The sequence below is a fragment of the Streptomyces sp. RLB3-17 genome (assembly GCF_007113425.2).
Taxonomy (GTDB): Bacteria; Actinomycetota; Actinomycetes; order Streptomycetales; family Streptomycetaceae; genus Streptomyces; species Streptomyces mirabilis_D.
The window spans coordinates 2,728,453-2,842,142 of sequence record NZ_CP041610.2 but is presented as its reverse complement, the minus strand read 5'-3'; the positions used below and the strand labels follow the sequence as shown (position 1 = coordinate 2,842,142).

At 71.5% G+C, this 113,690-nt stretch carries 106 protein-coding genes, 7 tRNA genes and 2 pseudogenes (1 of these 115 running past the window's edge); 77 read left to right on the top strand and 38 right to left on the bottom strand.

Annotated features, from left to right (window positions below; all coding sequences use genetic code 11):
• The 4 genes from FNV62_RS13320 to FNV62_RS13305 form a co-directional block, all read left to right on the top strand.
• Positions 1-1,000: the final stretch of an ABC transporter permease/substrate binding protein gene (locus FNV62_RS13320; RefSeq protein ID WP_143626813.1), read on the top strand. It extends 1,610 nt beyond the left edge of the window; 1,000 of the gene's 2,610 nt are visible here — the last part of the coding sequence; the start codon falls outside the window, past its left edge; it ends in the stop codon at positions 998-1,000.
• Positions 1,001-1,284: 284 nt separating this feature from the next.
• Positions 1,285-1,506: a hypothetical protein gene (locus FNV62_RS13315; RefSeq protein WP_143612897.1), complete on the top strand. Its 222-nt coding sequence runs from the start codon at positions 1,285-1,287 to the stop codon at positions 1,504-1,506.
• A 402-nt stretch (positions 1,507-1,908) separates the two neighbouring features.
• Positions 1,909-2,490 (top strand): helix-turn-helix domain-containing protein, encoded by a 582-nt coding sequence (locus FNV62_RS13310; protein WP_060899882.1) that lies wholly within the window; start codon positions 1,909-1,911, stop codon positions 2,488-2,490.
• Positions 2,491-2,548: 58 nt separating this feature from the next.
• Positions 2,549-3,310: a helical backbone metal receptor gene (locus FNV62_RS13305; RefSeq protein ID WP_225900253.1), complete on the top strand. Its 762-nt coding sequence runs from the start codon at positions 2,549-2,551 to the stop codon at positions 3,308-3,310.
• A gap of 79 nt (positions 3,311-3,389) precedes the next feature.
• On the opposite strand, the gene FNV62_RS13300 is transcribed toward FNV62_RS13305, so the two are convergent.
• A complete protein-coding gene (locus FNV62_RS13300) occupies positions 3,390-4,499 on the bottom strand; it encodes a PP2C family protein-serine/threonine phosphatase (RefSeq protein WP_097283967.1) in 1,110 nt (369 codons plus the stop codon).
• Positions 4,500-4,860: 361 nt separating this feature from the next.
• Positions 4,861-5,985, bottom strand: coding sequence for a TDT family transporter (locus tag FNV62_RS13295; RefSeq protein WP_143612896.1), 1,125 nt, complete (start codon positions 5,983-5,985; stop codon positions 4,861-4,863).
• A 94-nt stretch (positions 5,986-6,079) separates the two neighbouring features.
• Here FNV62_RS13295 and FNV62_RS13290 point away from each other — a divergent pair, with 94 nt between their 5' ends.
• A complete protein-coding gene (locus tag FNV62_RS13290; RefSeq protein ID WP_179858520.1) occupies positions 6,080-7,012 on the top strand; it encodes a LysR family transcriptional regulator in 933 nt (310 codons plus the stop codon).
• Positions 7,013-7,339: 327 nt separating this feature from the next.
• Positions 7,340-8,305, top strand: a complete 966-nt coding sequence (locus FNV62_RS13285; protein WP_143612894.1) for an aminoglycoside phosphotransferase family protein — start codon at positions 7,340-7,342, stop codon at positions 8,303-8,305.
• On the opposite strand, the gene FNV62_RS13280 is transcribed toward FNV62_RS13285, so the two are convergent.
• A complete protein-coding gene (locus FNV62_RS13280) occupies positions 8,274-8,999 on the bottom strand; it encodes a gamma-glutamyl-gamma-aminobutyrate hydrolase family protein (protein WP_225900252.1) in 726 nt (241 codons plus the stop codon). The two genes, FNV62_RS13285 and FNV62_RS13280, sit on opposite strands and share 32 nt — an antisense overlap.
• Before the next feature lie 71 nt (positions 9,000-9,070).
• Positions 9,071-9,808 carry a FadR/GntR family transcriptional regulator gene (locus FNV62_RS13275; protein WP_060902306.1) on the bottom strand — a complete coding sequence of 246 codons (738 nt, stop codon included), beginning with the start codon at positions 9,806-9,808 and terminating at the stop codon, positions 9,071-9,073.
• 77 nt (positions 9,809-9,885) lie between these two features.
• On the opposite strand from FNV62_RS13275, the gene FNV62_RS13270 reads away from it, so the two are divergent.
• Genes FNV62_RS13270 through FNV62_RS13250 form a run of 5 tightly spaced genes read left to right on the top strand, consistent with a single transcriptional unit; the run spans position 9,886 to position 15,665 of the window.
• Positions 9,886-11,256 carry a glutamine synthetase family protein gene (locus tag FNV62_RS13270; protein WP_143601111.1) on the top strand — a complete coding sequence of 457 codons (1,371 nt, stop codon included), beginning with the start codon at positions 9,886-9,888 and terminating at the stop codon, positions 11,254-11,256.
• Between the two features lie 11 nt (positions 11,257-11,267).
• Entirely contained in the window at positions 11,268-12,647 is a 1,380-nt protein-coding gene (locus tag FNV62_RS13265; protein WP_143601110.1) for an aldehyde dehydrogenase family protein, read from the top strand.
• On the top strand, positions 12,644-13,471 hold the full coding sequence (locus FNV62_RS13260) for a 3-oxoacyl-ACP reductase (protein WP_060899209.1): 828 nt from the start codon (positions 12,644-12,646) through the stop codon (positions 13,469-13,471). The genes FNV62_RS13265 and FNV62_RS13260 overlap by 4 nt, the downstream gene beginning before the upstream one ends.
• A 24-nt stretch (positions 13,472-13,495) precedes the next feature.
• On the top strand, positions 13,496-14,776 hold the full coding sequence (locus FNV62_RS13255) for a haloacid dehalogenase-like hydrolase (protein WP_143612893.1): 1,281 nt from the start codon (positions 13,496-13,498) through the stop codon (positions 14,774-14,776).
• Between the two features lie 28 nt (positions 14,777-14,804).
• Positions 14,805-15,665 carry a DUF2510 domain-containing protein gene (locus FNV62_RS13250; protein WP_143612892.1) on the top strand — a complete coding sequence of 287 codons (861 nt, stop codon included), beginning with the start codon at positions 14,805-14,807 and terminating at the stop codon, positions 15,663-15,665.
• Positions 15,666-15,696: 31 nt separating this feature from the next.
• On the opposite strand, the gene FNV62_RS13245 is transcribed toward FNV62_RS13250, so the two are convergent.
• Positions 15,697-16,899: an amino acid deaminase/aldolase gene (locus FNV62_RS13245; RefSeq protein ID WP_054229983.1), complete on the bottom strand. Its 1,203-nt coding sequence runs from the start codon at positions 16,897-16,899 to the stop codon at positions 15,697-15,699.
• An 860-nt stretch (positions 16,900-17,759) separates the two neighbouring features.
• Between FNV62_RS13245 and FNV62_RS55655 the strand changes: the two genes are divergently transcribed.
• Positions 17,760-19,448 (top strand): hypothetical protein, encoded by a 1,689-nt coding sequence (locus tag FNV62_RS55655; RefSeq protein WP_225900251.1) that lies wholly within the window; start codon positions 17,760-17,762, stop codon positions 19,446-19,448.
• Positions 19,445-20,692 (top strand): type VII secretion-associated serine protease mycosin, encoded by a 1,248-nt coding sequence (mycP, locus tag FNV62_RS13235; protein WP_144315246.1) that lies wholly within the window; start codon positions 19,445-19,447, stop codon positions 20,690-20,692. The genes FNV62_RS55655 and mycP overlap by 4 nt, the downstream gene beginning before the upstream one ends.
• An 84-nt stretch (positions 20,693-20,776) precedes the next feature.
• Here the strand turns inward: mycP and FNV62_RS13230 are convergent, their stop codons facing one another.
• Positions 20,777-21,748 (bottom strand): serine hydrolase, encoded by a 972-nt coding sequence (locus FNV62_RS13230; RefSeq protein ID WP_143612890.1) that lies wholly within the window; start codon positions 21,746-21,748, stop codon positions 20,777-20,779.
• 149 nt (positions 21,749-21,897) lie between these two features.
• Between FNV62_RS13230 and FNV62_RS13225 the strand changes: the two genes are divergently transcribed.
• Positions 21,898-22,629, top strand: coding sequence for an SseB family protein (locus tag FNV62_RS13225; RefSeq protein ID WP_097283958.1), 732 nt, complete (start codon positions 21,898-21,900; stop codon positions 22,627-22,629).
• A 47-nt stretch (positions 22,630-22,676) separates the two neighbouring features.
• Here the strand turns inward: FNV62_RS13225 and FNV62_RS13220 are convergent, their stop codons facing one another.
• Positions 22,677-23,033, bottom strand: a complete 357-nt coding sequence (locus FNV62_RS13220; protein WP_054236133.1) for a DUF1844 domain-containing protein — start codon at positions 23,031-23,033, stop codon at positions 22,677-22,679.
• A gap of 382 nt (positions 23,034-23,415) precedes the next feature.
• Between FNV62_RS13220 and infC the strand changes: the two genes are divergently transcribed.
• The 13 genes and pseudogenes from infC to FNV62_RS13150 all read left to right on the top strand — a co-directional run bounded on the left by infC (position 23,416) and on the right by FNV62_RS13150 (position 37,849).
• A complete protein-coding gene (gene infC / locus FNV62_RS13210; protein WP_217566505.1) occupies positions 23,416-24,132 on the top strand; it encodes a translation initiation factor IF-3 in 717 nt (238 codons plus the stop codon).
• A gap of 155 nt (positions 24,133-24,287) precedes the next feature.
• Complete coding sequence (gene rpmI / locus FNV62_RS13205; RefSeq protein WP_003947156.1) at positions 24,288-24,482, top strand: 50S ribosomal protein L35; 195 nt, start codon at positions 24,288-24,290, stop codon at positions 24,480-24,482.
• A gap of 96 nt (positions 24,483-24,578) precedes the next feature.
• Positions 24,579-24,962: a 50S ribosomal protein L20 gene (rplT, locus tag FNV62_RS13200; RefSeq protein ID WP_054236131.1), complete on the top strand. Its 384-nt coding sequence runs from the start codon at positions 24,579-24,581 to the stop codon at positions 24,960-24,962.
• 844 nt (positions 24,963-25,806) lie between these two features.
• Complete coding sequence (locus FNV62_RS13195; RefSeq protein ID WP_143612889.1) at positions 25,807-26,664, top strand: TrmH family RNA methyltransferase; 858 nt, start codon at positions 25,807-25,809, stop codon at positions 26,662-26,664.
• A 53-nt stretch (positions 26,665-26,717) separates the two neighbouring features.
• Positions 26,718-27,986 (top strand): ATP-binding protein, encoded by a 1,269-nt coding sequence (locus tag FNV62_RS13190; RefSeq protein ID WP_186003069.1) that lies wholly within the window; start codon positions 26,718-26,720, stop codon positions 27,984-27,986.
• Positions 27,987-28,166: 180 nt separating this feature from the next.
• The gene (pheS, locus tag FNV62_RS13185; protein ID WP_054236128.1) at positions 28,167-29,291 is read left to right on the top strand and encodes a phenylalanine--tRNA ligase subunit alpha; all 1,125 of its coding nucleotides are present in this window, start codon (positions 28,167-28,169) and stop codon (positions 29,289-29,291) included.
• A complete protein-coding gene (gene pheT, locus FNV62_RS13180; protein ID WP_097283955.1) occupies positions 29,291-31,795 on the top strand; it encodes a phenylalanine--tRNA ligase subunit beta in 2,505 nt (834 codons plus the stop codon). Before pheS ends, pheT begins: the two co-directional genes overlap by 1 nt.
• 257 nt (positions 31,796-32,052) lie before the next feature.
• Positions 32,053-32,406, top strand: a pseudogene (locus FNV62_RS57995) (hypothetical protein); the annotation flags it as partial.
• 103 nt (positions 32,407-32,509) lie between these two features.
• Entirely contained in the window at positions 32,510-33,790 is a 1,281-nt protein-coding gene (gene istA / locus FNV62_RS13170) for an IS21 family transposase (RefSeq protein ID WP_143613979.1), read from the top strand.
• Complete coding sequence (istB, locus tag FNV62_RS13165; RefSeq protein ID WP_144315245.1) at positions 33,790-34,608, top strand: IS21-like element helper ATPase IstB; 819 nt, start codon at positions 33,790-33,792, stop codon at positions 34,606-34,608. Before istA ends, istB begins: the two co-directional genes overlap by 1 nt.
• A gap of 72 nt (positions 34,609-34,680) precedes the next feature.
• Positions 34,681-35,577: pseudogene (locus FNV62_RS13160) on the top strand (PP2C family protein-serine/threonine phosphatase); the annotation flags it as partial.
• 248 nt (positions 35,578-35,825) lie between these two features.
• Positions 35,826-37,166 (top strand): hypothetical protein, encoded by a 1,341-nt coding sequence (locus tag FNV62_RS13155; RefSeq protein ID WP_054236126.1) that lies wholly within the window; start codon positions 35,826-35,828, stop codon positions 37,164-37,166.
• A 107-nt stretch (positions 37,167-37,273) separates the two neighbouring features.
• Positions 37,274-37,849, top strand: a complete 576-nt coding sequence (locus FNV62_RS13150) for an NUDIX hydrolase (protein ID WP_067365642.1) — start codon at positions 37,274-37,276, stop codon at positions 37,847-37,849.
• Here the strand turns inward: FNV62_RS13150 and FNV62_RS13145 are convergent.
• The gene (locus tag FNV62_RS13145; protein ID WP_054236124.1) at positions 37,846-38,103 is read right to left on the bottom strand and encodes a hypothetical protein; all 258 of its coding nucleotides are present in this window, start codon (positions 38,101-38,103) and stop codon (positions 37,846-37,848) included. The genes FNV62_RS13150 and FNV62_RS13145 overlap by 4 nt on opposite strands.
• Before the next feature lie 225 nt (positions 38,104-38,328).
• Positions 38,329-39,189, bottom strand: coding sequence for a 3-hydroxybutyryl-CoA dehydrogenase (locus FNV62_RS13140; protein WP_164331669.1), 861 nt, complete (start codon positions 39,187-39,189; stop codon positions 38,329-38,331).
• 238 nt (positions 39,190-39,427) lie between these two features.
• Here FNV62_RS13140 and FNV62_RS13135 point away from each other — a divergent pair, with 238 nt between their 5' ends.
• A complete protein-coding gene (locus FNV62_RS13135) occupies positions 39,428-40,669 on the top strand; it encodes a glycoside hydrolase family 10 protein (RefSeq protein ID WP_097288850.1) in 1,242 nt (413 codons plus the stop codon).
• Positions 40,670-40,712: 43 nt separating this feature from the next.
• On the opposite strand, the gene FNV62_RS13130 is transcribed toward FNV62_RS13135, so the two are convergent.
• Together FNV62_RS13130 and FNV62_RS13125 are read right to left on the bottom strand one after the other, a co-directional pair.
• Complete coding sequence (locus FNV62_RS13130) at positions 40,713-40,904, bottom strand: DUF1918 domain-containing protein (protein WP_054230651.1); 192 nt, start codon at positions 40,902-40,904, stop codon at positions 40,713-40,715.
• Between the two features lie 44 nt (positions 40,905-40,948).
• Complete coding sequence (locus tag FNV62_RS13125; RefSeq protein ID WP_143601100.1) at positions 40,949-41,887, bottom strand: DMT family transporter; 939 nt, start codon at positions 41,885-41,887, stop codon at positions 40,949-40,951.
• Here FNV62_RS13125 and FNV62_RS13120 point away from each other — a divergent pair.
• Positions 41,790-43,322 carry a PLP-dependent aminotransferase family protein gene (locus FNV62_RS13120; RefSeq protein WP_413083840.1) on the top strand — a complete coding sequence of 511 codons (1,533 nt, stop codon included), beginning with the start codon at positions 41,790-41,792 and terminating at the stop codon, positions 43,320-43,322. The two genes, FNV62_RS13125 and FNV62_RS13120, sit on opposite strands and share 98 nt — an antisense overlap.
• A gap of 340 nt (positions 43,323-43,662) precedes the next feature.
• The gene (locus FNV62_RS13115; protein WP_054230648.1) at positions 43,663-44,247 is read left to right on the top strand and encodes a histidine phosphatase family protein; all 585 of its coding nucleotides are present in this window, start codon (positions 43,663-43,665) and stop codon (positions 44,245-44,247) included.
• On the opposite strand, the gene FNV62_RS13110 is transcribed toward FNV62_RS13115, so the two are convergent.
• Positions 44,244-44,699: a DUF6314 family protein gene (locus FNV62_RS13110; protein ID WP_144315242.1), complete on the bottom strand. Its 456-nt coding sequence runs from the start codon at positions 44,697-44,699 to the stop codon at positions 44,244-44,246. The two genes, FNV62_RS13115 and FNV62_RS13110, sit on opposite strands and share 4 nt — an antisense overlap.
• A gap of 154 nt (positions 44,700-44,853) precedes the next feature.
• Here FNV62_RS13110 and FNV62_RS13105 point away from each other — a divergent pair, with 154 nt between their 5' ends.
• Entirely contained in the window at positions 44,854-47,328 is a 2,475-nt protein-coding gene (locus FNV62_RS13105; protein ID WP_144315241.1) for an alpha-L-arabinofuranosidase C-terminal domain-containing protein, read from the top strand.
• Here FNV62_RS13105 and FNV62_RS13100 read toward each other — a convergent pair.
• The 3 genes from FNV62_RS13100 to FNV62_RS13090 form a co-directional block, all read right to left on the bottom strand.
• Complete coding sequence (locus tag FNV62_RS13100; protein WP_097283948.1) at positions 47,315-47,758, bottom strand: carboxymuconolactone decarboxylase family protein; 444 nt, start codon at positions 47,756-47,758, stop codon at positions 47,315-47,317. The genes FNV62_RS13105 and FNV62_RS13100 overlap by 14 nt on opposite strands.
• Positions 47,755-48,168: a MerR family transcriptional regulator gene (locus FNV62_RS13095; protein ID WP_144315240.1), complete on the bottom strand. Its 414-nt coding sequence runs from the start codon at positions 48,166-48,168 to the stop codon at positions 47,755-47,757. Before FNV62_RS13095 ends, FNV62_RS13100 begins: the two co-directional genes overlap by 4 nt.
• Before the next feature lie 113 nt (positions 48,169-48,281).
• Entirely contained in the window at positions 48,282-49,091 is an 810-nt protein-coding gene (locus FNV62_RS13090) for a LysR family substrate-binding domain-containing protein (protein WP_143601097.1), read from the bottom strand.
• 57 nt (positions 49,092-49,148) lie between these two features.
• Between FNV62_RS13090 and FNV62_RS13085 the strand changes: the two genes are divergently transcribed.
• Positions 49,149-49,577: a DUF5997 family protein gene (locus FNV62_RS13085; RefSeq protein ID WP_143601096.1), complete on the top strand. Its 429-nt coding sequence runs from the start codon at positions 49,149-49,151 to the stop codon at positions 49,575-49,577.
• 131 nt (positions 49,578-49,708) lie between these two features.
• On the opposite strand, the gene FNV62_RS13080 is transcribed toward FNV62_RS13085, so the two are convergent.
• Positions 49,709-50,452, bottom strand: a complete 744-nt coding sequence (locus FNV62_RS13080) for a VOC family protein (RefSeq protein WP_144315239.1) — start codon at positions 50,450-50,452, stop codon at positions 49,709-49,711.
• A 76-nt stretch (positions 50,453-50,528) separates the two neighbouring features.
• On the opposite strand from FNV62_RS13080, the gene argC reads away from it, so the two are divergent.
• The 5 genes from argC to FNV62_RS13055 are packed head-to-tail and all read left to right on the top strand — an operon-like array spanning position 50,529 to position 55,371.
• A complete protein-coding gene (gene argC / locus FNV62_RS13075; RefSeq protein ID WP_143612882.1) occupies positions 50,529-51,557 on the top strand; it encodes an N-acetyl-gamma-glutamyl-phosphate reductase in 1,029 nt (342 codons plus the stop codon).
• Positions 51,554-52,705 (top strand): bifunctional glutamate N-acetyltransferase/amino-acid acetyltransferase ArgJ, encoded by a 1,152-nt coding sequence (gene argJ / locus FNV62_RS13070; RefSeq protein ID WP_054230639.1) that lies wholly within the window; start codon positions 51,554-51,556, stop codon positions 52,703-52,705. Before argC ends, argJ begins: the two co-directional genes overlap by 4 nt.
• Positions 52,702-53,622 (top strand): acetylglutamate kinase, encoded by a 921-nt coding sequence (argB, locus tag FNV62_RS13065; protein ID WP_054230638.1) that lies wholly within the window; start codon positions 52,702-52,704, stop codon positions 53,620-53,622. Before argJ ends, argB begins: the two co-directional genes overlap by 4 nt.
• On the top strand, positions 53,619-54,824 hold the full coding sequence (locus tag FNV62_RS13060; protein ID WP_143607623.1) for an acetylornithine transaminase: 1,206 nt from the start codon (positions 53,619-53,621) through the stop codon (positions 54,822-54,824). Before argB ends, FNV62_RS13060 begins: the two co-directional genes overlap by 4 nt.
• Positions 54,825-54,834: 10 nt before the next feature.
• The gene (locus FNV62_RS13055) at positions 54,835-55,371 is read left to right on the top strand and encodes an arginine repressor (RefSeq protein WP_054230636.1); all 537 of its coding nucleotides are present in this window, start codon (positions 54,835-54,837) and stop codon (positions 55,369-55,371) included.
• A 140-nt stretch (positions 55,372-55,511) separates the two neighbouring features.
• Here the strand turns inward: FNV62_RS13055 and FNV62_RS13050 are convergent, their stop codons facing one another.
• The 5 genes from FNV62_RS13050 to FNV62_RS13030 form a co-directional block, all read right to left on the bottom strand.
• The gene (locus FNV62_RS13050; protein ID WP_181361006.1) at positions 55,512-56,249 is read right to left on the bottom strand and encodes an FAD:protein FMN transferase; all 738 of its coding nucleotides are present in this window, start codon (positions 56,247-56,249) and stop codon (positions 55,512-55,514) included.
• Between the two features lie 43 nt (positions 56,250-56,292).
• Positions 56,293-57,126 carry an FMN-binding protein gene (locus FNV62_RS13045; RefSeq protein ID WP_082416781.1) on the bottom strand — a complete coding sequence of 278 codons (834 nt, stop codon included), beginning with the start codon at positions 57,124-57,126 and terminating at the stop codon, positions 56,293-56,295.
• Between the two features lie 19 nt (positions 57,127-57,145).
• Positions 57,146-58,525: a ferric reductase-like transmembrane domain-containing protein gene (locus tag FNV62_RS13040; RefSeq protein WP_075027619.1), complete on the bottom strand. Its 1,380-nt coding sequence runs from the start codon at positions 58,523-58,525 to the stop codon at positions 57,146-57,148.
• An 82-nt stretch (positions 58,526-58,607) separates the two neighbouring features.
• Entirely contained in the window at positions 58,608-59,117 is a 510-nt protein-coding gene (locus tag FNV62_RS13035; protein WP_097283941.1) for an FMN-binding protein, read from the bottom strand.
• 7 nt (positions 59,118-59,124) lie between these two features.
• Positions 59,125-60,495 carry a ferric reductase-like transmembrane domain-containing protein gene (locus tag FNV62_RS13030; protein WP_097283940.1) on the bottom strand — a complete coding sequence of 457 codons (1,371 nt, stop codon included), beginning with the start codon at positions 60,493-60,495 and terminating at the stop codon, positions 59,125-59,127.
• 203 nt (positions 60,496-60,698) lie between these two features.
• On the opposite strand from FNV62_RS13030, the gene FNV62_RS13025 reads away from it, so the two are divergent.
• Together FNV62_RS13025 and FNV62_RS13020 are read left to right on the top strand one after the other, a co-directional pair.
• A complete protein-coding gene (locus FNV62_RS13025) occupies positions 60,699-61,451 on the top strand; it encodes a response regulator transcription factor (RefSeq protein ID WP_143601092.1) in 753 nt (250 codons plus the stop codon).
• On the top strand, positions 61,448-62,956 hold the full coding sequence (locus tag FNV62_RS13020) for a sensor histidine kinase (protein ID WP_143601091.1): 1,509 nt from the start codon (positions 61,448-61,450) through the stop codon (positions 62,954-62,956). The genes FNV62_RS13025 and FNV62_RS13020 overlap by 4 nt, the downstream gene beginning before the upstream one ends.
• Here FNV62_RS13020 and FNV62_RS13015 read toward each other — a convergent pair.
• From FNV62_RS13015 to FNV62_RS13005, 3 genes are all read right to left on the bottom strand, one after another.
• Positions 62,953-63,642 carry a L,D-transpeptidase family protein gene (locus FNV62_RS13015; protein WP_097283938.1) on the bottom strand — a complete coding sequence of 230 codons (690 nt, stop codon included), beginning with the start codon at positions 63,640-63,642 and terminating at the stop codon, positions 62,953-62,955. The two genes, FNV62_RS13020 and FNV62_RS13015, sit on opposite strands and share 4 nt — an antisense overlap.
• A 3-nt stretch (positions 63,643-63,645) precedes the next feature.
• The gene (locus FNV62_RS13010; RefSeq protein ID WP_097283937.1) at positions 63,646-64,233 is read right to left on the bottom strand and encodes a pyridoxamine 5'-phosphate oxidase family protein; all 588 of its coding nucleotides are present in this window, start codon (positions 64,231-64,233) and stop codon (positions 63,646-63,648) included.
• Between the two features lie 134 nt (positions 64,234-64,367).
• Positions 64,368-65,234, bottom strand: a complete 867-nt coding sequence (locus FNV62_RS13005) for a hypothetical protein (RefSeq protein WP_097283936.1) — start codon at positions 65,232-65,234, stop codon at positions 64,368-64,370.
• A 307-nt stretch (positions 65,235-65,541) separates the two neighbouring features.
• Here FNV62_RS13005 and FNV62_RS13000 point away from each other — a divergent pair, with 307 nt between their 5' ends.
• The 5 genes from FNV62_RS13000 (at position 65,542) to FNV62_RS12980 (ending at position 71,601) form a co-directional block, all read left to right on the top strand.
• Positions 65,542-66,735, top strand: coding sequence for an argininosuccinate synthase (locus tag FNV62_RS13000; RefSeq protein WP_054230626.1), 1,194 nt, complete (start codon positions 65,542-65,544; stop codon positions 66,733-66,735).
• 121 nt (positions 66,736-66,856) lie between these two features.
• A complete protein-coding gene (argH, locus tag FNV62_RS12995; protein WP_054230625.1) occupies positions 66,857-68,290 on the top strand; it encodes an argininosuccinate lyase in 1,434 nt (477 codons plus the stop codon).
• Between the two features lie 161 nt (positions 68,291-68,451).
• Entirely contained in the window at positions 68,452-69,423 is a 972-nt protein-coding gene (locus FNV62_RS12990) for an aldo/keto reductase (protein WP_143654723.1), read from the top strand.
• Positions 69,424-69,529: 106 nt separating this feature from the next.
• Complete coding sequence (locus FNV62_RS12985) at positions 69,530-70,075, top strand: TetR/AcrR family transcriptional regulator (RefSeq protein WP_054230623.1); 546 nt, start codon at positions 69,530-69,532, stop codon at positions 70,073-70,075.
• Positions 70,076-70,077: 2 nt separating this feature from the next.
• A complete protein-coding gene (locus tag FNV62_RS12980; RefSeq protein ID WP_144315238.1) occupies positions 70,078-71,601 on the top strand; it encodes an MFS transporter in 1,524 nt (507 codons plus the stop codon).
• Positions 71,602-71,688: 87 nt separating this feature from the next.
• Here the strand turns inward: FNV62_RS12980 and FNV62_RS12975 are convergent, their stop codons facing one another.
• The gene (locus tag FNV62_RS12975) at positions 71,689-72,360 is read right to left on the bottom strand and encodes a lysophospholipid acyltransferase family protein (RefSeq protein ID WP_054230621.1); all 672 of its coding nucleotides are present in this window, start codon (positions 72,358-72,360) and stop codon (positions 71,689-71,691) included.
• A gap of 218 nt (positions 72,361-72,578) precedes the next feature.
• Between FNV62_RS12975 and FNV62_RS57060 the strand changes: the two genes are divergently transcribed.
• The 4 genes from FNV62_RS57060 (at position 72,579) to FNV62_RS12960 (ending at position 75,232) form a co-directional block, all read left to right on the top strand.
• Positions 72,579-72,704: a hypothetical protein gene (locus FNV62_RS57060; RefSeq protein WP_257040256.1), complete on the top strand. Its 126-nt coding sequence runs from the start codon at positions 72,579-72,581 to the stop codon at positions 72,702-72,704.
• 197 nt (positions 72,705-72,901) lie between these two features.
• A complete protein-coding gene (locus tag FNV62_RS12970; protein ID WP_144315237.1) occupies positions 72,902-74,101 on the top strand; it encodes a glycerophosphodiester phosphodiesterase in 1,200 nt (399 codons plus the stop codon).
• Positions 74,102-74,175: 74 nt separating this feature from the next.
• The gene (locus FNV62_RS12965; protein ID WP_060902346.1) at positions 74,176-74,682 is read left to right on the top strand and encodes a sigma-70 family RNA polymerase sigma factor; all 507 of its coding nucleotides are present in this window, start codon (positions 74,176-74,178) and stop codon (positions 74,680-74,682) included.
• A 46-nt stretch (positions 74,683-74,728) separates the two neighbouring features.
• Positions 74,729-75,232: a GNAT family N-acetyltransferase gene (locus tag FNV62_RS12960; protein ID WP_097283931.1), complete on the top strand. Its 504-nt coding sequence runs from the start codon at positions 74,729-74,731 to the stop codon at positions 75,230-75,232.
• Between the two features lie 82 nt (positions 75,233-75,314).
• Here the strand turns inward: FNV62_RS12960 and FNV62_RS12955 are convergent, their stop codons facing one another.
• Together FNV62_RS12955 and FNV62_RS12950 are read right to left on the bottom strand one after the other, a co-directional pair.
• On the bottom strand, positions 75,315-75,689 hold the full coding sequence (locus tag FNV62_RS12955; RefSeq protein ID WP_097288849.1) for a hypothetical protein: 375 nt from the start codon (positions 75,687-75,689) through the stop codon (positions 75,315-75,317).
• Between the two features lie 109 nt (positions 75,690-75,798).
• Positions 75,799-76,158: a hypothetical protein gene (locus tag FNV62_RS12950; protein ID WP_054230617.1), complete on the bottom strand. Its 360-nt coding sequence runs from the start codon at positions 76,156-76,158 to the stop codon at positions 75,799-75,801.
• A 69-nt stretch (positions 76,159-76,227) separates the two neighbouring features.
• Between FNV62_RS12950 and FNV62_RS12945 the strand changes: the two genes are divergently transcribed.
• The 9 genes from FNV62_RS12945 to FNV62_RS12905 all read left to right on the top strand — a co-directional run bounded on the left by FNV62_RS12945 (position 76,228) and on the right by FNV62_RS12905 (position 88,658).
• Positions 76,228-76,875 (top strand): HAD family hydrolase, encoded by a 648-nt coding sequence (locus tag FNV62_RS12945; RefSeq protein WP_144315236.1) that lies wholly within the window; start codon positions 76,228-76,230, stop codon positions 76,873-76,875.
• 374 nt (positions 76,876-77,249) lie between these two features.
• Positions 77,250-78,284 carry a methionine ABC transporter ATP-binding protein gene (locus FNV62_RS12940; RefSeq protein ID WP_054230615.1) on the top strand — a complete coding sequence of 345 codons (1,035 nt, stop codon included), beginning with the start codon at positions 77,250-77,252 and terminating at the stop codon, positions 78,282-78,284.
• Positions 78,281-79,018, top strand: coding sequence for a methionine ABC transporter permease (locus FNV62_RS12935; protein WP_097283929.1), 738 nt, complete (start codon positions 78,281-78,283; stop codon positions 79,016-79,018). The genes FNV62_RS12940 and FNV62_RS12935 overlap by 4 nt, the downstream gene beginning before the upstream one ends.
• Positions 79,019-79,118: 100 nt before the next feature.
• Positions 79,119-79,949, top strand: coding sequence for a MetQ/NlpA family ABC transporter substrate-binding protein (locus FNV62_RS12930; RefSeq protein WP_075027598.1), 831 nt, complete (start codon positions 79,119-79,121; stop codon positions 79,947-79,949).
• Positions 79,950-80,112: 163 nt separating this feature from the next.
• The gene (locus FNV62_RS12925; protein WP_054230612.1) at positions 80,113-80,751 is read left to right on the top strand and encodes a GNAT family N-acetyltransferase; all 639 of its coding nucleotides are present in this window, start codon (positions 80,113-80,115) and stop codon (positions 80,749-80,751) included.
• Positions 80,752-80,926: 175 nt separating this feature from the next.
• Positions 80,927-82,138: a precorrin-6y C5,15-methyltransferase (decarboxylating) subunit CbiE gene (gene cbiE, locus FNV62_RS12920; RefSeq protein ID WP_144315235.1), complete on the top strand. Its 1,212-nt coding sequence runs from the start codon at positions 80,927-80,929 to the stop codon at positions 82,136-82,138.
• Between the two features lie 345 nt (positions 82,139-82,483).
• Entirely contained in the window at positions 82,484-86,329 is a 3,846-nt protein-coding gene (gene cobT / locus FNV62_RS12915; protein ID WP_144315234.1) for a nicotinate-nucleotide--dimethylbenzimidazole phosphoribosyltransferase, read from the top strand.
• 201 nt (positions 86,330-86,530) lie between these two features.
• Positions 86,531-87,775: a uroporphyrinogen-III C-methyltransferase gene (cobA, locus tag FNV62_RS12910; RefSeq protein WP_143612877.1), complete on the top strand. Its 1,245-nt coding sequence runs from the start codon at positions 86,531-86,533 to the stop codon at positions 87,773-87,775.
• Positions 87,776-87,839: 64 nt separating this feature from the next.
• Entirely contained in the window at positions 87,840-88,658 is an 819-nt protein-coding gene (locus FNV62_RS12905; protein ID WP_097283925.1) for a TrmH family RNA methyltransferase, read from the top strand.
• On the opposite strand, the gene FNV62_RS12900 is transcribed toward FNV62_RS12905, so the two are convergent.
• Positions 88,655-90,007 (bottom strand): protein kinase domain-containing protein, encoded by a 1,353-nt coding sequence (locus FNV62_RS12900; protein WP_143601082.1) that lies wholly within the window; start codon positions 90,005-90,007, stop codon positions 88,655-88,657. The genes FNV62_RS12905 and FNV62_RS12900 overlap by 4 nt on opposite strands.
• Before the next feature lie 196 nt (positions 90,008-90,203).
• Between FNV62_RS12900 and FNV62_RS12895 the strand changes: the two genes are divergently transcribed.
• From FNV62_RS12895 to FNV62_RS12880, 4 genes are all read left to right on the top strand, one after another.
• Positions 90,204-90,479, top strand: a complete 276-nt coding sequence (locus tag FNV62_RS12895; RefSeq protein WP_060902353.1) for a hypothetical protein — start codon at positions 90,204-90,206, stop codon at positions 90,477-90,479.
• Between the two features lie 199 nt (positions 90,480-90,678).
• The gene (locus tag FNV62_RS12890; protein ID WP_054230606.1) at positions 90,679-90,885 is read left to right on the top strand and encodes a hypothetical protein; all 207 of its coding nucleotides are present in this window, start codon (positions 90,679-90,681) and stop codon (positions 90,883-90,885) included.
• Positions 90,886-91,240: 355 nt separating this feature from the next.
• Positions 91,241-92,179 carry an aminoglycoside phosphotransferase family protein gene (locus FNV62_RS12885; protein ID WP_143601081.1) on the top strand — a complete coding sequence of 313 codons (939 nt, stop codon included), beginning with the start codon at positions 91,241-91,243 and terminating at the stop codon, positions 92,177-92,179.
• A 74-nt stretch (positions 92,180-92,253) separates the two neighbouring features.
• A complete protein-coding gene (locus FNV62_RS12880; RefSeq protein ID WP_054230604.1) occupies positions 92,254-92,553 on the top strand; it encodes a zf-TFIIB domain-containing protein in 300 nt (99 codons plus the stop codon).
• Between the two features lie 67 nt (positions 92,554-92,620).
• On the opposite strand, the gene FNV62_RS12875 is transcribed toward FNV62_RS12880, so the two are convergent.
• The 5 genes from FNV62_RS12875 to FNV62_RS12855 all read right to left on the bottom strand — a co-directional run bounded on the left by FNV62_RS12875 (position 92,621) and on the right by FNV62_RS12855 (position 93,098).
• Positions 92,621-92,695: transfer RNA gene (locus FNV62_RS12875), tRNA-Val, on the bottom strand.
• Between the two features lie 38 nt (positions 92,696-92,733).
• Positions 92,734-92,805, bottom strand: a tRNA-Val gene (locus FNV62_RS12870).
• 34 nt (positions 92,806-92,839) lie between these two features.
• Positions 92,840-92,911: transfer RNA gene (locus FNV62_RS12865), tRNA-Val, on the bottom strand.
• Position 92,912: 1 nt separating this feature from the next.
• A tRNA-Cys gene (locus FNV62_RS12860) sits at positions 92,913-92,986 on the bottom strand.
• Between the two features lie 39 nt (positions 92,987-93,025).
• Positions 93,026-93,098: transfer RNA gene (locus FNV62_RS12855), tRNA-Gly, on the bottom strand.
• Between the two features lie 156 nt (positions 93,099-93,254).
• On the opposite strand from FNV62_RS12855, the gene FNV62_RS12850 reads away from it, so the two are divergent.
• The 3 genes from FNV62_RS12850 to FNV62_RS12840 all read left to right on the top strand — a co-directional run bounded on the left by FNV62_RS12850 (position 93,255) and on the right by FNV62_RS12840 (position 96,036).
• A complete protein-coding gene (locus tag FNV62_RS12850; RefSeq protein WP_097283923.1) occupies positions 93,255-94,304 on the top strand; it encodes a chorismate-binding protein in 1,050 nt (349 codons plus the stop codon).
• Between the two features lies 1 nt (position 94,305).
• On the top strand, positions 94,306-95,127 hold the full coding sequence (locus FNV62_RS12845; protein ID WP_097283922.1) for an aminotransferase class IV: 822 nt from the start codon (positions 94,306-94,308) through the stop codon (positions 95,125-95,127).
• An 84-nt stretch (positions 95,128-95,211) separates the two neighbouring features.
• The gene (locus tag FNV62_RS12840; RefSeq protein WP_143607618.1) at positions 95,212-96,036 is read left to right on the top strand and encodes a GNAT family N-acetyltransferase; all 825 of its coding nucleotides are present in this window, start codon (positions 95,212-95,214) and stop codon (positions 96,034-96,036) included.
• 21 nt (positions 96,037-96,057) lie between these two features.
• On the opposite strand, the gene FNV62_RS12835 is transcribed toward FNV62_RS12840, so the two are convergent.
• The gene (locus tag FNV62_RS12835) at positions 96,058-96,576 is read right to left on the bottom strand and encodes a DsbA family protein (RefSeq protein WP_054230600.1); all 519 of its coding nucleotides are present in this window, start codon (positions 96,574-96,576) and stop codon (positions 96,058-96,060) included.
• A gap of 171 nt (positions 96,577-96,747) precedes the next feature.
• Here FNV62_RS12835 and FNV62_RS12830 point away from each other — a divergent pair, with 171 nt between their 5' ends.
• Together FNV62_RS12830 and FNV62_RS54560 are read left to right on the top strand one after the other, a co-directional pair.
• The gene (locus FNV62_RS12830; protein WP_097283920.1) at positions 96,748-97,194 is read left to right on the top strand and encodes a hypothetical protein; all 447 of its coding nucleotides are present in this window, start codon (positions 96,748-96,750) and stop codon (positions 97,192-97,194) included.
• A gap of 144 nt (positions 97,195-97,338) precedes the next feature.
• On the top strand, positions 97,339-97,491 hold the full coding sequence (locus tag FNV62_RS54560; protein ID WP_168490065.1) for a hypothetical protein: 153 nt from the start codon (positions 97,339-97,341) through the stop codon (positions 97,489-97,491).
• A 67-nt stretch (positions 97,492-97,558) separates the two neighbouring features.
• On the opposite strand, the gene FNV62_RS12825 is transcribed toward FNV62_RS54560, so the two are convergent.
• Together FNV62_RS12825 and FNV62_RS12820 are read right to left on the bottom strand one after the other, a co-directional pair.
• On the bottom strand, positions 97,559-98,116 hold the full coding sequence (locus FNV62_RS12825; protein WP_054230598.1) for a CGNR zinc finger domain-containing protein: 558 nt from the start codon (positions 98,114-98,116) through the stop codon (positions 97,559-97,561).
• A 599-nt stretch (positions 98,117-98,715) separates the two neighbouring features.
• Entirely contained in the window at positions 98,716-99,129 is a 414-nt protein-coding gene (locus tag FNV62_RS12820; protein ID WP_003959770.1) for an SsgA family sporulation/cell division regulator, read from the bottom strand.
• Positions 99,130-99,320: 191 nt separating this feature from the next.
• On the opposite strand from FNV62_RS12820, the gene FNV62_RS12815 reads away from it, so the two are divergent.
• The 7 genes from FNV62_RS12815 (at position 99,321) to FNV62_RS12785 (ending at position 107,637) form a co-directional block, all read left to right on the top strand.
• Complete coding sequence (locus FNV62_RS12815; protein WP_054230597.1) at positions 99,321-99,755, top strand: TIGR02611 family protein; 435 nt, start codon at positions 99,321-99,323, stop codon at positions 99,753-99,755.
• An 81-nt stretch (positions 99,756-99,836) separates the two neighbouring features.
• Positions 99,837-99,911, top strand: a tRNA-Val gene (locus FNV62_RS12810).
• A 1,156-nt stretch (positions 99,912-101,067) separates the two neighbouring features.
• On the top strand, positions 101,068-102,357 hold the full coding sequence (locus tag FNV62_RS12805; protein WP_144315232.1) for an ABC transporter substrate-binding protein: 1,290 nt from the start codon (positions 101,068-101,070) through the stop codon (positions 102,355-102,357).
• Positions 102,357-103,325: a carbohydrate ABC transporter permease gene (locus tag FNV62_RS12800; protein WP_373559464.1), complete on the top strand. Its 969-nt coding sequence runs from the start codon at positions 102,357-102,359 to the stop codon at positions 103,323-103,325. The genes FNV62_RS12805 and FNV62_RS12800 overlap by 1 nt, the downstream gene beginning before the upstream one ends.
• Positions 103,322-104,194, top strand: a complete 873-nt coding sequence (locus tag FNV62_RS12795; protein ID WP_054233927.1) for a carbohydrate ABC transporter permease — start codon at positions 103,322-103,324, stop codon at positions 104,192-104,194. The genes FNV62_RS12800 and FNV62_RS12795 overlap by 4 nt, the downstream gene beginning before the upstream one ends.
• Before the next feature lies 1 nt (position 104,195).
• Positions 104,196-104,825, top strand: coding sequence for a hypothetical protein (locus FNV62_RS12790; protein ID WP_225900250.1), 630 nt, complete (start codon positions 104,196-104,198; stop codon positions 104,823-104,825).
• Positions 104,826-104,904: 79 nt separating this feature from the next.
• A complete protein-coding gene (locus tag FNV62_RS12785; protein ID WP_144315231.1) occupies positions 104,905-107,637 on the top strand; it encodes a Tat pathway signal sequence domain protein in 2,733 nt (910 codons plus the stop codon).
• Between the two features lie 135 nt (positions 107,638-107,772).
• Here FNV62_RS12785 and FNV62_RS12780 read toward each other — a convergent pair whose 3' ends face one another.
• The gene (locus tag FNV62_RS12780) at positions 107,773-110,163 is read right to left on the bottom strand and encodes an SCO7613 C-terminal domain-containing membrane protein (RefSeq protein WP_144315230.1); all 2,391 of its coding nucleotides are present in this window, start codon (positions 110,161-110,163) and stop codon (positions 107,773-107,775) included.
• 89 nt (positions 110,164-110,252) lie between these two features.
• On the opposite strand from FNV62_RS12780, the gene FNV62_RS12775 reads away from it, so the two are divergent.
• Positions 110,253-110,699 carry an SRPBCC family protein gene (locus FNV62_RS12775; protein WP_054233987.1) on the top strand — a complete coding sequence of 149 codons (447 nt, stop codon included), beginning with the start codon at positions 110,253-110,255 and terminating at the stop codon, positions 110,697-110,699.
• 62 nt (positions 110,700-110,761) lie between these two features.
• Positions 110,762-110,833 (top strand) — tRNA-Val (locus tag FNV62_RS12770).
• A gap of 56 nt (positions 110,834-110,889) precedes the next feature.
• On the opposite strand, the gene FNV62_RS12765 is transcribed toward FNV62_RS12770, so the two are convergent.
• Positions 110,890-111,615, bottom strand: a complete 726-nt coding sequence (locus FNV62_RS12765; protein ID WP_060902366.1) for a 3'-5' exonuclease — start codon at positions 111,613-111,615, stop codon at positions 110,890-110,892.
• Positions 111,616-111,785: 170 nt separating this feature from the next.
• Between FNV62_RS12765 and FNV62_RS12760 the strand changes: the two genes are divergently transcribed.
• Both FNV62_RS12760 and FNV62_RS12755 read left to right on the top strand, forming a co-directional pair.
• Positions 111,786-112,352 carry a DUF4365 domain-containing protein gene (locus FNV62_RS12760; protein ID WP_054233932.1) on the top strand — a complete coding sequence of 189 codons (567 nt, stop codon included), beginning with the start codon at positions 111,786-111,788 and terminating at the stop codon, positions 112,350-112,352.
• Positions 112,349-113,575 carry a hypothetical protein gene (locus FNV62_RS12755; protein ID WP_143607613.1) on the top strand — a complete coding sequence of 409 codons (1,227 nt, stop codon included), beginning with the start codon at positions 112,349-112,351 and terminating at the stop codon, positions 113,573-113,575. Before FNV62_RS12760 ends, FNV62_RS12755 begins: the two co-directional genes overlap by 4 nt.
• Positions 113,576-113,690 lie beyond the last annotated feature (115 nt).

Sequence of the window (113,690 nt, the reverse complement as noted above, 5' to 3'; positions counted from 1 at the left end):
CCGCAAGGGCTTCGCGCAGGACAACCCGGTCGTCGGGCAGTGGCTGAAGAACTTCAGGATGACGGAGAAGCAGCTCACCGGTCTCGAGGCCGAGATCAACAAGGTGGGCAAGGGCAAGCAGCAGGACGCGGTGCGCGCCTGGCTGAAGCGGAACCCCGGAGTCGTCGACAAGCTGGCCCCGGTCAAGAACTCCGTGGCCGCCGCCGAGACGAAGCGCCCGCTGGACGTGGCCTGGTTCCCCTGGGACGAGGACGTCGCCGTCAGCTACCTCTGGAAGAACGTCCTGGCGCGGCGCGGCTACACGCTGAACCTCAAGCAGATGGACGTCGGCCCCGTCTACACCGGCCTCGCCTCCGGTGACCTGGACCTCAACTTCGACGCCTGGCTGCCGTACGCCCAGTCGAACTACTGGGACCAGCACAAGAACGACCTGAGAGACCTGGGCACCTGGTACCGGCCGACCTCGCTGGAGATCGCCGTGCCCTCGTACGTGAAGGACGTCAAGTCCCTCGCGGACCTCAAGGGCAAGGCGGGCACCTTCGGCGGCCGGATCATCGGCATCGAGCCGGGCACCGGCGAGATGAACCTCCTGAAGACGAAGGTGCTTCCGGGCTACGGCCTGGACAAGGAGTACAAGGTCGTCGACGGCTCCACGCCCGCGATGCTGGCCGAGCTGAAGCGCGCCTACGCCAAGAAGCAGCCGGTCGCCGTCGTCCTGTGGTCCCCGCACTGGGCGTACAGCGAGTACCAGCTCACCAAGCTCGCCGACGACAAGAAGCTCTTCGGCGAGGGGAACACGATCCGGACCATCTCCAGCGAGAAGTTCCCCGAGCAGTACCCGCAGCTCACCAAATGGATCAAGAACTTCAGGATGAGCGAGTCCGAGCTCGGCACCCTGGAGAGCGAGATCAAGCAGCGCGGCCAGGGCCATGAGGAGGCGGCCGTCGCCACATGGCTGAAGGAGCACCCGGACGTGGTGGAGCGGATGACGCCGCAGTAACCGCGAGGACGTTCGCCGAGGGGTGGCCGTCGGTCGCACGGGTGTCGGACCCCGTGCGACCGACGGCCACCCATTTCGGCGTTCCCGGAGCCCCCTGTTCCGGCCCGCACTCGCGACCGACGACACCAGTGGCTACGTACTGACGTACGAGAAGGATCCGGACAACCGCATCGCCGTACGCGGCTGCGTCGATCCGGACGCCCTCCCGTCCGAGAACGCCTCCCACGCCGTCGCTGCGCCGCGCACCTCTCGCGCTGCGCCGAGGCGCTCCGGACATCACCTCCGTGTACGACGGCACGGTCGAGCGCACCGGTCACCACCGGGCACGCCGCGCCACCGACCGTGAACTCCGGGCCATCCTCAAGGACTTCACGACCTGGTACGACGGCCCCGACCGGCGGCCGGACCGCGCCCTGGGGTCCTGGGGCGTGCGCGGCGACCTCGGCGACCGCTCACTCCTCCAACTCGACCTCGGCAGACCAACTTTGACGGAAAGTCAGCCATGACGCCGGGCTTCGGGAGGTGACGGACGTACGCCGATGATCCGACGACCGGGCGGGCTGATCGGCTGACCATCCGCACCCACGGCGGCAGTCGCGCCCTCGCCGGTCCCTCCGTGCCCGCGCTCATCGGTCCGCGGGGGCATCCGGCCCTGCTGGTCAGCCTTTTCGTCCCGTGGGAGGGCATGGCGCCGGGGGAGTCGGGGCGACTCGTCTATTGGCGCGAATTGTGGCCCTCACCCTCCTCCGATGTGTCAGCGATGTGACGGGTGCATGAAACGGTTTGCCGAACATGCGTAGGGTGCAAACAACTCATCAGAAGTTGTGCGCCGAAGCAGCAGCCCGAGGGGCAGCCGAAGCGGCAGACCGAAGCAGTGGACCGACGACGCGTGGGAGGGAGCCGGAGCGATGGGCGACCACAAAGAACAGCCCCTTCGGGTGGGTGCGGCCGTCCGGCGGCGGCGCCGGGCACTGGAGCTCACGCTCGCCGTCGTGGCCGAGCGCAGCGGCCTGTCGGTGCCCTTCCTCAGCCAGGTCGAGAACGAACGGGCCCGGCCCAGCCGGAGCTCCCTCGAGCGGGTCGCCGACGCCCTGGGCACCACCGCCGTCGAACTGCTCGCGGCGGCCGACCCGGCGTGCAGTGTCGATGTGGTGCGCGCCGACTCGGGCGCCGAGTTCACTCCCGAAGCCCATATGCGCCCCCTGGTGCGCGGTCACCACCAGCTGCACGCCACGGAGTTCACCGGTGACCACGAGGAGGGCCGCGAACTCCAGCACCGCAACGACAAGTTGATGTACGTCGCCGACGGGGCCGTCGAGGTCGAGGCGGAGGGCCGCGCCCACCGCCTGGGGCGCGGCGACACGCTGTACCTCACCGGTGGGGTGCGCCACCGGTGGCGGGCGACCGTGCCGGACACCCGGGTGGTCGTGGTCGAGGTCGCCGACCACATCGAGGCGGTGGAGGACCGCCAGACCTTCGGCAAGCGCTGAGCCGTTCCCGCGCGGGCCGCTGCGATACTGGATGCCATGCCGCCCGAGACCTCCCGTCATGCCTAGCGGGCCCGCCGGAGTGCGTGTGGTGTCCCTCGTGCCCTCACTCACCGAGGCCGTGGCCGTCACCGTCCCCGGTGCCCTGGTCGGCGCGACCGACTGGTGCAGCCGTCCGCCGGACCTCGACGTCGTGCGCGTCGGCGGCACCAAGAACCCCGCGGTCGACCGGATCGTACGACTCGCCCCGGACCTGGTGATCGCCAACGAGGAGGAGAACCGCGAGCCCGATCTGACGGCGTTGCGGGAGGCGGGGATCGAGGTACTGGTCACGGAGGTCCGCGAGGTGCCGGAAGCCTTCCGCGAGCTGGCGCGGGTGCTGGGCGCGTGCGGCGCGCGGGGCCGCCCCCGCTGGCTGGACGAGGCGGAGGCCGCATGGGCGCGGCCCCCCGCTCCCGACCGCCGTACGACCGCGATCGTGCCGATCTGGCGGCGCCCCTGGATGGTCCTGGGCCGGGACACCTTCGCCGGGGACGTCCTGGCGCGCCTGGGCGTCGACAACGTGTACGCCCACCACGCCGACCGCTACCCCCGCGTCCCGCTCCCCGAACTCCGGGCGGCGGCCCCCGATCTCGTGGTCCTGCCCGACGAGCCGTACCGCTTCACCGCCGACGACGGCCCCGAGGCGTTCGAGGGCGTGCCCTGCGCGCTCGTCGACGGCCGCCTGCTGACCTGGTACGGGCCGTCGCTGGCACAGGCGCCGAGCCTGCTCGGCGCGGCGCTGCGAGCAGGGTCCGCGGAAGGTCGACGACGACCATGCTGAACGGCACCCCCGAGAGGCCGACGTGCTCCCCACCGTGCGCGAGCTCGGCATCGAGCGGGCGAGCGTGGCCCGGCCGGGTTCACAGGCGCACGATGACCAGGGCGGTGTCGTCGGTGGCGTCACCGGGTGGGATGAGGTCGGTGAGTACGGCGTCGGCGAGAGTTTCGGGGTCGTCCGCCTGGTGGCGGGCCAGGGAGTCGGCGAGCCGGGCGAGGCCCGCGTCGATGTCTTCGTCGCGGCGTTCGATCAGACCGTCGGTGTAGAGCACGAGGACGGCGCCCTCGCGGAAGGCCGCGACAGCCTGGATCCGGGGGCCGTGCTGAGGACGGGCGGCCAGTGGCGGGTCGGTGGCCTGGTCCAGGAACTCGACGGTCCCGTCCCCGTGCAGGAGCGCCGGCGGGGGGTGGCCGGCGCTGCTGTAGGTGATGGTGTGGTCCTCCCAGTCGACGAATGCCGTGGCCACGGTGGTGTTCTCGGCGCCGTCGACGGTGCGGGCGTACAGCCCGAGGACTTCCAGGGCGCGGGCGGGGCCTTCGGGGACCAGAGAGGCGGCGGCGAGGGCGCTGCGCAGTTGTCCCATGACGCCGGCCGCGTACAGGCCGTGGCCGACGACGTCGCCGACGGCCACGGCGATGCGATCGCCGGGCAGGTCGACCAGGTCGTACCAGTCGCCTGCCACATTCAGCGCTTCGGCGGCGGGCCGGTAGCGAACGGCCGCCGGGTGCCGGCCGACCGGGCGAGGAGCGGGCAACATGGCCTCTTGCAAGGTCAGCGCGACTTCACGGGCGCGGATGAGTTCGGTGACGTCCTCCACCCGGTGCAGCAGCAGCGTCACCCGCCCATCAGGTCCGAATACGGGAATGTTGGTCATGTTGAAGTACCGCTCGTGCCATACCCCCGGCTGGTCGGGGTCCTCCATGTCGTAGCGCTGCAGCGCTACGATACTGCGCTGACCGGTGTCCGCAGCCCGGCGCAGTGACGCCAGAACTCTGAGCAGGAGAGGCTCGGCGGGGTCCTTCTCGGGGCGGTCATCGGGCAGGAAGCGACCGACCAGCAGCTCGCGGGGGAGGCCCCGGAGGCGCAGGAACTCCGCGTTGGCGTCCGCGAAGATCAGCTGCGGAGTCACCAGCGCCACCGCCCCGGGAAGAGCCTGGAACACCGCCGCGTAGTCGACCGCCGGTTCTGCCATGATTTTCCCGCTTACCATGCCGCTGTCTGCCTATTCACGATACGAGCAGGGAGTCGCAGCTCGCACCATGAGGTTGCTGCGTTGCCGCGCCGTCGGTGCCCCTCGTGTGCCGTCGGTGCCCCTTGTGTACGGATCACGCCGGGATACATCCGGGTATCGCGATCTGGCCGGTGATCCAGCTGGACTCCGCGGACAGGAGGAAGACGATCATGGAGGCGCTTCCCGCTGCCACGCCGCCGGCGAGGAGACGTTGACGATCGAGCCGCCGCCCGAGGCGACCAGGGAGGCGATGGAGTCCTCGTCCCGGAGGTCGAACCGGACCGCAAGCAGCCGATCGACCGCTTCCGATCCGGAGGTGCCTCTACCTAGGTGTTGCGAGCAGCTCGCCGCTGACCAGGCCGCGCGCGGTGCGGGCGGCGGCCACGGACCAGGCGGCCACGAGAAGCGCGTACAGGGCGACCGCGAGCCAGTCGAACGCGACCAGCCCGGTGTGCCGGGCCAGGCTCTCGGCGCCGGTGACACAGGTCCCCACCGGGAAGGTGAACGCCCACCAGGTCATCGCGAACCCCATGCCCTGGCGGCGGGCCCGCGCCACCAGCGCGCCGGCGAGGCACAGCCACAGCAGTGCGAAGCCCAGCACGGGGACGCCGTAGAGGACGGCGAGCATCCCGAAACCCTGGTCGTAGGGGGCCGGCACGACGCCCGGTGCGAAGTCCGCGAACTTGCCGACCGCGGTCGTGGACTGGCCGAGCGGACCGAGCACGAGGAACAGCGTCGGAGTGAGCGCGAGCGGCAGCGGCCCCGCGGTGACGAGCCGGGCGAAGATCACCGGCAGCATCACGAAGGTGGCCAGCAGGCTCAGCCCGAACAGCGCGAAGCACCCGAGAAGCAGGGTCGCCCGGGGCTGGCCCGGGGGCAGGTGGGGCACGAGGAGCGGTCCGACGGCGGCCGACACCATGGGAGCGACGACGGGGAGCAGCCAGACGGGCGTGGCCTGGTCGGCGCGGATGCGGTGGCGTACGACCATCAGGTACGGGATGGCCAGGGCGGCGGCGAGTCCGACGGCCGTTCCGGCGGTGAACAGCACGGCGTCCACGGCGACCGCCGCCCGTGTTCCGATCCAATCCCCGCCGACGACGAGGGTGCCGCCGCCCACGGCCAGCAGGGCCATCGCCAGGCAGCCGTAGAAGGGGGCCATGGCCGGGTCGAGGAGGTGGGCGCGGGCGTGGTCGCGGTGGTGCGTCCAGTGCAGGGCGCGGGCGCCGAGCAGGGTCACGAGCATGAGGGCCGAGAGGGCCCAGACAGCCGTGCAGACGGTTCGCAGGCCCGGGACGTCGCCGGGGAGTCCGGCGCCCGCCGTCGCCACGATCGCGGTGCCCATGACGGAGGCGTACCAGTTCGGGCCGAGATACCGGACGGCGGTGACGCGCGGGCGTCCGACGTCGGCGGCGGGGGGCGACAGGAGGGGCTGGGCTGCGGTGACCATGTGTCCACGGTCGCGCGCCCGCCGGGTCCCCACCAGGGAGTACGGGTCTATGGGGGCATAAGCTGGCTTTATGGGTGTGAGTGCTGAGGGATCGATGGAGGGTGGCCGGTCGGGGGAACCGGGACCGGTCGCGGTCGGGATCGCGCATCGGGTGCCCGACCTAGGGGCGCTGGAACTGCTGCTCGCGGTGGCGCGGCTCGGGAGTCTCGGGCGGGCGGCGCGGGAGCTGGGGATCACTCAGCCCGCGGCCAGCAGCCGGATCCGTTCCATGGAACGGCAACTGGGGGTCGCGCTCGTCGACCGCTCGCCCCGGGGCTCGCGGCTCACCGACGCCGGGGTGCTGGTCACGGACTGGGCGCGACGGGTCGTGGAGGCGGCGGAGGCGTTCGACGCGGGGGCGCAGGCGTTGCGGGACCGGCGGGACTCTCGGCTGCGGGTGGCGGCGAGCATGACCATCGCCGAGTATCTGCTGCCGGGGTGGCTGCTCGCGCTGCGTGCGCAGCGGCCGGACACGGCGGTGTCGCTTCTCGCCGGGAACTCGACGGCCGTGGCGGAACGTCTTCTCGCGGGCGAGGCGGACCTCGGCTTCGTGGAGGGGCTGTCCGTGCCGCCCGCCCTCGACTCGACGGTCATCGCGCACGACCGGCTGATCGTGGTGACGGCGCCGGGGCATCCGTGGGCCCGGCGTCGCGCGCCGCTCGCGGGGGCGGAGCTGGCCGCGACGCCGTTGATCCTCCGGGAGGAGGGGTCGGGTACGCGGCAGGTTCTCGACGCGGCGCTGGGTGGGTTGGCGCGGCCGTTGATCGAGCTTTCCTCGACCACGGCGGTGAAGGCGGCGGCGGTGAGTGGGGCGGGGCCCGCCGTCCTGAGCGAGCTGGCCCTCGGCGAGGAGCTGTCGACGCATCGGCTGGTGAGCATCCCGCTGTCCGACGTTCAGCTCCGCCGGGCCCTGAGGGCGGTATGGCCCACGGGCCACCGCCCTACGGGCCCGGCCCGGGAACTGCTCTCACTGACACGGGGCTTGTAGGCGCCGTTTCCGCGCCCCCGCCGCCCCTACCCGTCCCATCCCTGCCTGGGGGGCTCCGCCCCCAGACCCCCGGGTGGGTTTGTCGGCTGCGGGCCGGTGGGGGCCGATCGCGCAGTTCCCCGCGCCCCTGGGCCACGGGGCTGCGCCCCGGCCCCCATCGGCCTGAAAGGCCTCGTCCTCAAACGCCGGACGGGCTGAGGCTCTTAGGGGCGCGGGGAACTGCGCGCCCAGCCCCCACCGGCCCGCAGCCGACACACTCACCCGGGGGGGCTGGGGGGGCGGAGAAATCGGTGGCGGTCGGGGGCAGGGGCCCGCAGGATGCGGGGCATGACTCCGACCGCTCCGCCCGCCGCGGGCCTGCGCACACCCTGGGAAGAACTCCCTCGCACGCTCCGGGACGCCGTCGCGGACGTGCTCGGCGCGCCGGTGCGGACGGCCGTCACGCAGGCGGGCGGCTTCTCGCCCGGTGCCGCCGCCCGCGTGACCACCACGGACCACCGCCGTGCGTTCGTGAAGGCGGTCAGCGGAGAGACGAACCCCGACAGCCCCGCCCTGCACCGGACGGAGGCGAGGAACGCCTCCGCACTCCCGCCGAACACCCCGGCCCCCAGGCTCCTCGGCACCTACGACGACGGCACCTGGGTCGCCCTCGTCTTCGAGGACGTGGCGGGCCGTCAGCCCCATGTCCCCTGGCGGGAGGACGAGTTCAGACGCGTGCTCGACGCCGTCGAGGAGTTGGGTCGGGCCCTGACGCCGGCACCGTTCGACGCCCCGACCGCCGCGCAGTCCCTGGCCCACGCCTTCCAGGGGTGGCGGCAGCTCATCGACTCCGGGGACACCGGGGGCGCGGGCCTCGACCCGTGGATCGCGGCGCACCTGCACGAACTGGCCGAACTCTCCGCCCCGTGGGCCGAGTTCGCCACCGGCGACACCCTCGCGCACGCCGACCTGCGCGCGGACAACGTCCTGCTCACGAGGGACGGCGGGGTCGTCTTCGTCGACTGGCCCCACGCCGTGCGCGCCGCCCCGTGGTTCGACCTGCTGCTGATGCTCCCCTGCGTCCGCGCCCAGGGCGGCCCCGACCCGGAAGAGGTGTTCACCACCCACCCGCTGGGCCGCGACGCCGACCCGGAAGGCGTCACCGCCACCCTGGCGGCCCTCGCCGGCTTCTTCGTCCAGCAGTCCCGGCAGCCACCGCCCCCGGGACTGCCGACCCTGCGCGCCTTCCAGCACGCCCAGGGCGCCGCCGCCCTCGGCTGGCTCAGGAAGCGGCTCGCACCAGCGCCCGCATGACCCTCAGGTCCTCGCCCATCTCGGGATGCCACTGCACACCCAACACCCAGCGGGAAGAGGGGAGTTCGATCGCCTCCACCGTCCCGTCGAGCGCGTGCGCCGAGGCCGTCAGTCCCTCTCCGAGGCGTTCGACCGCCTGGTGGTGATACGTCGGCACGGCGCAGGTCTCCGGCACGACATCCCCGTACAGACTCCCCGCCACCGGCGTCACCTCGTGCCGCCCGAAGACCCCGACGTCCTTCACATGCCCGTCGATGTGCTGGACGAGCGTGCCGCCGAGGGCGACGTTGAGGAGCTGCATGCCCCGGCAGATGCCCAGGAGCGGGGTGCCGGCCGCCAACGCGGCGTCGATCAGGGCGAGTTCCCAGGCGTCGCGGGCCGCGGCCGGCGGACCGGTCCGCGGGGAGCGCTCGGCGCCGTAGTGGACCGGGTCGACATCGGGGCCGCCCGCGATCACGAGGCCGTCGAGACGGGCGACGGTCGACGCGGCGTGGGCGGGGTCGTCCGGCGGCAGCATCGCGGCGAGGCCCCCCGCCGCCTGGACGAGCCGCGGATAGCCGGCCGGCAGCAGAGCGGCCTCCAGCTCCCACACCCCCCAGCGCGCCCCGGCCTCCAGATACGTACTCACGCCGATCAGCGGTCTGCCCACGCCGCTCACACCGCTCACGCCGCCCGCACCGTCCGTACCTCCCACGCCGCGCTCCCTGGGGATTCAATGGAATGCAGTCATACCTTTGAAGTCTTTGTACGGTACCGGCAGAGGGCTCACGCCAGGAAGCCCCGCAGCAGCGCCGCCGTCCCCGCGCAGTGCTCCCGCATCATCTCCCGCGCCCCGTCCGCGTCCCCGTCGAGCACCGCCTCGACCAGCGCGGTGTGCTGGCGCTGGGAGTGCTCCAGGTTGCGGACCAGGAGGGGAATGCAGTCGAGCAGGTCGTTGACGGAGGCGCGGACAGCCGCGTACTGGGCCGTCAGGGACGGCGAACCGCTCAGCTCGGCGAGGGTGAGGTGGAGCAGGGTGTCCAGGCGCCGGTAGTCCGCCAGCGGCGCCTCGTGGGTGCGGGCCAGCGCCTCGCGCAGTCGCTCGGCCTGCTCCGGGGAGAGCCCGTGCGTCGCGCACAGCCCCGCCGCCCCCACCTCCAGCACCTCACGGAAACGCAGGACGTCCTCGATGTCGACCTCGGCGAACCGGCGCCGCAGCTCGTCCTCGCCGGGGGTCTCGGCCCTCGGCACCACGAACGTGCCGCCGTACCGTCCGCGCCGCGACTCGACAAGACCCTGGTCCTGGAGCACCTTCAGCACCTCGCGCAGCGTCACCCGGCTGATCCCCAGCCGCTCCGCCAGCTCCCGCTCCGCGGGCAGCCGTCCGCCGCCGGGCACCAGCCCCAGCCTGACCACCTGGAGGATCTGCTCCAGCGCCTCCTCGAAACCGTTGCCCGCCCGCACCGGCCGCAGCACCGGCGTCAGTCGGTCGTCCACACCACCGTCGGCTTCCGCCCGCGTCATCTGGTCGTGCCCCCTTCCCAAGCAATGGTTCTCGGCAATACCTTATGGCTCTCGGCTGACCCAAGGAGGCTTTTCCGGTGGCAGACCGCACACCCCCGCTCGCCGTCGAGGAGCTGCACGCCCTCGTCGCGGGCGGCGAGATCGACACCGTCGTCCTGGCCTTCCCCGACATGCAGGGGCGGCTCCAGGGCAAGCGGTTCGCCGCGCGCTTCTTCCTCGACGAGGTCCTCGAGCACGGCACGGAGGGCTGCAACTACCTCCTCGCCGTCGACACCGAGATGAACACGGTCGACGGATACGCCATGTCCTCCTGGGACCGGGGCTACGGCGACTTCGCCATGCGCCCCGATCTCAGCACCCTACGGCGGGTGCCGTGGAACGAGGGCACCGCCCTGCTCGTCGCCGACCTCGCCTGGAACGACGGCTCCCCGGTCGTGGCCGCGCCCCGCCAGATCCTGCGCCGGCAGCTCGACCGCCTCGCCGAACTCGGCTACACCGCCCAGGTCGGCACCGAGCTCGAGTTCATCGTCTTCAAGGACACCTACGAGCAGGCCTGGGACGCGAGCTACAAGGGGCTCACTCCGGCCAATCAGTACAACATCGACTACTCGGTCCTCGGCACCGGGCGCATCGAGCCACTGCTGCGCCGCATCCGCAACGAGATGCAGGCCGCGGGGCTGACCGTCGAGTCCGCCAAGGGCGAGTGCAACCCCGGCCAGCACGAGATCGCCTTCAAGTACGACGAGGCCCTCGTCACCTGCGACCAGCACGCCATCTACAAGACCGGAGCCAAGGAGATCGCCTCCCAGGAGGGCGTCTCGCTCACCTTCATGGCCAAGTACAACGAGCGCGAGGGCAACTCCTGTCACATCCACCTCTCGCTCACGGACGCGGACGGCACGAACGTGATGGCCGGCTCGGCGCAGGACCCGGGCGGCATGTCCGAGGTCATGCGGCACTTCCTCGCCGGGCAGCTGGCGGCCCTGCGCGACTTCTCGCTCCTCTACGCGCCCAACATCAACTCCTACAAGCGCTTCCAGCCCGGCTCCTTCGCGCCGACCGCCGTCGCCTGGGGATACGACAACCGCACCTGTTCGCTCCGCGTCGTCGGCCACGGCCGCTCGATGCGCTTCGAGAACCGGCTGCCCGGCGGTGACGTCAATCCGCACCTGGCCGTCGCCGGGCTCGTCGCGGCCGGCCTGTACGGCATCGAACAGAAGCTGGAGCTGCCGGAGCCGTGCGCGGGCAACGCGTACACCGCCGAGTACGCGCACGTGCCCACCACCCTGCGCGAGGCCGCCGAGCTCTGGGAGAACAGCCCCATCGCCAAGGCCGCCTTCGGTGACGAGGTGGTCGCGCACTACGGCAACATGGCCCGCGTCGAGCTGGAGGCCTTCGACGCCGCGGTGACCGACTGGGAGCTGCGCCGCTCCTTCGAACGCATGTGAGAGGTCCTTCCTTGTCGAACGAGCTCGATCTCCAGGTACTCGACCCGGCCACCGAGGAGGTCCTCGCCACCGTCCCCGCCGCCACCGCGGCCGACGTGGACGCCGCCGTCGTACGCGCCGCGCGGGCCCAGGCGAAGTGGGCGGCCCTCCCGCCCGCCGACCGCGCCCGCCTGCTGCGCCGCTTCGCGGCCGCCGTCGACGGACACCTGGAGGAACTCGCCCGGCTGGAGGTGCGCGAGGCCGGGCACACGGTCGGCAACGCGCGCTGGGAGGCGGGCAACGTCCGAGACCTGCTCGACTACGCGGCCGGGGGAGTGGAGCGGCTCACCGGCCGCCAGATCCCGGTTCAGGGCGGCCTCGACGTGACCATCCTCGAACCGCTCGGCGTCGTGGGCGTCATCGCGCCCTGGAACTTCCCGATGCCGATCGCCGCCTGGGGCACCGCCCCGGCGCTCGCGGCCGGGAACGCGGTCATCCTCAAGCCCGCCGAGACGACCCCCCTGACGGCGCTCCGGCTGGCCGAGCTGGCTCTGGAGGCCGGCCTGCCCGAGGGGCTCTTCCAGGTGCTCCCCGGCCACGGCCCGGTCGCGGGCAACGCGCTCGTCGAGCACCCCGGCGTCGCGAAGATCGTGTTCACCGGGTCAACGGCCGTGGGCAAACAGGTGTTGGCGAAGGGCTCGGCCCTGCTCAAGCGCGTCACCCTCGAACTCGGCGGCAAGAGCCCCAACATCGTCTTCGCCGACGCGGACATCGAGGCCGCCGCCGCAGCGGCTCCGATGGCCTTCCTCGACAACTCGGGCCAGGACTGCTGTGCCCGCACCCGCATCCTCGTCCAGCGCTCCGCCTACGACCGCTTCGTCGACCTCCTCGCCCCGGCGATCGAGTCCGTCGTCGTCGGCGACCCCTCCGACGAGCAGACGCAGATGGGCCCGCTGATCTCCCGGGTGCAGTTGGAGCGCGTGCGCTCGTACGTCCCCGCCGACGCCCCCGGTATCCGCGGCAAGGCCCCCGAAGGCCCCGGCTTCTGGTTCCCGCCCACCGTCCTCACCGGCGTCGAGCCCCACGCGCGGGTGGCCGTCGAGGAGGTCTTCGGCCCCGTCGCCGTCGTCCTGCCCTTCGAGGACGAGGCGGACGCGATCCGGCTCGCCAACGCCACCGAGTACGGCCTCTCCGGCTCCATCTGGACCCGTGACGTCGGCCGCGCCCTGCGCGTCTCGGGGGCCGTCCGCGCCGGGAACCTGTCCGTCAACTCCCACTCCAGTGTCCGCTACTGGACCCCCTTCGGCGGCTTCAAGCAGTCGGGGATCGGCCGCGAACTCGGCCCGGACGCGCTCACCGCCTTCACCGAAACCAAGAACGTCTTCATCAGCACGGAGGGCCCCGCACAGTGACCGAAGCCACCGCAGGCACCGCAGGCACCGAAGCCACCGCGGACGCCGAAGGAATCATCTGCCGCCGCCTCGTCGGCCGTACCGCCGTCATCACCGGCGCCGGCAGCGGCATCGGTCTCGCCACCGCCCGTCGGCTCGCCTCCGAGGGCGCCCACGTCGTCTGCGGCGACGTCGACGACGCCCGCGGCAAGGCCGCAGCCGACGAGGTCGGCGGGATCTTCGTCAAGGTCGACGTCACCGACCCCGAGCAGGTCGAGGCGCTCTTCAAGACGGCGTTCGACACCTACGGCTCCGTCGACATCGCCTTCAACAACGCGGGCATCTCACCGCCCGACGACGACTCCATCCTGGAAACCGGCCTGGAGGCATGGAAGCGCGTCCAGGAGGTCAACCTCACCTCCGTCTACCTGTGCTGCAAGGCCGCGATCCCCTACATGCGGCGCCAGGGCAAGGGCTCCATCATCAACACGGCGTCCTTCGTGGCCCGGATGGGCGCGGCCACCTCGCAGATCTCGTACACGGCCTCCAAGGGCGGTGTGCTGGCCATGTCCCGTGAACTGGGCGTCCAGTTCGCCCGCGAGGGCATCCGCGTCAACGCCCTGTGCCCGGGACCGGTCAACACCCCGCTGCTCCAGGAACTGTTCGCCAAGGACCCCGAGCGGGCCGCACGCCGGCTCGTCCACATCCCCGTCGGCCGGTTCGCCGAGGCCGAGGAGATCGCCGCGGCGGTCGCCTTCCTCGCCAGCGACGACTCCTCCTTCGTGAACGCCTCCGACTTCCTGGTGGACGGGGGGATCTCGGGCGCGTACGTCACACCCCTGTAGATCGCCCCGGTGTATGCACGTTCCATGCGATATCGATCCGTTCGTGTCACTTCCGCGTGGGCCCTGGTCGCGGCCGCCACCCTGGCGGCCGCGCCACCCGCCGCCTCCGGCACCCGTCCCGACTGCCCGCGGCTTTCCGCGCGTTGGTACGGCGACAACCGCGCCCACCTGCAACAGGTGATCGACGAGCGAGGCACCTGCGCCGGGCCGATCCCCCCGGCGGGCCGCCCGGTCGCCGCCTTCGACTGGGACAACACCGTCACCAAGAACGACGTCACCGACGTCACCCTCGTCTGGGCCCTGGGACACGACAAGATCCTGCGCCCCGCGCACTGGCGGGACACCAGCCGGTGGCTCACGGACGCGGCGGACCGGGCACTGACCGCCGCCTGCGGCACCACCACACCCGCGGGCGCACCCCTCCCCACCTCGACCGAGCCCCGCTGCGCCGACGAGATCCTCGAGATCCGCGAGAACGGCCGGACCATGAGCGGCGCCGCCGCCTTCGCCGGCACCTGGAACCACCGGCGCACCGTCCCCCAGTACGCCTGGGTGCCCCAGCTCTTCGCCGGACGCACCGTCGCCGAGCTGACCTCGTACGCCCGCGGCGCCCGTGCGCAGGCACTCACCGCGCCCCTCGGCTCGACGCGGACCCTGGGCACGCACACCGTCCCGGCGTACGTCCGCTACTACGACCAGCAGCGCGAGCTGATCCGTACCCTCCAGAGGGCCGGATTCGACGTCTACGTCGTCTCCGCGGGCGCCGAACCGGTCACCGAGGTCTGGTCGCGGGGGGTCGGCATCGACGCCCGGCACACGATCGCCATCCGGTCGGTCCTCGACCGGCGCGGCCGGATCACCACGTGGAACGAGGGCTGCGGCGGCGTGCCGGCGACCCGGGGCGAGGCCATCCCGTACGTCGACGGCAAGCGCTGCTGGATCAACCAGGAGATCTACGGCGTCCACGGCGCCGCGGCCTGGCAGCGGCAGGACCCGCGCCACCGCACCGCGCTCGCGGCCGGCGACGCCGACACCGATGTGACCTTCGTCGGGGACGCCACCGGAGCCCACCTCGTCCTCAACCGCAACAAGAGCGAACTCATGTGCCGCGCGTACGACGACGCCGACGGCCGCTGGGTGATCAACCCGATGTTCATCGAGCCGCTGCCGCGCAGGCCCGAGCCGTATCCGTGCGCGACCAGCGCCTACCACGCGACCGGCGGGGGCGCGGAACCCGTCCTCAGGGACGACGGTTCGGTCGTACCCGACCAGATGGACACCGTGTACGGAACACCCGTGTACTGACGTTCGGGGCGCGCCCTAGAGTGCCGGAATGAGCATGACGCCTCCGCCCGGCTGGTACCGCGACCCCTCGCACCCGCTCGTCGAGCGCTGGTGGGACGGCACCGCCTGGACGGACCACCGGCGAGGACCCGAGGCACTCCAGGTGCCCCTGGCGCCGCCGCGACCCGTCGGCGGCGGCTCCCGCCGTGCCAAGGCCGTGGCGCTCGTCACCGCCGGAGTCGTCCTGGTCACCTCGATCGTCACGGGCGCCTTCGTGCTCGGCCGGGAGGGCGGCGGCGGGGGCACCGCGGCGACACGGACCACCCCGCCGGCCGCCCCCGGACAGACCGCCGGCTCCCCGGCCGGCCCGTCCTCCGGCGACCCGTCCGTCGTCGTGGACGAGCTCAACGGCATCGCCCTGCCGCTGTTCGACGGCTGGGTCCGCGCCCGGGACGTCGCCGAGGAGGACGTCATGATGACCACCCCCGGCACTTACGACTGCCCGGGCGACCCCGGCCTGTGCCGGCACGGGCGGGTCGTCTCGCGCACCGTCACCGCGAACGACGAGAGGTCCCCGAAGGCCCTCGCCGAGCACGACATCGCGGACGCCGCGAGCACCGCGTACGACCGCGACCTCCTCGACAACCGGCCCTTCCACGGCATCACGTCCCACCGGCAGCTGCGGGCGAGCCCGGTCGCCGTCGCCGGCAGCGTCGGATACCTCGTGCGCTGGCGGGTGAGGACGGGGGTGGGACCCGGCGGGTACGTCGAATCGCTGGCGTTCCCCTCCGGCGTGGGCTCACGGGCCCTCGTCATCGTCCGCTTCGTGTTCGACGCGGGTGCGGACGGGCCGCCGCTCACCGACATGGACCGGATCACCGAGGGAATCCGGCCGGTCGGCACGCGGTGAGCACCGGCCGGTGGGCACGAGGTGAGCCCGGCTACAGGAAGGTGTGGCCCTCTCCCCGGTACGTCGGGACGGTCGCCGTCACCGTGTCGCCCTCGACCAGGTGCAGCGCGTCGAACCGCTCGCACAGCTCCCCGGCCTTCGCGTGCCGGAACCACACCTTGTCGCCGATGAGCAGGTCGTCCGCGGGGGCGCCGAGCAGCGGCGTCTGCACCTCGCCGGGGCCCTCCTGGGGGTCGTAGCGCAGACCCTCCGGCAGGTGGGGGACCGGCAGCCGGTCGGGGCCCGGGGCGCCCGAGGCCGGGTAGCCGCCGCCGAGCACCGTGACGACCCCGACACCCGGCCTGCGTACCACCGGCTGCGCGAAGAGCGCGGCCGGACGCCCGCTGAACGACGTGTAGTTGTCGAAGAGCCGAGGCACGTACAGACCGGAGCCCGCCGCGATCTCGGTGACCGCGTCCTCGGCGGCCGTGTGCTGCACGCTGCCCGTCCCGCCGCCGTTGACGTACTCGAGGTCCGGCTCCACGGCCCGTACGGCACGGACCACCTCGGCGCGCCGCCGCGCGAGCTCCTTGCGGGCGGTGGCCTGCATGAGCCTGACCGCACGCGACCGCAAGGGCCGCCCCGCGACGGCGTCACCGACACCCGCCACATGCCCCTCGTACGCCATGATCCCCACCAGCTTGAACCCGGGCCGGCGGACCACCGCGCGGGCCAGGTCGGCGACCTGGGCCGGCGAGTGCAGCGGCGAGCGCAGCGCCCCGACCCGCACCCGGCCGCCGAGCAGCTTGAGGGAGGTGTCCAACTCCAGGCAGACGCGCACCACTTCGGTGCCGTCCCGGCGGGCCTCGTCGATCAGGTGGAGCTGAGCGGGGTCGTCGACCATGACGGTGACGGCGGCGGCGAGCTTGGGGTCGGAGGTCAGCTCGGCGAAGCCCCGGGTGTCCGCCGAGGGGTAGGCGAGCAGGATGTCGTCGAAGCCGGAACGGGCCAGCCAGATCGACTCGGCCAGGGTGAAGGACATGATCCCCGCGAAACCGTCCCGCTCCAGGACGCGCTCGAGCAGGGCGCGGCAGCGCACCGACTTGCTGGCGACCCGGATCGGCTTGCCGCCTGCCCTGCGGACGAGATCGTCCGCGTTCGCGTCGAAGGCCTCCAGATCCACGATCGCCAGAGGGGCGTCGAGATGAGCTGTGGCCCGGTCGTAGCGGGCCCGGTCTGCGGCGCGGGCAGTCATGCCCGAAGCCTGCCAGACTCGATTACCGCAGGGTAGGGGGACGTTCCGGGCAGATGCCCCGGGCGCGCGGACTGGTTCCCTCCCTGCCCACGTCAACCCGTAGAGTGACGCGCACGCAGGGAGGAACGACCTTGTCCGGGCGGGTCGTGCCCGGGATGACGGTCCGTCGGCACGGGTATGGGTGCTCGTGACGGGTGAGTCGCCGAGGTGGTTTCTTCCGTACACGTGAGCGGCCCGGCGGATTCCGGGCCGGGTCGGTAGCCCGGGTACGAGGAAACGGGGGGTGCATGAGCACGGAAGCGCGCCGCGCCTCCATCCCGCCACGCCCGGCCACCCCACCCCGCCCGGCACAGCCACCGGAAGAGTCCCCCGAGGGGACAGTCTCCCCCGAGGCGGCAGCGTCTCCCGCGCAGGACACCCCACCGCCTCCCACGGAGGGCCGCACCGGCTCCACGCCCTCCCGCCCGGCGAGCCCACCACGGCCCGAACAGGCCCCGACGAGCGGGGAGCGCCTGCCGTCCGGCCGGGCGACCCCGCCGCGGCCCGCACCGTCTCCGGCGAGCGGAGAGAGCGTGCCCTCCTGGTCGCCGACCCCGCCGCGGCCTGAACGGTCTCCGAGGGGCGAGGGCGGTGTGCCGTCCCGTGCGGTGACCGCACCGAGGCCGGAGATGTCTCCCGGCCGTGGGAATCCGGTGCCCCCGCAGAGGTTCGAAGCGCCGCCCGCGGAGGGTGTCACGCCGCCGCGTCCGGCGACCCCGCCGCGACCCGAGCAGTCCCCTGTGGGTGGGGACGCGGTGCCGCCCCGCCCGAAGTACCTGCCCTCGGGCGCCACTTGGCGGCCGCGTCCGGCGGAGCCGCCCGTGGGCGGCGAGCCCTGGTCGCTGCCGAGCCCGCAGGAACCGCCCGCGGCCACCGTCCCGGGGCCCCGCCGGACGGACCCGTCCGTGGTGGGCGAGTCCTGGACGCTCCCCGACTCCGGGGACCTGCCCGCGACAGGCGCCCCGCGCCGCCCGGCGGAGCGGCCCACCACGGCTGACGCCCCCGCCGCGCGCGCACCCCGGCAGAGCCGCCCGTCCCCGGCGGACGACGCCATGACGCCGCCCCGCGCGGGCGCCGCCTCCCCGTCACCCGGTCCGTCCACCGCCGGGACACCGCGGTCGGGCGGCGAGTCCCGTACCCCGTCGTCGCCCGATACCGCCGGCGCGCCCCGCGCGGGCGGTGGTTCCCGACGGCCGGTGTCGGCAGGTTCCTCCGCGGACGCGGCGTCGCGCCCAGGCGCGGACGCGGTCTCGCGCAAAGGCGAGGCGCCCGACACCTCCGGCGATGTCATGGCGCGCCCGGCCGGCGGCGGTACCCGGGCGGGGCGCCCCTTCCGGCTCTCGCACGATCCGAAACCGTCGGAGGGGTCGTCCTCCGCCGGTACGGCGTCCCCACCGGCGCCGGGTGCCACCGGCACCTCTGAGCCCCCGCGCCACGAGCCGACGCACCCCCGCTTCCCCGGCCGGCGCACCACCCCCGCGTCCCCGCCCCCGCCCCCGGCCTCCGCCCGCTTTCCCGACGCCCCGCCGGCCGGTCGGCAGCCCGGCGTGCCGCACCCCGGCCCGACCCGGCGGACCCCCGTACCCGAGGACGGGATCACGGAGACGACCACGCGGTTGCGCCCCGTCCCCGCGGAGCGGCCCGTCGAAACGTCCGCCCCCGCGAGCCCGGCCCCCGGCACGGCACGCCCGTACATCTCGTTCGCGGAGCCCGAGACCTACGACGACACCACGCGCCCGCGCCACGTCGGCGCGCGCACCCGGCCCCGGGCGGCGGCGGCCGCTGCCTGCGTCGTGCTGGGCCTCGGCCTCATCGGCGGCGCGGCGGCCGGAAGCTGGCTGACCGGCGACGGCACGGGCACGGGCGGTGCGCGCAGCGCCTTCGTGGCGGCCGGAAGCCTGTGGCACAGCGTGCCCGTGGACCAGCTCTTCCCGCCCACCGTGCAGGGCCGGGGCGCGGGCCCCGGCGGCGCCGACCGCACCTGGACCCGACTCGCCGTCGCCCCGGACAGCGGCTGCGCGAACGCCTTCGATCCGCTCCTGAGCAAGGCGCTCGCCCCGGCCGGCTGTCTGCGGCTGCTGCGGGCCACGTACACGGACGCGACCCGCAGTCAGGTCACCACCGTGGGCCTGCTGTTCACCAAGGCGGACCCGGCGGCCATGACCGCGCTGAAGAACCGTTTCCAGCAGGAAGGCCTCGACCGGCGCACGGATCTGATGCCCCGTCCGTACGCCGCCAAGGGCACCGTCGCCGCCGGGTTCGGCGACGCCCAGCGCGCGTCCTGGACGGTGTCGGTGCTCACCGACGCGCCCGTCGTCGTCTACGCCGTCTCCGGATTCGCCGACGCCCGTATCGTCACCGCCCCGCAGCCCGCCGCGGACGCCATCAAGCCCGGTGCGACCACGGCCCCGGCCCAGGCGGGCCTGGGCCACGACGCACAGGGCCTCGCCGACCGCATCGAGCGCGGTCTGCGCAAAACCGTCGGCTCGGCCACGGAGAAGCCGTCATGACCCGTAAGGCCACCACCCGCAGGGCCACCCACCAGACCACCTCCAAGGCATCCCGCAGGGCCACTCAGCGGGCCGGAGCCCTGAGCGTCCTGCTGGCCGCCTCCCTCGCCCTGCTCCCGTCCACCGCCGCGCACGCCGACGGCATACGCGCCCAGCAGTGGGCCCTCGACGCGATGCACACCCAGCAGGCCTGGCGCACCACGAAGGGCCAGGGCATCACGGTCGCGGTCCTCGACACGGGCGTCGACGACCAGCATCCGGACCTGGCCGGCAACGTCCTCACCGGAAAGGACATGGTCGGCTTCGGGGCGCAGCGCGGTGACCGCGCATGGGCCCGGCACGGCACCGCGATGGCAGGGATCATCGCCGGTCACGGGCACGGCGTCGGCAACGGCGACGGAGTCCTGGGCATCGCCCCCGAGGCGAAGATCCTCCCCGTCCGCGTCATCCTCGAAGACGGCGACTCGGCCCGTACGAGGGCCCGCAACACCCGTGGCAACGCCCTCGCCGAGGGCATCCGCTGGGCCACCGACCAGGGCGCCGACGTCATCAACCTCTCCCTCGGCGACGACTCCAAGTCCGCCCATCCCGAGCCCGCGGAGGACGCCGCCGTCCAGTACGCCCTGAAGAAGGGCGCGGTCGTCGTCGCCTCGGCAGGCAACGGCGGTGAGAAGGGCGACCACATCTCGTACCCGGCGGCCTACCCGGGCGTGATCGCGGCCACGGCCGTCGACCAGAACGGCACCCACGCCTCGTTCTCCACCCGCCGCTGGTACGCCACCGTCAGCGCCCCCGGCGTCGACGTCGTCATCGCCGACCCGGACGACAAGTACTACGAGGGCTGGGGCACCAGCGCCGCCTCCGCGTTCGTCTCCGGCGCGGTCGCGCTCATCAAGGCGGCCCACCCGGGCCTGTCCCCGGCGCAGATCAAGAAGCTCCTGGAGGACACCGCCCGCAACGCCCCCAGCGGCGGGCGCGACGACTCCCGCGGCTTCGGGTTCATCGACCCCGCGGCGGCCATCAAGGCCGCCGGCCGCCTCAAGCCGGAGCGTACCCACGCGGCGGCGTACGGCAAGAAGTACTTCGGTACGGGCCCCGACGCCGCCCCGGACGACAACCAGGCGTCCGGCTGGGTGGGCCCGGCGGCGGGCGGCGTGGGCGTGCTCCTGCTGGCCGCGTCGGTACTCCTGTGGCGAGGCCGCAGGTTCTCAGCGCAGGACGCGTCGGGCGACCTGCCCCTTTAGGGGCGCGGGGCTGTGACATGTGCGGCTCCGCCGCGTGGGCGCGCCCAGCCACGACGCACCCGCGCCCGAACGGACAACCCGACGTCACGCCGCACTGAACGCGGCCACCGCCGCCTTCGCCGCCGCCTCCACGAGTGAGATCCCCTTGGCCTTGGTCGTGTTGCCGTTCGACAGCGTCGCCACCAGGTACTCGTCCCCGTCGACAGTGACCCGGCCGATGCTGTTGATGTCCCACAGCCCGGTCGAACTCCGCGCCAGCCACCCGTTCTTGAGGGCCCACCGCGTGCCGTCGGCCGCCGCCGACACACCCCAGTGCTGATCGGCGGCGATCTCGCCCATCAGCCCCTGGAGGTACGTGCGCGAGGCCTCGCCGAGTTCGGAGTCGTCCCCGAACACCTGCTGGAGCAGGGTGAGTTGGTCGGCCGCCGTGGTCTGGGTCAGCCCCCACAGCGCACCGTCCCCGCCGGAGGTACCGGTCAGCCCGAACCGCTCGTTCGCGGCGTCGAGGCCGTCCGCCTGCCCGATGATGTCCCACAGCGCGGACGCGGACGCGTTGTCACTGTTCGTGATCATCGCGGTGGCGTACGTCTTCTCCGCCGCCGTCAGATGCCGGTCCGCGTCCTGCGCCTGGAGCAGCAGCGTCGCGAGGATGTCGACCTTGACGATGCTGGCCGTGTCGAAGGCCCCCTCGCCGTAGGCGGCGCCCTCGCCGGAGTCGATGTCGAACACCGCGACCGAGACCGCCGCGCCGTTCTCCAACGCCACGGCCTTCATCGCCTCGGCGAGCAGGGCGTCCCGGTCCACCGTGGGCTCCGTCACAGGTTCCACCGATGCCTCCTGGCTGGGGGACGACGACGCGGCCGACGCCGAGGACGACGTACCCGGCGATGCCGAGGGGGAGGATACGAGGCTCCCGCGGTCGTGCGCCTGTGCCTTCACGTACACGGCACCCGCCGCCGTCCCGCCCACGAGGACGGCGCAAGCCACCACGGTGTGGACGAGGGTCCTGCGTCCGGAGCGGCGGATGCGACGCCGACGAGCTCTGTGAGGGGCCATCCCGCGATGCTCGGGGCGGTGCCTGTGCCCGGCGTTAGACGCATGTTAGAGGTGTGTCAGCGAAAGCTGAGAATCCCGTGAAAGCTGTCAACGCCAGGTTTCAGGGCCCGCACAAGCCCAGCAGCATCCCCCCGATAGGGTCGGGGACCGTGGCGAACAAGAACATTCCCGACTCCGGCTTCCCCGACGACGACGGCTCCGCCGATCCCCGGCTGAGCGCGGCACTCGCGGCCTGGGCCGAGGACCGCACCGCCGTGGGGCCGGTCCTGGAGGCGCTCAAGGGCGCCCGGCTCCTCGTGCCCGTCGTGGCCGTCCTCGGTGAGGTCGAGGAGGACGAGAACGGGCTGCGTCACGAGAAGACCAGCGACATGGCGGTGCCCACCCTGAAGGCCGGCCACCGCACGGCCCTGCCCGCCTTCACCTCCACCGAGTCGCTGGCCCGCTGGGACCCGGCGGCCCGCCCCGTCGCCGTACCCCTGCACCAGGCCCTGCAGGCCGCCGCGCACGAGAAGGCCGACACGGTCGTCCTCGACCTGGCCGGTCCGGTGCCGTACGAACTGACCGGCTCGGCGCTGCTCGCCCTCGCCGAGGGGCGTACGACGGCGGACCCGCTCGCCGATCCCGCCGTGGTCGAGGCGGTACGCGCCGCCGTGGCCGCCGAGCCCGCCGTACTCCGCGCCCACCTGGGCCCCGGCCAGGCCGACGGCACGCTCGCGCTGGTACTGGACCCGACCGCGGCCCCGGCCGAGGCCGCCCGCGCGCTCGCCGGGCGGCTCGCCGCCGACGAAACACTGAGGGCCCGCCTGGTGCGCGGTCTCGACCTGGCACTGCTGCCGGCCGGGACGACGCCACCGGGCGAGCCCTTGTTCGTACGTCAGTAGAAAGCGGGAGCGGGAGAGGAACCAAGGCCTCTCCGGCGGATCAGGTCCTAGCCGTAGATCGGGCCCGTGTACTTCTCGCCCGGGCCCTGGCCCGGCTCGTCCGGGACGATCGACGCCTCGCGGAACGCCAGCTGCAGCGACTTCAGGCCGTCGCGCAGCGGGGACGCGTGGAAGGAGCTGATCTCGGTCGCGCTCGCGTCCAGCAGTCCGGCCAGCGCGTGGATCAGCTTGCGCGCCTCGTCGAGGTCCTTGTACTTGTCGCCCTCCTCGGTCAGACCGAGCTTCACGGCGGCGGCGCTCATCAGGTTGACGGCGACCGTGACGAGGACCTCGACCGCGGGGACCTCGGCGATGTCGCGGGTCATGCTGTCGAAGTCGGGGTTCTGGGGAGGGGTGTCACTCATGTCCCACACGATAGGCCCCGGCACGTGGGCACCCGTCCGCGGGAGCGTGGAGGCGCTCGGTTAGCGCGGGCCCGGGGGAGCTGCTAACCTTGTGTAACGACCGGCCGGATGCGCCCAGACGTATGTCAGCGTGCTCGGCCCACAAGTGGAGGCTCCGATCTCCCACCCGACCGTCCTCAGGGATGGCGGGTCACCCGGTCAGGCGGCCACCACCGTTCCGTACGGACGGTGGAGTCGCCCGAATGTGCGCCCCGCGGTTCACCGCGGCGGTGCTCCGGTATTCCTTGGAGCCCCGCCTGTGTACCGTCCGGGGCATTTTTCATGCCCCGCGGTGGTTGGTCCAATGTCATCAGAGACATACGCGGCTGTCCGCCAGACCGCCGTGTGGTGCTACCGAGGAGGATCCATCAGCACCGAGCCCCGCATTAACGACCGGATTCGCGTTCCCGAGGTGCGACTTGTCGGTCCCAGCGGCGAGCAGGTCGGGATTGTTCCGCTTGCCAAGGCCCTGGAGCTTGCGCAGGAGTACGACCTCGACCTGGTCGAGGTGGCGGCGAGCGCGCGTCCGCCGGTCTGCAAGCTCATGGACTACGGGAAGTTCAAGTACGAGTCGGCCATGAAGGCCCGTGAGGCGCGCAAGAACCAGGCGCACACGGTCATCAAGGAAATGAAGCTCCGGCCGAAGATCGACCCGCACGACTATGACACCAAAAAGGGTCACGTCGTCCGGTTCCTCAAGCAGGGCGACAAGGTCAAGATCACGATCATGTTCCGCGGTCGCGAGCAGTCCCGGCCGGAGCTCGGCTACCGACTGCTGCAGCGTCTGGCTTCGGACGTCGAGGACCTCGGGTTCGTCGAGTCGAACCCGAAGCAGGACGGCCGAAACATGATCATGGTTCTCGGTCCGCACAAGAAGAAGACCGAGGCGATGGCCGAGGCCCGTGAGGCCCAGGCGGCTCGCAAGGCAGAAGCGAAGGCCAACCCCGGTCGCTCGCAGAACGCCGCCGACGGTGAGATCGCCGAGGGTGAGATCGCCGAGGGCGAGACCTCCGAGGCCGAGACCGCCGAGGCCCCGGCCGAGGCTTCCGCCGAGGCCTGATCCCAGGGTGAAGGCTCCGGGGAGTCCGGGACGACAGTCCACGGAGTCCACGGGACGTGAGTCCGGGGATGTCAATCGATACATACATGACGTTCCACCGTGCCCGGTTTAACGACCGGGCATCGGAACGCCACTGACGAGGAGAGAACGGCGCTATGCCGAAGAACAAGTCGCACAGCGGTGCCAGCAAGCGCTTCAAGATCACCGGCTCCGGCAAGGTGCTCCGTGAGCGCGCCGGCAAGCGCCACCTGCTCGAGCACAAGTCGTCGCGTCTGACGCGCCGCCTCACCGGCAACGCCGAGATGGCCCCGGGCGACGCCAAGAAGATCAAGAAGCTTCTCGGCAAGTGACGTCGGGCGCGCACCGCGCGTCCGACCTCCGACCGGGACCCAATCGATTTCGGGCCGTGTGACGACAACCACGGCCCCGCTACAAGGAGTTAAAAAGTGGCACGCGTCAAGCGGGCAGTCAACGCCCACAAGAAGCGCCGGGCGATCCTCGAGGCGGCCTCCGGCTACCGCGGTCAGCGTTCGCGCCTGTACCGCAAGGCCAAGGAGCAGGTCACCCACTCGCTGGTCTACAACTACAACGACCGCAAGAAGCGCAAGGGCGACTTCCGTCAGCTGTGGATCCAGCGCATCAACGCCGCTGCCCGCGCCAACGGCATCACGTACAACCGCTTCATTCAGGGTCTGAAGGCCGCGAACATCGAGGTCGACCGCAAGATCCTGGCCGAGCTGGCCGTGAACGACGCCGGCGCCTTCGCCGCGCTCGTCGAGGTCGCGCAGAAGGCGCTGCCGTCGGACGTCAACGCGCCGAAGGCCGCGTGACGCTCGCGCTCGCCTGAGCCGTACGTCGCTGTGGACCCGCTTGCCTCACGGCTTGCGGGTCCCGGCGCGTTTGGGCTCCGCCGGCCTGTCGTCGAGGCACGCTGCGCGTCGGCGATGTCGGTTCGGCACCGCCGGATTCCGCCGTCGCGGCTGAGCGCCGCGACGGCGGGAGAAGCGCCTGCGGCGCGGCATTCCCTGCCCGGATCGGCACCGAACGCCACGCATGACGTGCCGTGTCCGATGCCCCCCACCGGGCACACGAAGCCCACCCGCAACACCGAAGCCCTCCAGCCGACGACACCCAGCCGGTCGGGCCCGGGTCCGGCGGCGGGATTCCGTCCTGGCCTGGCGCCTGGCTCCGGCGGGGGTCGCCCAGCCGGTCGTCGGTTCCGGGTCCGGCGGCGGGGTTTCGTCTCGGCGGACGCGGCCTCCGGCGGGGACACCCAGCCGGTTGGTCCCGGAGCCGGCGGCGGGACTCTGTCCTGGCCGATGCCTGGCCTCCGGCGGGGTCGCCCGGCCGGTTGGCCCGGGTCTGCTGGTGGGGTTCCGTCCCGGCGGACGCTTGGCCTTCGGCGGGGTCGTCCAGCCGGTTGGTCGCCTGGCCTTCGGTTGGGATGCCCAGCCGGTTGGTTCTGGGTCTGGTGGTGGGGTTCCGTCTCGCGCCGATGCCCGGTCTCCGGTGGGACACCCAACCCGTCGGCCCCAGGTCCGGCGGCGGGGTTCCGTCTCGGCGGACATGGCCTCCGGCCTCCGGCGGGGGTGTCCAGCCTCTTCGTCTTCTCCGAGGGGACCCGGCCCCGCCCCATCCCAAGCCGAACCCTCCGCAACCCCCTGAGGTGACTTCATGCCCGCCGCCCCCGAGCTGATCTCCCCGCGCTCGCCGCGCGTAGCCGCCGCGCGGCGGCTCGCCCGGCGGAACTTCCGCGGCAAGGAGCGGTTGTTCCTCGCCGAGGGACCGCAGGCCGTGCGCGAGGCGGCGGCGCACCGCGTCGACGAGGCGGCCACGCTCGTCGAACTGTTCGCGACCGTCGAGGCCGCGGAGCGCTACGCCGACATCGTCAGTGACGCCCGGGCCGCCGGAGCCCGGGTGCACCTCGCCGACGAGGAGGTGATCGCCGACATCTCGACCACTGTCACTCCCCAGGGGCTCGTCGGTATCTGCCGGTTCCTCGACACCCCGTTCGAGGAGATCCTCGCGGCCCGCCCCAAGCTCGTCGCCGTACTCGCACACGTCCGCGACCCCGGGAACGCCGGCACGGTGCTGCGGTGCGCCGACGCCGCCGGCGCCGAGGCCGTCGTACTCACCGACGCGTCCGTCGATCTGTACAACCCCAAGGCCGTACGGGCCTCGGTCGGTTCCCTCTTTCACCTGCCGGTGGCCGTCGGTGTGCCCGTGGAGGCAGCCGTGCAGGGCCTCAAGGACGCCGGCGTACGGATCCTCGCCGCCGACGGCGCGGGCGAGGACGACCTCGACGACGAGCTCGACAAGGGGACCATGGGCGGCCCCACCGCCTGGGTGTTCGGCAACGAGGCATGGGGGCTCCCGGAGGAGACGCGCGCGCTGGCGGACGCCGTCGTGCGCGTACCGATCCACGGAAAGGCCGAGAGCCTGAACCTCGCGACGGCCGCCGCCGTATGTCTCTACGCGTCCGCCCGTGCACAGCGCGCCTCCGGAGGGTGCCGCTCCGTCACCGACAGCTAGTAGGGTGACGGGCTCGGGGGCCCACTGCGCCAGACGAGAGGTGGGGTACGGGGATGGGTGTCGGCACGAGCGGTGCGAAGAGCGCACCGCGCGCACGGGACGTGCGTGACACACCCGCGCCCCCGCGCGCCGGTCAGCACGACGATCGGCTCGATGCCGATCACGACACCAGTCACGACACCGGTCACGACACCGGTCACGACACCGATCATGACGCCGATCACGGTGCCGGTCCCCGGTCGGATCCGGGGAACGAACTCGGTATCGACCCCGACGACCTGCCCGACGGACTCGTCATCGCCGACGAGAACGGCCGGGTCATCCGCTTCAACGCCGCCGCCGCCCGCATCACCGCCGTCCCCGCCGCCGCGGCCCTCGGACGCCACCTGGAGTCGGCCCTTCCCCTGGAAGACCTCGAAGGCCGTCGCTGGTGGCAGCTGACCGACCCCTACGGCGGCCTCGCGATCCGCGTCGGACAGCCCGAGCGGAATCTGCTGCTCCCCGGAGGACGCGAGGTGCTCGTCTCCGCGCGCTACGTACGCACCGCGCCCACCGGGCCCGTCCGCCGCGTCGTCGTCTCGCTGCGCGACACCGAGGCCCGCCGCCGCACCGAGCGCAGTCACGCCGAGCTGATCGCCACGGTCGCCCACGAGCTGCGCTCCCCGCTCACCTCGGTCAAGGGCTTCACCGCCACCCTGCTCGCCAAGTGGGAACGCTTCACCGACGACCAGAAGAAACTCATGCTGGAGACCGTCGACGCCGACGCCAACCGCGTCACCCGGCTCATCGCCGAACTGCTCGACATCTCCCGCATCGACTCCGGCCGGCTGGAAGTGCGCCGCCAGCCCGTCGACATCGGTGCCGCCGTCGGCCGCCACATCCAGGCGTACGTCACCTCGGGCCAGCCCGCCGACCGCTTCCTGCTGCGCATCGAACAGCCCCTGCCGCCGCTGTGGGCCGACCCGGACAAGATCGACCAGGTGCTGAGCAACCTGCTCGAAAACGCGGTGCGGCACGGCGAGGGAACCGTCACTATTGACGTCACGCCCTCGGTGTCCCCGCGTGAGCGCGAGGACGGCGAGAACGCGGCCACGTCGGTCACCGTGAGCGACGAGGGCACCGGCATCCCGGAGGAGTCCATGAACCGCGTCTTCACCCGCTTCTGGCGGGGCAGCAAGCGCGGCGGCACGGGCCTCGGGCTGTACATCGTCAAGGGCATCGTCGAGGCCCACGGCGGCACCATCACGGTCGGCCGCGCCCCCGGCGGGGGTGCCGAGTTCCGATTTACGTTGCCCGTGGGCACCCCGGCGTACCTGCTGTAACGCCGAAGAGGCCCCACGGGCGCGGTCGTACCGGAGCCACCCCTCGGACTGCGCGTCCGAGGTCGGCTCCCACCCCGTTAGACTCGGCCTTTGGCACCTTTGCGTCCCCGTTTCAGGGACGATGCGTCCCCCGAGTCGGGACGGGGACCATCCGCCAGCCAACCGGAAGCACGGGAAGAGATGTCGGCACCGAATAAGTCGTACGACCCTGTAGAGGTCGAGGCCTTGAAACCGGAAGAGATCGAGCGCATGCGGGACGAGGCGCTTGCCGCCTTCGCCGCCGCCGGCGACCTCGACGCGCTCCAGGAGGCCAAGGTCGCCCACACCGGCGGCACCTCGCCGCTGGCCCTCGCCAACCGCGAGATCGGCGCCCTGCCCCCGCACGCCAAGGCCGCCGCGGGCAAGCTGGTCGGCCAGGCCCGGGGCGCGGTGAACAAGGCCCTCGGCGCCCGCCAGGGTGAACTGGAGGCCGAGCGCGACGCCCGGGTGCTGGTCGAGGAGGCGGTGGACGTCACGCTGCCGTACGACCGCGTACCGGCGGGCGCCCGCCACCCGCTGACCACCATGATGGAGCGCGTCGCCGACGTCTTCGTGTCCATGGGATACGAGATCGCCGAGGGCCCCGAGGTCGAGGCGGAGTGGTTCAACTTCGACGCCCTGAACTTCACGCCCGACCACCCGGCCCGGCAGATGCAGGACACCTTCTTCGTCGAGGGCCCGACAGGCGACCACGGCGAGTCCGGTGTCGTGCTGCGCACCCACACCTCGCCCGTGCAGGCCCGCGCCATGCTGGACCGCGAGCCGCCTGTCTACGTCGTCTGCCCCGGCCGGGTGTTCCGTACGGACGAGCTGGACGCCACGCACACCCCGGTCTTCCACCAGATCGAGCTCCTCGCCGTCGACGAAGGCCTGACCATGGCCGACCTCAAGGGCACCCTCGACCACATGGTCCAGTCGCTCTTCGGCGCCGACATGAAGACCCGGCTGCGCCCGAACTACTTCCCCTTCACCGAGCCGTCCGCCGAGATGGACATGCTCTGCTACGTCTGCAAGGGCGAGTCCGTCGGCAACCCCGACCGCCCCTGCCGGACCTGCTCCTCCGAGGGCTGGATCGAGCTGGGCGGCTGCGGCATGGTCAACCCGCGGGTGCTGGTCGCCTGTGGCGTCGACCCGGAGAAGTACAGCGGATTCGCCTTCGGGTTCGGCATCGAGCGGATGCTGATGTTCCGCCACAACGTCGAAGACATGCGAGACATGGTCGAGGGTGACGTCCGGTTCACCCGGCCGTTCGGGATGGAGATCTGATGCGGGTCCCGCTTTCTTGGCTGCGGGAGTACGTCGACCTGCCGGCGACGGAGACCGGCCGCGACGTCCAGGCCAAGCTCATTTCGGCAGGCCTCGAGGTCGAGACCGTCGAGCAGCTCGGCGCCGACCTCAAGGGTCCCCTGGTCGTCGGCCAGGTGCGGTCCATCGAGGAGCTGGAGGGCTTCAAGAAGCCCATCCGCTTCTGCCTCGTGGACGTCGGCACCGCCAACGGCACGGGTGAGCTCCAGGAGATCGTCTGCGGCGCCCGCAACTTCGCCGTCGGCGACAAGGTCGTCGTGGTCCTGCCCGGCGCCGTGCTGCCCGGCAACTTCGCGATCGCCGCACGCCAGACGTACGGCAAGACCTCGCACGGCATGATCTGCTCCGGTGACGAGCTGGGCATGGGCGACGACGGCAGCGGCGGCATCATCGTCCTGCCGCCGGAGGTCGAGGTCGCCACCGACGCGATCGAGCTGCTCCAGCTCGTCGACGAGGTCCTCGACATCGCCGTCACGCCCGACCGCGGCTACGCCCTGTCGATGCGCGGTGTGGCCCGCGAGGCCGCCATCGCCTACGGCCTGCCGCTGCTCGACCCCGCGCTGCTCGACGTACCGGCCCCGAACGCGTTCGGCTACCCGGTGCGGGTCTCCGACCCGATGGGCTGCGACCGCTTCACCGCGCGGACGGTGACGGGCCTCGACCCCGAGACCCTCTCGCCGATCTGGCTGCGCCGCCGCCTCCAGAAGGCGGGCATGCGCCCGATCTCGCTCGCCGTCGACATCACCAACTACGTGATGCTGGAGCTCGGCCAGCCCCTGCACGCCTACGACCGCACCCGCGTCCAGGGCGCGATCGGTGTGCGCCGGGCCGAGCAGGGCGAGAAGCTCACCACCCTCGACGGCGTCACGCGCACGCTGGACGCCGAGGACCTGGTCATCACCGACGACCGCGGCCCCATCGGCCTCGCGGGCGTCATGGGCGGCGCGAACACGGAGATCGACGACACCGAGGGCACCACCACCGAGGTCGTCATCGAGGCCGCGCACTTCGACGCGCTCTCGATCGCGCGCACGGCCCGCCGTCACAAGCTGGCCTCCGAGGCGTCCAAGCGCTTCGAGCGCGGCGTCGACCCGCAGGCCGCCTCCGCCGCCGCCCAGCGCACGGTCGACCTCCTCGTCCTCCTCGCCGGCGGCACCGCCGACGCCGGGGTCACCGAGGTCATCGCGCCCTCCGCGCCGCACAGCATCACCATCCCGGCGAACCACCCGGACAAGGTGGCCGGTGTCGACTACGGCCGTGAGACCGTCGTCCGCCGCCTCCAGCAGGTCGGCTGCGACGTTTACGGACAGGACGAGCTGATCGTCACCGTGCCGTCCTGGCGGCCCGACCTGACGGACCCGAACGACCTGGCCGAAGAGGTCATCCGGCTCGAGGGCTACGAGAACCTGCCCTCGACCCTGCCGAAGCCCCCCGCGGGCCTGGGCCTGACCGGCCGGCAGCGGCTGCACCGCCGGATCGGCCGCGTGCTGGCCGGCGCCGGATACGTCGAGGCGCTGAACTACCCGTTCATCGGCGAGCACGTCTTCGACCAGCTCGGCCTGGCCGCCGACGACCCGAAGCGCAAGGTCGTCAAGCTGGTCAATCCGCTCTCCGACGAGGAGCCCGCTCTCCGTACGACGCTGCTGCCGGGCCTGCTGCACGCCCTGCGCCGCAACGACGGCCGCGGCAGCCACGACCTGGCGCTCTTCGAGACCGGTCTCGTCTTCCAGCCGCAGGACGAACTGCGCGTCGCGGGCCGCCTGCCCGTCGACCGCCGTCCCACCGACGAGGAGATCGCGTCCCTCACGGCCGCGCTCCCCGTCCAGCCCCGGCACGCCGCCGTCGTCCTCGCGGGCGCCCGCGAGCAGGCCGGCTGGTGGGGCAAGGGCCGCCCGGCCGACTGGGCCGACGCGATCGAGGCCGCGCGCTCGCTGGCCCGCGAGGCGGGGACCGAACTCCTCGTCCGTGCCGGGCAGTACGGGCCGTGGCACCCGGGTCGCTGCGCCGAACTGGCCGTCGTCGTCGACGGCCAGGAGAAGGTCATCGGGCACGCCGGTGAGCTGCACCCCGGTGTCCTGAAGACCCTGGGTCTGCCCGCGCGCACCTGCGCGATGGAGCTCGACCTGGACGCGCTGGAGCAGGCGAGCGCGGGCCTCCCCAAGGGCCCGAAGATCTCGACCTTCCCCGTCGCCACCCAGGACGTGGCTCTGGTCGTCGACAAGACCGTCCCGCACGTGGACGTGGAGGCGGCGCTGCGCGAGGGCGCGGGTGAACTCCTGGAGTCCATCCGCCTGTTCGACGTCTACGAGAACGGTGAGCAGCTCGGCGAGGGCAAGAAGTCCCTGGCCTACGCGCTGCGGTTCCGCGCCGACGACCGCACGCTGACCGTCGACGAGGCCTCCGCGGCGCGTGACGTCGCGGTGGCGCTCGCGGGTGAGCGGACCGGGGCGGTGCTTCGGGGCTAGCTCCGCTGGTCGTACCGGGGAACTGCGGGTCGTCTTTCGGCTGCGTGTGATGCGTGGCTGGGCGCGCAGTTCCCCGCGCCCTTTTCGGGGCGCTTTCCCCTGGCCGACCTGCATAAATGCAGACGTCCGAGGTTGTGTCACTCATTCGGGTGGCAAGTCGGGGCGATCTGGCCCGATCGGGGCATGCGGTCGACAGAATCGGACCGGCCTCTTGAAGGTCGTCTGCGCTGTCAGGGCCTATTGGGGGGCCAATCGGCATGATCCGTATCAAGGCTGGGGCTCCCCGCAGGGCGACGTCCCGGACGAATTCGCGGGGGCCGGCCCGGGCGGGCCTCCGGGCGCGGCACCGGGGGAGTGGTCTGCGGGCCGGGCTCGTCCGGGCGGTGAGCCGGGGCGGACCGCGCGTGCGACCGGCCCGGACGGTCCACGGTGGCGGTCCGCCGGACGGCCTCGACCGGACGGTGCGCCGGGCCGAACGGCGGACCCTGCGGCGGGTACTGAGCCTGGGGCCGCCCACCGCCTGGGGCGCGATCGCCATCACGTACAAAATGACCTGCCCGCTCGCCCAGCGGGACGGCCTCGAGGCGCGGATCGTCACCAGCGCCGTCTTCTGTCGGCGACGGGTGAATCGTGACCCTCTGACGGCGGATCAAAACTGACCCACTTCGTGGTCTTCTGACCAACCTGATCTTGATCGAAGGTCAGGAGAAGAGGGTGATTTCCGTGGAGGACTGGGCAGAGATCCGCAGGCTGCACCGGGCCGAGCAGATGCCGATCCGGGCGATCGCCCGGCAGCTGGGCATCTCGAAGAACACCGTGAAGCGGGCGCTGGCCACGGACCGTCCGCCGGTCTACTCCCGGCCGGCCAAGGGCTCGGCGGTCGACGCGGTCGAGCCGCAGATCCGGGAACTGCTGAAGCAGACCCCGACGATGCCGGCGACGGTGATCGCCGAGCGGATCGGCTGGGAACGCGGGATGACCGTCCTCAAGGAACGCGTGCGTGAGCTGCGGCCCGCCTATCTGCCCGTCGATCCGGTCTCGCGCACCACGTATCAGCCCGGCGAGCTGGCGCAGTGTGACCTGTGGTTCCCGCCGGCCGATATCCCGCTCGGTTACGGGCAGTCCGGCCGTCCGCCGGTGCTCGTGATGGTCTCGGGCTACTCGCGGATCATTGCCGCGCGGATGCTGCCCACCCGCACCACCGGCGACCTGATCGACGGGCACTGGAAGCTGCTGACCGGCTGGAATGCGGTTCCGCGGATGCTCGTCTGGGACAACGAGGCCGGTATCGGCCGCGGCAAGGTGACCGGCGACTTCGCTGCGTTCGCGGGCCTGCTTGCCACCCGGATCTACCTCTGCAGACCCCGTGATCCGGAGGCGAAGGGGCTGGTTGAGAGGGCCAACGGTTACCTGGAGACCAGCTTCCTGCCGGGCCGCACCTTCACCGGATCCGAGGACTTCAACACCCAGCTGACCGCCTGGCTGGCCATCGCCAACCGGCGCCAGCACCGCATCCTGGGCGCCCGGCCGGTCGACCGGTGGGAGGCTGACCGGGCCCAGATGCTCACTTTGCCGCCGGTCGATCCGCCGCGCTGGTGGCGCTTTGCCACCCGCATCGGCCGCGACCACTACGTCCGCGTCGACACCTGCGACTACTCCGTGCACCCCCTGGCCATCGGCAAGAAAGTCCAGGTCCGCACCGACACCGACGAGGTCGTCGTGACCCTGACGCCCGGCGGGGCGGAAGTCGCCCGCCATCCGCGGTGCTGGGCCAAGCAGCAGACCATCACCGACCCGGTCCATGCCCGCGCCGCCGCCCTCCTGCGCGGCGACTACCGCCACCACCAAGCCTCCCGGGCTCTGGCCGCCCGCCAGCAGAACACCGCCACCGCGGCCGATCTCGTCGAGGTCGAACAACGCCAACTCGACGCTTATGACCGCATGTTCACCCTCATCGAGGGCGGCGGCGGACAGGACGAGCCGGAGGTCTCCTGATGCCTGCCACCGCCAAGACCGCCGCCCCGGCGGGGCCCAGAACCGGCCGCCAGACCACCGCTGACCTGTCCTTCCTGGCCCGGGCGATGAAAGCCCCGGCCCTGCTGGACGCCGCTGAGCGGCTGGCCGAACGCGCCTTGAAGGAGACCTGGACTCACACCGAGTTCCTCGTCGCCTGCCTCCAGCGGGAGGTCTCCGCCCGTGAGTCCCACGGCGGCGAGGCCCGCATCCGCTCCGCCCGCTTCCCGGCGATCAAGACGGTCGAGGAACTCGACGTCACCCATCTGCGCGGCATAACGCGCCAACAACTCGCGCATCTGGGCACGTTGGACTTCATCGCCGCCAAGGAGAACGCCGTCTTCCTGGGGCCGCCGGGGACCGGAAAGACACACCTGGCGATCGGGCTCGCGGTCCGCGCCTGCCAGGCCGGCCACCGGGTCGCGTTCGCCACCGCCGCCGAGTGGGTCGACCGCCTGGCCGCCGCCCACCACACCGGACGCCTCCAGGCCGAGCTCACCAAACTGTCCCGCTATCCGCTGATCGTGGTCGACGAGGTCGGCTACATCCCCTTCGAATCCGAGGCCGCGAACCTGTTCTTCCAGCTGGTCTCCAACAGATACGAGAGAGCAAGCGTGATCGTCACGAGCAACAAACCCTTCGGACGCTGGGGCGAGGTCTTCGGCGACGAGACCGTGGCCGCCGCCGTGATCGACCGCCTCGTCCACCACGCCGAGGTCCACTCCCTCAAAGGCGACTCCTACCGCATGCGCGGACGCCAACTCGGACGCGTCCCCACCGCCACACACGACACCGACTGAACACCGGCAACCCAGACCCGGTGGGTCAGAACTCGACCGCCCAAACCGGGTCAGGATTCAACCGCCGCCGACATCTTCTTCGCCGTCGGCACCGGGCTGATCCTCCACGTCAGACGGGCGCTGCTGCGGGAGCTGAGGCAGATCCGCAAGGTCGCGGGCGCCGCCCAGAGCGTGCTGCTGCGACCGCTGCCGCCACGCATCGACGGCCTCAACATCGCCGCGGCCCAGCTCTCCGCCGACCACGGCGCGAACATCGGCGGTGACCTGTACGAGGTGATCGCCACCGAGCACGGTGTACGGGTCGTCATGGGCGACGTGCGTGGACACGGCCTCGGCGCCATCGGAACCGCCGCCGCCGTCCTCGGCAGCTTCCGCGAGGCCGTGCACGACGAACCCGAACTCGCCTGTGTGCTCCGGCGGCTGGAACGCGCCCTGGCCCGGCACCTGCGCGAGCGGGCGCGCGCCGAACACCCCTCGGCGGGCCCGGACCCCGACAGCCCGGTCGCCGAGGAGTTCGTCACCGTACTGCTCCTGGAGATCCGCCGTGACGGCGAGGTGTACGCCCTCAACTGCGGTCACCCGTCGCCGTACCGACTCGGCACCGGTCGGGTGGAAGCACTCACGGGAGCCGAACCGCTGCCCCCGCTCGGCCCGTTCCCGCTCCCCGCCGAACTGGCGGCCACCCGGTGCGGCCGACTCCTCCCCGGCGAGTCCCTGTTCCTGCACACCGACGGAGTGGAGGACGCCCGCGACCCCCAGGGCCGCTTCTTCCCCCTGCCCGCCACGCTCGCCGAGGCCGTCCGTACCCAGCCCGTCTCCCCGCAGACCGTTCTCCGGGCGGTCTTCACCCGCCTGTTGCGCCACACCGGTGGCAGACCGGCGGACGACGTGGCCGTACTGATCCTCCGCAACGACCGCAGCCGAGTCCCGACACAGCAGGGCTGCACCGTTGCCCGGCACCTGGGGTGAATGCCGGCTCCAGCAGTGACCCCGCTCAACCGGCGGAGCCGAGCCGCCGCACTGTACGAGGGGGAGCCGGCGGCCCGGCCGGCCTCTTGCGAGGCATTTCAGTCAAGCGGCAAGGAACTCTGCGCGACAGCGTGCACACGGTACGGATACGGGCATTCGGTTCACACCCCGTGTGAAGGGGGACCCACAAGGACAGGGGACGGATTACTCTGACCGCACTGTCGCCACCGAGCCACCCGGGGGCCCGAATGCAGCCCAACACTCTGCTCGACGCGATACTCGACGAGGCCGGCATCTCGCACTCCGGACTCGCCGCGCATGTCAACCAGGCGGGGAGGGCACGCGGCCTCGCGCTCAGATACGAACACACGGCCGTGGCACGGTGGTTGAAGGGCCAGCGTCCGCGCGGCCAGGTGCCCGACCTGATCTGCGAAGTGCTCGCGGGGCGCCTGCACCGGCCCGTCACCCTGGACGACATCGGCCTCGGCGTGCCCGGCGAGCCGTCCGCCCCGCACGGCACCTCGCTCTCCGGTTTCGTGGAGCGCGCCACCGCCCTGTGGCGCTCCGACGAACAGCAGCGCCCGCACCTGCTCGGCGCCCCGGCCGTCACCGGAACCCCCGCCGTGATGCCGGTGTGGGAGTGGGAGAACCCGCCCGAGGACGTGGACGTCTCGCGCGGCGGCCGCCACCACGTGAGCATGGCCGACATCGAGATGCTGCGCGCGGCCCGCGCCCACTACGAGCAGATGTACCGCAAGGCGGGCGGGGTGGCGACCCGCAGCCGGATCGTCGGTTTCCTCAACGCCGAGACCGCGCCCCTGCTGCGCGGCAGTTATCCCGACGCCACCGGCCGCCAGCTCCACCGTGCGACGGGCGGCCTGGTCGCCATCGCGGGGATCTGCGCCTACGACTCCGACGCGCACGGGCTCGCCCAGCGCTACTTCCACCAGGCGCTGCGGCTGGCGAAGGCCAGCGGTGACCGGGGTCTTGGGGCGTACGTCATAGCGCTGCTGGTCAACCAGTCGCTGTTCATGCGCGAGCACCGGCAGGCCGTCGCCTTCGCGGAGGCCGCGCTGCGCGCCGCCGGACGGCACATCACCCCGGCGCTGGCCTCGGACCTCTACGCCATGCAGGCGAAGGCGTACGCACACCTCGGCGACGGCAGCAGCGCGCTGTCCTGCATCCGGCGTGCCGAACAGGCCGCCGAGCGCATCCGGCGCGGTTACGAACCGGACGAGACCGGCTATGTCCAGCCCGGTCTGGTCAACGTACAGGTGGCGGAGGCACTGCTGAGCCTCGGTGACCTGGTGGCCGCCGCGGCGCACGCCGAGGCCGCCGTCGACACTCCGGCGCACGACCGGGGGCGCGTGCACCGTCTCGCGATGCTCAGTCAGATCGAGCTGCGGCAGGGGAACGCCGACAAGGCGGTGGCCACCGCCGTCCAAATGGCCGAGCAGGCCCGGGGAATGGAGTCCCAGCGGCTGCGCGACAGACTGCGCGCGGTACGCGAACACCTGGTGCGCAGCGGCTGTGCGGGCACGGCCGAGGCCGCCGAACTCATCGACGGAGCACTGCGCGTACCGCTGTAGACCACCGAGTCCCGCCGCCGCACCGTGCACTGTGCGCTGCTGTGCGCCTGCTGTCAGCACGCTCCTGCTGCGATATTGCCATCTACTCGGCGGAAGGTGGCAGAACCGTGCAGTGGACGAAACAGAACGAACAAACTGTGTACGCAAACCGCTGGTTCAGCGTCAATCTCGCAGATGTCGAGCTGCCGGACGGTCGGCACCTCGATCACTTTTTGATACGGCTGCGTCCCGTGGCCGTGGCCACGGTGGTGAACGAGGCCAATGAGGTGCTGCTCCTGTGGCGGCACCGCTTCATCACCGACAGCTGGGGCTGGGAACTCGCGGCGGGCGTCGTCGAGGACGGCGAGGACATCGCCGTCGCGGCGGCCCGCGAACTCGAGGAGGAGACCGGCTGGCGACCGGGACCCCTGCGCCATCTGATGAGCGTCGAGCCCTCCAACGGGCTCACCGACGCCCGGCACCACATCTTCTGGGCCGACGAAGGCGCGTACATCGGACACCCCGTGGACGACTTCGAGTCCGACCGTCGGGAATGGGTTCCCCTCAAGCTCGTCCCCGACATGGTCGCCCGCGGCGAGGTCCCGGCCGCCAATATGGCTGCCGCGCTACTCCTCCTGCATCACCTCAGGCTCGGGCAGGACGCGTTGCCCCGATCCATCCCCCCACGGCGTCCTGAGCGTTAGCGCCCGAGAGCCTGCCAGACCGCCACGGCGAGTGCGCCCACGGCCGTGAGGGCCGCGATCGCGGGCAGTGGCCAGCGGGTGTGTTCCAGGGCGACGACCCGTGCGCTCAGGTCGTCGAGCTCCTTGGCGGTCTGTTCGGCGCGGTGACTGAGCAGGGCATGCCCTCCCTCGACGCGTGCGTATGCCACGTCGAGGCGACGGCGTAACTCTGCGAGTTCTCCATGGACCACGGGATGCTCCGGGTCGGCGGTCACGGGTCCGCTCCTTTCCGTAGTCGTCACATCCCTTGGATGCGCACGGAAAGTCAACTCGCCTGGTGGACACGTGGGGAGCGTGTGCGAGGGGCATATGCGAGCCCGGCGCGCACACGGCGTGTGAATGGCGCGGGCCCGGCACCGAAAGGGGTGCCGGGCCCGCGTACGCCTGAGTTTCACCGTACGTAATCAGGTGACGGTGCGAAAGGGGGCGATCCTACGTGTTCAGGCGTAGGTGTAGAAGCCCGAGCCGGACTTCCGACCGAGCCGGCCCGCGTCCACCATGCGCTGGAGCAGCGGGGGAGCGGCGTACAGCGGCTCCTTGTACTCCTCGTACATCGAATAGGCGACCGAGGCCACCGTGTCCAGGCCGATCAGGTCGGAGAGCTTGAGCGGGCCCATCGGGTGGGCGCAGCCCAGCTCCATGCCGTTGTCGATGTCCTCGCGGCTGGCGATGCCCGACTCGAACATCCGGATCGCGGAGAGCAGATACGGGATCAGCAGCGCGTTGACGACGAACCCGGAGCGGTCCTGGGCGCGGATCGCGTGCTTGCCGAGGGCCTTCTCGGCGAACAGCTGAGCCCGGCCGAGGGTGCCCTCGGAGGTGGTCAGCGCCGGGATCAGCTCGACGAGCTGCTGCACCGGAGCCGGGTTGAAGAAGTGGATGCCGACGACCTGGTCGGGGCGCGAGGTGGCGACCGCGAGGCGCACCAGCGGGATGGAGGAGGTGTTGGAGGCGAGGATCGCGTCCTGCCGGGTCACCACCTGGTCGAGCACCTGGAAGATCTCGGTCTTCACCTGCTCGTTCTCGACGACCGCCTCGATCACCAGATCGCGGTCGGCGAACTCGCCGAGGTCGGTGGTGAAGCTGAGCCGCTCCTGGGTGGCGGTGAGCTCGTCCGCGGAGATCTTTCCGCGCTCGGCGGCCTTGGCGAGGGAGTTGAACAGCCGGGTACGGCCGATCTCCAGGGCCTCACCGGTGGTCTCGGCGACCTTGACGTCGAGACCCGCGCGGGCGCAGACCTCGGCGATGCCCGCTCCCATCTGGCCGCAGCCCACCACTCCGACGCGTTCGATGTCGGTCACATCGTCCCCTTCGCTGATCTACGGCTGTCGCAGGGCCCCCGTTGTTCGGTGCCTGCTCCGATCGTGCACGTCCCGTGCACGTTACTCCGAAGTATCGATGATCGATCGCCCGGGTGGGGCATGCTGGCCGAGGAGACGATCCGTGACCGGACGGATCCGGAGCGTGGAGGAGCGGGGTGCGATGGGGCGGACGGCGGGAACGGGGCGGGGGTCACGGCGGACGTTCACCGTGGCGGCGATGGCGACGCTGACGGGTCTCGTCACGGAGGGGGAGCCGGGTCTCGGCTCGGCGGAGGACTCGGCTGCCGTACCCCGTTCCGGGGGAACCCGGGGGCCCGGTCGGCCACGGACGGCCTCCGAGCTGCGGGGCATGTGGCTGTCGACCGTCCTCAACCGCGACTGGCCCTCGCGAGCCGGCCTGTCCGTCGCCCGTCAGCGCGCCGAACTCCTCGCCCACCTCGACAGGGCGGTCGACCGCCGCCTGAACGCCGTGTTCTTCCAGGTCCGCCCCACGGCCGACGCGTTCTGGCCCTCGTCGTACGAGCCGTGGTCGCAGTACCTCACCGGCGTCCAGGGCAGGGACCCCGGCTGGGACCCGCTCGGCACGGCGGTGCGGGAGGCCCACGCGCGCGGCCTCGAACTGCACGCCTGGTTCAACCCGTACCGCGTCGCGAACCACTCCGACCCCGGCAGACTCGTGGCGACCCACCCGGCCCGCAAGCACCCGCACTGGGTCGTCCCCTATGGCGGCAGGCTCTATTACAACCCCGGGTTGCCCGAGGTCCGCTCCTTCGTCCAGGACGCGATGCTCGACGCGGTGCGGTCGTACGCGATCGACGCCGTGCACTGGGACGACTATTTCTACCCGTACCCGGCCGAGGGCCAGGTCTTCGACGACGACGCCGCGTACCGGACGCACGGCGCGGGCTTCGCGGACCGGGCCGCCTGGCGGCGCGACAACGTCGACAGACTGGTGCGGGAGACGGCCACCCGCATCCCGCTGATCCGGCCCGGTACCCGTTTCGGGATCAGCCCGTTCGGGGTGTGGCGCAACCACGCGACCGACCCGCGGGGCTCGGACACCCGGGCCGCCGTGCAGACGTACGACGATCTGCACGCCGACACCAGGAAATGGGTCCGCGAGCGGTGGATCGACTACATCGTCCCGCAGGTCTACTGGAACCTCGGCTTCGCCGCCGCCGACTACGCGCGGCTCGTGCCCTGGTGGGCGGCGGTCTCACAGGGCACGGGCGTGAAGCTGTACATCGGCGAAGCGCTCTACAAGGCCGGTGACCCCGCGCAGCCCGCGGCCTGGCAGGACCCGGCCGAACTCTCCCGGCACCTCACCTTCGCGCGCGAACACACTCAAGTACGCGGACACGTCTTCTTCTCCGCCAAGGAGGTCGACGGCGACCGCGTCGGAGCGATGGCGCGGGTCGTGTCCGACCACTACCAGCGGCCGGCGCGACCCGCGCGCTGAATCTCTGCCCGAATGTCTACAGCTGGTCCTCGTGCCCGAATGTCTACAGCGGGTCCTTGTGACGGATTTCCGAGTCGGGGCCCGGTGAGCAGATCGCCTCGTGCCCGTCCGTGAAGCGCACGCGGTACGGGGGCGTGCCCTCCGTTCCTATTACTTCGGTGATCTCCGCGACCTTGTCGTGCTGCCCGACAACCCTGCCGTGCTGCACGAGCTTGTCGCCCACGTCTGCATGCATCTGAAGGGTCTCCTCGTCATCTGCGGGAGTAACGGTCCTGGGGCTCAGCCCCGCGCTCGCTGGGTGAGCGCGATGCAGATCAGCACGGCCGCGGCCGTCAGCGGCGCGGCCGGTGTGAGCTGCTCGCCGAGGAGCAGTACCGACCACACCAGTGTGAGCAGCGGCTGCGCCAGCTGCAACTGGCTGGCCTTGGGAATTCCGATCGCCGCCATCCCGCGGTACCAGACGACCAGACCCAGGAACTGCGATCCGGCGGCCACCCACAGCAGCCCCGCCACGCTGTGCGCCGACAGGTGGACCGGCTCGTACGACAGCGCCACCAGCGCGCCCGGCACCGACAGCGGCAGACACAGGACCAGCGCCCAGCCGATGACCTGCCACCCCGGCATGGTCCGGGCGAGCCGGCCGCCCTCGGTGTAGCCGGCCGCGCAGATCAGCAGCGCCCCGAAGAGATAGGCGTCCGCGCTGCTCAGCGCCCCACCGCTCTGCTGCACGGTGAACGCGATCACCGCGGCCGCGCCCGCGAGGGCGGCGCCCCAGAACATCCGTGAGGGGCGCGCGCCGGTCCGCAGTGCCGACAGCAGCGCGGTCGTCAGCGGCAGCAGCCCGACGACCACGGCCGCGTGGGCGGTGGTGGACGTCTGCAGCGCGAGCGTCGTCAGCAGGGGGAAGCCGAGCACGACACCGGCGGCCACCACGGCGAGCCCCGCCCAGTGCCGGCGGGCCGGTACGGGCACGCGCAGCGCCAGCAGACAGCCGCCCGCGATGACGGCGGCGAGAACGCTGCGCACGGCCACCAGCGACCAGGGGCCGAAGCCTTCCAGGCCCCAGGCGGTGGCGGGGAAGGTGAGGGAGAAGGCGGTGACGCCGAGCGCGGCCTGGAGGGTGCCGGAACGGCGGTCCGCCGGGGGCCCCTGCTCGGGCGTCCTGGGCGTGCTGACCGCTATCTCGATCTGGTCAATAGCGCTACTCTGTGCTCTCATGCAAGAGCGTAGCAGTGTCGGAGACCTGGCGAAGCAGCTGCGGCAAGAGCTGGACCGCTACTCGCCTGGTGGAAAGCTGCCATCGAGCCGGGCCCTCGTCGAGCGGTTCCGGGTGAGCCCGGTGACGGTGTCGCGGGCACTGGCTCAGCTCGCCGCCGAGGGGCTGGTGGTGACCCGGCCGGGCGCCGGCGCGTTCCGCGCGCACCCGCGTACGTCCGTCGCGCCCGCCGGGGACACCTCCTGGCAGGAGGTCACGCTGAGCGCGGACGCCGCGACGGAACTCGTCCCGCGCACGGTGGACGCCTCCGGGGTCCTCGCCTCGCTCGCCGCCCCGCCGCCCGGCGTCGTCGAGTTCAACGGCGGCTATCTGCACCCCTCGCTCCAGCCCGAGCGGGCCATGGGGGCGGCCCTGTCGCGGGCGGGCCGGCGTCCCGGCGCCTGGTCGCGGCCGCCGATGGAGGGGCTGACGGAGCTGCGCGAGTGGTTCGCGCGGGGGATCGGTGGTGCGATCACCGCCGCGGAGGTGCTCGTCACGGCGGGCGGCCAGTCCGCGCTGACCACCGCGCTCAGGGCACTCGCCCCGCCGGGGGCCCCGGTCCTGGTCGAGTCGCCCACGTACCCGGGCATGCTGGCGATCGCCCGCGCGGCGGGCCTCAGGCCGGTCCCCGTACCGGTCGACGCGGACGGGGTGAAACCGGACCTGCTCGCCGACGCCTTCAGGGCGACCGGCGCCCGGGTGTTCGTCTGCCAGCCGCTGTTCCAGAACCCGACCGGCGCCGTGCTCGCCCCCGAGCGGCGCGCGGAGGTGGTGCGGATCGCGCGCGAGGCGGGCGCCTTCGTCATCGAGGACGACTTCGTACGACGTCTGGTGCACGAGGACGCGGGGCCCCTGCCGCGTCCGCTGGCCGCCGAGGATCCCGACGGGGTCGTCGTGCACGTCTCCTCCCTGACCAAGGCGACCTCGCCGAGCTTCCGGGTCAGTGCGCTGGCCGCGCGCGGTCCGGTCCTCGAACGACTGCGTGCCATCCAGGTCGTGGACACCTTCTTCGTGCCGCGTCCCCTTCAGGAGGCCGCGCTCGGACTGGTCGGCTCGCCCGCGTGGCCCCGTCATCTGCGGGCCGTGTCCGCCGAGTTGAGGAACCGCCGCGACACGATGACGGCCGCGCTCCGGCTGGCGCTCCCCGAACTCGCCCTGCCCCACATCCCCTCCGGCGGCTACCACCTGTGGCTCCGCCTGCCCGACGGCACCGACGAGTCCGCCCTGGTCTTCGCCGCTCTCCGCGAGGGCGTGGCCGTCGCCCCCGGCCGCCCCTACTTCAGCGCGGAGCCCCCTGCCGGGCACCTCCGGTTGAGTTTCGCGGCGGTCGGGGGGACGGGGGAGATCACGGAGGGGGTACGACGGCTGAGGGCGGCGTGCGACGGGGTACTGCGGTGAGTGGCGCCGACGCGGCCCGCGGGGCGCGGCGAAGATCCGCTGGTTCGGTCACGGCGGCTACGGCGTCGTCAAGTACGACCGCACCAGCGGCGCCCGTCGCGTCCACGTGCCGGCGACGCCCGCCTGCGCAGCGAGGCCGTGTTCGTCCCCGCCGCCGGATCCCCGACACCGACCTCGGCACCTCCGCCGGCTGGCCCCCAGTGGCCCCCAGGGGGATCCCCCGGGGGCCCGGCCCCGCCCCCTCCGACAGGTCCGCTTCGGCAAGCACACTCCGCCAAGGCTGCGTATACCTTGCGTAACGCCTATTGACCTGCGGAGTCCCGCACTCCACGATCTCCGCATGCATCTTCGGGTCACTTTCGTCGCCGCCGCTCGCAGCTCCTCGCTGCTGGCCGAACGCTTCGAGGACGACCGGCCGCTGGACCAGGCCGGCTGGGACGAGGTGCAGCGCGCCGCCCCGGAACTGGTACCACTGGCGGCGGCCGAGCTGCGCTACTGCTCACCGACCCCGCGCAGCCGCGCCACCGGCGACGCCCTCGGGTACGCGCCGCTGGCGCAACCCGCGCTGCGCGACTGCGACATGGGCCGCTGGCGCGGCTTCACGCTGGGTGAGGCGATGGCCCGCGAGCCGTCGGCGGTCGACGCCTGGCTCGCCGATCCGCGCTCCGCCCCGCACGGCGGCGAGTCCCTGACCTCGTTCATCTCCCGCGTCGGCGGCTGGCTCGACACCCGCCCGGCGGACGACGGCAGCCGGATCGTCGCGGTGGCCGAACCCTCGGTGGTGCGGGCCGCGCTCGTCTACGCGCTCAAGGCCCAGCCCTCGGCGTACTGGAACATCGACGTCCGCCCCCTGTCGACGATCACCCTCACCGGCGTCAACGGCCGCTGGAACCTGCGCCTGGAAGGCGTGCCGCAGCACGCCTAGGGCAGCCGTGTGTAGTCGGTCGTGAGGACCAGGTCCTTGGCGGGGCCGCCCACCCGCCACACCGTGCGCCAGTGGTTCTCGTCCCGCACCGTGAACTCGCCCCGGTAGAGGTCCGCCGCGCACGGGTGGTCGGCGACGTACCGGCCGGTGCTCAGGTCCAGGTCGTGGAAGGGGCGGCCGTCGGAGAACCGGACGAGGGCCGTCGCCGGGCTCGGCCCCGGCAGGAACCGCAGCGTCCGTTCGGCGGGCCGGGGCGTGCCCTGCCACACGAACGTGCCGGATTCCTGGTGCAGAAGTCCGTGCGGCGCTCCCGGTTCCCCCAGCGGGCCGAAAACCGTCGTCCCCGTGAACCGCCCCTCCGCACCGCTCACGAGATCCCGCACCGAGCGCTCCACCCGCCAGCTCCCGCTCAGGTGGGCGAGCACGTCCGTCACTGGCCAGAACTCGCCCATACCGTCCCGCTCTCCGTCCCATGCGATGCTGCGCGACCCATTGACGCGCTCTGACCCCCTCCCTATCTTGCCGTTCGAAGTATTGATCGTTGTCCGAAATTCCGAACAACTCAAGACCTCGAACAACTCAACACGACAGAGCCGCGGAGTATCCATGTCACGCACCCGCACCCGTTGGAGACTCGGACTCACGGCCACCGCACTCCTGGTGGCCTCAGCCGTCGTTCCCGGGCCCGCCCACGCCGCCGACGTCACCGACTACGCGATCACCGTCGACCCGAAGGGCTCGGGCGCGAAGATCGACGACACCATGTACGGCGTCTTCTTCGAGGACATCAATCGCGCCGCGGACGGCGGACTGTACGCGGAACTCGTACAGAACCGGTCGTTCGAGTACGGCACCGCCGACAACAGGTCCTATACGCCGCTCACCTCCTGGGCCACCACGGGCACCGCGACGACCGTGGACGACGACGGGCGCCTCAACGCCCGCAACCGCACCTACCTCGCGCTGGGCGCCGGCTCGTCCGTCACCAACTCCGGTTACAACACCGGGATCAGGGTCGAGAGCGGCAAGACGTACGACTTCTCGGTCTGGGCCCGCGCGGACGCGAGGACGCCGCTCACCGTGACCCTGCACGACGCCGACGGCGCGCTCGCCGAGGCCCGGCAGGTCACCGCGCGCGGCGGCTGGGCCAAGTACCGGGCCAGGTTCACCGCGACCCGCGACAGCACCACCGGGCGCCTCACCGTCGCCGCCGACGCCCCCGTCGCGCTCGACATGATCTCGCTCATCCCGCGGGACACGTACAAGGGCCACGGCCTGCGCAAGGACCTCGCCGAGAAGATCGCCGCCCTGCACCCCGGCTTCGTGCGCTTCCCCGGCGGCTGCCTGGTCAACACCGGCAGCATGCAGGGCTACGACGAGGCCTCGGGCTATCAGCGCCGGCGCTCGTACCAGTGGAAGGACACCATCGGCCCGGTCGAGCAGCGCGCCACCAACTCCAACTTCTGGGGCTACAACCAGAGTTACGGACTCGGCTACTACGAGTACTTCCAGTTCGCCGAGGACATCGGCGCCATGCCGCTGCCCGTGGTGCCCGCGCTCGTCACCGGCTGTGGCCAGAACCAGGCCACCGACGACGACGCGCTCCTCAAGCGCCACATCCAGGACACCCTCGATCTCATCGAGTTCGCCAACGGGCCGGTGACCAGCGAATGGGGCAGGAAGCGGGCGGCGATGGGCCACCCCAAGCCCTTCCACCTCACCCACCTCGAAGTCGGCAACGAGGAGAACCTCCCCGACGAGTTCTTCGCCCGCTTCAAGCAGTTCCGCGCCGCCGTCCAGGCCAAGTACCCGAACATCAAGGTGATCTCGAACGCCGGACCCGACGACTCCGGCGCCACCTTCGACACCGCCTGGAAGCTCAACAAGGAAGCGAACGTCGACATGGTCGACGAGCACTACTACAACAGCACCCAGTGGTTCCTGCAGAACAACGACCGCTACGACTCCTACGACAGGAACGGTCCCAAGGTCTTCCTCGGCGAGTACGCCTCCGGTGGCAACACCTTCAAGAACGCCCTCGCCGAGGCCGCGTACATGACCGGTCTGGAGCGCAACGCGGACGTCGTCAAGCTCGCCTCGTACGCGCCGCTGCTCGCCAACGAGGACTACGTGCAGTGGCGGCCCGACATGATCTGGTTCAACAACCACGCCTCGTGGGGTTCGGCCGACTACGAGGTGCAGAAGCTGTTCATGAACAACGTCGGCGACCGGGTGGTGCCGTCGACGGCCACCACCACGCCCTCGCTGAGCGCGCCCATCTCCGGCGCCGTCGGCCTGTCGACCTGGGCGACCACGGCGGCGTACGACGATGTGTTGGTGACCGGTGCCGACGGCACCACGCTGCTCAGCGACGACTTCAGCGGTGACGCCTCCCGGTGGACCCACACCGGCGGCGGGAGCTGGAGCCTTCAGGACGGCCAGTACGTGCAGACCGACGTGGGCGCCGAGAACACCATGGTGTCGGCGGGCGACCCGGCCTGGCACGACTACGACCTGCACGTGAAGGCCACCAAGAAGTCCGGCAAGGAGGGCTTCCTCGTCGCCTTCGGCGTCAAGGACACCGGCAACTACTACTGGTGGAACCTCGGCGGCTGGAACAACACCACGACCGCGGTCGAACAGGCCGTCGACGGCGGCAAGTCGACGCTGATCTCCAAGCCCGGCACGATCGAGACGGGCAAGGCGTACGACGTCGACATCAAGGTCCGCGGCCGGCAGGTGACCCTCTACCTGGACGGCCAGGAGTGGGGGAGCTTCAAGGACGACAAGCCCGCGGAGCCGTTCCGTCAGGTCGTCACGCGGGACGCGAGGACCGGCGACCTGATCGTCAAGGTCGTCAACGCGCAGGCGGCGGACGCCCGTACCGCGATCGACCTGGGCGGGGCGAAGGCGGCCAGCAAGGCCGCCGTCACCACCCTCCGGGCGGCGCCGGAGGCGGTGAACTCGGAGGCGGTGACCGCGGTCGCCCCCGTGAAGTCCACCTTCGACGGCGTCGCCGACAAGTTCACCTACACCTTCCCGGCGAACTCCGTGACCTTCCTGCGGATCAGGCAGCGGTAGTCGGAGGCGTGGGCTGCTGCCCGGCGGGCAGCAGCCCACGCTCGGCGAAGACCTTCTTCGCGACCAGGCTCGCGTTCATCGCCTTCGGTATGCCGCAGTAGACGGCCGAGTGCAGCAGCGACTCCACGATCTCGTCCGGCGAAAGACCCACGTTCAGGGCCGCGTTGACGTGCACCTCCAACTGGGTCTCACAGCCGCCGAGCGCGGTGAGCATGCCCAGCGTCACCAACTGGCGGTCGCGCGGGGCGAGTCCGGGCCGGTCGTAGATGTCGCCGAAGGCCCAGGAGACGATCTGGTGGCCGAGTTCCGGATTGATGTCGCCGAGCGCGTCGACGACGCGCTGTCCGGCCTCGCCGTCGACGCGCTTGAGGACCTCCAGGCCGTGCTCGAAGCGCTCCTCGCGAGTGGTGGCGGTGTTCGTGAGCGTCATGGGAGTTGGTCCGATCCCGGCCGGTCGAGCAGCCGTTCGTAGTGGTCGATCTTGTCGTCGAGGGAAGCCGCGTTGCGGCGCAGCGCCCGGATGCGGTCCGCGAGGTCGGCGCGGTGCTCCCGGAGCATCGCGAGCCGGTCGGGAACCGTGGCGTCGCCGCGCGCCCGCAACGCGGCGAACCGCTGCATGTCCGCGATCGACATGCCCGTCTCGCGCAGCCGGATGAGGAACTCCAGCCAGGCCAGGTCGGCCGCCTCGTAGCGCCGCTGGTTCCCGGTGGTCCGGCCGACCCGTTGGATCAGGCCGGCCTTCTCGTAGTACCGCAGCGTGTCGTGCGAGAGTCCGGTGCGCTCGACGACCTGGGCGATCGTGAGCGTCGGCCCTTGTGGGAGAGGCTGTTCGCTGGCCATGGAGAAACCGTAGAACCTGGAGTGTGCTCCAGGTCAAGCTTCATCTGCCGGGCCATTCCGGTCTTCATCAGCCGGGCCATCCTGACGAGGGGCCGACGGCGTTTCGGCCCAGGTCAGGAACGACCGCGGGGCTTGCCCCGCTTGGCGCCTCCCTTGGCGCCTCCGGAACCGCCGCCGCGGGGGTTCCGGCCGGTCGTCGACTTGCCGGACGACTTGCCGGACGACTTGCCCGCGGCGGGCTTGCGCCGTGCGCCGCCGCCCGTCTCGGGACGCTTGGCCTTCGTCGGGGCAGCGGGCGCCGCCGGGGCCTGGGCGCGTCCCCGTGAGCTGTTGACGGTCCGGCCGCGGACGATCCCGATGAAGTCCTCGACCAGATCGGTGGTCGCGTCCTGCGGCCAGGACAGCGCGACGCGTGACTCCGGGGCGTCCGTGACCGGCCGGTAGGTGAGGTCCTTGCGGTGGTGCAGGCGGGCGAGGGACTGGGGGACGACGAGGAGCCCGATGCCCGCCGCCACGAGTTCGACGGCGTCCGCCGTGGTGGCGGGGCGCTCGAACGCGGGCTGCCCCGGCGGACGCTCCCAGTCGAGCGTGTCGTCGAGGGGGTGCAGCACGATCTCGTCGGCGAGATCCTCGGAGGTCACCTCGTCGACCGCCGCCACGATGTGGTCCTTGGGGACCACGACCACCGTCGTCTCGGTGTAGAGAGGGATCGCGCTGAGGTCCTCCCGGTCGACCGGCAGCCGGACGAATCCGGCGTCGGCGCCGCGACTCCGCAGCACGTCGAACGCCTCGTCGGTGGAGACCGCGACGAGGGTGAGGGGGATGTCGGGCAGCCGCTCGTTCCAGATCCGCACCCACTTCGTGGGCGTCACTCCCGGGACATAGGCGAGCCGGAACGAAGGGGGTACTTCCGAGCCTGTCACCTCGCCAGGCTATCGGTCGTGGTCGGAGGTCGCGCACACGCTCGATACCCTTGACGCATGACGTCGCACCAGACCACCCAGACCATGAAGCCCGCCACCGCGGCGAAGAAGCTGGGTGTGTACCTCGAGGCCACCCCCGCCGAGTTCCAGGAGGGCGTCGTCTCGCGCGCCGAGCTGACCGCCCTGCAGGCCGATCCGCCCGCGTGGCTCCAGGAGCTGCGGCGCAACGGCCCGCACCCCCGGCCCGTGGTCGCCGCGCGGCTGGGCATCTCCATCGCCGGGCTCGCCCGCGGCGGGGTCACCGAGGCCCTCACCACGGAGCAGATCGACGCCCTGAAGCAGGAGGACCCGGGATGGCTGCGCCGGGAGCGCGCCACCCAGGCCGAGGTCCGCAAGGAAGAGGTCCGCATCAAGGAGAAGCGCGCGGAGCAGCACGCCGAGCGGAACACGGAGCGCGCCGCCCAGCCCCGCACCTCCCGCCCCTGACCTGCACCTCCCGCCCCTGACCCGGCCCTCCCTGACCCGGCTCTCCCGCCCCTGACCCCACCCCACGCGCGTCCGCCGCCGGCGCCCTGCGGTCGCGGTGACCGCGCCGACCGTGCCGTAGCGGCTGCGCGTCAGGACCGGCCCAGGACGCAGAACTCGTGTCCCTCCGGGTCGGTCAGGCACGTCCACGGGACGTCGCCCTGGCCGAGGTCGAGGTCGGTGGCGCCGAGGCCCCGCAGCCGGGCCACCTCCGCTGCTTTGTCGTCACCGGGGTAGGGCAGCAGGTCGAGATGGACGCGGTCCGGCACGGTCTTCACGCCGGGCTTGCGGAGGAACTCGAGATAGGGGCCGACCCCCTTGGCGGAGCGCAACACGGCGTGATCGTCGGTCACCTCGTGCAGGGTCCAGTCCGTCGCCTCACCCCAGAACCGGGCCATGGCCCGCGGATCCGCGCAGTCGACCACCACCGCGGCGATGGGCCCGGTGTCCCGGTAGATCTCCCGGGGCTCCAGCACGCAGAACTCGTTGCCCTCCGGGTCGGCGAGGACCGTCCACGGCACGTCGCCCTGGCCCACGTCGGCGGGCGTCGCACCGAGAGCCCGGAGGCGTGCGACCAACTCCGCCTGATGGGGCGCGGAGGTGGTGGCGAGATCGAGGTGCACACGGTTCTTCGTCGTTGTCTTGGGTTCCGGGACGGTGACGACGTCGATGCAGACGGCGACCGGGTCCGGCCAGACGAAGCCGCCGCCGGGTTCGACGTTGGTCACGCCGGGTCCCTCGCTGGAAACACCCCAGCCGAGCGCCTCCGCCCAGAACCGGCCGACCGCCGAGTCGTCAAGAGCCTTTATGTTCACCTGAACAGGTCGCAGTGCCATGACGGTGATCCTATACGGGCGGATTGCATAAACGTGCAGCGAAACGTATAGTCATGCCATCTAGGAGGAGGGTTCCATGGTGGTACGCGCAGCAGTGGCGGGAGCGAGTGGGTACGCGGGCGGCGAAGCCCTGCGTCTGCTCCTGGCGCACCCCGAGGTCGAGATCGGCGCCCTGACCGGCAACTCCAACGCGGGTCAGCGCCTCGGCGCACTGCAGCCGCACCTGCTGCCGCTGGCCGACCGAGTCCTCCAGGAGACCACCCCGGACGTCCTCGCCGGCCACGACGTCGTCTTCCTCGCGCTGCCCCACGGGCAGTCCGCCGCCGTCGCCGAGCAGCTCGGCCCCGACGTCCTCGTCGTCGACATGGGCGCCGACTTCCGGCTCAGGGACCCGGCGGACTGGGAGAAGTTCTACGGCTCCGCGCACGCCGGCACCTGGCCCTACGGCCTTCCCGAACTGCCGGGCGCCCGCGCCGCGCTGGAGGGGTCCAAGCGCATCGCGGTGCCCGGTTGCTACCCGACGGCCGTCTCCCTCGCCCTCTTCCCGGCGTACGCGGCCGCACTCGCCGAACCCGAGGCCGTGATCGTCGCCGCGTCCGGGACCTCCGGCGCGGGCAAGGCGGCCAAGCCCCACCTGCTCGGCAGCGAGGTCATGGGCTCCATGTCCCCGTACGGAGTCGGCGGCGTCCACCGGCACACCCCCGAGATGATCCAGAACCTCGGTGCGGCGGCGGGGGAGCCGGTCACCGTCTCCTTCACACCCACCCTCGCGCCGATGCCCCGGGGCATCCTCGCCACGTGCAGCGCGAAGGCGCGTGAAGGGGTCACCGCCGAGTCCCTGCGCGCCGCGTACGAGAAGGCGTTCGCCGACGAACCCTTCGTCCACCTGCTGCCCGAGGGGCAGTGGCCCGCCACCGCGTCCGTCTACGGTTCCAACGCCGTTCAGGTCCAGGTCGCGTACGACGAAGCGACGCACCGCATCATCGCGATCAGCGCCATCGACAACCTGACCAAGGGCACGGCCGGCGGGGCCGTGCAGAGCATGAACATCGCCCTCGGGCTTCCCGAGGAAACGGGTCTTTCCACGATCGGAGTCGCACCGTGAGCGTCACCGCTGCCCAGGGCTTCACCGCCTCCGGCATCGCAGCAGGCATCAAGGAGAACGGCAACCCGGACCTGGCCCTCGTGGTCAACAACGGGCCCCGCCTCGCCGCCGCGGGCGTCTTCACCTCCAACCGCGTGAAGGCCGCGCCGGTCCTCTGGTCCGAGCAGGTCCTCAAGGGCGGTCAGGTCTCCGCCGTGATCCTCAACTCCGGCGGTGCCAACGCCTGCACGGGCCCCAAGGGCTTCCAGGACACGCACGCGACCGCCGAGAAGGTCGCCGCGGTCCTCGACGTCAACGCCGGCGAGGTCGCCGTCGCGTCGACCGGGCTCATCGGCGTACTCCTGCCGATGGACAAGCTGCTGCCCGGGGTCGAGTCGGCCGCCGCACAGCTCTCCGCGCACGGCGGCGAGAAGGCCGCCATCGCCATCAAGACCACCGACACCGTGCACAAGACCTCGGTGCACACGGGCGACGGCTGGAGCGTCGGCGGCATGGCCAAGGGCGCGGGCATGCTCGCCCCCGGCCTCGCCACCATGCTCGTCGTGCTGACGACGGACGCGGACCTCGACTCCGAGACCCTCGACAGGGCGCTGCGCGCCGCCACCCGCACCACCTTCGACCGCGTCGACTCCGACGGCTGCATGTCGACCAACGACACCGTGCTGCTGCTCGCCTCCGGAGCCAGTGCGGTCACCCCGCAGTACGCGGAGTTCGCCGAGGCCGTACGCGCGGTCTGCGACGATCTCGGGCAGCAGCTCATCCGGGACGCCGAGGGCGCGAGCAAGGACATCAAGATCGAGGTCGTGAACGCCGCGAGCGAGGACGACGCCGTCGAGGTGGGCCGCTCCATCGCCCGCAACAACCTCCTCAAGTGCGCGATCCACGGCGAGGACCCCAACTGGGGACGCGTGCTGTCCGCGATCGGCACGACCGGCGCCGCCTTCGAGCCCGACCAGCTCAACGTCGCCATCAACGGCGTCTGGGTCTGCAAGAACGGCGGCGTCGGCGAGGACCGCGAGCTCGTCGACATGCGCTACCGCGAGGTCCACATCGTCGCCGACCTCGCCGCGGGCTCCGAGACCGCCACGATCTGGACCAACGACCTCACCGCGGACTACGTCCACGAGAACAGCGCGTACTCCTCATGACCAACGTGACGCGGAAACACACCGCACTGCCCAAGGCCCGGATCCTCATCGAGGCACTCCCGTGGCTGACCCGCCACAACGGCAAGACGGTCGTCATCAAGTTCGGCGGAAACGCCATGGTGAACGAGGAGCTGAAGGCCGCCTTCGCCCAGGACGTGGTGTTCCTGCGACAGGCAGGGCTCAAGCCCGTCGTCGTGCACGGCGGCGGCCCGCAGATCAGCGCCGCCCTCGACCGGCACGGCATCGTCAGCGAGTTCAAGGCGGGCCTGCGCGTCACCACCGAGGACGCCATGGACGTCGTACGCATGGTCCTGGCCGGTCAGGTACAGCGCGAGCTGGTCGGACTGCTCAACCAGCACGGGCCGCTCGCCGTCGGCATGACCGGCGAGGACGCGCACACCATCACCGCCACCAAGCACCAGCCCGAGATCGACGGGGAGTTGGTCGACATCGGGCGGGTGGGCGAGATCACCGCGATCGACACGGGCGCGATCGAGGCACTGCTCGCCGACGGCCGGATCCCGGTCGTCTCCTCGATCGCCCGGAGCCAGGACGACGGACATGTCTACAACGTCAATGCTGATACGGCGGCTGCGGCTCTCGCTGCGGCACTGGGCGCCGAAACCCTCATGGTCCTCACGGACGTCGAGGGCCTCTACGAGGACTGGCCCGACAGCGACGAGGTGATCAGCCGCCTGACCGCCTCCGAACTGGAGAAGCTGCTGCCGGAGCTGGCCAGCGGCATGGTGCCGAAGATGGAGGGCTGTCTGCACGCCGTGCGCAACGGCGTCACCACCGCCCGCGTCATCGACGGCCGGGTCCAGCACTCGATCCTGCTGGAGATCTTCACCGACGAGGGGATCGGCACGATGGTCGTGCCGGACGCACGGCCCGATGAACAGGGGGACGCCGAATGACCGGGACCAACGCGGAGCTCACCCAGCGGTGGCAGGGCGCGCTCATGGACAACTACGGCACCCCGCGGCTGCCGCTCGTCCGCGGCGAGGGCACCCGGCTGTGGGACGCCGACGGCAAGGAGTACCTCGACTTCGTCGGCGGTATCGCCGTCAACGCGCTCGGCCACGCCCACCCGGCGATCGTCGAGGCCGTGAGCCGGCAGATCGCCAACCTCGGCCATGTCTCCAACCTCTTCGTCGCCGAGCCGCCCGTCGCGCTCGCCGAACGGCTGCTCCAGCTCTTCGGGCGCGAGGGCCGGGTCTACTTCTGCAACTCGGGCGCCGAGGCCAACGAGGGCGCCTTCAAGATCGGCCGGCTCACCGGCCGGGGCCACATGGTGGCCACCCACGGCGGGTTCCACGGCCGCACCATGGGCGCCCTCGCGCTCACCGGCCAGCCCGGGAAGCAGGAGCCGTTCCTGCCGCTGCCCGGTGACGTCACCCACGTGCCCTACGGTGACGCGCAGGCGCTGGCCGCGGCGGTCACCGAGGACACCGCCCTGGTGATCATCGAGCCGATCCAGGGCGAGAACGGCGTGGTCGTACCTCCGCCCGGCTACCTCAAGGCCGCCCGCGCGATCACCGCCGCCACCGGCAGCCTCCTCGTCCTCGACGAGGTGCAGACCGGCATCGGCCGCACCGGACCCTGGTTCGCCTACCAGGACCACGAAGGTGTCCTGCCGGACGTCGTCACCCTCGCGAAGGGCCTCGGCGGCGGACTGCCGCTCGGCGCGACCGTCGCCTTCGGCCGGGCCGCCGAGCTGCTGAAGCCGGGCCACCACGGTTCGACCTTCGGCGGCAACCCGGTCGTCTGCGCCGCAGGACTCGCCGTCCTCGACACGATCGCGTCCGAGGGGCTCCTGGAGAACGTGAAGGCCGCGAGCGAGAAACTGCGGGGCGGAATCGAGTCACTCGGCAACCCGTTGATCGACCATGTCCGGGGTGCGGGCCTGCTCCTGGGTATCGTGCTCACCGAGCCGCTCGCGCCCCAGGTGCAGCAGGCGGCTCAGGACGCCGGTCTCCTGGTCAATGCGCCCGCCCCCGATGTCGTACGGCTGATGCCCCCGCTGAACCTGAGCGACGACGAGGTGGACGCGTTCCTCCAGGCCCTTCCCGGAGTCCTCGACGCTGTAGCCAACGGGGACGGACGAGCCAAAGAATGAGACGACGACGATGAGTCAGGCGCAGGATCACGAGCACGTCGGGCCTGCCGTGCCGCAGACCCGCACCGCACGCCACCGCCGGATCGTGGACATCCTCAACCGGCAACCGGTGCGATCCCAGAGCCAGTTGGCGAAGCTCCTCGCCGACGACGGGCTGAGCGTCACGCAGGCGACGCTCTCCCGGGACCTGGACGAGCTGAACGCGGTGAAGATCCGCAACAACGACGGCGACCTCATCTACGCGGTGCCGAGCGAGGGCGGTTTCCGCACCCCGCGCGCGCCGCTCGGGGAGTCGGCGAAGGAGGAGCGGATGCGGCGGCTCTCGTCGGAGCTGCTGATCTCCGCGGAGGCGTCCGCGAACCTCGTGGTTCTCCGTACCCCACCGGGAGCGGCGCAGTTTCTCGCCTCCGCCATCGACCAGGCCGAGCTGCAGGACATTCTCGGGACGATCGCGGGTGACGACACGCTGCTGTTGATCAGCCGGAATCCCACCGGGGGCCAGGCGCTGGCCGATCACCTGTTGCGGTTGGCCCAGAACAATCATTGAGCTGTACGACGGTGGGGGCGCACCCTGGGTCGGGGTGCGCCCCCACCGTCGTACATTCGGGTGCGGGTGCCTCGTGGTTGCTCGCGCCCACGCGGCGGAGCCGCATGATGTCAACGCCCCGCGCCCCTGAAGACGGAGACTCACCCCAGGCGCTGTGCCAGGCCCCCCGTGCACCGCACCTCGTCCCCCGCCGTGATCAGTAGGGCCTCGATGTCGGGGAGGGACTCCAGCCAGGTCAGGCCCTCTCGGGAGCCCATCGCGAAGGCCGCTGTCGCCCAGGCGTCCACCCAGGTCAGGCGGGGGCCCACCACGGTCACGGCGACCAGGTCGGTGACCGCGGAGCGGCCGGTGCGGGGGTCGACGATGTGCGCGCCGCGCTCGGCGGTGCCGGAGGTGGCCACCGACAGTTCGTCGACTCCGGCCGCGGAGACCACGGCAGCGAGTGAACCGGGACGCAGCGGGTCCGAGACGCCGACCCGCCACGGGCGGTGCGTGCCGGGCGCGCCGAGCAGCTGGACGTCGCCGCCGCCGTTCACGCTGACTCCGGTCGCGCCGGCCGCCGCGAGGTGGCGGGCCACGCGCTCGGTCGACCAGCCCTTCACGATCCCCGTCGGGTCGAGCCGGCCCTCGTACGTCGAGCTGAACCAGCCGTCGCTGACCCGCTCCGCCTCGGCACACAGGTCGAGCACCTCGGCGACCTCCGGGTCGCACTCCTCGACCGTCAGCTCCCCGCGCGCGAGGCGCGAGATCTGGCTGTCCTCCCGATAGGTGCTGAACACCTCGTCCACCCGGTGGAGTTGGGCGACCGCCTCCTCCAACGCGGTCCGCACGGCCTCGGGTTCGCCGCCCCGCACGTCGAAGGAGAAGACGGTGCCCATGACCTCTTCCGCGTGCCGCAGGGCGGGCGGCTCCTGGTCCGGGTCAGCCACCGGCCTTGTCCAGGGCCGACTGCAGGGACTGCTTGTAACCGGTGCTGGTGTAGGTCGCACCGGAGACGGCGTCGATGTTCGCGTTCCCGGCCGCGACCGCTTCCTGGTTGAGCTTGGGCACGGCCATCGCGGTCTTCTGGTCGCTCAGCCCGCCCTTGGGCGCCTGCACGGCCTCGGACTTGGTGATCTTTCCGCCGCTGACGGTGATACGGACCTGGACCGCCCCGTACTGGGTCTGGGCGACGCTTCCGGTGACCGTCTTGGCCTGTGCGGCGGGCGCCTGGGACGAGGAGCCGGCGGAACCGGCGGAGCCCGCACCCGCGGACCCGGTCGATCCCGCGGCTCCCGAGGAACCGCTGCCGCTCGCCTTGGCCTTGTCGAGGGCCGACTGCAGCGACTTCTTGTATCCGGCGCTCGTGTAGCTGGCACCCGACACCGCGTCGATGTTCGCGCTGCCCGCGGCGACGGCCTCCTGGTTCAGCTTGGGCACGGAGGCGTTGCTGACCTCGGTGCTGCGTCCGCCGCTGGGAATCTGGACGACCTCGGACTTGGTGATCTTTCCGCCGCTGACGGTGATACGGACCTGAACGGGCCCGTACTGGGTCTGCGCGACGTCGCCGGTGACCGTCCGGGCCCCCGTGGACGACTGCTGCGCGCTGCCGCCCTGGGGCGACTCCTGACCCGCCACCGACTGCTGGGGCGCGGCGCCCTGTGCCGACGCGGACGCCGGATCGGAGGCGGGCTTCAGCGACAGCAGCAGGACGATTCCGGACACGGTGGCGGCGCCGGCCAGCACGACACGCCGCAAGGGGTGGCTCTTCTTCATCGCTCCTGACTCCCGTCGCTCACATCTCGAACGACTCGTGATGGATGCGGCGGGCGGGGACCCCCGCGCCGCGCAGTGCTTCGTAGACCTGCTGCGCGAAGCCGGGCGGCCCGCACATGAAGACGTCGTGGCGGTCGATGTCCGGCAGCTTGCGGCTCAGTGTCTCCGCCGAGATGTCCGGACGCTCGCCCTCGGGGCTGTTCACCGCGTACATCAGCCGGGCCCCGCGCTCCTCGGCGATCGCCGCCAGCTCGTCCCACAGGGCCAGGTCCTGGGTGGTGTTGGCCCGGTAGAGCAGCGTCAGGTCGCCCGCCGCGCCGGGCAGCGTCTCGAACAGCGCCCGCATCGGAGTGATGCCGACCCCGCCCGCCACCAGCAGCACCTTGCCGCGGCTGCGCTTGCCCGCGGTGAGCGCCCCGTACGGGCCCTCGGCCCAGACCCGGGTGCCGGGCTGCAGGTCGCGCAGCGCCGAGCTGTGGTCGCCGATCGCCTTCACCGTGATGCGCAGCATGTTGGGGCGGGGCGCCGCCGACAGCGAGTACGGGTGCGAGCTGAGCCGCATGCCCGGAGCCAGGAAGCGCCAGCGGAAGAACTGCCCGGCCTCGGCGCCCATGCGGTGCAGCTTGCGCCCGCTGATCAGCACCGAGACGATCCCGGGGGTCTCCTCGATCACGGCCTCGACCCGCATCCGGTGCTTCAGGTTCAGCCGGATCGGCGAGAGGATGCGGTACCAGATCACCAGGGCCGTCACCGACCCGTACAGCCCGTACCAGACCGTCTTGGCGGTCGGCTCGACGGCGAACTCGTTGCCCGTGGACAGCTGGTGCCAGAACGTCAGGAAGACGGCGGCGTAGGTGAGCAGGTGGATGTGGTACCAGGTGTCGTAGCCCATCCTGCGGCGCACCGGGCCCATGGAGAGCAGGCCGATCAGGAACAGCAGACCGGTGCCGATCGCCGCCTTGCCCATGTCGGGCAGCTGGTTGATCGAGTCGATGGTCTGCTGGACGATGTCGCCGAAGCTCTTGCCGGCCTGCAGCGCGTAGCCCCACATGATCAGCACGAGGTGCGCAAGCACCAGACAGATCGTGTACCGGCCGCTCATGGCGTGCCAGCGCGCCACCCGGTCCGAGCCCACCCGGCGTTCCAGGGCGGGCACCCGGGCCATCTGCAGCACCACCAGCGCCATCAGATACCCCGCGAGCAGCCCGGTGATCCGGCCCGCGTTGAGGATCTTGCTGTTGTCGTCGGCGATGGACGGGGTGTTGCTCCACCACAGCCAGATGACCCCGGCCGCGCCCGCCCCGACGGCGAGCAGCAGTGGGACGGCGGGGGAGCGTCGTGGGCGAATACGGCGCAAGGTCTGGCGCCGCGCGGCGCGGCCACCGGCGATCGTGGACACGGTTCCTCCGTGGTCGTCCGTGGGGACGGGGCTAGGGGAGAGGCCCCCTGGCCCAGAGATACGGGCCCCGACGGCCGTGCGTTCAGAGGCCTGCCGAGTCCAGTGCCGATTGGAGGGACTGCTTGTAGCCGTCGCTGGTGTACGAGGCCCCCGAGACGGAGTCGATCTGGGCGCTCTGCGCGGCCAGCGCCTCCCTCCTGAGCTGGGGAATCGCGTAACTGTTGATCTCCTGATCCCGTGGGTTGTCCGTGGGATAGGAGACCGCGGTCACATCGGTGATCTTGCCGTTCTTCAGGGTGATGCGCACCTGGACGGGACCCCAGCGGGTCTGGATCGTGTCACCGGTGACGGTCTTGGTGCCGCTGCTCTTGGTGCTCCCGGACGAGCCTCCCGATGAACTTCCGGACGAGCTTCCGGGCGCGGGTGACCGGGACGGCGACTGTGACGCCGACTGTCCGGCGGAGGACGACGCCTGCGCCACGGTCGGCGGCGTGTGCGGCTTGAGCGACAGCAGCAGGACGAAACCGGTGACGGTGGTGGCCGCCGCCAGCGTCACCCGGCGCAGCGGGCGGTGCTTCTTCAGGGCGTGCACGGTGACCTCACAGCTCGAACGACTCGTGGTGGATACGGCGGTCGGGGACTCCGGCCGCGCGCAGCGCCCCGTACAGGTCCCGCGCCATGGCGGGCGGACCGCACAGATAGACGTCGTGCCCGGCGAGACCGGGCACGGAGGCTCGCAGGGACTCGGCGGTGAACCGCGGACGCGTGCCGTCGGCGCCGTTGACCGCGTACAGGACGCGCGCCCCGCGCCACTGCGCTATCGCCTCCAGTTCGGCGCCGAGCGCGAGGTCCTCGGCCGTGCTCGCCCGGTAGAGCAGCGTCACGTCGCCGGGCCCGCCGGGCAGCGTCTCGAACAGGGCGCGCAGCGGTGTGATGCCGACGCCGCCGGCGATCAGCAGCGCCTTGCGTCCGGTGTGCCGCTCGGCGGTCAGCGCCCCGTAGGGGCCCTCCGCCCACACCCGGGTACCGGGCCGCAGCAGTCCCACGGCGGCACTGTGGTCGCCGAGCGCCTTCACGGTGATCCGCATCCGGTCGGGGCGCGGCGGGGCCGACAGCGAGTACGGCGTCGAGGTCCACCGCATCCCGTCCGAGAGGAACCGCCAGCGGAAGAACTGCCCTGCCTGGGCGTTCAGCTCGTTCAGCCGTTCCCCGCGTACGACGATGGAGAAGACGCCGGGCGCCTCGCGGTACACCGACTCCACGCGCAGCTTGTGCCGCAGGTTGAGCCGCACCGGGACGAGCAGCCGGAACCACACCACCAGCGCTGCCGTGCCCAGGTAGAGCACGTACCAGGCGGCCTGGGCGGCGGTGTCTCCGACGAAGTCCGAGCCCAGCGCGAGCTGGTGGAAGAAGGTGAGGAACACGGCCACGTACGTCAGCAGGTGCAGGTAGTACCAGAACTCGTGGCTGATCCGGCGGCGGGCCGCGCGCGCCGAGGTGATCCCGACCGCGAAGAGGATGAGCGTGCCGGTCGTGGCCTTGAGCATGTCCGGGTAGTCGAACACCACGCTCAGCGTCTCGTGCACGATGCCCGCCCCGTCCTGGGCGGCGTACCCGAAGAGGATCAGCGTGACATGCGCCACCAGCAGGCTGACCGTGTACCGGCCGGCCATGGCGTGCCAGCGGGCCACCCGGTCGGAGCCGATCCGCCGCTCCAGCAGGGGCACCCGGGCCATCAGCGCCACGAGCACCGCGCAGCTGTAGCCGCACAGCAGCCCGGCGATCCGCCCGGCGTCCGTCAGCCACCCGGCGAGGCCCACCACCGACCGCGTGTCGTACCACCACAGGGCGACGACCGCGCCGACCCCGGCCCACAGCAGGGCCAGCAGGGGCCCGGCGGGCGAGGGGCGCGGTCGTCCGCGTCCGCGTGACGGGCGAGGGACCGCTGTCCGCTCGTACACCGTGGTCATATGTCCGTCCTTCCGGCTGTCCGGGAGGAAACTGTGCTTCGGCAACTTCTGAGCAGCCTCTGAACGGGCGCCCTCGTCGCGGATTCACAGGAAACGCAGAGCGGCGCATGCGGCCCACTCGGGCGCACGCGGCCCACTCAGAGGAAACTCAGAGGCGGGAAGGGCGCTGCCGACTCCGGCGAGGGGCGATCCTGGAAGACGACATGAACACTCCCCGCTCCCGAGGCACCGGCCTGCCCGCGCTCACCCGCCCCGACGGCACCCCCGTACGCGTCCTCGTCGTCGACGACGATCCCGACCTGGCCGAGGTGCTCTCCGGCGCCCTGCGCTACGAGGGCTGGGAGGTCCGCACGGCGGGCGACGGGGCCTCGGCCGTCACCGAGGCACAGGAGCTGATGCCGGACGCCGTCGTCCTCGACGTGATGCTCCCGGACACCGACGGCTTCGCCGTGCTGCGCACCCTGCACACCGTGCACCCCGAGGTCTGTGTGCTCTTCCTCACCGCGCGGGACGCCGTCGAGGACCGCATCGCGGGCATCACCGCGGGCGGTGACGACTACGTGACCAAGCCGTTCAGCCTGGAGGAGGTCGTCGCCCGGCTGCGCGGCCTGCTGCGCCGCGCGGGCATGGCCCGGCAACTGGACGAGGGCCCGCGCCTGACCGTCGGCGACCTCGTGATGGACGAGGAGGCCCGCGAGGTGACCCGGGGCGGCGAGCTGGTCGAGCTGTCGCCGACCGAGTTCGAACTGCTGCGCTTCCTGATGCGCAACCCGCGCCGGGTCCTCAGCAAGGCGCAGATCCTCGACCGCGTCTGGTCCTACGACTTCGGCGGTCAGGCCCATGTCGTGGAGCTGTACATCTCGTACCTGCGCAAAAAGGTGGACGCGGGCCGCGAGCCCATGATCCACACGGTGCGGGGCGCCGGGTACGTGATCAAGCCGGTGGCCGGACGATGAGCGGGCGCCGGTGGCCACGGGTGCGGGCGGTCGTACGTCGGCTGCCGCTCCCGCGCACGATGCGGGCCCGCCTCACCGCCGGGCTCCTGGTGCTGCTCGCCGTCAGCTGCGCCGCCGTCGGGGTGGCCGCGGTGTACGAACTGAACGGCTTCCTCACCGGCCGCCTCGACCAGCAGCTGCACGACGTGGGGGTGCGGTTCCCCGCGAGCCTGGAGCACGGCACCGTCAAACCGTCGGACCATGACGGCGACGAGAACGGCGACACCCGGCGGCAGAGCACCGGCACCTTCGGCGCACGGCTGGTCGGCCGGGACGTCACCAACGCGGCCGTCGTGCCCTCCGGTCAGAACATCACCGACCTGAACGTGTCCCTGACCACCTCCGACCGGCAGACCCTGGCCGGCATCCCCGCCGACGGCCGCGCCCACACCGTCTGCCTGTCGGCACTCGGCGACTACCGCGTGCTGGGGGCGCGCGGACTGGACGGCGACGTCCTGGTCACCGGACTGCCGATGGAACCGGTCCGGGCCGCCGTGCACCGCCTGGAACTGGTCGCCGGCTGTGTCTTCGGCCTGGCCCTCGTGGTCGCCGGAGTCGCCGGAGCCCTGTGGGTGCGCTGGTCGCTGCGCCCACTGAGCCGGGTCGCCGCGACCGCGACCCGGGTCAGTGAGCTGCCGCTCGCCAGCGGTGAGGTGGCGCTGCCGCCGCGTGCGCCGGAGCAGGACCCGCGCAGCGAGGTGGGCCGCCTCGCGGGCGCCTTCAACCGGATGCTCGGCCATGTCGAGGACGCCCTGACCAAGCGGCACGCGAGCGAGGAACGGCTGCGCAGCTTCGCGGCCGACGCCAGCCATGAGCTGCGCACGCCGGTCGCCTCGGTCCGCGGCCACGCCGAGCTGGCGCTGCTGCACCCGGACCCGGTGCCGCCCAAGGTCACCCGGGCCCTCGAGCGCATCGCCGCCGAGTCGGCGCGGATGGGCGAGATGGTCGACGATCTGCTCCTGCTCGCCCGCCTCGACGCGGGCCGCCCGTTGGAGCGCCTTCCGGTCGACCTCACCCACCTCGTCCTCGACTCGGTCACCGACGCCCGCGCCGCGGGACCCGACCACCGCTGGACGCTGGAGCTCCCGGAGGAACCGGTCACGGTGACGGGCGACGCCCACCGTCTCCAACAGGTGTTGGCCAACCTGTTGGCCAACGCCCGTTGGCACACACCTGTTGGCACCAAGGTCACGGTGTCCCTGGAGACCGACGCCGACACGGCCGTCCTGACGGTCCACGACGACGGCCCGGGAGTCCCGGAGGACGTCCAGCCCGGCGTCTTCGAACGCTTCACCAGAGCCGACCGCCGCCGCACCGGTGGAGCGGGCGGTGGCGCGGGCCTCGGGCTGTCCATCGTGGCGGCCGTGGTGGAGGCGCACGGCGGCACGGTCGAGCTGGAGAGCCGTCCGGGGGCGACGACGTTCACGGTCCGGCTGGGCGCCCAGCCACGAAGCACCCGCACCTAGTAACGGGTGATCGCAGTCCCCCCACTCACCGTCCCGATCGCGATACGCGGCCCCCGCGCCGGATCGACCCACGCCAGAACCCGCCGCATCGCCTCCCCCGACACCGATACACAACCAGCCGTCGCCCCGGACCCGTGGACGTGCAGGAAGATTCCCGCCCCGCGCCCCCGCACGGGCCGCTCGTAGTTGAACCCCACGACCAGCGCGTAGGCGTACTGCGTCTCGTACGCGATCAGATGCTCGGACTCGGACGCGCGGCAGTCGGCCGGCCGCGGCTCGGTCCACCGGTTGTAGGAACGGGAGTCGTTGTCCTCGCACCACCAGGACTCCTCCCGCACCCGCCGGTAGCGAACCGTGGTACCGGCCGGCGCCGCCTTGATCCCGAAGGCGAACGGAAGGTCGTACAGCCCCGTGGGCGTCGTGTTCGATCCCTGCTTGCGTGAGCCCCCCTCCGCCAGCCCCTTCGCCCCGAAGCGCGCCGCCGCCGAACCGGCCTTCACCCAGTGCCCGTCCCGCCGGTCCCACCAGGTGAGCGTGCCCGACGTCGAGCCCTCGCGGGGCGCCTGAGCCGTGATCAGCTGGCTGCCGCCACCGGTGTCCGCCATCTGCTCGGGGAGGGTGGGCGGATCACTCGGGACCAGGGCGAGCAGGGACGCGGACGCGAGGGCGGCGGCTGCGAGGCGCATGGCTCAGACCGTACGGGGAGGCAGTGGGAGCGGCAGCCCGGGCAGGCCGTCCAGGCTCGTCGCCACATGGTCCTTCTTGGTGAAGTACTCGCTCAGCGAGGCGTCGTCCTCGCGCGCGAAGCGCTTGCCGTGCAGGTCGCGGTCCGCTTCGTAGGACATGAAGGGCACCGCGTAGCCGCAGGTGTCCCGGACGAGTTCGGCGGTCACGACGATGATCGCGCGCAGACCGTGCGGGGTCGGGTCGATGTCGGGGAAGTGCGTGAGCAGTTCCCCGAAGCGGGGGTCGTCGCGGAAGACGGGCTCGCCGTGGCCGTGCACCCGGACGATGTTCGGCGGGCCCTGGAAGGCGCACCACATGAGGGTGATCCGGCCGTTCTCCCGGAGATGGGCGATCGTCTCCGCGTTGCTTCCGGCGAAGTCCAGGTAGGCGACGGTGAGTTCGTCGAGGACGACGAACGAGCCCGTGAGACCCTTGGGGGAGAGGTTGACCGTGCCGTCCCCGGACAGGGGTGCGGTCGCGGTGAAGAAGAGGGGCTGCGCCTCGATGAACGAACGAAGCCTGCCGTCTATGCGCTCATAAGTCTTTCCCATGTCTAATGATTATTGGGCAAGACCATTCGTCTGTCTAAGGAATTCACCCGTCCGGGGCATGGGTTCGCAGGGCGGACGGATCCGTGGCCGCCGCGCCCCGGTCGGCAGACGGGGCGCGGCGGCCACGGAAGACATCACTTGTTGAGCGTGCAGGTCGCGAGGGAGTCCAGACCCGTGGGCTTGGCCGCGGTGCGTCCGATGGAGATGGCGATGCGGTCGATGGTCGACTTCCGCTTGTCCGCGAGGGGGCCGAGGATCGCGTTCTGCACGAAGTTCGGTCCGCCCTGGCCGACGGTGTTCGCCAGTCGGGTGTTCGCCTCGGTGATCTGGGTGTTCAGGAGCGTCAGGTTGCGGGTGACCTCGGCCTGCGCGGTGGCGGGGATCGCGGGCAGCTTCGACGCGACGTCCGGGCAGGTGATGGTGCCGGCGGCGGTGGTGCTGCCGGTGTTACCCGTGGCGCCCGTGTTTCCGGTGTTCCCCGTGTTGCCTGCCTGCTGGGTGGCCGTCGCGCTCGGGGCCGCGGTGGCCGCGGCGCCGCCCGCGTTCACGCCGTTCGCGTTCAGGGTGCAGGGCGCGAGCGAGTCGAGACCCGTGGGCTTGGCCGCGGTGCGGCCGATCGCGGTGGCGATGCGGTTGATCGTCGCCACCCGCTTGTCCTTGAGGGGGCCGAGGATCGCGTTCTGGACGAAGTTGGGGCCGCCCTGGCCGACGGTGTCGACGAGCCGCTTGTTGGCCTCGGCGATCTGGGTGTCCAGGAGGGTGAGGTTGCGGGTGACCTCGGCCTGCGCGGAGGCGGGGATCGCGGGCAGGCTCGGCGCGACGGCCGGGCAGTTCACCGTGCCCGGGGAGGTCGCGGCCTTGGTGGTGGCGTTCGTGCCGCTCTTGGACGTCTCCCCGGCCAAGGCGTTGCCGGCGATCACGGCTCCGGAGAGCACCACCGCGGCGGTGCCGCCGATCATCAGGACGCGGCGCTTGTTGTACTTCGGAAGGGCCCTGGACATGCGGAAGCCTCACTCGGTTCGGGGGTGGGGGACCGTCCGGTGGTCGTCCGGGCGGTCCGTTGCTCGTCGCGCCTCGGTCCGCGAAGACCTCGGCGGCAAAACCTCTGTGTGCGAAAACCTCGGTGTACAAAAACGCGGCGCCTGCGTTCGGGGAGAGGTACGAGAAAGCGCGTTCCGTCGTTCAAACACCCTCAGACATTTTCGATCAGGGTTCTCCATGTCCTCTTCGGGGGCACCCGTGATTGACGAATCATGCGGAGTACTGCATACTCATGCATACCAGCGAATGCAGTGTGAGGAGAAACCCGTGACCGAGCGCGTCGTACTCGCCTACTCAGGCGGTCTGGACACCTCCGTCGCCATCGGCTGGATCGCCGAGGAGACGGGCGCCGAGGTCATCGCTGTCGCGGTCGACGTCGGTCAGGGCGGCGAGGACCTGGACGTCATCCGCAAGCGCGCCCTCGCCTGCGGTGCCGTCGAGGCCGAGGTCGCGGACGCCAAGGACGAGTTCGCCGAGGAGTACTGCCTCCCGGCGATCAAGGCCAACGCCCTCTACATGGACCGCTATCCGCTGGTGTCGGCCCTCTCCCGGCCGACCATCGTCAAGCACCTCGTCGCCGCCGCCCAGAAGCACGGCGCCACCACGGTCGCCCACGGCTGCACCGGCAAGGGCAACGACCAGGTGCGGTTCGAGGCCGGCATCGTCGCCCTCGCGCCCGACCTCAAGTGCATCGCCCCGGTCCGCGACTACGCGATGACCCGTGACAAGGCGATCGCCTTCTGCGAGCAGAAGAACCTCCCGATCGCCACCACCAAGAAGTCCCCGTACTCCATCGACCAGAACGTCTTCGGGCGCGCGGTCGAGACGGGCTTCCTGGAGGACATCTGGAACGCGCCGATCGAGGACATCTACGAGTACACCTCGAACCCGGCCGAGGTCCGCGAGGCCGACGAGGTCGTCATCTCCTTCAAGGAGGGCGTCCCGGTCGCCATCGACGGCAGGCCCGTCACCGTCCTGCAGGCCATCCAGCAGCTCAACGAGCGCGCCGGCGGCCAGGGCGTCGGCCGGATCGACATGGTCGAGGACCGGCTCGTGGGCATCAAGTCCCGCGAGGTGTACGAGGCCCCGGGCGCGATCGCGCTCATCACGGCCCACCAGGAGCTGGAGAACGTCACCGTCGAGCGTGAACTCGCCCGCTACAAGCGGCAGGTCGAGCAGCGCTGGGGCGAACTGGTCTACGACGGCCAGTGGTTCTCCCCGCTCAAGCGCGCCCTGGACGGCTTCATCGACGAGGCCAACCAGCACGTCAACGGCGACATCCGGATGACCCTGCACGGCGGCCGCGCGGTCGTCACCGGACGGCGCTCCGAGACCTCGCTCTACGACTTCGACCTGGCGACGTACGACACGGGCGACACGTTCGACCAGGCCGCCGCCAAGGGCTTCATCGACATCTACAGCCTGTCGTCGAAGATCGCCGCGAAGCGGGACCTCGTGTAACGGCTCGCACAACGGCTCGCGTACGACGAGGTCCACCCCACACGCACTAGCCTGACAGCCGCCTCCTCACTCACGGGTGGGGAGGCGGCGGCACATCCAGACCTTCCGAGGAGCAACGCAAGTGAGCAGCAACAGCGGTGACGTCCGGCTCTGGGGCGGCCGTTTCGCCGACGGTCCCGCCGAGGCGCTGGCCAAGCTGTCCGCGTCCGTCCACTTCGACTGGCGGCTCGCGCCGTACGACATCGCCGGTTCGCGTGCCCACGCGCGCGTACTGCACAAGGCGAACCTCCTGGACGACGACGAGCTGACGCGGATGCTCGCGGGCCTCGACCAGCTCGAAGCCGACGTGGCGGACGGCTCCTTCGTGGGCACCATCGCCGACGAGGACGTGCACACGGCCCTGGAACGCGGGCTGCTGGAGCGCCTCGGCCCCGACCTCGGCGGCAAACTGCGCGCGGGTCGCTCCCGGAACGACCAGGTCGCGACGCTCTTCCGCATGTGCCTGCGCGACCACGCCCGTACGATCGGCGGACTGATCGCCGACCTCCAGGACGCGCTGATCGGCCTCGCGGAGGCGCACCCGGACGTGGCGATGCCCGGCCGTACGCACCTCCAGCACGCCCAGCCGGTGCTCTTCGCCCACCATGTGCTGGCTCACGTCCAGCCCCTGTCCCGGGACGCGGAGCGGCTGCGCCAGTGGGACGAGCGGACGGCGGTCTCGCCGTACGGCTCCGGCGCGCTCGCCGGCAGCAGCCTCGGCCTGGACCCGGAGTCGGTGGCGAGGGACCTCGGCTTCGAACACGGCTCTGTCGCGAACTCCATCGACGGCACGGCCTCCCGCGACTTCGTGGCGGAGTTCGCCTTCATCACCGCGATGATCGGCGTGAACCTCTCCCGGATCGCCGAGGAGGTCATCATCTGGAACACGAAGGAGTTCTCCTTCGTCACCCTGCACGACGCCTTCTCCACCGGCTCGTCGATCATGCCGCAGAAGAAGAACCCGGACATCGCCGAGCTGGCGCGCGGCAAGTCGGGCCGTCTGATCGGCAACCTGACGGGCCTGATGGCGACGCTCAAGGCGCTTCCGCTCGCGTACAACCGCGACCTCCAGGAGGACAAGGAGCCGGTCTTCGACTCCATCGACCAGCTCGAGGTCCTGCTCCCGGCCTTCACCGGCATGATGGCCACGCTGACCGTGCACCGCGAGCGCATGGAGGAGCTGGCCCCGGCCGGCTTCTCGCTCGCCACGGACATCGCCGAGTGGCTGGTCAAGCAGGGTGTGCCGTTCCGCGTCGCCCACGAGGTCGCCGGCGAGTGCGTCAAGGTCGCGGAGGCCGACGGCAAGGAGCTGAACGACCTCACCGACGAACAGTTCGCGAAGATCTCGGCCCATCTCACCCCCGAGGTGCGCTCGGTCCTGAACGTCCCGGGTGCCCTCGCCTCCCGCGACGGACGCGGCGGTACGGCACCCAGCGCGGTCGCCGTCCAGCTCGCCGAGGTGAAGGCGGACGTGGCGGCCCAGCACGCGTGGGCCACGGCCAAGAAGAAGCGGTAAGAAGAGCGTCCCGCAAGGGGCGCGGGGAACCGTGCGACAAGCCACGGTGAACTCGCACTCGCCGAAGCACCGCACGCACCGAGCTCTGAGGCGCGAGCCGAAGGTCATCGCGGGTTACGTTGGTCAGGAGCCGCACCGGAGCCGACCGAACGGAGCCCGCGATGCCCTTCGCCCGTCTCGCCACCGCCACGACGCCCACCTGCCACATCGGCCTGGGCCTCGCCGCCGTCGGCCGCCCGGGTTACATCAACCTCGGCCGGGACCATGACCTCGGAGAGGATCGCAGCGTCGAGACGCTGCGCGCCCGCACCCACGAACTCCTGGACGCCGCCTACGCGCAGGGCGTGCGCTACTTCGACGCGGCCCGCTCCTACGGCCGTTCGGAGGAGTTCCTCGCCGACTGGCTGAAGAGCCGGCCGGACGTCGACGACGTGGTCATCGGCAGCAAGTGGGGCTACACCTACACCGCGGACTGGACCACGGACGCCGAGCAGCACGAGGTCAAGGACCACACCCTCGCCACGTACGAGCGACAGCGCGCCGAGACCGCCGCACTGCTCGGTGACCGGCTCGACCTCTACCAGATCCACTCGGTGACCCCGGACAGCCCGGCCCTCACCGACAAGGAACTCCACGCGAAACTCGCCGAGGCGGCCGCCCAGGGCCTTTCGATCGGCTTCTCCACGAGCGGGCCCGCCCAGGCCGACGCCATCCGCGCCGCGCTCGCCGTGACGGTCGACGGCGAGCCCCTCTTCCGTACCGTCCAGTCCACGTACAACGTCCTGGAGACCTCGGCGGCTCCCGCCCTCGCCGAGGCGCACGACGCCGGGCTCACGGTGATCGTCAAGGAGGGCATGGCCAACGGCCGCCTGGCCGCCGAGCACGCGCCGGACGCGGTGCGGGCGATCGCCGAGGAGACCGGCCTCGGCGCCGACGCCGTCGCCCTCGCGCTGATCCTGCGGCAGCCCTGGGCCGGAGTCGTCCTCTCGGGCGCGGCCACCTCCGCCCAGCTCGCCTCGAACCTGCACGCGGCGGTCGTCGACCTGGACGAGGACCAGCTGACCCGCCTCGCGGCGCTCGCGGAGGACCCGGACGTGTACTGGGAGCGGCGCGGGCAGCTGCCCTGGCACTGATCGCAGCGGAAATCCCGGACACCAAAAAAGGCGAAAAATAGGGCACTGGTGAGACTAGCGCGCTCCTGATGAGACAAACATGTCTCACATGGGGTACTGTTGTCTCATGGCCGTCGACCGTGACCACGTGCTGCGCAGCGCAGCCGCCCTGCTCACCCGTAAATCCACCGCCACCATGGACGAGGTCGCCAGGGCGGCCGGGATCAGCCGGGCCACGCTGCACCGCCAGTTCGCCGGACGGGACGCGCTCGTCCGGGCGCTGGAGGCCCTCTGCATCGAGGAGTGCGAGGCGGCACTCGATGCCACCCGCCTCGACGAGGGCACCGCTCAGGAGGCCCTGCGCCGTCTGGTGAAGGAGCTCGAGCGCGTGGCCGGGCTGCTCGCCTTCCTCTACACCGAGAACCAGCTGTTCGAGGGCGAGGGACAGAACGAGGGCTGGGCCCGGCTCGATGCCCGGATGGCCGCCCTGTTCCGGCGCGGCCAGGAGGGCGGCGAGTTCCGCATCGACCTCAGCCCCGCCTGGCTCACCGAGGCGCTCTACGGGCTCATGGCCTCGGGCGCGTGGGCCGTGACCGAGGGCCGCGTCGCCGCCAAGGACTTCCACTACATGATCGTCGAGCTGCTGCTCGGCGGCGCACTACGGAGAGAGTGATCATGACCAGCACCCTGCAGCCGGCGTTGACGGCGGAGGTGGAGAAGCGTCCGGGCCGTTGGCTCGCGCTCTGCGTCCTCGTCCTCGCCGTGCTGTTGGTGGCCGTCGACGCGACCGTGCTCGGTCTCGCGACCCCTTACATCAGCGAGGACCTGAAGCCCTCCGGCACCCAGCTCCTGTGGATCGGTGACGTCTACTCGTTCGTCATCGCCGGTCTGCTCGTCTCCATGGGCAGCCTCGGTGACCGCATCGGCCGCAAGAAGCTGTTGCTGATGGGCGCCACGGCGTTCGGCGCGATATCGGTGCTCAACGCGTACGCGACGACCCCGGAGATGATGATCCTGGCGCGGGCGCTGCTCGGAGTCGCGGGCGCGACCCTGATGCCCGCCACGCTCGCCCTCATCCGCAACCTCTTCCACGACCCGCGCGAGCGCAGCCTCGCCATCGGCATCTGGGGCGCCACGGCCTCCGCCGGTACGGCGGTCGGGCCCGTCGTCGGTGGCTTCCTGCTCGAACACTTCTGGTGGGGTTCGGTCTTCCTCATCAACGTGCCCGTGATGCTGATCCTCGTCCCCGTCGGCATCAAGCTCCTGCCCGAGTCCCGCAACCCGCACCCCGGCCCCTGGGACCTGGCCAGCGTCGTGCTCTCCCTCGTCGGCATGATCGGCATCGTGTACGCGGTGAAGGAGGCCGCCACGCACGGGTTCACCTGGGAGCCGATGGCCGTGGGCGTGCTCGGCGCCGGGGCCCTCTACGGCTTCGTACGCCGTCAACTCGCGATGCCCGAACCGCTGCTGGACATGCGGCTGTTCCGCAACCGGGGCTTCTCGGCGGCGGTGCTCGCCGATCTGCTGACCGTCTTCGGCCTGTCCGGACTGGTCTTCTTCCTGTCCCAGTACCTGCAACTCGTCCAGGGCAGGCCGCCGTTCCAGGCGGGGCTCGCCGAACTGCCCGCCGCCATCGGCGCGGTGGGAGCGGGTCTGATCGCGGGCTCGGCCGCGCGCCGCTACTCGGTCCGTGCCGTGGTCTCCGGTGGTCTCGCCGCCGTGGGCCTCGCGCTCGGCGTGCTCACCCTGCTGAACCAGTCCACCGGGTACGCGGTGCTCGGCTCGGCACTTCTGATCGTCGGCGTCGGCGCGGGCTTCTCGTTCACCGTCACCGCCGACGTGATCCTCTCCAGCGTGCCCAAGGAACAGGCCGGCGCCGCGTCCGCGGTCTCCGAGACGGCGTACGAGCTCGGCGCCGCCCTCGGCATCGCCCTGCTCGGCTCCATCGTGACCGGCGTCTACGCGGGCTTCACCGGCCCCGCGGGCACCCCGGCAGGGGCCCATGACTCCCTGGGCGGCGCGGTGGAGGCGGCGGCAACCCTGCCGACCCACACCGCGGAGGCCCTGCTGACCGCGGCTCGCACGTCCTTCGTGGACGGCCTGGCACTGGCGTCCGGCATCGGAGCGGCGGTACTGCTGGCCACAGCGGCAGCGGCATGGTTCCTACTGAAGGGCCAGAACCTGGAAACCGGGGTCTGAGAGGGGCACGCCCCTCAGGGGCGCGAGGAACTGCGCGACCAGCCACAACTCACCCGCAGGCAAGACACGGCCGAACCGCCGGAGGCGCTACGCGGCCTTGGCCTTCGTGGCGTACATGTCCACGTACTCCTGCCCCGACAACCGCATGACCTCCGTCATCACGGAGTCGGTCACGGCCCGCAGCACATACCGGTCACGGTCCATGCCTTCGTACCGCGAGAACTCCATCGCCTCACCGAAGCGGACCGTGACGCGGCCCGGCCGCGGCATCCCCGCACCGCCGGGCTGCAGCTTGTCCGTGCCGATCATCGCGAACGGGACGACCGGGGCGCCGGTCATCAGGGTGAGGCGGGCGATACCGGTGCGGCCGCGGTAGAGCCGGCCGTCGGGGGAGCGGGTGCCCTCCGGGTAGATGCCGAAGACCTTGCCCTCCTCCAGAATGCGACGGCCGGTCATCAGCGCCGCGACACCACCGTTGGCGCCGTCCCGGTCCACCGGGATCATGCCGACACCGGTGAAGAACCAGGCCATGAGGCGGCCCTTGAACCCCTTGCCGGTGACGTACTCGTCCTTGCCGATGAAGAGCACCTGCCGGTCGCAGACCAGGGGCAGGATCATCGAGTCGATGAACGTGAGGTGGTTGCCGGCCAGGATGACGGGGCCGTCGCCCGGGATGTGCTCCACGCCTTCCACCCGTGGGCGGAACATCAGGCGCATGATCGGTCCGAGCACTGCCTTGATGAGCGCGAAGCGGGACAACGGGCCCTCCGGTGTCAAGGGATCGGTATGAAGTATGTGCAGGTGAGGACGATACTCGCGGCCCCCCGGTGATTGCACATCGGGTTCACCGACTGGATACGGACTGTTGACCAATGTTTACCTGAGGTGGCGGGCTGTTGCGCGTTCGTCACACGGACGGAAGCATGTGACGTATCTCGCGACGGCTTCGGCCGCCACGCCGGACGAGTCGCACAGGTTTGCCGAACGAGTCGCACGGTGCGACCGCCGACGCCCGCCGCCGCGCCCACGCGGCCCAGCACGTCAGCGACTCCGGGGCCGTCAGCGCCGCCCGGGACCGGGACCCCGGAACCGTGAACCTCTGACCGCGTACCCGGACCGCGTACCCACCACCGTCACCCCGAAACTGACGGACCGCCAGCTCTCTTGTTCCGTACTGCTGTTCCGTACGCCATCCAGTGGCACCCACGTGTTCCGCCACAGGTCTCCCTCCCGTCACGGAAGGGAACCTACGATCGACCCGCTTTGACAGGTACGGGGCGGTACGGCGGGAGGAGCGCTCATGGGGACGCAGGGGACGCAGGGGACATCGGAGTCGCGGGAGTCGAACGGGCAGGACCGGGGCACGGCGCGCCGCGCGCTGCTCGGGGCCGCGGTGCTCGGCGCGGGCGGAGCGGTCCTCGGCCTGCCGGGCGCGGCGAGAGCCGACGAGCGGCACGGGAGCGGCGGCCACGGCGGCTACAAGAGCCTGCCCAAGCCGACCGTCATCGGGCACCGGGGCGCCAGCGGCTATCGGCCCGAGCACACCTTCGGCTCGTACCAGCTGGCCCTCGACCTGGGCGCCGACGTCGTCGAGGCCGGTGACCTGGTGCCCACCAAGGACGGCCACCTCGTCTGCCGGCACGAGCCGGAGATCGGCGGCACCACCGACGTGTCGGCGCACCCCGAGTTCGCCGACCGCAAGACCACCAAGACCCTCGACGGCATCCCCACCACGGGCTGGTTCACCGAGGACTTCACCCTCGCCGAGCTGAAGACCCTGCGGGCCGTCGAGCGCATCCCCGCCAACCGCCCGCACAACACGCTCTACAACGGCCGCTGGGAGATCCCCACCTTCGAAGAGGTACTCCGCTGGCAGGACGAGCAGACCCGCAAGCGCGGCAAGCAGGTCTGGATCTACCCCGAGACCAAGCACCCCACCTACTTCCGCGCGCTGGGCCTCGGCCTGGAGGAGCGCCTCGCCACGGTGCTCCGCAAGCACGGCAAGGACAAGAAGAACTCGCCGGTCATCATCCAGTCCTTCGAGCCGACCAGCATCCAGCGCCTCGACAAGCTGGTCGACAACCCGCTCGTCGTGCTGCTCTCCGCCGCGAACACCCGCCCCTGGGACTTCGCCACGACGGGCGACCCGCGCACCGTCGCCGACCTCGTCAAGCCCGAGGGCCTGAAGTGGATCGCCTCGTACGCCCAGGGCATCGGACCCACGCTCGACCTGGTCATCCCCAAGGACGCGAACGGCGCCCTCACCACGCCGACCACGCTGGTCGCCGACGCGCACCGCGCGGGCCTGATCCTGCACCCGTACACCATGCGCAACGAGAACACCTTCCTGCCCGCGAACTTCCGGCGGGGCACCGACCCGAACGCCTACGGCGACGCCTTCGGCGCCTTCAGGACCTACTTCGCCACCGGCATCGACGGCGTCTTCTCGGACAACGCGGACACCGCGCTGCTCGCCCGCGAGGACTTCGTCAACGAGTGATCCACTCACCCCGGATGGGGTGACAGTCCCCCGCCCCGGCAACCCTGTGCCGGGGCGGCGGCGTCCCGCCGCATATGACCCACGAGATGGTTTCCACCCTGCGTCCGCTGCTCGCCGCCGAGGCCTCGGCGGAAGGCCTTGCGTCCGGGACCGAACCGTGCGACCTCGAACAGGCCGTCTGGCTGCGCCTGCTGGAGCGCCTCGACTCGGACGGGCCGCCCGCCGACCCGCAGGGCTGGTTGCGCCGCGCCGTGCGCTCCGAGGTCCGCCGCACCCGCCGTACGGCCCGGTACGAACGGCCGTACGTCCGCGAACCCGCCGACGAGAGCGGCCCGGACCCCGAACAGCAGGTGATGACCGCCGACAGTCGGCGCGCCCTGCACGACGCGGTCCGGCGGCTGCCGGGCCGCTGCCCCGGTCTGATGGCGGCACTGCTCTCCCCGAAGGACCTCACCTATCGGGAGATCGCAGGCGAGTTGGGTATCTCACAGGGCAGTCTTGGTCCGGAACGTTCCAGATGCCTGGGATGTCTGCGTCGATTGCTCTCTCCGGTGGTTGCGGCCCGCGCACCACGGGGATAGGAGTGGGGGACGACCGGTGGAACAGGTGAGCGGGAGGCATGCACACATGGGCATGAGCGTGACCATCTCGGCGGCGACCGAGCAGGACGCAGAGCAGATCCTCAAGCTGCAGTACCTCTGCTACCAGAGCGAGGCCGAGCTGTACGGGGACTACGGCATCGAGCCGCTCACGCAGCCGCTCGACTCCCTCAGGGCGGAGTTGACGGACGGTACGGTCCTGGTGGCCAGGCTGGGCGAAGAGGTGGTGGCCTCGGTCCGCGGAGCCGTGGACCCGGACGGCACGGCCCGTATCAACAAGCTCATCGTCCATCCGCGCATGCAGCGCCACGGCCTGGGCGGGCGGCTGCTCGCCGCGATCGAGACCAAGCTCGCGACGGACGGCGCGGCCAAGTCCTTCCAGCTCTTCACCGGCCACCGCAGCGACCGCAACCTGCGGATGTACCGCAAGCACGGCTACGCGCAGGTCTCCACGGAGCGCGTCGACGAGCGGCTCACCCTGGTGACCCTGCAGAAGGGCGCCGACACGGGCGCGTTCGTGACCAGCGCCTGACGAGCGATCGTGTTCCGGGCCCGAGCCACGGCTACGGGCCCGAGGTACGGCTACGGCCCGAGCCACGGCTACGGCGCCCGAGCTACGCCGACCGGTCGGCCGTACGCGCCTTGCGCAACCAGTACATGGCCGACAGCGGCAGCAGCACCGGAATGAACAGATAGCCGATCCCGTAGTCCGACCACACGGTGGCGTCGGGGAAGGCGGACGGCTCGACCAGCGTCCAGGTTCCGACGGTCAACACGCCCACGAGCTCGGCGGCGCAGCACACCAGCGCCGCCCTGCGGGCCGTTTCGCCGCCGCGCACGAGTGAGTACGTGATGAAGCCGTAGACGAGGCCCGCGACCGCCGACAACGAGTAGGCGAGCGGGGCCTTGTCGAACTCCGTCGAGATCTGGACGGCGGAGCGCGACACGGCGCCGACGACCATCACGCCGTACAGCCAGAGCAGCAGCATGCCGGGGCCGCTGATCAGCCGGGTGCGCTTCTTCTCCGGACTCTCCCGACTCTCCCGGCCCTCCTGATTCTCCTGCGGCGCGGTCCCGTTCTCCTCCGTGGCCGTCATCTCAGCCTCCCCAGATGTCATAGAGCCGCACCTCCAGTACGGCGAGGACGACACCGCCGGCCGCCACCGTGATCGATCCCCAGCGGGTGCGCTCCGCCAGCGACATGAAGCCCGCGGCCGGAATGCACGCGAAGGCACCGAGCAGATACGCCACGAAGATCGTCGTGCCCTGGCCGGGCTTCTCGCCACGCGCCAGCTGGACGATTCCGACCACCAGCTGGATCACGGCGAGCAGGGTCACCACGGCCATGCCGATGAAGTGCCAGTCCTTGGTGGGCTGATCACGGTGGGCGGCCCAGCCGCACCAGGCGGCGAGCGCGAGCGCGGCGACGGCGGTCGCGACCGTCAGGGCATCAAGCATGCCGTGACCCTATTACGGGCCAAAAGGCCCGATGCCCTCGCCCCCGGGCTGCCCCGTAGGGTCGAGCGCATGAAGATCCACGCTGATGCCCTGCTGTTCGACAACGACGGGACGCTCGTCTCATCCCTCGAGTCGGTGAACCGGTGCTGGACACGATGGGCGCGCGAGTACGGGATCACCGCGGAGGACTTCGCCCGGATCGAACTGCACGGCCGCCCCGCCGCCGAGATAGCCGCCGACCTGCTGCCGACCGACCTCGTCCCCGAGGCGCTCGCGCGCATCGAACTGCTGGAGGTCGAGGACGTCCCCGGCGGCGTCGTCCTGCTCCCCGGCACCGCGGCGTTCCTCGACTCGCTGTCGGCCGACCGCTGGGCCGTCGTCACCTCCGCCACCCGGCGACTGGCCGAGGCCCGGCTCGCCGAGGTCGGTGTCCGGCCCAAGACGCTGATCTCCGCCGACGACGTCACCCGTGGCAAGCCCGACCCCGAGCCCTACCTCCTCGCCGCCCGTGCACTGGGCGTCGACCCGGCCCGGTGCGTCGTCTTCGAGGACGCCCCGGCGGGCCTGCAGGCAGGCCGCGCCGCCGGGATGACCACCGTGGCGTTGGCCACAACCCACGAGCCGTCCGAGCTGGACGCGGACCTCGTGGTGAAGGACCTCTCGGCCCTGTCCGTACTGGTCACCGACGGGGGAGTGGAGATCTCCACCCGCGGCTGAGAGGTGTCCACCGCTGTCCGCAATGCGGACAGCGGTTCTGGGTCCCGCCTGTACGTCTGCTTTACTTGATCCCATGACCACGACGAGCAGCCGCATCCTTGCGACCGAGGCGACCATGACGCCCGGTGCTCGTTGTATGTGTCGAATGTGCGCCTTCTAGAGGGCCCCCGCACCACCGCCCCGTCTCGCGCCCCGAAGCGAGACCGCCGCGCCCTGTCCGTACCCCGTACGTGAGCGGCGCCGCCCCGCGCGCATGTTCTCCCCGGATTCATCCGGTTCCATCGCCACCGCGAGAACCGTGTCGCGTTCCCGACCGAATGCACCCGTGCCGGCGCACACCCGCGCCCCGCACTCGACAGTGACGGAAACCCCCAGTGATCACGACAACGGGCCTCACCAAGGTCTACCGCTCGCGCGGCCGTGAAGTGACCGCCCTCGACGGCGTCGATCTGCACGTTCGCGAAGGCGAGGTGTACGGCGTCATCGGCCAGTCCGGCGCCGGCAAGTCCTCCCTCATCCGCTGCGTCAACCTCCTGGAGCGTCCCACCGCCGGCACGGTCACCGTCGCCGGACAGGACCTCACCGCGCTCGCCGGCCGCGGCCCGCGCGCGGGCAAGGAGCTCCGCCAGGCGCGCAGTCGTATCGGCATGGTCTTCCAGCACTTCAACCTGCTGTCCTCGCGCACCGTCCAGGACAATGTCGAGCTGCCGCTCGAAATCCTTGGCCTGTCAGGGAAGGAACGATCCTCCAAGGCGCTCGGGCTGCTCGACCTGGTCGGTCTCTCCGACAAGGCCAAGGTCTACCCGGCCCAGCTCTCCGGCGGCCAGAAGCAGCGCGTCGGCATCGCCCGCGCCCTGGCCGGCGACCCCAAGGTGCTGCTCTCCGACGAGGCCACCAGCGCCCTCGACCCCGAGACCACCCGCTCCATCCTCCAGCTGCTGCGCGACCTGAACCGGCAGCTGGGCCTGACCGTCCTGCTCATCACCCACGAGATGGACGTCGTCAAGACGATCTGCGACTCGGCCGCGCTCATGGAGAAGGGCCGCATCGTCGAGTCCGGCACCGTCAGCGAACTGCTCGCGACCCCCGGCTCCGAACTCGCCGAGGCGCTCTTCCCGGTGAGCGGCGAGCCGTCCGGCGACGACCGCACCGTCATCGACGTGACCTTCCACGGCGAGGCCGCGACCCAGCCCGTCATCTCGCAGCTCTCGCGCACGTACAACATCGACATCTCGATCCTCGGCGCCGCGATGGACACCGTCGCCGGCAAGCAGGTCGGCCGGATGCGCATCGAACTGCCCGGCCGCTACGAGGAGAACGTCGTGCCGATCGGATTCCTGCGCGAGCAGGGCCTGCAGATCGACATCCAGGGCCAGCAGCCCGTGCTCGCGACGGACGGTGCCAAGTGACCTGGTCGGAGATGCAGCCCCTGTTGTCCCAGGCGTGTTGGGACACGCTCTACATGGTCGGCTGGTCCACGCTGATCGCGGTCGTCGGCGGTCTGCCGCTCGGCGTTCTGCTCGTCCTGACCGACCGCGACGGACTCCTGCAGAACGTCGTCGTGAACAAGGTCATCGGGCAGGTCGTGAACATCGCCCGCTCGCTGCCGTTCATCATCCTGATGGTCGCGCTGATGAACTTCACGCGCACGATCACGGGAACGACCATCGGACGCGAGGCGGCGATCGTGCCGCTCGCCGTCGGCGCGATCCCCTTCTTCGCGCGCCTGGTCGAGACGGCGGTCCGCGAAGTGGACGGCGGTCTCGTCGAGGCCGTGCAGTCGATGGGCGGCAACACCTGGACCGTCGTGCGCAAGGTGCTCGTACCGGAGTCGCTGCCGTCGCTGATCTCCTCCGCGACCACCACGATCGTCGCCCTCATCGGCTACTCCGCGATGGCCGGCACCGTCGGCGCCGGCGGCCTCGGCGACATCGCCATCCGGTACGGCTACCAGCGCTTCGAGACCGGACTCATGTGGATCACCGTGGCGATCCTCGCGGTTGTCATCTCCCTCATCCAGTTCGCCGGCGACTACGCGGCCCGCACCCTGCACCGGCGCGGCGGCCACTCCGGCGCCGCCCCGAAGCTGCGGCTGCTTAAGGCCAGGGAGCCCGCCACCGCGGAGGTCGGCAAGGTCGCCTGAGACCGTCCGAACACCCCCTCCGGTTCTCTCCCCCCACCCGCAGATTTCCCCGTAACCACCCACCACGGGGTCGCTCCACCCTTAAGGAAAGGCACTTTTCGTGCGTAACACCGCAAAGATCACCACCGCAGTCCTCGCCGCCGGAGCCCTCACCCTCGGCCTCTCCGCCTGCGGCTCGGACAAGAGCAGCAGCGCCTCCGACACCAGCGGTCCGCTGGTCGTGGCCGCGAGCCCCACCCCGCACGCCGAGATCCTCGACTACATCAAGGACAACCTGGCGAAGAAGGCCGGCCTCGACCTGCAGGTCAAGGAGTTCACGGACTACGTCACGCCGAACACGGCGACCGAGGACGGGTCCGTCGGCGCCAACTACTTCCAGAACCAGCCGTACCTCGACGACTTCAACAAGAAGAACGGCACCCACATCGTGCCCGTCGTCACGGTCCACCTGGAACCGCTCGGTCTCTACTCCCACAAGATCAAGAAGACCGACGAGCTCAAGAGCGGTGCGACGGTCGCCGTCCCGAACGACACGGTCAACGAGGCGCGGGCGCTCAAGCTGCTCGCCTCCAAGGGACTCATCACGCTCAAGGACGGCGCGGGCAACAGCGCGACCACCCAGGACATCGCGAAGAACCCGAAGAACCTCAAGTTCAAGGAGCTGGAGGCGGCTCAGACCCCGCGCTCCCTGGACGACGTCGACGCCGCGGTGATCAACGGCAACTACGCCATCTCGTCCGGCCTCAAGCCGGCCAAGGACGCGCTCTTCCTGGAGTCCGCGACGAACAACCCCTACGGCAACTTCCTCGCCGTCAAGAAGGGCAACGAGAGCGACCCGCGGGTGAAGAAGCTCGCCAAGCTCCTGACCTCGCCGGAGGTCAAGAAGTTCATCGAGGACAAGTACGCCGGTTCGGTCATCCCGTCGTTCTAGTTCCGGTCGTCCCGTCGTTCCGGTCGGGTCACCGTACGGGGTCCACTCCATCACTCGGAGTGGACCCCGTGGTGCAGTTCGGTGGCCTCATGCTGCATGCTGGGCAGTTCAGCGGGCCCGAAGGATCCGAGGGCCCGACGTCCCGACGGTTATGGAGCGGCGCATGACCAGCACCTTCCCCGACATCTCCATCAGCACGGAGCGGTTGGTCCTGCGTGCGCTCGACGAGGACGACGTCCCCTCCCTGGCCGCGATGATGAACGACGAGCAGGTCGGGGCCTGGACCGACGTGCCCCAGCCCTACACCGAGGACGCGGCCCGCACCTGGATCACCGAGTACGCGCCCACCGAACGCACGGCGGGCCGGGGACTCGACCTCGCCGTCACAGAGTTCCTCACCCAGCGCCTGGTCGGCATCGTGCAACTCGCCAAGACCAACTGGCATGTGCGCTCCACCGAACTGTCGTACGTCATCGCCCCCTGGGCCCGCGGCGAGGGCTACGCCTCCGAGGCGGCGCTCGCCACCGCCCAGTGGCTCTTCCGCGACCAGAAGTTCGAGCGCATCGAACTGCGCACGGCGGCCGACAACACCGCCTCCCAGCAGGTCGCCCAGAAGATCGGCTGCATCAGCGAGGGGGTCCTGCGCAACGCCTGTATAGCGCACACCCGCACCGAGGACGGCCGCTGGGTGGACCTGCGCACCGACTTCATCATCTGGAGCCTCCTCCCGGAGGACCTCGACGGAGTCGGCGACCAGCTCGCCGACACGGGTGGTTTCACGTCGTTCTCCGACTGGAACTGAACCGGCGGGATTCCCTGCGCCGAATCCGGGGGACGTCCCGCAGCGCGATCCGAAGAACCGCTCCCACCCGCCGGCGACCTGTGCGCCCGCACCCAGCAACACCAGGTACCCTCACGGAGCCCGCCCGCGGGCTGCCCACCGACGACCTGCGAAAACCTTCTGGAGACTGACGACGATGGCCGACCGGGTCACGGTGATCGGCTGGGACGGCTCGCCCTTGACCGCCGCGGCGCGCTCCGCCCTCGGCGCGGCCACCCTGGTGGCCGGAGCGGCGCATCACCTGGCGCTCCCCGAGGTACCCCGGGCCGCCGAACGCATCCGTCTCGGCAGCGTCTCCCTCGCCGCCCGTCGCATCGCGGGCCACCGCGGCAGCGCCGTCGTCTTCGCCGACGGCGACCCCGGCTTCTTCGGAGTCGTACGCACCCTGCGTGCCCCCGAGTTCGGCCTGGAGGTCGAAGTCGTGCCCGCCGTCTCCTCGGTCGCCGCCGCCTTCGCCCGCGCCGGCATGCCCTGGGACGACGCGCAGGTGGTCGTGGCGCACCGCCGCACCCTGCGCCGCGCGGTGAACGTCTGCCGCGCCCACACCAAGGTCGCCGTTCTCACCTCGCCCGGCGCCGGCCCCGCCGAACTCGGCCTGCTCCTCGAAGGCGTCCACCGCACCTTCGTCATCTGCGAGGAGCTCGGCACCGCGAGCGAGCGGGTCACCATCCTCACCTCCGACAAGGCCGCCGACCACACCTGGCGCGACCCCAACGTCGTCATCGTCATCGGCGGTTTCGTGGCCGCGGCCGAGGACGGCGGCTGGATCGCCGGACGCGACCCGGGCGCCGGCCCGCGCGGCTGGGCGCTGCCCGCCCAGGCGTACGGCGGCGCGCTGGGCGAAGGCGAAACGGATCTGCTGCGCGCCGCCCAACTCGCCCGGCTGGGCCCGCGCGTCGGAGACCTCGTGTGGGACATCGGCTCCGGCAGCGGCGCCTTCGCCACCGAGGCGGCGCGCACCGGCGCGGCGGTCATCGCCGTCGACCGCAACCCCGGCTCCTGCGCCCGCACCGAGGACTCCGCGCGCCGCTACGGCGTCCAGATGCAGATCGTGCACGGCACCGCGCCGCACGTTCTGGAGAACCTCCCCGAACCCGATGTCGTACGTGTCGGCGGCGGGGGAGTGCAGGTCGTCTCGGCCGTCGCCGACCGCCGTCCGCAGCGCATCGTGACGCACGCGGCGACCCGTGACGCGGCCGAACTCGTGGGCCGTGATCTCAGCGAGCACGGATATCAGGTCGAATGCGCCCTCATTCAGTCCGTCGAACTCGACACAAGGGCCTGGACGGAGACCGAGCGGAGCGTCGCGTTCCTGCTCACAGGCCGTCTGCCCGATCGCAACCCGTGATCCTGTTGTCGTACCGCGCGCGGTAGGCTGGCCGATCGTTGTACCGCTCCAGGGCGATCGGCCTTTCGTAGGCCAATGTCCCGAAAACGCGCCCGTTTTGAGGCGTGTGTGGTACGGCAGAACCTGAGGACGCGCAACGTGGCGCAGTCCACAGCGGGCCGTCGCGGGTCAAGCTGTCGCGAGGGTCGGACGACCGGGACAATGCCCGTTAATGGCTTTGTCGTCTTTGTTGGCCGGTCGTTCGTGCCGCTGGGCACGCACGCTCGTTCTTCACTGCGGGGCGGTCGGTGCGCCGTTCCGGGCGAGCAGGACTTGGAAGCACTAACCGATGGGCGAGGGGTACGCATGACCGACACCGGCCAGGTCCCGGGCGAGGGACTGCCGGAGAACGCAGGCATGGTGGAGCAGCCGGGCGTCCCCGCCCCGGGCACGTACACCTTCCTCGACCCCTCCGAGAACCCCGCCGAGGACGACGACCTGCTTCTCATGCCGGGCGCACAGGGAGCGTGGGGCAACGAGGTGGCTCCGCCGCCCCCACAGCCCCTCGTCGAGGAGCAGCCTCTCGTCCATGAGCCGGGTCCGCACGAGACGGCCGGCCGGGACAGCGGTTCACTCGACCTCAGTGGCGTCCGCGTACCCGGCCCCGCGACCGCCCCGCAGCCGGCGGCTCCGCGCCGTCCGCTGCACCTCGGGCCGCCGACTCCGGACGGCTCCGCGAGCCCGGTGCGCTCGCTCGCCGACCGCGGCCCCGCCGCCGCGCCCATGGCCACCCCGATGAACCCCGTGACTGCCCCAACTCCGGTACGGCACGCGGGTCCCCCGACGACCGGTCCGGAGTACCTCGACGTGTCGCAGCTCTCCGAGATCCCGCCGCAGGGCGCGGTGCCGTGGGGAGCGCCGCCGGTGGGTCCCGAGGAGGCGGCCGCAGAAACGGTCGTCCCGTCGGCCGTCCAGGGCCCCGAGACCGGAGCGGTCGCCGAGGAGCTGACGGCGCCGGAGGCCGAGGTCGCCGAGCCCGCGGAATTCGCCCCGGTTCCTCAGGCCGTGGAGGCGGTCGAGGGGGCCGAGGCTCAGGGATTCGCGCAGGCGCCCCAGGCTCCGGAGGCCGCCCACATGCCCGAGGCGTCGGAGGGTCACTTCGTCCAGCAGGCGGTGGAGGTCGCGCCGAGCCCCGAGACCGGGCCGGGCCTTGAGGCCGAGCAGGGCTTCGAGGTGGCGCCCGGCCCTGTGGCCGAGCAGAGCTTCGAGGTGACGCCCGGCCCTGTGGCCGAGCAGAGCTTCGAGGTGGCGGCGGGCCCTGAGACCGCGCCCGCGACGGACGGCTTCCCGGCCCCCGAGGTCCCGGCGGCCACCGCCGCTTCGACACCCTTCCCGGTCGCGCAGGACCTTCCGCACCTGGCCCCGACCGCGGACGACACCGCCGGGCACCTGGCCGACACCCCGGCACAGGTTTCCGAGGCGGGGGAGCCGTTGGCGACCGAGCAGGTGCTGCAGCCCGCGCAGGACCCGCAGTCGACGCCCGCGGCGGAGCCGCAGCCCACCGAACAGGCCCCCCAACTCGCGGACCAGGCCACCCACCTCGCCGAGCCCGTCGCCCACGCGGTGGACCAGGCGTCACAGTTCCCGGCCCAGGACGCCCGGTTCCAGGAGGCCGGTGTCCACACCCCGGAACCCGAGGTCCGGTCCGCGGACACCGGCGTGGAGCCCGCGTCCCTCGCGGAGGCCGCGCAGCCCGAGTTCGCCCCGGAGCCCCTCGTGGTGTCCGCCGCCCACGCCGCCGCCGAGGCCCAGGCGCAGGTGGCGCACGCCGCGCACGACTCGTACGGACAGGCACACCCCGGTGTCGAGGCCTTCCCGGTCCAGGCCGCGCAGTTCGCGCCCCCCGCCGAGGCCCACGCCGCGTTCGCCGAGGCCGGTGCCGGCGTACCGGTCGGCGTCGCCGCCCACGCGCGGGCGCCGCACGCGGCCACGAACCAGTCGCACGGCGAGCACCGCCCCGGCGACACGGCAGGCGCCCCCGGATTCCAGGGCGCCCCCCTGGACTCCGCCGCGGACCAGACCCTCGGCCAGTTCGTGCCCGTCGAGGGCACGGTGCCGACGACCCCGCACCTGGCCCCGACCCCGCCGCACGCCATGACCGTGCCGCCGCTGCCCACGGAGGAGCGGCCCTCGGTCGAAGAGCCTCCGGTCGAAGAGCCCCCGGCGACGGCGGAAGCGGTGGAGAGCCGGGAGGCTCCCCTCACCCCTCTCGCCGAGGCGGAGCCCGTCATCGAGCCGGAGCCTGTCGCCCAGGTTCCCGCGCCCCGCGAGGCCGAAGCCGAGACATCCCCCGTACCGGAGCCGTTCGAGGCGGACCCGGAGCCCGTAGTAGTCGCACAGCAAGCGGACGACCTGGACACCCAGGTCGCCGACCAGGAAGAGAGCACGGCCGCAGTGGAAGACGTACGAGAGTCCACCGGCCCCGCGGCCCCCGGCTACGACGACGCCGAGCGCGAGGCCGTGCTGCGCGTGATGCGCGAACGCCGCGACATCCGCAACGGCTTCCGCAGCGACCCGATCCCGCACGACGTGCTGCTGCGGGTCCTCGAGGCCGCGCACACCGCGCCGTCCGTCGGCCACTCCCAGCCCTGGGACTTCGTCGTCATCCGCTCCGCCGAGACCCGGCGCACGATGCACGAACTGGCCGCCCGTCAGCGCGAGGCGTACGCCAAGTCGCTGCCCAAGGGGCGCGCGAAGCAGTTCAAGGAACTGAAGATCGAGGCCATCCTCGACACCCCGGTGAACATCGTCGTCACCGCCGACCCGACCCGCGGCGGCCGTCACACCCTGGGCCGTCACACCCAGCCCCAGATGGCCCCGTACTCCTCCGCGCTCGCGGTCCAGAACCTGTGGCTCGCGGCCCGCGCCGAGGGCCTCGGCGTCGGCTGGGTCAGCTTCTTCGACGAGCGCGAGATGGTCCGTGCCCTCGGCCTGCCCGAGCACCTGGACGTGGTGGCGTACCTCTGCGTCGGCTACGTCGACGAGTTCCCCGAGGAGCCCGAGCTGATGCAGGCCGGCTGGTCCAAGCGCCGCCCGCTGTCCTGGGTCGTGCACGAGGAGACGTACGGCCGTCGCGCGCTGCCCGGTGAGGAGCCGCACGACCTGCTCGCAGAGACGGTCTCCAACATCCGCCCGCTGGACGCCAAGGCGCTCGGCGAGGCGTGGGAGCGCCAGAAGCGGATGACCAAGCCCGCCGGCGCGCTCGGCATGCTGGAGATCATCTCCGCGCAGCTGTCCGGCCTGTCCCGGATGTGCCCGCCGCCGATCCCGGAGCCCGCCGCCGTCGCGATCTTCGCGGGCGACCACGGCGTGCACGCCCAGGGCGTCACTCCCTGGCCGCAGGAGGTCACCGGGCAGATGGTGGCCAACTTCCTGGGCGGCGGCGCGGTCTGCAACGCCTTCGCCAACCAGGTGGGCGCCGAGGTCTGCGTCATCGACGTGGGCGTCGCCTCCGACCTCCCCGCGACCCCGGGTCTCCTCCCGCGCAAGGTCCGCGCGGGCACCGCCGACATGACGACCGGCCCCGCGATGACCCGCGAAGAGGTCACGGCCGCCATCGAGGTGGGCATCGAGACGGCCCGCGACCTCGTGGCGGCAGGCAACAAGGCCCTGCTGACCGGCGAGATGGGCATCGCCAACACCACGGCGTCGGCGGCCCTGATCTCCGTCTTCACGGACGCCGACCCGTCCGAGGTGACGGGCCGCGGCACCGGCATCAACGACGAGACCCTCGCCCGCAAGACCGAGGTCGTGCGCCGCGCCATCGAACTCCACCAGCCGGACCCGGCCGACCCCATCGGCGTCCTCGCCGCGATCGGCGGCCTCGAACACGCCGCCATGGTCGGCCTGCTCCTCGGTGGCGCCTCCCTGCGTACGCCGGTGATCCTGGACGGCGTCAGCGCCGGCGCCGCCGCCCTCGTGGCCCGCGCCATCGCCCCCGAGGTCCTCGCGGCCTGCATCGCGGGTCACCGCAGCGCCGAGCCCGGCCACGTCGCCGCCCTGAACAAGCTGGGCCTGCGCCCCCTGATCGACCTGGACCTGCGCCTCGGCGAGGGCACGGGCGCCCTGCTGGCGCTGCCGGTGGTCCAGAGCGCGGCGCGGGCGATGCACGAGGTGGCGACGTTCGACTCCGCAGGGGTCACCGAGAAGTAGACCGACGACGGCACCCGCTCGAGCGGGGGGTCGGGGGCGCAGCCCCCACGCGGCGGAGCCGCACAGTGTCACTGCCGGGACGGGGCGGGCTCGGGGAAGGAGCCCCTCCCGCCCCCGCCGTATCGTGGACCCGCACTCAAAACAGCACGTCAAGGCCGCTCCAGCCGAGCGCAGCGGCCCCGTACGAGGAGCCGCACCGCCATGGCCGAAAACCCCGCCTACCCCGTAGGCCTCCGCCTCACCGGTCGCCGCGTAGTCGTCCTCGGCGGCGGCCAGGTCGCCCAGCGCCGCCTCCCGGCGCTCATCGCCGCGGGCGCGGACATCCACCTCGTGTCACCCGCGGCCACCCCCTCCGTCGAGGCGATGGCGGACGCGGGCGAGATCACCTGGACGAAGCGCCCGTACGAGGACGGCGACCTCGCCGAGGCCTGGTACGCCCTGATCGCGACCAGTGACCGGCAGGCGAACACGGAGGCCTCCGCCGAGGCGGAGCGCCACCGCGTCTGGTGCGTCCGCTCCGACGACGCCGACGCGGCGACCGCCTGGACCCCGGCCACCGGTCACAGCGAGGGCGTCACGGTCGCCGTCCTCACCACGAACGCCAAGGGCCGCGACCCCCGCCACACCGCCGCGATCCGCGACGCGGTGGTCGAGGGGCTGCGCGACGGGACCCTCGTGGCGCCCCACCACCGCACCCGCACCCCGGGTGTCGCCCTCGTCGGCGGCGGCCCCGGCGACCCCGACCTGATCACGGTCCGCGGCCGGCGACTGCTCGCCGAGGCCGACGTGGTCATCGCCGACCGCCTGGGCCCGCGCGACCTGCTCGCCGAACTCCCGCCGCACGTCGAGGTGATCGACGCGGCGAAGATCCCCTACGGCCGGTTCATGGCGCAGGAGGCCATCAACAACGCGCTCATCGAGCACGCGAAGCAGGGCAAGTCGGTCGTCCGGCTCAAGGGCGGCGACCCGTTCGTCTTCGGCCGCGGCATGGAGGAGGCCCAGGCGCTCGCCGAGGCGGGCATCGCCTGCACGGTCGTTCCCGGCATCTCCAGTTCGATCTCGGTGCCGGGTGCTGCCGGTATCCCGGTCACCCACCGGGGTGTCGCACATGAGTTCACCGTGGTCAGTGGTCATGTGGCCCCTGACGACGAGCGATCCCTCGTCGACTGGGCGGCCCTCGCCCGGCTGCGAGGCACGCTCGTCGTCCTCATGGGCGTCGACAAGATCGGCAGGATCGCCGAGACCCTGATCGCGCACGGCAGGCCGGCCGACACCCCGGTCGCCCTCGTCCAGGAGGGCACGACCGCCGCCCAGCGCCGCGTCGACGCGACCCTGTCCACGGTCGCCGAGACCGTACGCGCCGAGGACGTGAAGCCCCCGGCGGTGATCGTCATCGGCGAGGTCGTGAACGTGGGTGTGCACAGCCCGCTGAACGCTTCCGAGTAACCACCGGTAACCCAACCCGTGCCCAGCCGTTGGCACCGCACCCAGGACAAGGCAGTATCACCCTGTGGCCGATCTCATCACCGTTGAGAACCCCGACGACCCGCGTCTGCGTGACTACACGGGCCTGACCGACGTGGAGCTGCGCCGCAAGCGCGAACCCGTCGAGGGCCTGTTCATCGCCGAGGGCGAGAAGGTCATCAGACGCGCCAAGGACGCCGGGTACGAGATGCGCTCGATGCTCCTGTCCGCCAAGTGGGTCGACGTCATGCGCGATGTCATCGACGAACTCCCGGCCCCGGTCTACGCGGTCAGCCCGGAGCTCGCCGAGCAGGTGACCGGCTACCACGTGCACCGCGGCGCGCTCGCGTCCATGCAGCGCAAGCCGCTGCCGACGGCCGAGGAACTCCTGCGGACCGCGCGCCGGGTGGTCGTCATGGAGGCGGTCAACGACCACACCAACATCGGCGCGATCTTCCGCTCCGCCGCGGCCCTCGGCATGGACGCGGTGCTGCTCTCCCCGGACTGCGCGGACCCGCTGTACCGCCGCTCCGTGAAGGTCTCGATGGGCGCGGTCTTCTCGGTTCCGTACGCCCGTCTCGAGACCTGGCCCAAGGGCCTGGAGACGGTCCGCGACGCCGGCTTCAACCTGCTCGCCCTCACTCCGGACGAGAAGGCGAGGTCCCTGGACGAGGCGGCCCCGCACCGGATGGACCGGGTCGCGCTGATGCTGGGCGCGGAGGGCGACGGCCTGTCCACGAAGGCCCTGATGGCGGCGGACGAATGGGTCCGCATCCCGATGGCCCACGGCGTCGACTCGCTCAACGTCGGCGCGGCGGCAGCGGTCGCCTTCTACGCGGTCGCGACGGGCCGCCCCCAGCTCTAGACCGGCTCCGCAGCGACCTGGACCGGGCCCCAGGGCCTGTCCGGTCGGCTCCGGTACTGCTCGGCCATCAGATCGCCGGACGGTGGCGCGTACGAAGACTGCCCCTGTCGTACGTCCTTGCGCGTGCCCCCGTCGTCCAGCCCGCGGGCCGGCCCCTGGCAGCCCTGCGCCGCCGCGATGCCCAGCGCGACGAGCAGCGTCACCACGACGAACACGAAGAGCCGCTGACGCAGCAGTCGCGGATTGGCCGGCCGCCGTCCGGTCCCCGTGGTCCGGGGCGCGGGACGCCCGGCGCCGCTGCGGGGCGCGGGCCTGCTGCCGGAGCGTCCGGTACCCCGGGCGGGCGCGGGTCGCGCGCCCGACTGCGGCGGCCGTGAGCCCCCGTTGGTGCCGCCCGTGCGCGGCGGCGGTGTGCCCTGCGGGCGGCGCTGGGTGGGCTGCTCGGCGTACTGCTCGGCGAGGCGCCCCGTCGGCCGGTCGGGATCATTGCGCTGCGCGGGCGGGCGGACGTCCGCCATGCCCTGCGCCTCGCGGGCCGCGATCTCCTTGAGCCGCAAGGAGAGTTGGAGCGTGCTGGGACGCTCCTCGGGGTCCTTGGCCAGACATGCGCGGACGAGCGGAGCCAACGCGTCCGGAACACCGTGCAGCTGCGGTTCCTCGTGCACCACCCGGTACAGCATCACCTCGGAACTGCCGTGTCCGAAGGGCGAGTCGTTGGTCGCCGCGTACGCCAGCGTGGCGCCGAGCGCGAACACGTCGGTGGCCGGGGTGACGGCGGCGCCGCGCACCTGCTCGGGCGCGAGGAACCCGGGCGAGCCGACCGCCGTACCGACGTGCGTCAGGGTGCTCGCCCCCGTCGCCCAGGCGATGCCGAAGTCGATGATCCGCGGCCCCTTCGGGGACAGCAGGATGTTGGACGGCTTGAGGTCCCGGTGCACGACACCGGCCTCGTGGACGGCGACGAGCCCCTCGGAGAGCGCGGCCCCGACGGCGGCCACGTCGGCGGCCGACATCGGGCCCTCCTCGGCGACCTTGTCGTGCAGCGAGGGCCCCGGCACGTACTGCGTGGCGAACCACGGCCGGTCCGCCTCGAGATCGGCGGCCACGAGCCGCGCCGTGCAGCCACCCCTGATCCGCCGGGCCGCCGAGACCTCGCGGGCGAACCGCGACCGGAACTCCTGATCCTCCGCCAGATCCGGTCGGATCACCTTCAGCGCGACCCGCTGCCCACGGCGGTCGGAGCCCAGGTAGACCACGCCCATCCCACCCGCGCCGAGCCGTCTGTGAAGCCTGAACGAGCCGACGACACGCGGGTCCTCGCGCCTCAGGCGCATCATCGCCATGTCCATCCCCGCTGCCCGGTCCGTTTGACGAGCCACAGCTTACGTTTCCGCGGCCGGGTGCGCGCAGAGGCCGCGCCCTCACGGCCCGATCGATTGTCAGTGCCGGGTGGGAAACTTGAAAGACGGTCAGGGAAGGCGAGAACACGGCTGCTTTGAGCTGCCCGTGATCCCAACCGTCCGTCGCAGAAGGGGGATTGAACCTGTGAAGGGTGATCGCGTGGAGATAGTCGTGGACGCCGGGGACACGACGCGTACGTACGAGGTGGTGGCCAGCAGGGCGGGTCGCAGAGTGGAGACCGCGGTGCGTCGGGGGGTGGTGGAAGTGAGCGAAGTCACCCGAAGCGGATCAGTGGTGCGCACCGCCCGCTTCATGGCGACCCGGGTGCTGGCGCTGGTCGAGCAGCCGGTGCCGAGGGAGGACAGCTCGGAACAGTCCGGGCACACCGGACGCCCCCTCCGGGAAGACCCTGAGACCTAGGTCCTCATCTCCACCCAGGGGAGTACACCGCAGGTCATCGCTCATCCTCCGGGAGGCCCGGCAATCGGTACGAGGGCATGACGACCGATCGCCGCCGCACCCATAGATTTGAGGTCAAGCGGCGGGTGCAGCACTCGTCCCCCGAGGTCAGACACCCGCCGCTGCCAAACCACATAGATGCTCGGTCAGGAGAGGGACCATGGCCCACACGGCACCGCGGACGGCGATCCGCACAGGACGCAAGGCGTACAGCGCCGCGTTCCGCCCACGTCGTCAGGGTCAGCGCCACCCCTTGGTGGCGACAGCGATGGTCCTTCCCCTGGCGGCCCTGCTCGTAGTCGTCTTCGGCGGCTGGGACGCGGTGGTCACACAAGCGTCGTCCGTGGGCGTGATGCTGGGGCGCTGAGCGGCGCCCCAGGCCCGGAAGAGCGGTCCGGGCGGGGACATCCGGCCATGAAACCCCGTGGGGACGGGGGTGCGGCGGACGGCACAAATGCCCGCGCAGCTGGGGAGCTGCGCGGGCATTGTTTTGCCCTGACATGGGTGCGGGCCGGTTTCCCCGACTGCGGGGAGCCGGGGGCGCAGCCCCACGGTCCAGGGGCGCGGGGAACTGCGCGACCGGCCCCCACCCACCCGCACCCGACGAACCCACCCGGGGATCCGGGGGCGGAGCCCCCGGGAACGGGAGGGGACTGGAAGGGGGCCGCGGGAGCGGAGAACGTACGCTCGCGAGGTACCGACCGCACACCCCAGGGGGCCCCGTGACCGCAGACGTGCTTCCCGCCCTGACCGCCGGGGCACGCACCGCGGCCCACCCCGCCGGCACCCCCTGCACCCACCACGACTCCGTCCTCGCCGACCGCCGCGACGGCACCGTCGTCCGCCACGGCGACACCGTGGCCAAGGCCCACGCCCCCGGCACGGACCCCGCCGAACTCTCCCGCCGTCTCGAACTCGCCGCACACCCCGCCCTCAGCGGCATCCTCCTCGCCCCGCTCCGCCCGAAGCCCGTCGACCTCCACGGCCGCCCGGTCACCTTCTGGCCGTACGGCGCCCCGGTCGACCCGCAGACCCCCGAGGCCGCGCCCTGGGAGGCGGCCGCGACCCTGCTGGCCCGCCTCCACCGGACCCCCGCGCCGGACGGCCTGCCGCCCATGCGTGGCCCCGCCAAGGCGGCCCGGGCGATCGCCCGGCTGCGGACGGCGGGCCCGCACCCGGCCGCCGCCCCGGTGCTGCGCGCCTGGGCGACCCTGCCCGCCTGGGCCCGCGCCGAGGCCCCCATGCCGTCCGCGGGGACCCTCTGCCACGGAGACCTCCATCTCGGCCAGCTCGTGCGCCACCCCGCGCCGAGCGGCCCCTGGCTCCTCATCGATGTGGACGACCTCGGCGTGGGCGTCCCGACCTGGGACCTGGCCCGCCCGGCCGCCTGGTACGCCTGCGGCCTGCTCCCGCCCGACGAGTGGACCCGCTTCCTGACCGCCTACCAACGTGCCGGCGGCCCGGCGGTACCCGCCGACGGCGACCCCTGGCCCGCCCTGGACGTGGCGGCCCGCGCCCTCACCGTGCAGACCGCGGCCCTGGCGATCGCCAAGTCCGTGGGGGAGGAACGCCCCTTGGACGAGGTGCAGCAGGCCGTGATCGACGCCTGTGACCGAATGCGAGCCGTCCCGCCCGAGTTGGCGCAGGGCCCGACCGCGTAGGGTGCAACCGTTCGAGGCCGGACAGTGTCTGTCCTGGTGGAAGCGGTACCGAACGGCGAGGAGTTGAGCCGAGCATGCAGTGTCCGAAGTGCCATGCGCCGATGCACACGTACAACCGCAATGGCGTCCAGATCGAGCAGTGCAGCGGCTGCCGCGGGATATTTCTCGACTACGGCGAGCTGGAGGCGCTGAGCCGCGTGGAGTCCCAGTGGTCGCAGCCCGCGCCGCCCCCGCCCGCCCCGCAGGCCTACCCGTCGGCGCCCGCGCCCGCGTGGGGCGCCCCGCAGCACGGCGGACACGGAGGCCATGGCGGCGGTCACTACGGCGGTCACCACCGCCACAAGAGCTTCGGCCACATGCTCTTCTCCTCCTGAGCACGACCGGAGGAACGACCTGACACGACGAAGCCCCCGACCGTACGAGACGGCCGGGGGCTTCGGCTGGTGCGCGATACTGGGATTGAACCAGTGACCTCTTCCGTGTCAGGGAAGCGCTCTCCCGCTGAGCTAATCGCGCAGGTGACCCTGCAGAGGGTGCGGGTGGTGCGTACTGCGTGCGCGATACTGGGATTGAACCAGTGACCTCTTCCGTGTCAGGGAAGCGCTCTCCCGCTGAGCTAATCGCGCGGGGATCCGGATGGATCGGGTCCTTGCGGACCAGTGGACGATACTGGGATTGAACCAGTGACCTCTTCCGTGTCAGGGAAGCGCTCTCCCGCTGAGCTAATCGTCCTTGGAGGTGGAGACGGGATTTGAACCCGTGTAGACGGCTTTGCAGGCCGTTGCCTCGCCTCTCGGCCACTCCACCAGGAGTGTGGGGGTTCGGGATGATCCCCCTCTTCCTGCGAGCGGACGACCAGGTTCGAACTGGCGACCTCAACCTTGGCAAGGTTGCGCTCTACCAACTGAGCTACGTCCGCGTGTCGTTTCCGTTCGGCTTGCGCGTCCCGGCGACGTGTTGAACTCTAGCGGATTCCCGGGCCAGCACAAAAACGCGTTTGCGCAGCGTGCTGCGGTCTGTCCGGCAAAGGACACGGTCAGGGCACCCGCAGGTCACCCGACCTAGACTCGACTGCGTGCTCGACCTCCCTCCTCTCGCCCGTTTCGGTGGCCTCGTCGCGACCGGTCTCCTCGACGTCACCAGCGATCCCGCGGCCCTGGACTCGGCCGGTTTCTGGGCCGTGGCAGCCGACTTCGAGGGCAGCCTGGTCTGCGCCCGCTTCGCCGACGTACGCACCGAACCCGTGCCCGCCCCCGTCCCCGGGCAGTGGCGGGGCCCCACCTCCGGTGACTGGACGTCCTCCCTCGACCACGCCGCGTACACCGCCGGCGTACGCCGCATCCGCGCCCACATAGCCGCCGGCGAGGTCTACCAGGCCAACCTCTGCCGCGTCCTGTCCGCACCCCTCGCCCCCGACGCCGACATCGACGCCCTCACCGCGCTGCTGGCCCGCGGCAACCCCGCTCCCTACGCGGGAACGATCCGCCTGCCCCGCCACGGCGTCGAGATCGCCACCGCATCCCCCGAACTCTTCCTGCGCCGCACCGGCCCCGTCATCGAATCCGGCCCCATCAAGGGCACCGGACGCACCGAGGCCGACCTCCTCGACAAGGACCACGCCGAGAACGTCATGATCGTGGACCTCGTGCGCAACGACCTCGGCCGCGTCTGCGCCACCGGCACCGTCACCGTCCCCGACCTGTGCGTCGTCGAAAAGCACCCCGGGCTGGTCCACCTCGTCTCCACCGTGCGGGGCCACTTGCGCGCCGACACCGGCTGGCCCGAACTGCTGGCCGCCGCGTTCCCGCCCGGCTCCGTCACCGGCGCCCCCAAAACCAGCGCCCTGACCATCATCGAGGCTCTGGAGACCGCACCCCGCGGCCCCTACTGCGGCGGCATCGGCTGGGTCGACGCCGACCGCGCCACGGCACAGCTCGCCGTCGGCATCCGCACCTTCTGGCACGACCGCGCCGAAGGCGTTCTGCGTTTCGGCACCGGCGCCGGCATCACCTGGGGCTCCGACCCCGAAAGGGAATGGCAGGAGACCGAGCTGAAGGCCGCCAGGCTGCTCGCGGTAGCGTCGGGACAGTACGGAGACGCGTACGAAAGTGAAAGGACTCTCTGACGTGAAGATCTGGCTCGACGGCGGTCTGCAGGACATGGAGTCCGCCCGCGTCTCCGTCTTCGATCACGGACTGACCGTGGGTGACGGCATCTTCGAGACCGTGAAGGCGGTGGAGGGGCGGCCGTTCGCGCTGACCCGCCACCTCGACCGGCTGGCCCGCTCGGCGCGCGGCCTGGGGCTGCCCGCACCCGACCTCGACGAGGTGCGCCGCGCCTGCGTCGCCGTCCTGGACGCCAACCCGATGCAGCTCGGCCGACTGCGGATCACGTACACCGGTGGCTACGGCCCGCTCGGCTCCGACCGCGGCGAACACGGCCCGACCCTGCTCGTCGCCCTCGGCGAGTCCACCCGCCGTCCCGACTCCACCGCCGTGGTCACGGTGCCCTGGACCCGTAACGAGCGCGGCGCCCTCACCGGCCTCAAGACCACCTCGTACGCGGAGAACGTCGTGGCCCTGGCCCGTGCGCGCGAACAGGGCGCGAGCGAGGCGCTGTTCGCCAACACCATCGGGCAGCTGTGCGAGGGCACGGGGTCGAACGTCTTCGTCGTCCTCGACGGCGAGATCCACACCCCGCCCGTCGCCTCCGGCTGTCTCGCCGGCATCACGCGCGCGCTCGCCGTCGAGTGGACCGGCGCCAGGGAGACCGATCTTCCGCTGGATGTCCTGGAGCGTGCGGACGAGGTCTTCCTGACGTCCACGCTGCGGGACGTGCAGGGTGTGCACCGGGTCGACGGGCGCCAACTCCCGGGCGCGCCGGGCCCGGTGACCGCCAAGGCCATGCGCGTCTTCGAGGAGCGGGCCGGAAACGACCTCGACCCGTAGAGGTCGCGCCTGGCACGTCGGCGCGCAGAAGGATGACGGCAAAACAGGATGACGACGGGACACGGGACGGGTAGAACACCCCTGATGACCACCACCCTGCGGCCGACCGAGCCGCTTCAGCGCGGAGCCGACGGGGCGCTGTCCCGCCGCTACAAGGTGTGCGTGAACAGTCGTCCCGTGGGCGGGATCCACCTCTCCACGCATCCGGAGTACGGCCCCACCGTGGCCCGAGTCGGAGAGCTGTACGTCGACGAACCCGACCGTGGGCGCGGCCGGGGCACGGTGGCCGCGCTCGCGGCCGAGGAGGTGGCCCGCGGCTGGGGCTGCAAGCGCGTCGAGACGTCGGTGCCCGGGGACGCGGACGGTGTGCTCCGGCTCGCCACGACGCTCGGGTACGTGCTGAGCAACCGCGTCATGACGAAGCCCCTGGACGGCCCGGGCCCCGAACTGCCGGCCGGCAGTGTCGCCCGGCCCATGACCGAGGCCGAGTACGTGCCCTGGCTGGCGAAGGAGCGCGAGGAGTTCGCCGGCTCGCAGATCGAGCGGGGCGTGCCCGAGGCCGAGGCGTACCGCAAGACGGACCAGGGGCTCGCCCGGTTCCTGCCGGACGGAGTGGCCAGCGAGAACACGGTGCTCAGCGTCCTGGAACACGAGGGGACCCCGGTCGGCACGCTGTGGCTGGGCCTGTGGCCCGACGCGGCGTTCGTGCTCGGGGTCGAGACCGACCCCGAGCACCGGGGCCGCGGCCACGGGCGCACCCTGATGCTGCTGGCCGAGGCCCGGGCGGTGGCCGGCGGGAGGGACCGCATCGGCCTCAACGTGTTCGCGGGGAACATCCCGGCGGAGAAGCTGTACGAGTCACTCGGCTATACGACGAGCGAGTACTACCTCTACAAGAACCTGCTCTGAACCACTTCGCGGGAACGAGGGCTACGCGTCCTCGGCCAGCAGTCGGTCGGCGATCTCCTCGATGCGTTCGCGCAGGCCCTCCTGGCTCTTGCCGCCGTCGAGCCGCTCGCCGCCGATGACGTACGTCGGGGTGCCGGTCACGCCGATGGCCTTGCCCTCGGCCTGGTCGGCGTCGACGATCAGGATGTGCCTGCCGTCGATCAGGGCGGTGTCGAACTCCTCGGCGTCCAGACCGAGTTCGCGGGCCACCTCGATGAGGAAGGGCTCGCCCTTGCGGTCCAGTTCCTCGACACGGTCGAGGACCGCCTCGACGTACGGCCAGGACCGGCCCTGCTCCGCGGCCTCCTCGGCGGCCTGCGCGGCGGCGAAGGCGTGCTTGTGCTTCTCCAGCGGGAAGTGCCGCAGCCGCAGCTCCAGACGGTCGCCGTAGCGGGCGCGCAGCGCGCGCAGGTCGGCGAGGGCGCTGCGGCAGTCGGGGCACTGGAGTTCGCACCAGACGTCCAGGACGGCGGTGGCGCGGGCTGCGGAGGAGTCGTTCATGGCACCCAGTCTCCCAGCCCTGCCGACGGTGCCCCAACCGGGACCTGGGGAGGACCCCGACCCGGAGATGTCCCTGAGGTCCGCCCGGAGCATGGCATATCGGGCGTGGGGCGGTGCAGGATGGAAGGGACGAACCGACCCGCTCTGCCGAGCCCTGCCCTGGAGGACCGGATGATTGCCGAGACTGTCTGTTCCGCCGTCTCCGCGGCCGGCCTCGGCATCGCCGCGGTCACGGCCTACCGCAAGCGGTTCCTCTCCGCCGCCCGCATCGCCGCCTACTCGCTGGTGCCGGTCGGCCTGGTGATGACCGGAGTCGTCGGCTGGCTGGCCGACACCGCCTTCAGCCCCACCGCATGGGCGGGCTTCGGTGTGCTGGGCGTGGCCTGGCTGCTGTTCATGACCACGCGGGCGGTGGAGCGGCGTGGCGGCGGGACCCGGAAGGAACGCAAGGCGGCCGCCCGGGCCGCCCAGCGGGAGGCGGTGGCCCCCGCGGCCTCGGCGCCCTCGCTGAGCCAGGGCTCCCGTCCGGCCGCCCGGCCCGCGACGACACCCCGGGCCACGGGTTCCGACGACGACTTCAGCGACATCGAGGCGATCTTGAAGAAGCGCGGCATATGACGGACTGAAACGACACAGAGGATCATGGGAGAGCGCGGAAACGATCACGTTCGTGCCTGCTCATCGCGGATATTGGCGAACTCCCGGTCATTCCGGGCGTGTTGATCGCGGAGCGGGTCGTGGCTGCGTCATCATCGCCGCGAGATGCTGGACACAACACAGAGCGACACCGCCGCCCCTCCCGAGGAGCCGCGGGGTTGTCTCTACGCGCTTTCCCAGCCACCGCTGATGATCTTCCTTGCGGTGATCGGCTGTCTGCTGCTCATGGCTTCGCTGCACGACCTGCTGCTGCTCTGAGCCGTACGCGGAGCCCCTGGCGTCACCCGCCGAGGGCTCCGTCAGCCCGCCGCGCGTCCAGCGTCCGTCAGCCCGCCGCTTCCTTGCGACGCGCCCGGTACGCCGCCACGTGGAGCCGGTTTCCACAGGTCCGGCTGTCGCAGTAGCGGCGTGAGCGGTTGCGGGAGAGATCCACGAAGGCGTGCCGGCAGTCCGGGGCCTCGCAGCGCCGCAGCCGGTCCTGCTCTCCGGCGACCACGAAGAACGCCAGCGCCATCCCGCAGTCGGCCGCGAGGTGGTCGGCGACGGAGGCACCCGGCGCGAAGTAGTGCACGTGCCAGTCGTAGCCGTCGTGGTCGGTGAGCCGGGGAGTGGTGCCCGCGACGGCGACCAGCTCGTTGATGAGGCCCGCGGCGGTACGGGGGTCGTCGGCGGCGAAGACTCCGGCGAACCGGCCGCGGACCTCGCGTACGGCCGCGAGGTCCTGCTCCGACAGCACGCCGACATCACTGATCCCGTGCTTTCGTACGAATTCGTCGAGGGACGCGACGTCCGCGAGCCCGTCCGGCGTGTCGTTCTCCGCCGCGGTGTTCACCAGGTCCACCACGGCGTCGAGGGAGCGCCGGGTGTCGTGGGTGATCAGCACGTTTCGCTCCATGGCCTGGGGGTCGGGCGGGCGCCCTCCGATGCTGGCCGATGGTAGTGGCTTCCTGGCGTGGGGGAGCGGGGGCGGTCGATCTGCACGCGGTCCGCCACGACTGCGGGCCGGTCACGGGCCGGTGGCGGGTCAGTCGCGGGTCGGTTTCACGGGCCACGAACGGCACCCTGAACACCTCCGGAACAGCCTCAGCCCCGTCCGGGCCGACGTTGAGCCCGGTGGGGCGCGCGAGTCCGCCGGGCGTACCCCGCCCTGCCTGTCGGCCCGACTCGACCCGGCGCCTGCCCCGTGCCCCGGGTGGCGCCGACCCGGCGCCTGCCCCGTGCCCCGGGTGGCGCCCTCAACGGCTCTCATCGGCTCTCGCCGACGTCCTCGCCCGTGCAGGGCAGGAAGGCCTGTTCGGGCCACGCGCGGCGGCGCTGGGGCCGTCGAGGCCTGCCGTCGACCACGCGCACCGGCGCCGCCCCCGCGGGAGTCCGCGGCGACGGCGCCGGTGTTCGTGCCCTTGCGGTTGTGCCCATTGCAGATGTTTAGGCCCGAGCCGTCTCCCCGAGTGGACGGCGCCGGGCGGCTCTATGGGGGTCTCGTCAGCTCTCGGCCAGGATGTGTGAGAGCTCCGTGTCGAGATCGAAATGCCGGTGTTCCGTGCCGGGGGGCACGGCGGCGTCCGTTCGCTTCAGGAACGATTCCAGGGCCCGCGCCGGGGCTTCCAGCAGGGCCTCGCCCTCCGGGGAGCTCAGGGCGATGCATACGACGCCCTGGCCATGGCTCCGGGACGGCCAGACTCGGACGTCGCCGGTACCGGTGGGCCGATGCAGGCCCTCGGCGAGGAGGTCGCGGGCGAACACCCACTCGACGGTTTCCTCGGCTCCGGTGTGGAAGGTGGCGTGCACGGCGTAGGGATCGGCCGTGTCATACCGCAGTCCTGCGGGTACAGGCAGTGAGGACTCGCTCGACACAACGAGGCGCAGGTGCAGCTCGCAGCTGACCGTGGTGTTCATAAGCGCCAGGGCCTTTCGCTCAGTGTGCGCTCGGGGATTCGCACGTCGGCGAAATCGACATGCCACCTACGGTGCCGTTGTAAACCCCTCTGAGTGTTTTGCGTGTCTTTACGTAACTCTTCCGGCCGAGAGCACGTTCGCCGGATAGGGCCATTCCGGTGACTGGTTTCTCTCCGGTAGGGTTTGGCCGTATGAATACGGGGAGTGACGAGCCGGGCGAGGTCGCCACGGCCGATGGTGAGACGAAGATCGAAGGGCCGCTCGGATCGCGGGCGCCGGAATTCATCAAGGCCCGCCGTGCGCTGCATCTGAGCTGGCAGGTGGGTGTTTTCGTGGTGGGGCTCGCGGTGGTCGGCGCGGGCGTGATCATGCTTCCGCTGCCGGGCCCCGGCTGGCTGGTGATCTTCGGCGGCATGGCGATCTGGGCGACCGAGTTCGTCTGGGCCCAGCTGGTGCTCCGCTGGACAAAGCGCAAAGTCACGGAGGCGACACAGCGGGCGCTCGACCCGAAGGTGCGGCGCCGCAACATCGTCCTCACGAGTGTCGGTGTCGTCATCGTCGCGGCCCTCGGTGGTGTCTACCTCTGGAAGTTCGGCGTCCAGATGCCGTGGAACATCCAGGAATGACGGACGGGCGAAGGTCCTCCTGGAGGCTCCTTGGCTGGTCGGAGGCACCCCCTGACATGGGGTAATGTTCTCCCTGCGCCCGGGCGATTAGCTCAGCGGGAGAGCGCTTCGTTCACACCGAAGAGGTCACTGGTTCGATCCCAGTATCGCCCACCAGCACGACAGGCGACCCAATTCCACGCACCACGTGGGCAGGGTCGCCTTCGTCATTTCCGCACCACCCCGCAGCGGCGGGAGAGCGCGCCCACGGCACCGACGGACCGCACTCCGTGCCAGTGGCAGAACCGGTTGCGGTCCCCGCGCGGGCGTCAGGATCGGAGCCGGAGTCACGGTCGCGGCCGCCATCGGAATCGGCGCCGGCACCCCGCTCGGGCCCAGCCCCGCCCACACCCCCGAACACCCTCCGCACGCGGACTCCGGGCGAGTGGCGAACCTCTCCCAAGCCGCTGACCTCGATAGATGCCCGTTCCCCCAGGGCTGCTCGGTCCGAGCTCCGCCCCACACCGACGGTGTCCCGCCCTGCGGCGCAGCCACGTTGACCACGCGACTCCGCTCGCCCCTCCGGCGCCGGGCGCGTTGCAGGCACTGCCCTGCGAAATCTTGACCTCCGCATCGCTACTCAGCGTCGCGGGCCCCCACACCGACCCGCCGACCAGGGCGAACGCCGGACCAACGCGAGCGAGTCGCCGTCCGGGCGCCCACCAGCCGTCCCGCACCGCGGGACGCCCCCCGTACCGACCCGCCGACCAGGGCGAACACCGGACCAACGCAAGCGCGCCACCATCAGGACGCCCACCAGTCGCCCGCGTCGCCACGACCCGCCCAAGCCCGTTAAGACCTGCCAAGCCCGTCCAGACCTACCAGGGCCCCGTCCAGACCCCCGAGCCCCCCGAAGCCCGCCCCTGCCCGCCGCTCCCACCCCCACCATCCCCACCCGCACGTACGCCAGTTCGACCCCCCCCCTCGCGGAAACCCACCCCCACCCCCCTCACTCTCGGTCCACCCACCCCTCCTCCGCCCCCGCCGCGCCCCCGCATCCCCACCCGCACGGCAGTTGTTTTCGGCCTGGCCCCACGCTCGCCCGACCTGTCGTTTTCCGTTCGACACTCCGACCGCACGCCCCGGACCTGCACATTCAGGCACCTCGACGGGGGCGGCGCCCCCTGCGCCCCTCGCCACGCGGCCGAACCGCGTCACATCAATTCCTGTCCGAATCATTGACGCGCCTGGAAGCCCTCCGTACCTTGTGCCAGCAAGCGCTTACTTGAAACGATTCATGCAGGCGGCAACGACGTCGCGGGGAGGCCCGACTGTGGGTAACAACGGGAGTGTTGAGAGGCGTACGGTCCTCAAGGCGGCCGGAGCTTCACTGGCCACGCTGGGGCTGGGCGCGACGACGGGCTGCGGCGGGGGCAGCGGCAGCTCCGGGGACGGGACGGTCACGATCCGGTACGCCTGGTGGGGTGCCGACGAGCGGGCGAAGAGGATCAACAAGTCCATCGCGCTCTTCGAGAAGAAGTACCCGAAGATCAAGGTGAAGACCGACTTCCAGGATTACGTGGCCTTTTGGGAGAAGTTCCAGACCCAGGCCGCCGGCGGAAATCCCCCGGACGTATTCCAGAACGCGGTCGGATTCCTGCGGAAGTACGACAAGAGAGGTATCCTGCTCGACCTCAAGCCTCAGATAGAAGCGGGAAATCTGAGCCTCGACAACTTCCGCGCCGGAGTCGAGAAGGTCGGTCAGGTCGACGGAAAGCAGCTCGGTATTCCGGTCGGATCCAACACCATGTCACTTGTCATCGACGAGAAGGTGTTTGAGAAGGCGGGCATCAAGCCGAAGCAGGGCTGGACCTGGGACGAGTACTTCGCCGCCCTCAAGAAGATCCACGACACCCAGAAGCTGCCCGGCGACACCGGCTACTTCAGCATCATGTACCTGTACGACCTCTACCTCCGGCAGAACGGCAAGGCGTTCTTCACCAAGGACGGACTCGGCTTCGACGAGGCCGACCTGACGGAGTGGTGGACGGACGGCTACAACCGGGTCAAGGCGGGCATCGTCACCGACCCCAAGCGGGTCGAGCAGGACAAGCCCAAGTCCTCGCTCTCGGCGGCCCACGGCGCCTCCGAGTTCACCTGGGACAACTTCACGGTCCGCTACACCTCCGAGGGCACCAGCACCTACGGCCTCGCGCCGATCCCGACCACCGACGGCAAGCAGACCGGTCAGTACCTCGCCTCCCTGATGCTGAGCGCCTCCGCCCGCACCAAGCACCCCAAGGAGGTCGCCCAGTTCATCAACTTCATGGTCCACGACCCCGAGGTCGGCAAGATCATGGGCTACGACCGGGGCATCCTCGCCACCACCGAGCAGTTCGACGCGTACAAGCCGGCCGACGCGCCCAACCAGGCGATCGCGAAGTACGAGACGGATGTCGCCGCGGCCGGAGTGCTCGGCACCATCACCCCGCACCCGGCGGGCGCCGACACCTGCGAGTCCGCCTTCCTGCGCATCGGCGGTGACATGTCGCAGGGCACGACCAAGGTCGCCGACGCGGTCAAGCAGTTCTTCTCCGAGGCGAAGACCGCCCTCGCCTCCTGATGGGAACCGCCGTGACGCTCGTCAAGGACTCTCCGCCCGACGCCCCGGAGATACGCCCCGAGGCCCCCGCCGCCAAAAAGCGGCGGGGGCGCCGGGAAAACCTCGCCGGCTATCTCTTCATGTCCCCGTGGATCGCGGGCTTCCTGCTGCTGACCGCGGGCCCGATGGCCGCCTCCCTCTACTTCGCGTTCACCGACTACAACCTCTTCAATTCGCCGAAGTGGATCGGCTTCGACAACTTCACCAAGATGTTCCACGATCCGCGGTGGCAGAAGTCGGTGGAGGTGACGGCGAAGTACGTCGTCATCGGCACCCCGCTCAAGCTGCTGCTCGCGCTCGGAGTGGCCCTGCTGCTCGCGCAGAGCCGACGGGGGCAGGCCTTCTACCGGGCCGCCTTCTACGCCCCTTCGCTCATCGGGGCGAGCGTCTCCGTCGGATTCGTATGGCGCGCGCTCTTCTCCGACGACGCCATCGTGGACCGCACGCAGTCGTTCCTCGGCTTCCACACGGGAGGGTGGGTCGGCGACCCGAACTGGGTGCTCTACAGCCTGGTCGCGCTCACCGTCTGGCAGTTCGGCGCACCCATGGTGATCTTCCTCGCCGGGCTCAAGCAGGTGCCGAAGGAGCTGTACGAGGCCGCCGAGGTGGACGGCGCGGGACCGTTCCGGCGGTTCTGGAACATCACCCTGCCGATGATCTCGCCGGTGCTCTTCTTCAACGTGCTCCTGGAGACCATCCACTCCTTCCAGATCTTCGGCTCGGCGTACGTGGTCTCCAACGCCACCTGCGGACCGGCGGACGCCACGCTCGTCTACACCTGCTACCTGTACCAGAAGGGCTTCAGGGAGTCCCAGATGGGCTTCGCGTCCGCCATGGCCTGGATGCTGCTGCTCGCCGTGGCGTTGGTGACGGCCGTCCTCTTCTGGTCCCAGAAGCGGTGGGTGCACTACGAGGAGGACGCCCGATGAGCACCACCCTGCGCAAGCCCCTCGAAGTCGGCAGCCGCAAACGCACCGGCTCGCTGGTCTGGCACATCGGCGCGCTGCTGATCCTCGCGGTCGTCCTCTATCCCGTCATCTGGGTCATCGGCGCCTCGTTCAAGCCCAGCCGGGACATCATCGGCAGCCTGAACCTGTTCCCGACCAGCCCCGTCCTCGGCAACTTCAAGGGGCTGGCCGACGGCATCGCGGACATCTCGATCGCGACCTTCTTCCAGAACTCCCTGTTCTACGCGCTCGGCTCCGTCGTCGGCATCCTCATCTCCTGCTCGCTGACGGCCTACGCCTTCGCCAAGATCCGGTTCGCCGGGCGGAACCTGCTGTTCTCGCTCATGATCGGCACGCTCCTGCTGCCGTATCACGTGCTGCTGATCCCGCAGTACGTGATGTTCCAGAAGATGGAACTGGTCAACACCTACGTTCCGCTGCTCATCGGCAAGTACCTGGCCACCGAGGCGTTCTTCGTCTTCCTCATGGTCCAGTTCATGCGGAACCTGCCGCGCGAACTGGACGAGGCGGCCCGGCTCGACGGCTGTGGCCATCTGCGGATCTACTGGTCGATCGTGCTGCCGCTGTGCCGCCCCGCCCTCATCACGAGCGCGATCTTCACCTTCATCAACGCCTGGAACGACTTCATGGGCCCGCTGATCTACCTCAACGAGCCCAGCAAGTACACGGTCTCGCTCGGCATGATGATGTTCCGCGACCAGGAAGGCGTCGCCAACTACGGCGGCATGATCGCGATGTCACTGGTCGCCCTGCTGCCCGTGCTCCTCTTCTTCCTCGCCTTCCAGCGCTACCTGATCGACGGTATGGCGACCTCCGGATTGAAGGGCTGAGATGGCCACCAGCCAACTGCGGGCGCGGGCGGAGCGCAAGAGGCGGGCGAAGGCGCGCAAGGCACCTCGCGAGTCCGTCTTCGCCGAGCGTTTCGGCGTGTTCGCCGAGTGTCTGCTCACCGGGGTGTGGATCGCGGTGGCCTCGCTGCCGCTGGTCACCTACCCCGCCGCGTTCGCGGCCGGCGCACGGCATCTGCGGCGGCGTACGTCCCACGAGGCGGGCGGCCTGAGGGAGTTCGTCGTCGACTTCCGGGCCGCCGTCCGGGGCGGCTGGATCGCCGGCGTCGCCGGCTGGGCCGCGGCCGCCGCGGTCTGGGTGGACGTCCAGGCCGTGCGCGCCGGCATCCCCGGTGGCCCGCTCGTCGGGGCCGTCGGTCTCTTCGCCCTGATCGGCCTCGTCGTGGCCGGGCTGCGCGCGGCGGCCGTCTGGGAACCCGGCGCCTCCTGGCGGGCGCTGCTCGCGGAGGCGGGACGCCGTACGGTCCTCGATCCGGCCGGCTCATTCCTGCTCGTGGGCGGACTGGCCGTCGTGGTCGCTTCCGCCCTGTTCGTCGCGCCGCTCGCGGTCCCCGTCCTGGGGGCCGTCGCGGCGGCGGCCGTGGCCGTCGAGGCACGCCACCGCCGCCACTGAGCTCCTCGCAGGTCGGCGCCCCCGGCGTCGTACCTCGCTCTGTCATGCCCCTGACTTCCCCGCACGGAAAGGAAAGGCCATGTCCCCCATCCCCCGCAGGTCCCTGCTGAAGGCGGCCGCAGTCGCCGGAGCCGCCGCACAGTTCAGCTGGGCCCTGGGAAGCACGAACGCGCAGGCCGCCGCCAGATCCGAGGCCGCCGACACCGACCCCGTGACCCTGGACTGGCTGGAGGACGGCGCCCTTGGTGCCGCCCCCGGCTCCACCGTCGGCGTGCCCTGGCCGAAGGGCGCGTACCAGCAGGACCAGACCTTCGCGCTCACCGACGCCTCAGGCAAGGACGTGCCGGTGCAGTCCTGGCCGATCGCGTACTGGCCGGACGGCTCCCTCAAGTGGACGGCGCACGCGGTCAGTTCCGGCTCCGGAAAGCTCACGCTCGCCGCCGGCGCGCCCGCCGCCCCCGACACGTCGGTGACCGTCGACAAGAGCGGCGGCACCATCGACATCTCGACGGGCGTCATCACCGCGAAGATCGGCAAGAGCGGCTCCACCCTGGTCAAATCGGTGAAGCGCGGCTCCACCGAGATCGCCAAGGACGGCCGGCTGGTGCTGATCCGCCAGCCCGAGATCGAGGACGACGACCAGGGCGCGGAGAAGTACGAGCGGTTCGAGAGCGTCATCGCCGAGGTCACGGTCGAGCAGGAGGGCCCGGTCCGTGCCGTCGTCCGCATCGACGGCAAGCACCGCAAGGGCAGCCGCAGCTGGCTGCCGTTCTCGATCCGGCTGTACTTCTACGCGGGTGCCGACTCCTTCCGGATGGTGCACACCATCACCTTCGACGGGAAGCAGGAGCCGGGGAAGACGAGCGGCGACTTCATCCGCGGCCTCGGCGTCCGCTTCAACGTGCCGATGCGCGACGCGGCGTACGACCGGCACATCCGCATCGGCGGCGACGGCTCCGGTCTGCTGCGGGAGGCCGTGCAGGGCATCACCGGGCTGCGCCGCGACCCGGGCGCGGCCGTGCAGGCGGCCCAGTTCGCGGGCGAGAAGCTGCCCGACCCCTCCACCTGGGACCAGCGGGTGACGACCCGCCTCCAGTACATCCCCCAGTGGGGCGACTACACCCTCTCCCAGCTCTCCGCCGACGGCTTCACCCTGCGCAAGCGCACCAAGAAGGGGCACGGCTGGATCGGCGCGGGCGGTGGACACCGGGCGAGCGGGTTCGGCTACGTCGGCGGGGCGAGCGGCGGTCTCTCCTTCGGCCTCAGGAACTTCTGGGAGAAGTACCCGGCACAGCTCGACATCCGCGACGCGGCGACCGACGAGGCCGAGGTCACCCTCTGGCTCTGGTCGCCCGAGGCGCAGCCCATGGACCTGCGCTTCTACCACGACGGCATGGGCCAGGACACCTACGCCGAGCAGCTCGAAGGCCTCAACATCACCTACGAGGACTACGAACCCGAGTTCGGCACCCCCTACGGCATCGCCCGCACCTCCGAACTCCTCTTCTGGGCCAACGAGTCGACGCCCACGCCCGAGACGCTCGCCGAACAGGTCGCGGCCGTACGGGTGTTGCCGCAGCTCGCCGCCCCGCCCAAGCAGCTCATCAAGGCCAAGGTCTTCGGCGGCCTCTTCTCCGAACCGGACCGCTCCACCGCCGCCAAGGCGAAGATCGAGGACCATCTCGACTTCCTCTTCACCTATTACAAGGACCAGGTGGAGATGCGCCGTTGGTACGGCTTCTGGGACTACGGCGACTTCATGCACTCGTACGACACCGTGCGCCACCAGTGGCGCTACGACGTCGGCGGCTACGCCTGGGACAACTCCGAGCTGTCGCCCGACATCTGGCTCTGGATGGCCTATCTCCGCTCGGGCCGCTCGGACATCTTCCGCTTCGCCGAGGCGCTCACCCGGCACACCGGCGAGGTCGACGTCTACCACCTCGGCCAGTGGGCGGGCCTCGGCACCCGGCACGGCGTGCAGCACTACGCCGACAGCGCCAAACAGCAGCGCATCGCCAACACCACGTACCGCCGCTATTACTACTACCTCACCGCCGACGAGCGGGTCGGCGACCTCATGCACGCCAACGTCGACTCCGACGAGACCTTCCTCGTCCTCGACCCGATCCGCAAGATCCGCACCGAGCCGTACACCCCCGACCGGCACGCCCTGTCCATCGGCTTCGGCACCGACTGGAGCGGTCTGGTCTCGGCCTGGCTCACGGAGTGGGAGCGCAAGGGCCCGAAGTGGGAGAAGGCCAAGGCGCGCGTGCTGTCCACGATGGAGACGATCGCCGCCCAGCCCAACGGCTTCGTCCAGGGCAGCGGGCTGTACGACCTCGACACCGGCAGGTTCGCCGTCGCCTCCGCGCCGGTCGTCTCGGTCTCGCATCTCTCCGCCGTCTTCGGCCTCAACGAACTGTGCGCCGAGCTGATCGACCTGGTCGACATGCCGAAGTTCAAGGAGGTCTACCTCGACTACTGCCGCTACTTCAACGCCACCAAGACCGAACAGGCGGCGCGCTACGGCTCCAACTTCGGCTCCCTGCTGCTGTTCCAGGGCCACTCGCGCCTCGACGCGTACGCCGCCGTCCAGGCCGGCGACGCGACGCTCGCCAAGCGCGCGTGGACGAAGTTCTACAGCTCCGACGGCTACATGGAGTCCTCGCCCTGGAAGACCGAGCCGCTGAGCGGCCCGGTCACGCTGGTTCCCGGCAGCGAGGCCAACTGGGTCAGTTCGAACGACAGCGCCCTGTACGGCCTCGCCGCCATCGAGAACCTGGCACTGCTCGGCGACAAGATGCCGTAGGGCCATCGGCGCTGGGCGAATCCGTTGAACCGGGAGTTCTGCCGCGCCCCTTCAGGGGCGCGGGGCTGTGACATATGCGGCTCCGCCGCGTGGGCGCGACCGGCCACGACGCGGCCGCGGTTTCGGACCGTCCCTTCAGCGCATCCGTCCGAGGACCTCCCGCACGCGTCGCGCGTCCCGGATCCGCTGCTCGTACGTCGCACCGAGTGCGAGCAGCACCAGACCGGCGAGTGCGGGAGGCACCCAACGCGGCAGCGCGCCCGCCATCTGCACGAGGTACGGGGCGAGTTCGTGCAGGGCGTCCAGCGCGAGCACGCCACCCCCGAGGACGAGCGGGGCCCGCAGCCGGTGCCGGGCACCCACGAGGGTGACCGCGAGGGCCGCGACACCGAGCAGCAGGGGGCGCGGCCAGTCCGGGTCGATCCACGCCGTCAGGAGACTCGGCACAAGCGTGACGGACAGCCCCGCTCCGTACGCCGTCCAGGACGAGGTCAGCGGATCCTTTCGGCGCCCGAACGCCCCCACCAGCAGCGCCGGCACGGTCACCGGCAGTGTGTACGCCTCGACGGAGCCGACGCCCCAGCACGCCAGCCGGACCCAGGCGGCCAGCACGAACAGGGCGGTGGCCGCGTAACCGGCGGGCCGCCGGTCCTCCCGTACGGCGGTGCCCGCGGCGATCACCGCGCACAGGGCCAGCACCAGGGCCAGCAACGGCGGGTCGGGCACCGCGAGGCCGACGGCGAGCAGCCCGGCGACGGCGCCCGTCACCTCGACGGGCACACGCGCGGGGGAGCCCGCGAGGCGTGCCGCGAGCAGAGCCGCGACGACCGGTACGAGGAGGACCAGCAGCGCGATGTACGGCGACTGCCAGCCGAGGGACGCGCCCACGGCACAGGCCAGCGCCGTGGCGTACGCGAGGGCGGCGACCGGGGCGAGGCGCGAGCGCCCGGACACGGCGGCGAACAGCACGGTCAGCGCGGCGAGGACGCCGAGGGTCGTGCCCTCGGCGGCGAGGGAGAGGCACGCGAGGCTCACCGAGCTCACAAGGGCCGGGAGGAAGAGGACCGGGCGCGGCTCCGCCGAGCGGGCGACGCACGCCAGCGCCGCCACGATCGTGAGTCCTTGCGCCGACATCCCGGCCCAGTAGGGGATGTCGAGGGCCGCGGGAAGGACGAGCGCGGCAGCCCAGACGAGGGCCGACGCGCCGATCGTCGCCCTGGGGCGCCACTTCGTACCGCGGACGGCCACGGCGAGGACGGTGGCGACGACCACGAGGACGAGCGGGGCCGTGGCCGCGTACGGAGGCCAGGGGACGCCGACGGTCGTGACCGCCTCACGCGCGGTCGAGGGGGCCCCGGTCCAGACCCGTCCCACCCGGGCCACCGGGCCCAGCAGAGCGACGGCGACCGGCGGCAGCGCCCACACCACCGCGACCGCCTGCACGGAGGCGGCCGCCAGGGCGAGGCCACGCCTCATCGGCTCGGGGAGCCGGGTGCGTACGGCCGCCAACACGGCCACGGCGCAGACCAGATACCCCGGAACCGTCCACTCGCCCGGCAGCGACGAGCGCGGGACGCCACCGAGCGCGGCGACCGTGAGCAGGCCGCCGGCCGAGGCGACCCAGGTGGCGACGTTCGTGTCCGGCAGCCGCCACGCCGCCGCCAGAGCGACCGCCGCCGCGAAGAGGAGGAGCGCCGCCGCACGGGCGACGGCGCTCGGACCGGTGGCCGTCCAGGACAGCCAGCCGGCCGCGAAGGAGCCCCAGCCGCCCAGGCCGTACGCGCCCAGGGCGGCGACGAGACATACGGACCGCACGGGCACCCGGAGCGCGACGGCCGTGTCGAGCGCGGCCGTGACCAGCAGCGCCCCCGTCATGACGGGGGCGCCCGCGTCGGCCGCGGCCGCCCAGAGGATCAGCGGGAGCTGCGCGGCGGCCAGCGCCGTCGGCAGGGGCAGGCGCAACGTGAGCCGCGCGGGGGCGGCCGCTTCACCGGTCGGCCGGCGCGTCCCGCCGAGTGCGCGTCCGTACGCCGTCCACAGGGCCGCCAACAGGGCCGACGCGATGGCCGCGTAGCCCAGGCCGTTCGTGTCGGGGAGTGCGACCTCGTGCAGCACGTACACGTCCAGGACCGTCAGCGCGAGTCCCAGCCCCGCCACGGCCTCCGCCGTCGAGCGCAGCCTGTGCCGGAGCAGGAGCACGGGTGAGCCGAGTGCGGCCAGCGTCACCGCGCCCAGTACCAGCGCCCGCCCGGCGATCCCCATCCGGCCCCAGCTGACCAGCGTGAACGCGATCGCGGCGATGGTCAGGAGGGCGCCGCCGAGAACGAGCAGCACGTTCTGGACGCGGGGTGCCGTGGTCTCGGGCCGGCGTACGGGCGGGGGTGGAGGCGGCGGAGCCACGGGCGGCCGGAGCGCGGTGATCAGCCAGGCGCGGCGCGCCAGCAACAGGGCCCGGCGCGCGTCGAGTTGCCGCAGCTCGGTGTCCAGGAGCCGCAACTCCTCGGCCGGGGGCGGAAGGTGGGTCATATTCCGGGAGTGTGGTCTCGGTCACCTTCTCCGGCATGAGTGCGCGTACTCATGCCGTACTCAGATGCCCGGTCGGGCACACTCCGTCCATGGACTGGAGCCATTACCGCTTCCGCAGTGTGTGGGCCCTGCCCGCGCCGCCCTCCGAGGTCTACCCCGTTCTCGAACAGGCCGAGGACTACCCGCGCTGGTGGCCCCAGGTCCGTGAGGTGACTCGGATCGACGAGCGCAGCGGCACCATGCGCATCCGCTCGTTCCTGCCGTACGACCTGGTGTTCACGGCACGCGAGCTGCGCCGCGACCCGGCGGCCGGGGTCCTGGAGATCGCGATGGCGGGCGACCTCGACGGCTGGGCGCGCTGGACGCTCACCACCGCCGGGTCCGGCACCCGCGCCCAGTACGACCAGGAGGTCGACGTGAGCAAGCCGTTGCTGCGGCGGCTCGCGGTGCCGGGACGGCCGGTGTTCCGCGCCAACCACGCCCTGATGATGCGCGCGGGACAGCGCGGACTGGCGGCCCGACTCACGGGTGACTGACGGCTCACCGCGAAGCGGTTTGAACCACACCCGCAGGGACCTGTATTGTTCAGTGCGTTCCCGGGCGATTAGCTCAGTGGGAGAGCGCTTCGTTCACACCGAAGAGGTCACTGGTTCGAACCCAGTATCGCCCACCCGGAGAAGACCGGTCCGTCACAGACGGACCGGTTTTTCGTTGTCCCGCGCGGGCTCAGGCCGCCGCCGGCAGTTCCGGGCGCAGCGGCCACGCCGGATCCACCGCCTCCGGTGAACCACTGCGCGCGAACCACGCCTGAAGGCCGCGCGCCTGTGCCGCGTGCCACACCGACTGCAGGGTGTGCAGTTCGGCGGGGGAGAGCCGCTCCAGCCTGGTGGCGAAACGACGCCCCACCGCTCGTACGACCTCCATCGCGGCCAGTGCGTCCGCCGCCGCGTCGTGCGCGCCCTCCAGTACCACGTCGTAGTGCGCGCACAGGTCGGTCAGGGTGCGGCGGCCCTTGCGATAGCGGTCCAGATGCTTGTCCAGTACCCGCGGATCGAGCACACGCAGCGGCGCCGGCTCGAACCACCGGTCGAGATTGGTGGCGCGATGGCGGCGCAACTCCCTGTCCAGGAGCGTCAGATCGAACGGCGCGTTCATCACGACGAGCGGGCGGCCCGCCGCGGCCTGTTCGCCCAGCACCCTGGCTATCTCGTCCATCACCGGCGACGGCCAGCGGCCGTTGCGCTGAAGGTGTTCGTCTGTCAGCCCGTGCACCGCCGTCGCACCCGCGGGCACCGGCACTCCCGGGTTCACCAGCCAGCGGGTCACCCGGGGCCGGGAACCCGCGGCGTCCTGGACGACGACGGCGGCCGACACGATCCGGTCGGTCTCGACGTCCACGCCCGTGGTCTCCGTGTCGAACGCGGCCAAGGGGCCTTCGTACCAGCACGTCATACGTACACAACTCCTCGTTCACCCACGGCAGCTGACGCACCGTCTTCTGCCCGTTTGGTGATACCCGGGCTGTTTGCGCCGTACGCCGGAAGGAGACAACACAGGTACGGGTCTTTGCAGTTCAGCGGCCCGTCGCGGGGAATCACTTGGCTTGGAAGGCTGTTGGACTCATGGCACTCGCGCAGCCCGAGCGGGGCGGGCTGCTGCCCCAGCGGACGGCACCCCATCGCGGCACACTCGCCACCACCGCCTGCATGGAGACCTTGCAGGTGGGCTACTTGCACGCCGTCGCGGCCGCGGCGGGCTGTTCGCTGTCCCAGCCCTTTCCCGACAACGGCATCGACTGGCACGTCAGCCACAGCGCCCCCGGGCACACGGTCGACGACGAAGTCACCATCAAGGTGCAGCTCAAGTGCACGTACCAGATCCCGCCGAACCCGCCCGGGCCCGCCTTCTCCTTCACGCTCGACAACGAGCACCTGGCGAAGCTCGCCCGCACCCCGGTCTCGGTGCACAAGATCCTGGTCGTGATGCTCGTGCCCAGGTCCCAGGACGACTGGCTGCGCGCCAGCCACGACCGCCTCGACCTGCGGCACTGCTGCTACTGGATCAACCTCGCCGGCCACGCGATCACCGGCCGGCGCCGGACCACCGTGCGTATACCGACCTCGCGCATCTTCGACGACAGGGCGCTCTGCGAGATCATGACGAGGGTCGGGACGGGAGGGAAACCTTGACACACCGCCCCATCGACTCCATCGGCGAACCGCTCCGGCCGGTCAGGCCGCACCCCGTCGAGACCCACTGGACCGAGCCGCCCGAGCCGGGCCAGGTCGACCCCGCCGTCCTCAGCGCGCTGCTGCACCGCCACGGCTGGCAGCGCCGCGGCGGAGCGGCCGGACGGTACGGCCGATGGACCCCACCCGGGCCCGGTGGCGGCGGCACGAGCCTGCTCGTGCCGGAGAACCGGGCCTTCCCCGACAGCGACGACCTCCTCGGCGAGGCGCTCGTCGCGCTCTCCCGCAGCGGCGCGCCGTCCGCACGCGACGTGCTGGTCGCCCTCGCCGTGCCCAGCGACGAGATCCGCTGGTGGCGCGACGTGCCGACCGGGCCCGTGGGCGCCACGTCCTGGAGCGTGGAGGAGCGGCTGCGCTCGGCCGCCCGCTCGATGCTGCTCGCGGCGGCGCTCGCCACACGTGCGCGTGCGGGCTATTACGGCGCCCGCCACCGCAGGCCCGCCGCCGCTTCCCTGGAGAACGTCCTGGTCGGCGCCGACCCCGGCGGGCGCCGGCTCACCGCCTTCGTGCCCGTCGACACCGGCCGGCCGCTGTCCGTACGCCTGCACCAGGCGCTGTACGCCGCCCGCGAGGCCATCGACTACCAGCGGGCCACCGGCGGCATGGACGCCTTCGACGCGGCCGTCGAGGCGGGCGTCAGCCATGAACTCACCGAGGCCGTCGTCGCCCTCGTGCGCGGCACGGAAGGCGCCCGGATCGCCGTCGAGTGGGCGCCCGCCGCCGGGGTCCCCGAGGGCTGTGCGGCGCCCGACGAGGCCGTCGAGTTCTCGCCCGGTGACCTGCCCGTCCTGCGCGAGGCCGGGGCCCGCTATCTGCGCGCCGAGCCGTCCGTACCGGTGCGTCTCACCGGTGCCGTGGTGCGGATGCGCAGGTCCCAGCCGCGCGGCGAGGGCACCGTACGGCTGCGGGTGATCGCGGGAGCGGAGGTCCAGCACGTCCGCATGACGCTCGACGAGGAGGCGTACCGGATAGCGGGCCACGCCCATCTGGTGGGGCTGCCGGTGCGGGTGCTGGGGCGGCTGGAGAGCCGCGGCGGCTTCCGCAGGCTCACCGACGCCTCCGGGGTCGTACCGGTGCAGGTGGACGAGGCCGAGCGGGACCGGCTGATGAAGTCGCTCCAGGAGAACCTGGACTTCTTCGAGGAGGCGTGCAGCGGGGACTGAGGGCTTTGTGGAGCTTTGCCGCCAACCGTTTCGCGGAGGGTGCCCCGGGCTCGGTAGGATCGCCGGGCAGGCATTGCACTGCCATGCCCACTGGGTGAGCTTGCCCCCTTCAGTC

Coding starts and splice junctions, on each gene's coding strand:
- FNV62_RS13310 (WP_060899882.1), top strand. CDS start 1,909: ATGGGCGACCACAAAGAACAGCCCCTTCGGGTGGGTGCGGCCGTCCGG.
- FNV62_RS13305 (WP_225900253.1), top strand. CDS start 2,549: ATGCCTAGCGGGCCCGCCGGAGTGCGTGTGGTGTCCCTCGTGCCCTCA.
- FNV62_RS13300 (WP_097283967.1), bottom strand. CDS start 4,499: ATGGCAGAACCGGCGGTCGACTACGCGGCGGTGTTCCAGGCTCTTCCC.
- FNV62_RS13295 (WP_143612896.1), bottom strand. CDS start 5,985: ATGGTCACCGCAGCCCAGCCCCTCCTGTCGCCCCCCGCCGCCGACGTC.
- FNV62_RS13290 (WP_179858520.1), top strand. CDS start 6,080: ATGGAGGGTGGCCGGTCGGGGGAACCGGGACCGGTCGCGGTCGGGATC.
- FNV62_RS13285 (WP_143612894.1), top strand. CDS start 7,340: ATGACTCCGACCGCTCCGCCCGCCGCGGGCCTGCGCACACCCTGGGAA.
- FNV62_RS13275 (WP_060902306.1), bottom strand. CDS start 9,808: ATGACGCGGGCGGAAGCCGACGGTGGTGTGGACGACCGACTGACGCCG.
- FNV62_RS13255 (WP_143612893.1), top strand. CDS start 13,496: ATGCGATATCGATCCGTTCGTGTCACTTCCGCGTGGGCCCTGGTCGCG.
- FNV62_RS13250 (WP_143612892.1), top strand. CDS start 14,805: ATGAGCATGACGCCTCCGCCCGGCTGGTACCGCGACCCCTCGCACCCG.
- FNV62_RS13245 (WP_054229983.1), bottom strand. CDS start 16,899: ATGACTGCCCGCGCCGCAGACCGGGCCCGCTACGACCGGGCCACAGCT.
- mycP (WP_144315246.1), top strand. CDS start 19,445: ATGACCCGTAAGGCCACCACCCGCAGGGCCACCCACCAGACCACCTCC.
- FNV62_RS13230 (WP_143612890.1), bottom strand. CDS start 21,748: ATGGCCCCTCACAGAGCTCGTCGGCGTCGCATCCGCCGCTCCGGACGC.
- FNV62_RS13220 (WP_054236133.1), bottom strand. CDS start 23,033: ATGAGTGACACCCCTCCCCAGAACCCCGACTTCGACAGCATGACCCGC.
- rpmI (WP_003947156.1), top strand. CDS start 24,288: ATGCCGAAGAACAAGTCGCACAGCGGTGCCAGCAAGCGCTTCAAGATC.
- FNV62_RS13195 (WP_143612889.1), top strand. CDS start 25,807: ATGCCCGCCGCCCCCGAGCTGATCTCCCCGCGCTCGCCGCGCGTAGCC.
- FNV62_RS13190 (WP_186003069.1), top strand. CDS start 26,718: ATGGGTGTCGGCACGAGCGGTGCGAAGAGCGCACCGCGCGCACGGGAC.
- pheS (WP_054236128.1), top strand. CDS start 28,167: ATGTCGGCACCGAATAAGTCGTACGACCCTGTAGAGGTCGAGGCCTTG.
- pheT (WP_097283955.1), top strand. CDS start 29,291: ATGCGGGTCCCGCTTTCTTGGCTGCGGGAGTACGTCGACCTGCCGGCG.
- istB (WP_144315245.1), top strand. CDS start 33,790: ATGCCTGCCACCGCCAAGACCGCCGCCCCGGCGGGGCCCAGAACCGGC.
- FNV62_RS13155 (WP_054236126.1), top strand. CDS start 35,826: ATGCAGCCCAACACTCTGCTCGACGCGATACTCGACGAGGCCGGCATC.
- FNV62_RS13135 (WP_097288850.1), top strand. CDS start 39,428: ATGGCGACGCTGACGGGTCTCGTCACGGAGGGGGAGCCGGGTCTCGGC.
- FNV62_RS13130 (WP_054230651.1), bottom strand. CDS start 40,904: ATGCATGCAGACGTGGGCGACAAGCTCGTGCAGCACGGCAGGGTTGTC.
- FNV62_RS13125 (WP_143601100.1), bottom strand. CDS start 41,887: ATGAGAGCACAGAGTAGCGCTATTGACCAGATCGAGATAGCGGTCAGC.
- FNV62_RS13115 (WP_054230648.1), top strand. CDS start 43,663: ATGCATCTTCGGGTCACTTTCGTCGCCGCCGCTCGCAGCTCCTCGCTG.
- FNV62_RS13110 (WP_144315242.1), bottom strand. CDS start 44,699: ATGGGCGAGTTCTGGCCAGTGACGGACGTGCTCGCCCACCTGAGCGGG.
- FNV62_RS13105 (WP_144315241.1), top strand. CDS start 44,854: ATGTCACGCACCCGCACCCGTTGGAGACTCGGACTCACGGCCACCGCA.
- FNV62_RS13100 (WP_097283948.1), bottom strand. CDS start 47,758: ATGACGCTCACGAACACCGCCACCACTCGCGAGGAGCGCTTCGAGCAC.
- FNV62_RS13095 (WP_144315240.1), bottom strand. CDS start 48,168: ATGGCCAGCGAACAGCCTCTCCCACAAGGGCCGACGCTCACGATCGCC.
- FNV62_RS13085 (WP_143601096.1), top strand. CDS start 49,149: ATGACGTCGCACCAGACCACCCAGACCATGAAGCCCGCCACCGCGGCG.
- FNV62_RS13080 (WP_144315239.1), bottom strand. CDS start 50,452: ATGGCACTGCGACCTGTTCAGGTGAACATAAAGGCTCTTGACGACTCG.
- argC (WP_143612882.1), top strand. CDS start 50,529: ATGGTGGTACGCGCAGCAGTGGCGGGAGCGAGTGGGTACGCGGGCGGC.
- argB (WP_054230638.1), top strand. CDS start 52,702: ATGACCAACGTGACGCGGAAACACACCGCACTGCCCAAGGCCCGGATC.
- FNV62_RS13060 (WP_143607623.1), top strand. CDS start 53,619: ATGACCGGGACCAACGCGGAGCTCACCCAGCGGTGGCAGGGCGCGCTC.
- FNV62_RS13055 (WP_054230636.1), top strand. CDS start 54,835: ATGAGTCAGGCGCAGGATCACGAGCACGTCGGGCCTGCCGTGCCGCAG.
- FNV62_RS13050 (WP_181361006.1), bottom strand. CDS start 56,249: ATGGGCACCGTCTTCTCCTTCGACGTGCGGGGCGGCGAACCCGAGGCC.
- FNV62_RS13045 (WP_082416781.1), bottom strand. CDS start 57,126: ATGAAGAAGAGCCACCCCTTGCGGCGTGTCGTGCTGGCCGGCGCCGCC.
- FNV62_RS13030 (WP_097283940.1), bottom strand. CDS start 60,495: ATGACCACGGTGTACGAGCGGACAGCGGTCCCTCGCCCGTCACGCGGA.
- FNV62_RS13025 (WP_143601092.1), top strand. CDS start 60,699: ATGAACACTCCCCGCTCCCGAGGCACCGGCCTGCCCGCGCTCACCCGC.
- FNV62_RS13020 (WP_143601091.1), top strand. CDS start 61,448: ATGAGCGGGCGCCGGTGGCCACGGGTGCGGGCGGTCGTACGTCGGCTG.
- FNV62_RS13015 (WP_097283938.1), bottom strand. CDS start 63,642: ATGCGCCTCGCAGCCGCCGCCCTCGCGTCCGCGTCCCTGCTCGCCCTG.
- FNV62_RS13010 (WP_097283937.1), bottom strand. CDS start 64,233: ATGGGAAAGACTTATGAGCGCATAGACGGCAGGCTTCGTTCGTTCATC.
- FNV62_RS13005 (WP_097283936.1), bottom strand. CDS start 65,234: ATGTCCAGGGCCCTTCCGAAGTACAACAAGCGCCGCGTCCTGATGATC.
- FNV62_RS12990 (WP_143654723.1), top strand. CDS start 68,452: ATGCCCTTCGCCCGTCTCGCCACCGCCACGACGCCCACCTGCCACATC.
- FNV62_RS12985 (WP_054230623.1), top strand. CDS start 69,530: ATGGCCGTCGACCGTGACCACGTGCTGCGCAGCGCAGCCGCCCTGCTC.
- FNV62_RS12980 (WP_144315238.1), top strand. CDS start 70,078: ATGACCAGCACCCTGCAGCCGGCGTTGACGGCGGAGGTGGAGAAGCGT.
- FNV62_RS12970 (WP_144315237.1), top strand. CDS start 72,902: ATGGGGACGCAGGGGACGCAGGGGACATCGGAGTCGCGGGAGTCGAAC.
- FNV62_RS12965 (WP_060902346.1), top strand. CDS start 74,176: ATGACCCACGAGATGGTTTCCACCCTGCGTCCGCTGCTCGCCGCCGAG.
- FNV62_RS12960 (WP_097283931.1), top strand. CDS start 74,729: ATGGGCATGAGCGTGACCATCTCGGCGGCGACCGAGCAGGACGCAGAG.
- FNV62_RS12955 (WP_097288849.1), bottom strand. CDS start 75,689: ATGCTGCTGCTCTGGCTGTACGGCGTGATGGTCGTCGGCGCCGTGTCG.
- FNV62_RS12950 (WP_054230617.1), bottom strand. CDS start 76,158: ATGCTTGATGCCCTGACGGTCGCGACCGCCGTCGCCGCGCTCGCGCTC.
- FNV62_RS12945 (WP_144315236.1), top strand. CDS start 76,228: ATGAAGATCCACGCTGATGCCCTGCTGTTCGACAACGACGGGACGCTC.
- FNV62_RS12925 (WP_054230612.1), top strand. CDS start 80,113: ATGACCAGCACCTTCCCCGACATCTCCATCAGCACGGAGCGGTTGGTC.
- cbiE (WP_144315235.1), top strand. CDS start 80,927: ATGGCCGACCGGGTCACGGTGATCGGCTGGGACGGCTCGCCCTTGACC.
- cobT (WP_144315234.1), top strand. CDS start 82,484: ATGACCGACACCGGCCAGGTCCCGGGCGAGGGACTGCCGGAGAACGCA.
- cobA (WP_143612877.1), top strand. CDS start 86,531: ATGGCCGAAAACCCCGCCTACCCCGTAGGCCTCCGCCTCACCGGTCGC.
- FNV62_RS12900 (WP_143601082.1), bottom strand. CDS start 90,007: ATGGACATGGCGATGATGCGCCTGAGGCGCGAGGACCCGCGTGTCGTC.
- FNV62_RS12890 (WP_054230606.1), top strand. CDS start 90,679: ATGGCCCACACGGCACCGCGGACGGCGATCCGCACAGGACGCAAGGCG.
- FNV62_RS12880 (WP_054230604.1), top strand. CDS start 92,254: ATGCAGTGTCCGAAGTGCCATGCGCCGATGCACACGTACAACCGCAAT.
- FNV62_RS12840 (WP_143607618.1), top strand. CDS start 95,212: ATGACCACCACCCTGCGGCCGACCGAGCCGCTTCAGCGCGGAGCCGAC.
- FNV62_RS12835 (WP_054230600.1), bottom strand. CDS start 96,576: ATGAACGACTCCTCCGCAGCCCGCGCCACCGCCGTCCTGGACGTCTGG.
- FNV62_RS12830 (WP_097283920.1), top strand. CDS start 96,748: ATGATTGCCGAGACTGTCTGTTCCGCCGTCTCCGCGGCCGGCCTCGGC.
- FNV62_RS54560 (WP_168490065.1), top strand. CDS start 97,339: ATGCTGGACACAACACAGAGCGACACCGCCGCCCCTCCCGAGGAGCCG.
- FNV62_RS12820 (WP_003959770.1), bottom strand. CDS start 99,129: ATGAACACCACGGTCAGCTGCGAGCTGCACCTGCGCCTCGTTGTGTCG.
- FNV62_RS12815 (WP_054230597.1), top strand. CDS start 99,321: ATGAATACGGGGAGTGACGAGCCGGGCGAGGTCGCCACGGCCGATGGT.
- FNV62_RS12800 (WP_373559464.1), top strand. CDS start 102,357: ATGGGAACCGCCGTGACGCTCGTCAAGGACTCTCCGCCCGACGCCCCG.
- FNV62_RS12795 (WP_054233927.1), top strand. CDS start 103,322: ATGAGCACCACCCTGCGCAAGCCCCTCGAAGTCGGCAGCCGCAAACGC.
- FNV62_RS12790 (WP_225900250.1), top strand. CDS start 104,196: ATGGCCACCAGCCAACTGCGGGCGCGGGCGGAGCGCAAGAGGCGGGCG.
- FNV62_RS12785 (WP_144315231.1), top strand. CDS start 104,905: ATGTCCCCCATCCCCCGCAGGTCCCTGCTGAAGGCGGCCGCAGTCGCC.
- FNV62_RS12780 (WP_144315230.1), bottom strand. CDS start 110,163: ATGACCCACCTTCCGCCCCCGGCCGAGGAGTTGCGGCTCCTGGACACC.
- FNV62_RS12775 (WP_054233987.1), top strand. CDS start 110,253: ATGGACTGGAGCCATTACCGCTTCCGCAGTGTGTGGGCCCTGCCCGCG.
- FNV62_RS12765 (WP_060902366.1), bottom strand. CDS start 111,615: ATGACGTGCTGGTACGAAGGCCCCTTGGCCGCGTTCGACACGGAGACC.
- FNV62_RS12760 (WP_054233932.1), top strand. CDS start 111,786: ATGGCACTCGCGCAGCCCGAGCGGGGCGGGCTGCTGCCCCAGCGGACG.